This window comes from Tropicimonas aquimaris (assembly GCF_042676185.1).
GTDB lineage: Bacteria > Pseudomonadota > Alphaproteobacteria > Rhodobacterales > Rhodobacteraceae > Tropicimonas > Tropicimonas aquimaris.
In genome coordinates this window covers 1-111,749 of sequence record NZ_JBHTJT010000038.1, presented here as the reverse complement: position 1 = coordinate 111,749, position 111,749 = coordinate 1, and the positions used below count along the sequence as shown (strand labels likewise).

At 65.4% G+C, this 111,749-nt stretch carries 102 protein-coding genes, 2 tRNA genes and 1 pseudogene (1 of these 105 running past the window's edge); 48 read left to right on the top strand and 57 right to left on the bottom strand.

Going from position 1 to position 111,749, the window contains the following annotated elements:
• Both ACFQ2S_RS16955 and ACFQ2S_RS16950 read left to right on the top strand, forming a co-directional pair.
• Positions 1-1,768: the 3' portion of a ferredoxin gene (locus tag ACFQ2S_RS16955; RefSeq protein WP_386076251.1), read on the top strand. Its footprint begins 431 nt before the window's first position; the window shows 1,768 of its 2,199 coding nt (coding positions 432-2,199); the start codon falls outside the window, past its left edge; its stop codon occupies positions 1,766-1,768.
• Between the two features lie 64 nt (positions 1,769-1,832).
• A complete protein-coding gene (locus ACFQ2S_RS16950; protein WP_386076250.1) occupies positions 1,833-2,045 on the top strand; it encodes a hypothetical protein in 213 nt (70 codons plus the stop codon).
• Positions 2,046-2,054: 9 nt separating this feature from the next.
• On the opposite strand, the gene ACFQ2S_RS16945 is transcribed toward ACFQ2S_RS16950, so the two are convergent.
• The 3 genes from ACFQ2S_RS16945 to ACFQ2S_RS16935 form a co-directional block, all read right to left on the bottom strand.
• Positions 2,055-3,248, bottom strand: a complete 1,194-nt coding sequence (locus tag ACFQ2S_RS16945) for a PQQ-dependent sugar dehydrogenase (protein ID WP_386076248.1) — start codon at positions 3,246-3,248, stop codon at positions 2,055-2,057.
• A 103-nt stretch (positions 3,249-3,351) separates the two neighbouring features.
• Positions 3,352-5,364 (bottom strand): multiheme c-type cytochrome, encoded by a 2,013-nt coding sequence (locus tag ACFQ2S_RS16940; RefSeq protein WP_386076246.1) that lies wholly within the window; start codon positions 5,362-5,364, stop codon positions 3,352-3,354.
• 53 nt (positions 5,365-5,417) lie between these two features.
• Positions 5,418-6,116, bottom strand: coding sequence for a Crp/Fnr family transcriptional regulator (locus ACFQ2S_RS16935; RefSeq protein WP_386076244.1), 699 nt, complete (start codon positions 6,114-6,116; stop codon positions 5,418-5,420).
• A gap of 293 nt (positions 6,117-6,409) precedes the next feature.
• Between ACFQ2S_RS16935 and ACFQ2S_RS16930 the strand changes: the two genes are divergently transcribed.
• From ACFQ2S_RS16930 to ACFQ2S_RS16870, 13 genes are all read left to right on the top strand, one after another.
• Entirely contained in the window at positions 6,410-7,972 is a 1,563-nt protein-coding gene (locus tag ACFQ2S_RS16930; RefSeq protein ID WP_386076487.1) for an arylsulfatase, read from the top strand.
• Positions 7,973-8,134: 162 nt separating this feature from the next.
• Entirely contained in the window at positions 8,135-9,688 is a 1,554-nt protein-coding gene (locus ACFQ2S_RS16925) for an arylsulfatase (protein WP_386076242.1), read from the top strand.
• 75 nt (positions 9,689-9,763) lie between these two features.
• A complete protein-coding gene (locus ACFQ2S_RS16920; protein ID WP_386076240.1) occupies positions 9,764-10,741 on the top strand; it encodes an HAD family hydrolase in 978 nt (325 codons plus the stop codon).
• 28 nt (positions 10,742-10,769) lie between these two features.
• Positions 10,770-11,687 carry a polyphosphate kinase 2 family protein gene (locus ACFQ2S_RS16915; protein ID WP_386076239.1) on the top strand — a complete coding sequence of 306 codons (918 nt, stop codon included), beginning with the start codon at positions 10,770-10,772 and terminating at the stop codon, positions 11,685-11,687.
• Positions 11,684-12,679 carry an AAA family ATPase gene (locus tag ACFQ2S_RS16910; RefSeq protein ID WP_386076237.1) on the top strand — a complete coding sequence of 332 codons (996 nt, stop codon included), beginning with the start codon at positions 11,684-11,686 and terminating at the stop codon, positions 12,677-12,679. Before ACFQ2S_RS16915 ends, ACFQ2S_RS16910 begins: the two co-directional genes overlap by 4 nt.
• A gap of 9 nt (positions 12,680-12,688) precedes the next feature.
• Positions 12,689-13,621, top strand: a complete 933-nt coding sequence (locus tag ACFQ2S_RS16905) for a DUF58 domain-containing protein (RefSeq protein ID WP_386076235.1) — start codon at positions 12,689-12,691, stop codon at positions 13,619-13,621.
• Entirely contained in the window at positions 13,621-14,103 is a 483-nt protein-coding gene (locus ACFQ2S_RS16900; RefSeq protein ID WP_386076234.1) for a DUF4381 domain-containing protein, read from the top strand. The genes ACFQ2S_RS16905 and ACFQ2S_RS16900 overlap by 1 nt, the downstream gene beginning before the upstream one ends.
• Positions 14,100-15,083, top strand: a complete 984-nt coding sequence (locus ACFQ2S_RS16895; protein ID WP_386076232.1) for a vWA domain-containing protein — start codon at positions 14,100-14,102, stop codon at positions 15,081-15,083. Before ACFQ2S_RS16900 ends, ACFQ2S_RS16895 begins: the two co-directional genes overlap by 4 nt.
• Positions 15,080-16,618 carry a VWA domain-containing protein gene (locus ACFQ2S_RS16890; protein ID WP_386076231.1) on the top strand — a complete coding sequence of 513 codons (1,539 nt, stop codon included), beginning with the start codon at positions 15,080-15,082 and terminating at the stop codon, positions 16,616-16,618. The genes ACFQ2S_RS16895 and ACFQ2S_RS16890 overlap by 4 nt, the downstream gene beginning before the upstream one ends.
• Positions 16,615-17,919 (top strand): hypothetical protein, encoded by a 1,305-nt coding sequence (locus ACFQ2S_RS16885; RefSeq protein WP_386076230.1) that lies wholly within the window; start codon positions 16,615-16,617, stop codon positions 17,917-17,919. Before ACFQ2S_RS16890 ends, ACFQ2S_RS16885 begins: the two co-directional genes overlap by 4 nt.
• A gap of 84 nt (positions 17,920-18,003) precedes the next feature.
• A complete protein-coding gene (locus tag ACFQ2S_RS16880; protein ID WP_386076228.1) occupies positions 18,004-18,519 on the top strand; it encodes a TrmO family methyltransferase domain-containing protein in 516 nt (171 codons plus the stop codon).
• Positions 18,520-19,374: 855 nt separating this feature from the next.
• Complete coding sequence (locus ACFQ2S_RS16875) at positions 19,375-21,522, top strand: Hint domain-containing protein (RefSeq protein ID WP_386076227.1); 2,148 nt, start codon at positions 19,375-19,377, stop codon at positions 21,520-21,522.
• 415 nt (positions 21,523-21,937) lie between these two features.
• Complete coding sequence (locus ACFQ2S_RS16870; RefSeq protein ID WP_386076226.1) at positions 21,938-22,267, top strand: hypothetical protein; 330 nt, start codon at positions 21,938-21,940, stop codon at positions 22,265-22,267.
• Positions 22,268-22,274: 7 nt separating this feature from the next.
• On the opposite strand, the gene ACFQ2S_RS16865 is transcribed toward ACFQ2S_RS16870, so the two are convergent.
• Both ACFQ2S_RS16865 and ACFQ2S_RS16860 read right to left on the bottom strand, forming a co-directional pair.
• Positions 22,275-24,689 (bottom strand): GcvT family protein, encoded by a 2,415-nt coding sequence (locus ACFQ2S_RS16865; protein WP_386076224.1) that lies wholly within the window; start codon positions 24,687-24,689, stop codon positions 22,275-22,277.
• A 154-nt stretch (positions 24,690-24,843) separates the two neighbouring features.
• A complete protein-coding gene (locus tag ACFQ2S_RS16860; protein ID WP_386076222.1) occupies positions 24,844-25,635 on the bottom strand; it encodes an enoyl-CoA hydratase in 792 nt (263 codons plus the stop codon).
• A 58-nt stretch (positions 25,636-25,693) separates the two neighbouring features.
• On the opposite strand from ACFQ2S_RS16860, the gene ACFQ2S_RS16855 reads away from it, so the two are divergent.
• From ACFQ2S_RS16855 to rpsI, 3 genes are all read left to right on the top strand, one after another.
• A complete protein-coding gene (locus ACFQ2S_RS16855; RefSeq protein ID WP_386076221.1) occupies positions 25,694-26,116 on the top strand; it encodes a PaaI family thioesterase in 423 nt (140 codons plus the stop codon).
• A gap of 188 nt (positions 26,117-26,304) precedes the next feature.
• A complete protein-coding gene (gene rplM, locus ACFQ2S_RS16850) occupies positions 26,305-26,763 on the top strand; it encodes a 50S ribosomal protein L13 (RefSeq protein WP_386076220.1) in 459 nt (152 codons plus the stop codon).
• Positions 26,764-26,768: 5 nt separating this feature from the next.
• Positions 26,769-27,257 (top strand): 30S ribosomal protein S9, encoded by a 489-nt coding sequence (gene rpsI, locus ACFQ2S_RS16845; RefSeq protein WP_386076218.1) that lies wholly within the window; start codon positions 26,769-26,771, stop codon positions 27,255-27,257.
• 91 nt (positions 27,258-27,348) lie between these two features.
• Here rpsI and ACFQ2S_RS16840 read toward each other — a convergent pair whose 3' ends face one another.
• On the bottom strand, positions 27,349-29,163 hold the full coding sequence (locus ACFQ2S_RS16840; protein ID WP_386076217.1) for an extracellular solute-binding protein: 1,815 nt from the start codon (positions 29,161-29,163) through the stop codon (positions 27,349-27,351).
• Positions 29,164-29,508: 345 nt separating this feature from the next.
• Here ACFQ2S_RS16840 and ACFQ2S_RS16835 point away from each other — a divergent pair, with 345 nt between their 5' ends.
• Both ACFQ2S_RS16835 and ACFQ2S_RS16830 read left to right on the top strand, forming a co-directional pair.
• On the top strand, positions 29,509-30,282 hold the full coding sequence (locus tag ACFQ2S_RS16835) for a 3-hydroxybutyrate dehydrogenase (RefSeq protein ID WP_386076215.1): 774 nt from the start codon (positions 29,509-29,511) through the stop codon (positions 30,280-30,282).
• 87 nt (positions 30,283-30,369) lie between these two features.
• Positions 30,370-31,413, top strand: a pseudogene (locus ACFQ2S_RS16830) (patatin-like phospholipase family protein).
• Between the two features lie 7 nt (positions 31,414-31,420).
• Here ACFQ2S_RS16830 and ACFQ2S_RS16825 read toward each other — a convergent pair.
• The 4 genes from ACFQ2S_RS16825 to ACFQ2S_RS16810 all read right to left on the bottom strand — a co-directional run bounded on the left by ACFQ2S_RS16825 (position 31,421) and on the right by ACFQ2S_RS16810 (position 34,537).
• Positions 31,421-32,212, bottom strand: a complete 792-nt coding sequence (locus ACFQ2S_RS16825) for a DUF502 domain-containing protein (RefSeq protein ID WP_386076213.1) — start codon at positions 32,210-32,212, stop codon at positions 31,421-31,423.
• Between the two features lie 86 nt (positions 32,213-32,298).
• Positions 32,299-33,213, bottom strand: coding sequence for a pseudouridine-5'-phosphate glycosidase (locus ACFQ2S_RS16820; protein ID WP_386076211.1), 915 nt, complete (start codon positions 33,211-33,213; stop codon positions 32,299-32,301).
• A 4-nt stretch (positions 33,214-33,217) separates the two neighbouring features.
• Positions 33,218-34,102: a PfkB family carbohydrate kinase gene (locus ACFQ2S_RS16815; RefSeq protein WP_386076209.1), complete on the bottom strand. Its 885-nt coding sequence runs from the start codon at positions 34,100-34,102 to the stop codon at positions 33,218-33,220.
• Positions 34,103-34,201: 99 nt separating this feature from the next.
• A complete protein-coding gene (locus ACFQ2S_RS16810; protein ID WP_386076207.1) occupies positions 34,202-34,537 on the bottom strand; it encodes a cupin domain-containing protein in 336 nt (111 codons plus the stop codon).
• A 220-nt stretch (positions 34,538-34,757) separates the two neighbouring features.
• Here ACFQ2S_RS16810 and rpsB point away from each other — a divergent pair, with 220 nt between their 5' ends.
• Both rpsB and tsf read left to right on the top strand, forming a co-directional pair.
• Complete coding sequence (gene rpsB, locus ACFQ2S_RS16805) at positions 34,758-35,546, top strand: 30S ribosomal protein S2 (RefSeq protein ID WP_386076205.1); 789 nt, start codon at positions 34,758-34,760, stop codon at positions 35,544-35,546.
• A gap of 90 nt (positions 35,547-35,636) precedes the next feature.
• On the top strand, positions 35,637-36,509 hold the full coding sequence (gene tsf, locus ACFQ2S_RS16800) for a translation elongation factor Ts (RefSeq protein WP_386076203.1): 873 nt from the start codon (positions 35,637-35,639) through the stop codon (positions 36,507-36,509).
• A 485-nt stretch (positions 36,510-36,994) separates the two neighbouring features.
• Here tsf and ACFQ2S_RS16795 read toward each other — a convergent pair whose 3' ends face one another.
• The gene (locus ACFQ2S_RS16795; RefSeq protein WP_386076201.1) at positions 36,995-37,750 is read right to left on the bottom strand and encodes a helix-turn-helix transcriptional regulator; all 756 of its coding nucleotides are present in this window, start codon (positions 37,748-37,750) and stop codon (positions 36,995-36,997) included.
• A 593-nt stretch (positions 37,751-38,343) separates the two neighbouring features.
• Between ACFQ2S_RS16795 and rquA the strand changes: the two genes are divergently transcribed.
• A complete protein-coding gene (rquA, locus tag ACFQ2S_RS16790; protein WP_386076199.1) occupies positions 38,344-39,096 on the top strand; it encodes a rhodoquinone biosynthesis methyltransferase RquA in 753 nt (250 codons plus the stop codon).
• A 186-nt stretch (positions 39,097-39,282) separates the two neighbouring features.
• Here the strand turns inward: rquA and phoB are convergent, their stop codons facing one another.
• The 11 genes from phoB to ACFQ2S_RS16735 all read right to left on the bottom strand — a co-directional run bounded on the left by phoB (position 39,283) and on the right by ACFQ2S_RS16735 (position 50,186).
• Positions 39,283-39,975, bottom strand: coding sequence for a phosphate regulon transcriptional regulator PhoB (phoB, locus tag ACFQ2S_RS16785; RefSeq protein ID WP_386076198.1), 693 nt, complete (start codon positions 39,973-39,975; stop codon positions 39,283-39,285).
• Positions 39,975-40,694, bottom strand: a complete 720-nt coding sequence (gene phoU / locus ACFQ2S_RS16780) for a phosphate signaling complex protein PhoU (RefSeq protein WP_386076197.1) — start codon at positions 40,692-40,694, stop codon at positions 39,975-39,977. The genes phoB and phoU overlap by 1 nt, the downstream gene beginning before the upstream one ends.
• A gap of 13 nt (positions 40,695-40,707) precedes the next feature.
• Positions 40,708-41,505: a phosphate ABC transporter ATP-binding protein PstB gene (gene pstB / locus ACFQ2S_RS16775; protein WP_386076196.1), complete on the bottom strand. Its 798-nt coding sequence runs from the start codon at positions 41,503-41,505 to the stop codon at positions 40,708-40,710.
• A gap of 14 nt (positions 41,506-41,519) precedes the next feature.
• Entirely contained in the window at positions 41,520-42,887 is a 1,368-nt protein-coding gene (gene pstA, locus ACFQ2S_RS16770) for a phosphate ABC transporter permease PstA (protein ID WP_386076194.1), read from the bottom strand.
• Entirely contained in the window at positions 42,884-44,344 is a 1,461-nt protein-coding gene (pstC, locus tag ACFQ2S_RS16765; protein WP_386076192.1) for a phosphate ABC transporter permease subunit PstC, read from the bottom strand. The genes pstA and pstC overlap by 4 nt, the downstream gene beginning before the upstream one ends.
• A gap of 71 nt (positions 44,345-44,415) precedes the next feature.
• Positions 44,416-45,444 carry a substrate-binding domain-containing protein gene (locus ACFQ2S_RS16760; protein ID WP_386076191.1) on the bottom strand — a complete coding sequence of 343 codons (1,029 nt, stop codon included), beginning with the start codon at positions 45,442-45,444 and terminating at the stop codon, positions 44,416-44,418.
• 279 nt (positions 45,445-45,723) lie between these two features.
• Positions 45,724-46,770 carry an ATP-binding protein gene (locus ACFQ2S_RS16755; RefSeq protein WP_386076190.1) on the bottom strand — a complete coding sequence of 349 codons (1,047 nt, stop codon included), beginning with the start codon at positions 46,768-46,770 and terminating at the stop codon, positions 45,724-45,726.
• 62 nt (positions 46,771-46,832) lie between these two features.
• On the bottom strand, positions 46,833-48,050 hold the full coding sequence (locus ACFQ2S_RS16750) for a trans-sulfuration enzyme family protein (protein WP_386076188.1): 1,218 nt from the start codon (positions 48,048-48,050) through the stop codon (positions 46,833-46,835).
• A gap of 76 nt (positions 48,051-48,126) precedes the next feature.
• A complete protein-coding gene (locus ACFQ2S_RS16745; protein WP_386076186.1) occupies positions 48,127-48,645 on the bottom strand; it encodes a gamma carbonic anhydrase family protein in 519 nt (172 codons plus the stop codon).
• A complete protein-coding gene (gene gmk / locus ACFQ2S_RS16740) occupies positions 48,642-49,286 on the bottom strand; it encodes a guanylate kinase (protein WP_386076184.1) in 645 nt (214 codons plus the stop codon). Before gmk ends, ACFQ2S_RS16745 begins: the two co-directional genes overlap by 4 nt.
• A gap of 6 nt (positions 49,287-49,292) precedes the next feature.
• Complete coding sequence (locus ACFQ2S_RS16735; RefSeq protein ID WP_386076183.1) at positions 49,293-50,186, bottom strand: YicC/YloC family endoribonuclease; 894 nt, start codon at positions 50,184-50,186, stop codon at positions 49,293-49,295.
• A gap of 466 nt (positions 50,187-50,652) precedes the next feature.
• Between ACFQ2S_RS16735 and ACFQ2S_RS16730 the strand changes: the two genes are divergently transcribed.
• Complete coding sequence (locus ACFQ2S_RS16730; protein ID WP_386076181.1) at positions 50,653-51,390, top strand: PAS domain-containing protein; 738 nt, start codon at positions 50,653-50,655, stop codon at positions 51,388-51,390.
• An 86-nt stretch (positions 51,391-51,476) separates the two neighbouring features.
• Here ACFQ2S_RS16730 and ACFQ2S_RS16725 read toward each other — a convergent pair whose 3' ends face one another.
• Entirely contained in the window at positions 51,477-52,844 is a 1,368-nt protein-coding gene (locus tag ACFQ2S_RS16725; RefSeq protein ID WP_386076180.1) for a class II 3-deoxy-7-phosphoheptulonate synthase, read from the bottom strand.
• A 207-nt stretch (positions 52,845-53,051) separates the two neighbouring features.
• Between ACFQ2S_RS16725 and ACFQ2S_RS16720 the strand changes: the two genes are divergently transcribed.
• Positions 53,052-54,068 (top strand): GlxA family transcriptional regulator, encoded by a 1,017-nt coding sequence (locus ACFQ2S_RS16720; RefSeq protein WP_386076178.1) that lies wholly within the window; start codon positions 53,052-53,054, stop codon positions 54,066-54,068.
• 6 nt (positions 54,069-54,074) lie between these two features.
• On the opposite strand, the gene ACFQ2S_RS16715 is transcribed toward ACFQ2S_RS16720, so the two are convergent.
• Positions 54,075-54,464: a lysozyme inhibitor LprI family protein gene (locus ACFQ2S_RS16715; RefSeq protein WP_386076177.1), complete on the bottom strand. Its 390-nt coding sequence runs from the start codon at positions 54,462-54,464 to the stop codon at positions 54,075-54,077.
• A 43-nt stretch (positions 54,465-54,507) separates the two neighbouring features.
• Positions 54,508-54,936: a hypothetical protein gene (locus ACFQ2S_RS16710; protein WP_386076175.1), complete on the bottom strand. Its 429-nt coding sequence runs from the start codon at positions 54,934-54,936 to the stop codon at positions 54,508-54,510.
• Positions 54,937-55,108: 172 nt separating this feature from the next.
• Between ACFQ2S_RS16710 and ACFQ2S_RS16705 the strand changes: the two genes are divergently transcribed.
• The 8 genes from ACFQ2S_RS16705 to ACFQ2S_RS16670 all read left to right on the top strand — a co-directional run bounded on the left by ACFQ2S_RS16705 (position 55,109) and on the right by ACFQ2S_RS16670 (position 62,204).
• Positions 55,109-56,287 carry an ABC transporter substrate-binding protein gene (locus tag ACFQ2S_RS16705; protein ID WP_386076173.1) on the top strand — a complete coding sequence of 393 codons (1,179 nt, stop codon included), beginning with the start codon at positions 55,109-55,111 and terminating at the stop codon, positions 56,285-56,287.
• A 134-nt stretch (positions 56,288-56,421) separates the two neighbouring features.
• Entirely contained in the window at positions 56,422-57,213 is a 792-nt protein-coding gene (locus tag ACFQ2S_RS16700; RefSeq protein ID WP_386076171.1) for an ABC transporter ATP-binding protein, read from the top strand.
• A gap of 73 nt (positions 57,214-57,286) precedes the next feature.
• A complete protein-coding gene (locus ACFQ2S_RS16695) occupies positions 57,287-58,003 on the top strand; it encodes an ABC transporter ATP-binding protein (RefSeq protein WP_089233992.1) in 717 nt (238 codons plus the stop codon).
• On the top strand, positions 58,003-58,350 hold the full coding sequence (locus ACFQ2S_RS16690) for a hypothetical protein (RefSeq protein WP_386076169.1): 348 nt from the start codon (positions 58,003-58,005) through the stop codon (positions 58,348-58,350). Before ACFQ2S_RS16695 ends, ACFQ2S_RS16690 begins: the two co-directional genes overlap by 1 nt.
• The gene (locus tag ACFQ2S_RS16685; RefSeq protein WP_089233990.1) at positions 58,350-59,360 is read left to right on the top strand and encodes a branched-chain amino acid ABC transporter permease; all 1,011 of its coding nucleotides are present in this window, start codon (positions 58,350-58,352) and stop codon (positions 59,358-59,360) included. Before ACFQ2S_RS16690 ends, ACFQ2S_RS16685 begins: the two co-directional genes overlap by 1 nt.
• Positions 59,357-60,652 (top strand): branched-chain amino acid ABC transporter permease, encoded by a 1,296-nt coding sequence (locus ACFQ2S_RS16680; protein WP_386076167.1) that lies wholly within the window; start codon positions 59,357-59,359, stop codon positions 60,650-60,652. Before ACFQ2S_RS16685 ends, ACFQ2S_RS16680 begins: the two co-directional genes overlap by 4 nt.
• A gap of 108 nt (positions 60,653-60,760) precedes the next feature.
• Positions 60,761-61,774, top strand: a complete 1,014-nt coding sequence (locus ACFQ2S_RS16675) for a hypothetical protein (protein WP_386076165.1) — start codon at positions 60,761-60,763, stop codon at positions 61,772-61,774.
• A gap of 40 nt (positions 61,775-61,814) precedes the next feature.
• Positions 61,815-62,204 (top strand): hypothetical protein, encoded by a 390-nt coding sequence (locus ACFQ2S_RS16670; RefSeq protein WP_386076163.1) that lies wholly within the window; start codon positions 61,815-61,817, stop codon positions 62,202-62,204.
• 4 nt (positions 62,205-62,208) lie between these two features.
• Here ACFQ2S_RS16670 and ACFQ2S_RS16665 read toward each other — a convergent pair whose 3' ends face one another.
• The 3 genes from ACFQ2S_RS16665 to ACFQ2S_RS16655 are packed head-to-tail and all read right to left on the bottom strand — an operon-like array spanning position 62,209 to position 65,599.
• Complete coding sequence (locus ACFQ2S_RS16665) at positions 62,209-63,681, bottom strand: carboxypeptidase M32 (RefSeq protein ID WP_386076161.1); 1,473 nt, start codon at positions 63,679-63,681, stop codon at positions 62,209-62,211.
• Between the two features lie 3 nt (positions 63,682-63,684).
• Positions 63,685-64,839: a heme A synthase gene (gene ctaA / locus ACFQ2S_RS16660; protein WP_386076159.1), complete on the bottom strand. Its 1,155-nt coding sequence runs from the start codon at positions 64,837-64,839 to the stop codon at positions 63,685-63,687.
• A gap of 19 nt (positions 64,840-64,858) precedes the next feature.
• A complete protein-coding gene (locus ACFQ2S_RS16655; RefSeq protein ID WP_386076157.1) occupies positions 64,859-65,599 on the bottom strand; it encodes an RNA methyltransferase in 741 nt (246 codons plus the stop codon).
• A 130-nt stretch (positions 65,600-65,729) separates the two neighbouring features.
• Here ACFQ2S_RS16655 and ACFQ2S_RS16650 point away from each other — a divergent pair, with 130 nt between their 5' ends.
• The gene (locus tag ACFQ2S_RS16650; RefSeq protein ID WP_386076156.1) at positions 65,730-66,347 is read left to right on the top strand and encodes a thiamine phosphate synthase; all 618 of its coding nucleotides are present in this window, start codon (positions 65,730-65,732) and stop codon (positions 66,345-66,347) included.
• Positions 66,348-66,415: 68 nt separating this feature from the next.
• On the opposite strand, the gene ACFQ2S_RS16645 is transcribed toward ACFQ2S_RS16650, so the two are convergent.
• The 3 genes from ACFQ2S_RS16645 to ACFQ2S_RS16635 all read right to left on the bottom strand — a co-directional run bounded on the left by ACFQ2S_RS16645 (position 66,416) and on the right by ACFQ2S_RS16635 (position 68,396).
• A complete protein-coding gene (locus ACFQ2S_RS16645; protein WP_386076155.1) occupies positions 66,416-67,261 on the bottom strand; it encodes a lysophospholipid acyltransferase family protein in 846 nt (281 codons plus the stop codon).
• Entirely contained in the window at positions 67,258-68,034 is a 777-nt protein-coding gene (locus tag ACFQ2S_RS16640) for a GNAT family N-acetyltransferase (protein WP_386076153.1), read from the bottom strand. Before ACFQ2S_RS16640 ends, ACFQ2S_RS16645 begins: the two co-directional genes overlap by 4 nt.
• Before the next feature lie 182 nt (positions 68,035-68,216).
• On the bottom strand, positions 68,217-68,396 hold the full coding sequence (locus ACFQ2S_RS16635; RefSeq protein ID WP_386076152.1) for a DUF3553 domain-containing protein: 180 nt from the start codon (positions 68,394-68,396) through the stop codon (positions 68,217-68,219).
• 28 nt (positions 68,397-68,424) lie between these two features.
• On the opposite strand from ACFQ2S_RS16635, the gene ACFQ2S_RS16630 reads away from it, so the two are divergent.
• Entirely contained in the window at positions 68,425-69,036 is a 612-nt protein-coding gene (locus tag ACFQ2S_RS16630; protein WP_386076151.1) for a histidine phosphotransferase family protein, read from the top strand.
• A 25-nt stretch (positions 69,037-69,061) separates the two neighbouring features.
• On the opposite strand, the gene ACFQ2S_RS16625 is transcribed toward ACFQ2S_RS16630, so the two are convergent.
• The 9 genes from ACFQ2S_RS16625 to ACFQ2S_RS16585 form a co-directional block, all read right to left on the bottom strand.
• On the bottom strand, positions 69,062-70,315 hold the full coding sequence (locus tag ACFQ2S_RS16625; protein ID WP_386076150.1) for a glutamate-5-semialdehyde dehydrogenase: 1,254 nt from the start codon (positions 70,313-70,315) through the stop codon (positions 69,062-69,064).
• Positions 70,316-70,341: 26 nt separating this feature from the next.
• A complete protein-coding gene (proB, locus tag ACFQ2S_RS16620; protein WP_386076149.1) occupies positions 70,342-71,469 on the bottom strand; it encodes a glutamate 5-kinase in 1,128 nt (375 codons plus the stop codon).
• Positions 71,457-72,512, bottom strand: coding sequence for a GTPase ObgE (obgE, locus tag ACFQ2S_RS16615; RefSeq protein WP_386076148.1), 1,056 nt, complete (start codon positions 72,510-72,512; stop codon positions 71,457-71,459). The genes proB and obgE overlap by 13 nt, the downstream gene beginning before the upstream one ends.
• Positions 72,509-73,564 (bottom strand): GNAT family N-acetyltransferase, encoded by a 1,056-nt coding sequence (locus tag ACFQ2S_RS16610; RefSeq protein WP_386076147.1) that lies wholly within the window; start codon positions 73,562-73,564, stop codon positions 72,509-72,511. Before ACFQ2S_RS16610 ends, obgE begins: the two co-directional genes overlap by 4 nt.
• Positions 73,565-74,110: a GNAT family N-acetyltransferase gene (locus ACFQ2S_RS16605; RefSeq protein WP_386076145.1), complete on the bottom strand. Its 546-nt coding sequence runs from the start codon at positions 74,108-74,110 to the stop codon at positions 73,565-73,567.
• Positions 74,111-74,168: 58 nt separating this feature from the next.
• The gene (locus ACFQ2S_RS16600) at positions 74,169-74,495 is read right to left on the bottom strand and encodes a hypothetical protein (protein WP_386076144.1); all 327 of its coding nucleotides are present in this window, start codon (positions 74,493-74,495) and stop codon (positions 74,169-74,171) included.
• An 81-nt stretch (positions 74,496-74,576) separates the two neighbouring features.
• Complete coding sequence (rpmA, locus tag ACFQ2S_RS16595) at positions 74,577-74,846, bottom strand: 50S ribosomal protein L27 (RefSeq protein ID WP_089233973.1); 270 nt, start codon at positions 74,844-74,846, stop codon at positions 74,577-74,579.
• A gap of 19 nt (positions 74,847-74,865) precedes the next feature.
• The gene (locus tag ACFQ2S_RS16590; protein WP_386076142.1) at positions 74,866-75,534 is read right to left on the bottom strand and encodes a 50S ribosomal protein L21; all 669 of its coding nucleotides are present in this window, start codon (positions 75,532-75,534) and stop codon (positions 74,866-74,868) included.
• Between the two features lie 202 nt (positions 75,535-75,736).
• Positions 75,737-76,597, bottom strand: a complete 861-nt coding sequence (locus ACFQ2S_RS16585; RefSeq protein ID WP_386076140.1) for a DUF2059 domain-containing protein — start codon at positions 76,595-76,597, stop codon at positions 75,737-75,739.
• A 174-nt stretch (positions 76,598-76,771) separates the two neighbouring features.
• Between ACFQ2S_RS16585 and ACFQ2S_RS16580 the strand changes: the two genes are divergently transcribed.
• From ACFQ2S_RS16580 to ACFQ2S_RS16570, 3 genes are all read left to right on the top strand, one after another.
• Positions 76,772-76,861 (top strand) — tRNA-Ser (locus ACFQ2S_RS16580).
• Between the two features lie 285 nt (positions 76,862-77,146).
• Complete coding sequence (locus tag ACFQ2S_RS16575) at positions 77,147-78,724, top strand: PhoX family protein (RefSeq protein WP_386076138.1); 1,578 nt, start codon at positions 77,147-77,149, stop codon at positions 78,722-78,724.
• A 252-nt stretch (positions 78,725-78,976) separates the two neighbouring features.
• Positions 78,977-80,092: an imelysin family protein gene (locus tag ACFQ2S_RS16570; RefSeq protein ID WP_386076136.1), complete on the top strand. Its 1,116-nt coding sequence runs from the start codon at positions 78,977-78,979 to the stop codon at positions 80,090-80,092.
• 15 nt (positions 80,093-80,107) lie between these two features.
• Here ACFQ2S_RS16570 and ACFQ2S_RS16565 read toward each other — a convergent pair whose 3' ends face one another.
• Complete coding sequence (locus ACFQ2S_RS16565) at positions 80,108-80,410, bottom strand: c-type cytochrome (RefSeq protein ID WP_386076134.1); 303 nt, start codon at positions 80,408-80,410, stop codon at positions 80,108-80,110.
• Between the two features lie 304 nt (positions 80,411-80,714).
• Here ACFQ2S_RS16565 and ppc point away from each other — a divergent pair, with 304 nt between their 5' ends.
• The gene (gene ppc, locus ACFQ2S_RS16560) at positions 80,715-83,459 is read left to right on the top strand and encodes a phosphoenolpyruvate carboxylase (protein ID WP_386076133.1); all 2,745 of its coding nucleotides are present in this window, start codon (positions 80,715-80,717) and stop codon (positions 83,457-83,459) included.
• Between the two features lie 115 nt (positions 83,460-83,574).
• Here the strand turns inward: ppc and metH are convergent, their stop codons facing one another.
• From metH to ypfJ, 14 genes are all read right to left on the bottom strand, one after another.
• Positions 83,575-87,342 (bottom strand): methionine synthase, encoded by a 3,768-nt coding sequence (metH, locus tag ACFQ2S_RS16555; protein WP_386076131.1) that lies wholly within the window; start codon positions 87,340-87,342, stop codon positions 83,575-83,577.
• 129 nt (positions 87,343-87,471) lie between these two features.
• Positions 87,472-88,281: a hypothetical protein gene (locus tag ACFQ2S_RS16550; RefSeq protein ID WP_386076129.1), complete on the bottom strand. Its 810-nt coding sequence runs from the start codon at positions 88,279-88,281 to the stop codon at positions 87,472-87,474.
• Positions 88,282-88,323: 42 nt separating this feature from the next.
• Positions 88,324-88,686: a hypothetical protein gene (locus tag ACFQ2S_RS16545; RefSeq protein WP_386076127.1), complete on the bottom strand. Its 363-nt coding sequence runs from the start codon at positions 88,684-88,686 to the stop codon at positions 88,324-88,326.
• Positions 88,687-88,822: 136 nt separating this feature from the next.
• Positions 88,823-89,737 carry a hypothetical protein gene (locus ACFQ2S_RS16540; protein WP_386076126.1) on the bottom strand — a complete coding sequence of 305 codons (915 nt, stop codon included), beginning with the start codon at positions 89,735-89,737 and terminating at the stop codon, positions 88,823-88,825.
• Positions 89,737-91,833, bottom strand: a complete 2,097-nt coding sequence (locus tag ACFQ2S_RS16535; RefSeq protein ID WP_386076124.1) for a hypothetical protein — start codon at positions 91,831-91,833, stop codon at positions 89,737-89,739. Before ACFQ2S_RS16535 ends, ACFQ2S_RS16540 begins: the two co-directional genes overlap by 1 nt.
• 206 nt (positions 91,834-92,039) lie before the next feature.
• Positions 92,040-93,269: a hypothetical protein gene (locus tag ACFQ2S_RS16530; protein WP_386076123.1), complete on the bottom strand. Its 1,230-nt coding sequence runs from the start codon at positions 93,267-93,269 to the stop codon at positions 92,040-92,042.
• A gap of 16 nt (positions 93,270-93,285) precedes the next feature.
• Positions 93,286-94,239, bottom strand: a complete 954-nt coding sequence (locus ACFQ2S_RS16525; RefSeq protein WP_386076121.1) for a PP2C family protein-serine/threonine phosphatase — start codon at positions 94,237-94,239, stop codon at positions 93,286-93,288.
• Entirely contained in the window at positions 94,205-95,641 is a 1,437-nt protein-coding gene (locus ACFQ2S_RS16520) for an FHA domain-containing protein (RefSeq protein ID WP_386076119.1), read from the bottom strand. Before ACFQ2S_RS16520 ends, ACFQ2S_RS16525 begins: the two co-directional genes overlap by 35 nt.
• A gap of 34 nt (positions 95,642-95,675) precedes the next feature.
• Positions 95,676-97,085, bottom strand: a complete 1,410-nt coding sequence (locus ACFQ2S_RS16515) for a serine/threonine-protein kinase (protein ID WP_386076117.1) — start codon at positions 97,083-97,085, stop codon at positions 95,676-95,678.
• Positions 97,086-97,355: 270 nt separating this feature from the next.
• Positions 97,356-97,441 (bottom strand) — tRNA-Leu (locus tag ACFQ2S_RS16510).
• Between the two features lie 56 nt (positions 97,442-97,497).
• The gene (locus tag ACFQ2S_RS16505) at positions 97,498-98,850 is read right to left on the bottom strand and encodes a TRAP transporter large permease (RefSeq protein ID WP_386076116.1); all 1,353 of its coding nucleotides are present in this window, start codon (positions 98,848-98,850) and stop codon (positions 97,498-97,500) included.
• Positions 98,847-99,431 carry a TRAP transporter small permease gene (locus ACFQ2S_RS16500; protein ID WP_386076115.1) on the bottom strand — a complete coding sequence of 195 codons (585 nt, stop codon included), beginning with the start codon at positions 99,429-99,431 and terminating at the stop codon, positions 98,847-98,849. The genes ACFQ2S_RS16505 and ACFQ2S_RS16500 overlap by 4 nt, the downstream gene beginning before the upstream one ends.
• A 3-nt stretch (positions 99,432-99,434) precedes the next feature.
• Complete coding sequence (locus ACFQ2S_RS16495; RefSeq protein ID WP_386076113.1) at positions 99,435-100,724, bottom strand: flavin-dependent oxidoreductase; 1,290 nt, start codon at positions 100,722-100,724, stop codon at positions 99,435-99,437.
• 145 nt (positions 100,725-100,869) lie between these two features.
• On the bottom strand, positions 100,870-101,730 hold the full coding sequence (gene ypfJ / locus ACFQ2S_RS16490; RefSeq protein ID WP_386076112.1) for a KPN_02809 family neutral zinc metallopeptidase: 861 nt from the start codon (positions 101,728-101,730) through the stop codon (positions 100,870-100,872).
• A 72-nt stretch (positions 101,731-101,802) separates the two neighbouring features.
• On the opposite strand from ypfJ, the gene ACFQ2S_RS16485 reads away from it, so the two are divergent.
• The 3 genes from ACFQ2S_RS16485 to ACFQ2S_RS16475 all read left to right on the top strand — a co-directional run bounded on the left by ACFQ2S_RS16485 (position 101,803) and on the right by ACFQ2S_RS16475 (position 104,245).
• Positions 101,803-102,381, top strand: a complete 579-nt coding sequence (locus ACFQ2S_RS16485) for a YqaA family protein (protein ID WP_386076110.1) — start codon at positions 101,803-101,805, stop codon at positions 102,379-102,381.
• Positions 102,378-102,839 (top strand): disulfide bond formation protein B, encoded by a 462-nt coding sequence (locus ACFQ2S_RS16480; protein ID WP_386076109.1) that lies wholly within the window; start codon positions 102,378-102,380, stop codon positions 102,837-102,839. The genes ACFQ2S_RS16485 and ACFQ2S_RS16480 overlap by 4 nt, the downstream gene beginning before the upstream one ends.
• 107 nt (positions 102,840-102,946) lie before the next feature.
• On the top strand, positions 102,947-104,245 hold the full coding sequence (locus tag ACFQ2S_RS16475; RefSeq protein ID WP_386076107.1) for a hypothetical protein: 1,299 nt from the start codon (positions 102,947-102,949) through the stop codon (positions 104,243-104,245).
• 13 nt (positions 104,246-104,258) lie between these two features.
• On the opposite strand, the gene ACFQ2S_RS16470 is transcribed toward ACFQ2S_RS16475, so the two are convergent.
• Positions 104,259-104,522, bottom strand: a complete 264-nt coding sequence (locus ACFQ2S_RS16470; protein ID WP_386076106.1) for an usg protein — start codon at positions 104,520-104,522, stop codon at positions 104,259-104,261.
• Positions 104,523-104,716: 194 nt separating this feature from the next.
• Here ACFQ2S_RS16470 and gyrA point away from each other — a divergent pair, with 194 nt between their 5' ends.
• From gyrA to gluQRS, 6 genes are all read left to right on the top strand, one after another.
• Positions 104,717-107,476, top strand: coding sequence for a DNA gyrase subunit A (gene gyrA, locus ACFQ2S_RS16465; RefSeq protein WP_386076104.1), 2,760 nt, complete (start codon positions 104,717-104,719; stop codon positions 107,474-107,476).
• 275 nt (positions 107,477-107,751) lie between these two features.
• Positions 107,752-108,333, top strand: a complete 582-nt coding sequence (locus tag ACFQ2S_RS16460) for a hypothetical protein (protein WP_386076102.1) — start codon at positions 107,752-107,754, stop codon at positions 108,331-108,333.
• A 105-nt stretch (positions 108,334-108,438) separates the two neighbouring features.
• Complete coding sequence (trmFO, locus tag ACFQ2S_RS16455) at positions 108,439-109,812, top strand: methylenetetrahydrofolate--tRNA-(uracil(54)-C(5))-methyltransferase (FADH(2)-oxidizing) TrmFO (protein ID WP_386076101.1); 1,374 nt, start codon at positions 108,439-108,441, stop codon at positions 109,810-109,812.
• Positions 109,809-109,997, top strand: a complete 189-nt coding sequence (locus tag ACFQ2S_RS16450) for a hypothetical protein (RefSeq protein ID WP_386076099.1) — start codon at positions 109,809-109,811, stop codon at positions 109,995-109,997. The genes trmFO and ACFQ2S_RS16450 overlap by 4 nt, the downstream gene beginning before the upstream one ends.
• Before the next feature lie 73 nt (positions 109,998-110,070).
• On the top strand, positions 110,071-110,718 hold the full coding sequence (locus tag ACFQ2S_RS16445) for a Crp/Fnr family transcriptional regulator (RefSeq protein ID WP_386076097.1): 648 nt from the start codon (positions 110,071-110,073) through the stop codon (positions 110,716-110,718).
• The gene (gene gluQRS, locus ACFQ2S_RS16440) at positions 110,715-111,566 is read left to right on the top strand and encodes a tRNA glutamyl-Q(34) synthetase GluQRS (RefSeq protein WP_386076095.1); all 852 of its coding nucleotides are present in this window, start codon (positions 110,715-110,717) and stop codon (positions 111,564-111,566) included. The genes ACFQ2S_RS16445 and gluQRS overlap by 4 nt, the downstream gene beginning before the upstream one ends.
• A 28-nt stretch (positions 111,567-111,594) precedes the next feature.
• Here gluQRS and ACFQ2S_RS16435 read toward each other — a convergent pair.
• Positions 111,595-111,749, bottom strand: a 155-nt coding sequence (locus tag ACFQ2S_RS16435) for a transposase domain-containing protein (protein ID WP_386076485.1), incomplete at its 5' end; no start/stop codon positions are given.

The following is a 111,749-nucleotide window of genomic DNA, read 5'->3' as shown; positions in this document are numbered from 1 at the left end:
CGGCTGCAACGCGGAAACCCCGGCCCGGGTCGTGACCCACGCCTGGAAAGCCCGGCAGGACGCCAAGGCGCGGCGCTTCCGCAAGCGGGTGGAGAGCCTGATCCTCCGCCTGTCCGACATCCTGAAATCCGACCACATGAAGTCGCACGAAGCGCACGGGCCCGAGGCGCTGGCCTCCGCCATGGGGCGCGACGTCGACGGGTCGATCGACTTCGACGCGCTGTCCGGTGTGCTGGAGCGGGCACGGCCCGAGGATCGCCTTCCGGAGGCCCGGGTGAAACGTATCCGGCACGCGCTCGAGGCACTGCGATGCCAGCCGTTCTTCGGTCCGGGCCGTGCCTCGCAAAGCTGCCCCAAACGGCCGGAGCCCTACAACTATACCTTCACCAGCGTCTCGGACGCGCTCAACGCGCATCGAGCGCGCCTGCCAAACGTGCTGGAGTTCACCAAGGCGATGACCGTCGCCGAGCTCGAGGTGGAGAACAAGTATCGGCCCGAGTTGCACGACCCGGTCTTTGCCCGTTTCGACGAGAGTGATCTGACCGCCGAGCAGATGGACCTGCTGCCCTCGGCCCTGATCTGCCTGCGGGACGGAGTGACCGGCTCTGCCGAGATCGCCCGCGCCTACGAAGCGCTGGCCTGCGGGCTGCCGATCACGGTGCTGATCCAGGTCGACGACCTGCTCGGCCCGACCGCGCCCGAACCGCCGCGCAACAGCTTTGGCGCTGGCACGACGCGGCTCGCCTCGATGGCGATGGGGCTGAACAACGCCTTCGTCTTGCAGGCCGCCAGCGCGCATCTCTTCCGGATGTGCCGGGCGCTGCGACGGGGGATGGAATACGACGGGCCGGCGCTGTTCTGCATCTATTCCGGTGCCACGCCGAGCGTGCGCGGGGTCGCGCCCTACGTGTTGTCCGCCGCGGCGACCGAGGCGCGGGTCTTCCCGAACTTCACCTATGATCCGGCCGCCGGGGCGGACCTCGCCTCGCGCTTCGATCTCTCGGTCAATCCGCAATGCGAGGCGGATTGGCCGGAGCATGTGCTGGACTACGAGGACCGCGAGGGGCAGGGCTGTCAGGAGAAGATCGCCTTCAGCTTTGCGGATTTCGCGATTTGCGACGCGCGCTACCAGCGGTTCTGCCATGCGGTGCCGCAGGACGGCTGGACGCCTGCGATGATGCCCACCGCCGAGCATCTGGCCGAACCGGACGACGGCAACGCGATCGAGAGCAGCTACGTGCTCGGCATTGATCCCGAGAACCGGCTTTTCCGGGTTGTCGTCGACGCCAAGATCGTCGAGGCGGCGCTGCGCTGCAACGATGCCTGGCGGCGGCTGCTCGAACTGGCGGGGGTGAACAATTCCCACGCGCTGCGCCTGCTCGCTGCGGAACGGAAAGCGCGGGAGGCAGCGGAGCGCAAGGCCGGGGCCGAGCCCGAACCGGCCCGCGTGCCGGAGCCAAAACCGGCCGCGGTCGAAACGCCCCCGGCCGCGACGGAGGTGGTGGGAGAAAACGCCGGCGACGGCCTGCCCTGGATCGAGACCGCCCGCTGCACCACCTGCAACGAATGCACCCAGGTGAACAGTGCCATGTTCCGCTACAACGAGAACATGCAAGCCTATATCGCCGATCCGGACGCCGGCACCTACCGGCAACTGGTCGAGGCGGCGGAGGGCTGCCAGGTGAGCATCATCCACCCGGGCCAGCCGAGAAATCCGGACGAGCCGAACCTCGCGGAACTCATCGAGCGGGCGGCCCCCTTCGCCTGAGGGCTGGACGGCCGCGGCCGCACGAGGCAGACAGGTCCTGCGCATTTCAGCGAGGACCAGAGGCATGAAGCTGCTCGACCGCAACCACCCGTTCTATGCCCCGCTCTGGCGGCGGGTGGCGATCGTGGCGGTCACTCTCGGCTGGGCGCTGATCGAGTTCCTCGCGGCCTCGCCGCTCTGGGGCGCGGTCTTTCTCGTGCTCGGCGCCTATTGCGTCTACGAGTTTTTCATCGCCTTCGGGAACGGCGGCGACGACGAGGAATCGCCGCCGGAGTGAGGCGGGCCGTCAGCGCTCGGGCGTAAGGCGGACCAGCGCTCCGTCCCGCGCGTCGGTTAGCAACATGACCGCGCCGTCCGCCGCGACATCCACATCCCGCACCCTCCCGCGCCCTTCGAGGTAACGCGCCTCGCCGGTCACGGCGCCGTCGTCCAGCGTCAACCGAACCAGCGCCTGTCCGGCCAGCCCACCGATCAGCACGCTGCCGCGCCAGTCGGGGAAGAGCGCGCCGTCGTAGAAGGCCATGCCGGAGGGGGCGATCACCGGGTCCCAGTAATAGCGTGGCTGCTCCAGCCCATCGCTGGCAGTGGCGCCCTGTCCGACCGGCGCGCCGGAATATTCCCGGCCATAGGAGATCACCGGCCAGCCGTAGTTCGCACCGGCCTCGGGGCGGTTCAATTCATCGCCGCCGCGGGGGCCGTGTTCGACCGTCCAGAGGCTTCCCGAACCGTCCAGCGCGGCGCCCTGGATGTTGCGATGCCCGAGCGACCAGATCTCCGGCTGCCCGCCGGCGATCTGCGGATTGCCCGAGGCAGGACCGCCCTCGGGGCTGATCCGGAGAACCTTGCCGAGGTGGGTCGAGACGTCCTGGGCGGATTCGCGCGGGCCGTGGCGGTCGCCTGTGGTCACGAAGAGCGCGCCGGACCTGTCGAAGACGAGCCGCGAGCCGAAATGCATCGTGGAATCGACCGCCGGCTCCTGGCGGAAGATCACCTTCACCTGTTCCATCCGGCTGGCATCGGGCGACAGCACGCCGGTCGCCACCGCCAATCGATTGCGGCCGCCGTCGGCAGGCTCGGAATAGCTCCACCAGACCTGGCGGCTGGCCGCGAAATCCTCGCGAACCGTCACGTCGAGCAGACCGCCCTGGCGGCGGGCGTCGACTTCGGGCAGGCCGTCGATCGGGCGGGAGCGGCGGCCGTCGGGCAGGATGATCCGCATCCGGCCGGGGCGCTCGGTGACAATCCAGCTGCCGTCGGGCAGCTGGTCCATGCCCCAGGGGTGCTGGAGCCCGTCGGCCACGACCTCGCGGTCGAGTTGCACGGGGTCGGAGATCACCGGCGCGCGGGTCTGGCCGGCGAAGGCGGGCGTCTGCCCTTCGGCGTTGGGTGGGGTGGCGTTGAAATCCTGCGCCATGGCGCCGGCGGCGGCCAGGGCGAGGGCGAGCATGGAAGCGGCGAGGCGGCGGGCGGATAGGGGCATCGGGGCGTCTCCGTCGTTCGGGGCCGGCCGGACAGCATGTCTGCCCGAACGCACCCCTCGGGGCTGCGGTCTCCCTGTCAGGTAGGTCCTCGCGCCGCGCGTTCTAGGGCAGCTGTGCCTCAAGGCCGAGCAGCGTCGGATCCTCCGGGTTCAGCGACAGCGCCTCGGTCAGCACCTCGCGGGCGCCATCCTCGTCGCCGCTCGCTGCGCGGAGCCGAACCAGCATCGACCAGGCGGCAACGAGCTGCGGATCGAGCCGCGTGGCCTCACCGAAGGCGCTGATCGCCCCTTCGAGGTTGCGCGTGGTCAGGGCGATGCCGCCCAGAACAAGCTGGGTCTCCGGGAAATCGGCGGTGTTGGCGAGCGAGGACTGCCATTCGCCCATTGCGCCGGCCAGCGCCCGGGCGTTGGCGTCGGGCAAGTGGGCAATCGGGGCGGCAAGCATCTCGCGCGCGGCGGCGATGCGGACCGACCGGCTCTCGTCCGACAGTCGCGGCAGGATGCGCACGACCATGTCGGTCGGCGCCGCGACACGTTGCAGCGAGACGGCATGGGTGCGGACCATCGGGTCGGCATCTTCCAGTAGCAGCGCCAGTTGCTCGGCCTGCTCCGGCGTGGCCTGCGGCGCGAGCAGTTCCAGCGCCGTCGCCCGGACAATCCCCGGCATGGACGGGCTGAGCGCGATCGACACCAGGGTGTCGCCCATCCCCGCCTCGCCCTTGAAGGCGGCGTCGAAGGCCAGCGCGAAGTGATCGCCGCGATAGGCGGAGTTCGGGAAGCGCTTGTCCAGCTCCTCCTGCGCCCAGTAGGGGCCTTCCTCCGCATGGCAGTCGGTGCAGGCGTTGGGCGTTCCGACGGCAATGGTCAGGTCCGGGCGCGGCACGCGGAACGAATGGTCATGCCGCCCGTCCACACCCATGTAGACCCGCTCGATCATGTGGCAGGAAACGCATTGCGCGCCCTCGCTGTCCTCAGGGTGGAAATGGTGCTCGGGCGAGTCGTACTCGGCCAGCTTCAGGGTCGGGAAGTCCGGGTTGCCCGCCGGCGAGTGGCAGGTGGCGCAGACGTCGTTGCCCTCGTTGTAATGCGTGGCGCTGTGCACGTCGTGGCAGTCAGAGCACTGGACGCCTGCGGCATACATCTTGGACTGCAGGAAGGAGCCGTAGACATAGACCTCGTCGCGGATCTGGCCGTCCGCGTGGTAGAGCGGGTCTCGCAGGGTGGAGAGCCGGTAGGCGTCGTGGAACGGCGTGCCGGGCAGGGGAGACCCACCCAGGTAGGTGCCGCGCCGGGAATGGCAGGAGGCGCATTGCTGCATTTCCGTCTCGGCGTCGGAGGCGGCGTAGTCCACCGTGAAGCCCGTCGGGCTCAGGGCCGGCGGGACCTCGAACTCCGTGCCCGCATCGACCGCCGCCGCCCAGTCCAGATGGGCCGAGCCGGGGCCGTGGCATGCCTCGCAGCCGACGCCGATCTCGCTCGCGGTGCTGGCGTAGCTGCCGGTCTGCAGGTCGTAGTTGCGCTGGAAATCGGTCGCGTGGCACTCCGCGCAGCGCGCGTTCCAGTTCTTGTAGGGGCCGGTCCAGTGAAAGCCGTCGCCCGCAGGCAGGTGCTCCTCGGGATACATGTGGTACCAGCGGTTCTCGATCACGTCCCAGGGGATGTCGAAGCTCTGCATCCGCCCCGGTTCGGTCTCGACGAAATACTGCTGGAGCGGGGTGATGCCGATCACCCCGGCCACCGGCCACCTGGTCAGCGCGCCATCGGGCCCGTCGCTCTCGATGAAGAACTGGTCGCCCTCGCGGCTGAAGGTGGTGGTCACGCCCTGGTGTTCGAAGGTCACGTCATCGAAATCGCCGAGGATGTTCTCTGCGGTCGGTTCGGTCCAGGCGAGATCGTGGTGCGAGCCGGTCCAGCTCTCGAATTCGGCGGTGTGGCATTCGGCGCAAGCCATGGTGCCCACGTAGGCCGGGGGCTCGACCGCGGGCGATTCCGGCTGGTCCTGAGCTGTCACGGCAAGCGCACCTGCGAGCCATGCACAGGCAAGCCAAAGAGGCGCGGTGCCAAGCCGCGTCGCAGGATCCATCATCACCACACCCTTCACTGCTTTTGAGCGCATGGTATCGTTCGATGCCGCGTCGCGCCAGCAAGAGCGTGACAAACCGGAAAATTTTACGGCGCGGCGTCTGCCCGGAGGGCCTCGCGGTCGAGGATGCGGATGCGGCCGTAGCCCAGCTCGATCAGCCCGGCATCGGCCAGCCTGCGCAGGGTGCGTTGCAGGGTCGGCAGGGAAACCGCGGCGAGCATCGCCAGCTCATCCTGCGAGAGACGGATCCAGTTCCCCGGATCGGCGACCTGCTCATCCTGATGCAGCAGACGCAGCCTGATCCGCTGCGCGGCGTTGCCGACCGAGATATTTGCCAGCAGACGCAGCGCGAGCGCCATGTTCTGATGCGTCAGCGCGTAGAAATCCTCGATGAAGTCCGGCGTGCTGCGCAGCATGGCCCGGAGCCGGTCGGTCGGGACGAAATAAACGTGAATCGGTCCGCGCGCCGTGACACCGACCAGACGCTTCTGCTTCGAGAACAGCGCCAGATCACCAATCCAGAATCCGGGCTCCGCCTGGTGGACGAAGATCGCCTCCTCGAGGCCGCCCGGGATTTCGATCCGGACCGAGCCAGAGACCAGGCCGAACATCCCTTCGGGTTCGTCGTCGACATGATACAGCGGCTGGCCATCCACGAAACGCATCAGGCGCCCGGTCTCGAGCATCTGCTCGCGGAAGGCGGGCGAGCGCTCCGAGAGCCATCCGCGCGTGCCCAGAACCTCTGCGGCCCGCTCCCGGTCGAACTCGAGCGAAGATTCTTTCATGCTTTCCATCAATTGATGGGATTAGCCCTGAACGACTCGACTATCAAGGCCTACACAGTTCCGCATTTTGGCTGACGTGTCAGCGTGTTGGCGGAAGTGTGGGTATGCAGACAAGAAAGTGCTGCTTGATAGCTGGGGTCACAATACTATCACGTTCATGACGTCTAGTAGAATTTGAGTGACCAGTTTTTTGTTTGACCGGGGCACCCGGTACATGGACGGCCGATGGCCGCGAAACAGGGAGTAAGTTCATGACATTGAAGCAGTCCTATCGGACGTATGTCGGAGCGACCATGGCGGGGGCGCTCAGCCTTTGCGCCGGGATCGCGATGGCGCAGGAAGACAAGCCCAACATTCTCGTCATCTGGGGGGATGACGTGGGGCAGTCCAACATCTCAGCCTACACGATGGGGCTTATGGGCTACCAGACCCCGAACATCGACCGGATTGCCGAAGAAGGTCTGATATTCACCGATTACTACGGTGAGCAGTCCTGCACCGCCGGCCGCTCGTCCTTCATCATGGGGCAGTCGGTGTTCCGTACCGGCCTGTCCAAGGTGGGCCTGCCGGGCGCCGAGGAAGGCATGCAGATCGAGGATCCGACCATTGCCGGCCTGCTCAAGGCCGAAGGTTACGCGACCGGCCAGTTCGGCAAGAACCACCTCGGCGACCGCGACGAGCACCTGCCGACCAACCACGGCTTCGACGAGTTCTTCGGCAACCTCTATCACCTGAACGCCGAGGAAGAGCCGGAGAACGAGGATTACCCGGGCGATATGGTCCTGCCCGACGGGTCGACCTTCCGCGACAAGTGGGGCCCGCGCGGCGTCATCAAGTCGTCGGCCGACGGCACCATCGAGGACACCGGGCCGCTGACCATCAAGCGCCAGGAAACCGTCGATGACGAGACCGTGGCCGCTGCGCTCGACTTTATCGATCGCCAGGAAGCCGCGGGCACGCCGTGGTTCGTCTGGTGGTCCGGCACCCGGATGCACTTCCGCACCCACGTGAAGGAAGAGATGCGCGATCGCGCTGACGAAATCGTCGGCAAGCACGTCGACGAATACACTGCCGGCATGATCGAGCACGACCTGCACATCGGTCAGTTCCTGCAGAAGATCGACGACCTCGGCATCGCCGACAACACCATCGTGTTCTACTCGACCGACAACGGCCCGCACATGAACACCTGGCCGGATGCTGCGATGACCCCGTTCTGGGGCGAGAAGAACACCCAGTGGGAAGGCGCATGGCGCGTTCCGGCGATGGTCCGCTGGCCCGGCAAGATCGCCGAGGGCGAGGTGGTCAACGAGATCGTCCACCACATGGACTGGCTCCCGACGTTCCTGGCCGCGGCTGGCAACGAAACCATCAAGGAAGACCTTCTCGAAGGCGTCACCGTGGCCGAAGTCGGCGGCGGACGCGACTACAAGGTCCACCTCGACGGCTACAACATCCTGCCGCTGCTGACCGGCGAGACGGAGGAAAGCCCGCGCAACGAGATCTTCTACTTCACCGATGACGGCGACCTTGCGGCGCTGCGGTATGGCGACTGGAAGATCACCTTCCTCGAGCAGAAGGCATGGGCAACATTCCGCGCCTGGATGGAGCCTCTGACGCCGCTCCGTGTGCCGCTGATCACGAACCTGCGTCGCGATCCCTATGAGCGCGCCTATCGGACATCCAATACCTACTACGACTGGATGCTCGACCGCGCCTACATGCTGGTGCCGGCCCAGGCTTATGTGGCCAACTTCCTCGCCACGTTCGAGGAATACCCGCCGCGTCAGGAAGCGGCCTCCTTCAGCCTCGACAAGGTGATGGAGAAACTCTCCTCCGGCGGCGGCGCGCAGTAAGGCTGTCTGCAGAAATCGGCAGGGCCGCTTACACCTCGGCCCTGCCCACAGAATGGTTTTTGCCAACACCGCTCCTGCTGGCCATAGGAATGTTCGGGGCTTCGGTCGGAGGACAGGACCGAAGAGCCTCTCGGACAGAAGGCCACAACAAGGGAGAACCACATGAAATACCGTTTCCTAAACGCGGGGCTGATGGCCGCCACCGCGTCGTTTGCGCTCGGCGCCGGCGTTGCTCTGGCGCAGGACACCCAGCCGCCGAACTTTCTCGTCATCTGGGGGGATGACGTCGGCTACTGGAACATCAGTGCCTACAACCAGGGCATGATGGGCTACGAGACCCCCAACATTGACCGGATCGCCAACGAGGGCATGCTGTTCACCCATGGCTACGGCGAGCAGTCCTGCACCGCCGGACGGGCATCCTTCGTCACCGGCCAGAGCGGCTTCCGCACGGGTCTCTTGAAGGTCGGCCTGCCAGGCGCCAAGGAAGGCATGTCCGAGAAGGACCCGACGATCGCCGAATACATGAAGTCCAAGGGCTACATGACCGGCCAGTACGGCAAGAACCACCTGGGCGACCTGGACGAGCACCTGCCGACCAACCACGGCTTCGACGAGTTCTTCGGCAACCTCTATCACCTGAACGCCGAGGAAGAGCCCGAGAACGTCGACTATCCCAAGTCGCCGGAATTCCGGGAGAACTTCGGCCCGCGCGGCGTGATCAAGTCGTCGGCCGACGGAACGGTCGAGGACACCGGCCCGCTGACCCGCAAGCGGATGGAGACCATCGACGAGGAAGTGACCGCCGGCGCGCTCGATTTCATGCAGCGCGCGCATGACCAGGGCAAGCCGTTCTTCCTGTGGTACAACACCACCCGGATGCACATCTTCACCCACCTGAAACCCGAGAGCCAGGGCGTCACCGGGCTCGGTGTCTATCCAGACGGCATGGTGGAGCATGACGGGATGGTCGGGCAGATGCTCGACAAGCTCGACCAGCTGGGCATCGCCGACAACACGGTGGTGATGTATTCCACCGACAACGGCGCCGAGGTGTTCTCCTGGCCGGATGGCGGCACCACGCCGTTCAAGGGCGAGAAGAACGACAACTGGGAAGGCGGCTACCGGGTGCCGATGATGATCAAGTGGCCGGGCGTCATCGAGCCGGGCCGCAAGTCGAACCAGATCATCAGCCACCTCGACTGGTTCCCGACATTCATGTCCGCCCTCGGCGACACCGACATGAAGGAACGGATGCTGACGGAGGCGCCCTTCGGCGAGGCCAACGAGCCCGTGCACCTCGACGGCTATGATTTCATGCCGTATTTCCGCGGTGAGGAAGAAAAGGGACCGCGGCGCGAGTTCCTCTACTTCTCGGACGGCGGGGACCTCGTGAACCTGCGCTACGACCAGTGGAAGGTCGTCTTTGCCGAGCAGCGCGCCGAAGGCTTCGACGTATGGGAAGAGCCGCTGACCTTCCTGCGTCTGCCGAAGGTGATGAACCTCTACAGCGATCCCTTCGAGCGCGCGCAGCACGAGTCGATCGGCTATTCGCAGTGGCGGCTTGAGCGGGCCTACCTGCTGGTGCCGGCCCAGGCCTTCGTCGCCAACTTCCTGTCGACCTTCAAGGACTATCCGCCGCGCCAGAAGCCCGCGAGCTTCTCGATCGACCAGGTTCTCCAGGGTCTCCAGACCGGCGGAACCAGCTCGAACTGACCTGATCCGGAGGCGGACCGCCGGCAAGGGCGGTCCACCCCCATTCACTCGGGATATCCAACTCATTTGGAGACCATGGATTTGAAACACTTCAGCTTTGCCGCGCTTGTGCTGGTCGTCTCGTCGGGCCTGGCCATTGCCGATCCACTGCCGTCCTGGAAAGGGACCGAAGCGAAGGAGCGGATCATTGCCTTCGTGGAGTCGGTCACGGACCCTGCGTCGGAGGATTACATCACCCCGGCCGACCGTATCGCGACCTTTGACAACGATGGCTGCCTTTGGACCGAACAGCCGGTGTATTTCCAGCTTCTCTACGCGCTCGACATCCTGAAGCAGAAGGCCGAGGCCGATCCGTCCATCCTCAGCTCCGACGTGCTCAAGGCCGCGGCGGCGGGCGACATGGAGGGGATGATGGCCGGCGGCGAAGAGGGGCTGCTCGAGATCATCAACGTGTCGCACGGCGACATCACGGTCGACGCCTTCGAGGCCAGTGCCTACGAGTGGCTCACCACCGCGACCCATCCGACGACCGGCAAGACCTATGCCAGCATGATCTACCAGCCGATGCTGGAACTTCTGAGCTACCTGCGGGACGAGGATTTCACGACCTATATCGTCTCCGGCGGCGGCATCGACTTCATCCGCGCGATCTCGCAGGAGGCCTATGGCATCCCGCCCTCGCAGGTGGTCGGCAGCCAGGGCAACACCAGCTACCAGGTGGTCGACGGCGTGCCCGTCCTTCAGAAGGACGGCGGCATCAGCTTCATCGACGACAAGGAAGGCAAGCCGGTCGGCATCATCCGTCACATCGGCCAGCGCCCGATCTTCGCGGCCGGGAACTCGGACGGCGATTTCCAGATGCTGGAATACACGATGGCGGGCGAAGGCGCGCGGTTTGGGATGCTGGTGCACCACACCGACGGAGAGCGCGAGTTCGCCTATGACCGCGACAGCCATGTCGGCCAACTCAATCGCGGCCTCGACGAGGGGCCGGACCGCGGCTGGCTGATCGTCGACATGGCGAACGACTGGAAGACGATCTGGCCAGAATGAGGACGAGCCTCGAACGGGAGGAACGCGGATGTCGCTGAAGGCAAGCGATCTGGCCCGGCGTCACCGGGTCGACGACGGCAAGTCGTTTCGGCTGGAGACTGTCGACCCCGGCGATACCAACGGCGTCGACGTCGAGAAGGCCGAAGCCAAGGACTTGCTGGAGGAGTGTCGCAAGTCGCTCGGCAAGCTGCAGGAGCGGCTCTATGCCGAGGGCAAGTCCGCGGTTCTGATGGTGTTTCAGGCGATGGACGCCGGCGGCAAGGACAGCGCCATCGAACATGTCATGTCGGGCATCAACCCGCAGGGTTGCGACGTGACCTCGTTCAAGCAGCCGGGGCCGGTTGCGTTGAAACACGACTTCCTGTGGCGCCATGCGGTGGCCTTGCCCGAACGCGGGCGGATCGGCATCCACAACCGCTCGCACTACGAGGAAGTGCTCGTGGTGCGGGTGCATCCCGAGATCCTTGAGGGGCGCGCCATTCCTCAGGACACCATCGACGAGGACTTCTGGAAGCGCCGCTTCAAGGACATCCGCGCCTTCGAGCGGCACCTCTCCAACAGCGGCACCGCGGTGGTGAAGGTTTTCTTCCACATCTCGAAGGACGAGCAGGCACGCCGCTTCCTCGACCGGATCGACGAGCCGGAGAAGAACTGGAAGTTCTCGCTCGGCGATGTCGAGGAACGCAAGCACTGGGACGCCTACATGGCCGCCTACGAGGACATGATCCGCAACACGGCGCGGGACTATGCGCCCTGGTTCGTCGTGCCGGCCAACAACAAGTGGTATGCCCGGCTGGTCGTCTCGGCGTTGCTTCAGGACGCCATGGAGCGGATCGACCCGCAGTTCCCGCAGGTCGACGAGGACTTCCTGCGGCGCATGCACGAGGCGCGCGACGCGCTGGCCCGGGATGCCGCCCCGGCAGGCCGCAAGGAGAAGAAGACATGAACGAGACGGCCCAAGGCAGCGCACGCGAACAGATTGCCGCCCTTCAAGCGCGAATGGGCGAGACGATCATCGGCCAGCGCGAGGTGATCGAGCGGCTGGTGATCGGCCTGCTGGCCAACGGCAACCTTCTGATCGAGGGGCTTCCGGGGCTCGCCAAGACGCGCGCGGTCAAGGCGATGGCCAAGAACCTGGAGGCGGATTTCTCGCGCATCCAGTTCACGCCCGACCTGCTGCCCTCGGATGTCACCGGCACCGAGGTCTACCACCAGGCGCAGGGCGCGGCCGAGTTCCGCTTCGAGCCCGGGCCGATCTTTGCCAACATCGTGCTGGCCGACGAGATCAACCGGGCGCCGGCCAAGGTGCAGGCGGCGCTGCTGGAGGCGATGGAGGAGCGGCAGGTGACCGTCTCCGGCACTACGCACAAGATGCCGCCACTCTTCATCGTTATGGCGACCCAGAACCCGATCGAGCAGGAGGGCACCTATCCGCTGCCCGAGGCGCAGATGGACCGGTTCCTGATGAAGGTCGAGATCGTCTACCCGCCCGTCGAGGACGAGGTGGAGGTGATCCGGCTGGTGCGCGGCGAGGAGCAGCAGGCCAGCAGCGGCGGCGGGGGCGAGAAGCCGCCAGTGATCCCGCAGCAAGCGGTGTTCGACGCGCGGGTGGAGATCGGGCAGATCCATGTGGCTGACGCGATGGACCGCTACATGGCCGACCTCGTTCAGACCACGCGGACCCCGGCCGCGCTGTCGGACGATCTTGCCCGCTGGATCGAGATTGGCGCCAGCCCACGCGCCTCTCTCGCGCTCGACAAATGCGCCCGGGCCCATGCCTGGCTCGAGGGGCGCGACTATGTCGATCCGGCCGATGTGCGCGCCATCGTGCACGACGTGTTCCGCCACCGTGTCTCGCTCAGCTACGAGGCGCAGGGAGACGGGATCGGCACCGACCAGGTGATCGACGAGATCGTCAAGCTCACCGCGCTGCCCTGAGGCCGGCCGATGGCGCCCGCACCTGATCCGCGCATCCATACCGATCTGGCGCATCTGCGTCGGCTCGCCGGGCCTGCGCGACAGCTCAGCTTCCTGCCGCGCCAGCCGGCACGTTCGGCGATGAACGGACGGCATGCGTCGCGACTCAGGGGGCGGGGGCTCGATTTCGAGGAACTGCGCGACTACCGCATCGGCGACGATCCCCGCACCATCGACTGGAAGGTGACCGCGCGGACCGGCGAGCCCTATGTCCGCGTTTTCACCGAGGAGCGGGACCGCCCGGCGCTGCTGCTGGTCGATCAGCGGATGACCATGTTCTTCGGCACCACGCGCAACATGAAATCGGTGACCGCCGCCGAGGCAGCGGCGCTCGCTGCCCACCGCATCCGCGCGCAGGGCGACCGGGTGGGCGGCATCGTATTTGGCGATGACGCACGGGCGGAGCTGCGCCCGAAATCCGGCGACGCGGCGTTGAACCGGCTGCTCGGGGCCATCGCGCGGGCAAATTGCGCGCTCCATGCCGAGCGCGAGGTGACAACGCAGCAACCGCTCAATGCGCCGCTGGAAGCCGCCGCGCGGATCGCCAAGACCGGCTCGCTCATCCTGATCTTCAGCGATTTCGACGAGGCCGACGACCGCACGGAAAAGCTGATCCGGCGGCTGGCGCAGCATAACGACGTGATCCTCTTTCCGATCGCCGATCCCTCTGGGCTGAACCTCCCAGAGGAGTTCCGGTTCGTTGCTTCCGACGGCCAGCTTCAAGTGGAACTCGACGCCGGGGCCGGCGAGACCCGATCGGGGATCGAAAGCGTGGTCAGCGCGCGGATGGCCCGGGTGCTGGACTGGACCCGGAAATACGGCATCCCGGTCCTGCCACTGACCGCCGGCGAGGAAACGTTGCCGCAGATGAGGGGCCTGATGGGCCTGCCGGAGGCGCGCTGATGGCGGATCTTCCCGACACCGACGGCAAGAACCTGGTCGAGATGCTCGACATGCTGAAGCCGGTGCCCGAGCCGGCGCCGATCTCCATGTGGCCGGCGACCGGCGGCTGGATCTGGCTCGGGCTCGTGCTGCTGGCGCTAGCTCTCTTGGGCGGGTGGCGCTGGCGGGAGCATCGGCGCGCCAATGCCTATCGCCGGGCCGCGCTGGCCGAGATCGGGCAGGCGGGCGACGATCCCGCGCGTCTGGCGGAGATCCTGCGCCGCGCCGCACTCTCGGCCTATCCGCGGGCGCAGGTGGCCTCGGAGACCGGCGCGGACTGGCTGGCCTTTCTCGCGGCGAGTTGCCCGGGATGCGATTTCACCGGCGAGGCCGGCAAGGCGCTCGTGCAGGCGCCCTGGCGCCCGCTGCCGCCCGATCCGGCGGTGACCCGGCTGGTCGAGACATGGGTGCGCCGCCACCGTCGCGGGGAGGCCGCGGCATGACGCTGGCGCTGGCCTTTCCCTGGGCGCTCGTGCTGTTGTCCGCCCCCTGGTTCGTCTGGCGCTTCGCCCCGCCGCATCGGGAGCGCACGCCCGGCATACGCATCCCGTTCTTCCGGCAGATCGCCGAGGCCAGCGGGCTGGAGCCGCAGGCTGGCGCGCAGGTGCTGCGTCGCAGGCGTCTGCAGACCCTCGCGGCGATCCTCTGCTGGGGCCTTGTCGTGCTGGGGCTGGCGCGGCCGGAACTGCTTGGCCAGAAGACCGAGATCGAGAAGGCGGCCCGCGACATGGTGCTGGCGGTCGACATCTCCGGCTCGATGGACGCGCGCGACATGCCCGGCGAAGACGGCGCGCCGCAGCAGCGCCTGCAGGTGGTCAAGGACGTGGTCGGCGATTTCATCGAGGCGCGGGACGGCGACCGGATCGCGCTCATCGTCTTCGGCAGCCGGGCCTTCGTGCAGACGCCCTTCACCGAGGATCTGGCCTCGGTCCGGCACCTGCTGGACACCACGCAAGTCGGCATGGCGGGGCCGCACACCGCGATCGGAGACGCCATCGGCCTCTCGATCCGCACCTTCGAGGCCTCCGAGGTGGATCAGCGCCTGCTGGTGCTGCTGTCGGACGGTGCCGACACCGCGAGCCGGATGTCCCCTATCAACGCCGCGGCCATCGCCGAACAGGAGGGGGTGACGATCTACACCATCGGCGTCGGCGATCCGAAGGGCGCCGGCGAAGACAAGGTGGATCTCGACGCGCTGGAGGCCATCGCCAAACGCGCGGGCGGCGCCTTCTACTACGCGACCGATGGCGCGGGGCTGGAGGAGATCTATGCCGAGATCGACGCGCTCAACCCGCGAGTGACCGAGACGATCAGCTTCCAGCCCAAGCAGCCGCTGGCCTGGATCGCCTTTGCCGCCGCCGCGCTGGTCGCCACGCTGAGCCTCGCCTGGCTGAGCCTCGTCACGGCACGGAGGGCGGCATGACGGCGTTTCTCGACGCGCTTGGCGCGCTGCATCTTCTGCGTCCGTGGATCCTGCTCCTGTTGCCTGTGGTCGGGCTGATCTGGTGGCGCGTGCGCCGCCGCTACACCGCCAGCGTCGCCCCGCCCAAGGGGATCGCCCCGCACCTGGCGGAGGCGCTGACCGTTGGCGCGGACGAGGGCCGGCGGCTTCATGCGATCGACCTCGTTGCGCTGGTGCTGGCGCTGGTGACACTCGCCGCCGCCGGGCCGACCTGGAGCCGGGTGGCGAACCCGCTGCTGGCGCAGACCGCGCCGCTGGTGGTCGTGCTCAAGGTCGATGAATCGATGCTGGCGCCCGATGTGCCGCCCAGCCGCCTGGAGCGGGCGCGCTTCAAGATCGCCGAACTGGTCGAACGCCGGGCCGGCGCACGCACCGCGCTCATCGCCTATGCCGGAAGCGCCCATCGCGTGGCGCCGCTGACCGAGGATCCGAACCTGATGAAGGCGATGCTCGAGGCGTTGACGCCAGAGGTGATGCCGGTGGAAGGCGACGCGCCCGGCGCGGCGCTGGAGCTCGCGACGGAGGAACTGGCGGCCTCGGAGACGCCAGGCGCAATTCTCTTCGTGCTCGACGCGCTGAACGCGGCCGATGTGGCGGCCTTTGCCACGGCAGGCACGGATGGCGGCCCGCCGGTCCTGTTCCTGCAGGTCGCGCCCGAAGGCGCCCCGACCGGCCCGCTGGCGGAGCTGCCCTCCGACCGGGTGATCCGGATCACCGCCGACGACGCCGACCTGCGCCAGATCGAACGCGCGGCGGCTTCGGCCTATCGCGCTGCGCTACTGGGCGACGAGCGGCTGGACTGGGACGACCGCGGCTGGATCGTCGCCTGGTTTGCCGTTCCGGTGATGCTGCTGTGGTTCCGCAGGGGCTGGACCATGCGCTGGTCGGTGCTGCTCGCCCTCGGCCTCGCCACGGGCGTGCCGGCCCCGGCGCGCGCCGGGATGGCGGATTGGTTCCTGACCCCGGACCAGCAAGGCGCCATCGCCTATCGTCAAAAGGAGTTCGCCCGCGCGGGCGAGTTGTTCCTCGACCCGATGTGGCGGGCCCATGCGCTGGCGCGCGCGGGGAAATATGCCGAGGCGGCAGAGATCTATTCCCGCCTCGACACCGCCGAAGCGGCCTTTGGCGAGGGCATGGCGCGGACCCGCAACCGCGAGTATCGCCCGGCCATTGCCGCCTACGAGCGGGCGCTGGAGATGCAGCCGGATTTCCCGGAGGCGGAGTGGAACCTGGCGCTGACCCGAGACATCCTCGACTATGTCGAAACCGCCCGCGAGCAGGGCGACACCGGCGAGGACCGTGGTATCGGCGCCGACGACGTGGTGTTCGACAACGAGGACGAACGCGGCGCCGAGACCGACACCGACTTCTCCGAGACCGAGGAGACGCCGACCATGGAGACGGCGGACCAATGGATGCGCTCGGTCGACACCCAGATGGGCGATTTCCTGCGGCAGCGGTTTCTCCAAGAGCAATCGACGAGGGACAGGGAATGAAAATGCTGCGCCACCTGCTGCCTGTCGCGCTGCTTCTGTCGCTGGCCTGTAATGCCATTGCGCAGACCGCGTCGCCGCCGGCTGAACCTTCCGCGTCGGAGCCGCGTGTTACGGCGGAGCTGACGCCGGAGAGCGTGGTGGTCGGCCAGCCGCTAGTGCTCCGGATCAAGGTGCTGGTGCCGACATGGCTGCCCAGCCCGCCCGAGTTCCCGAACCTCGACCTGCCCAATGTCATCGTTCGCCTGCCCGAACGGGCCTCGGGTCCGGTCAGCGAGCGCGTGGACGGCGAGACATGGTCGGGGGTGGCCCGCAGCTACCGGCTCTACCCTATGGTGCCGGGCGAGTTGTCGCTGCCGGAGCAAAGGATCGTGGTGACCTACGCTGATCCCGGTTCGACAGAGCCAGTAACGGCCGAGGTGCCGCTGCCGGCCTTCACGATCTCCGCAAACCTGCCGGAGGCCGCCGCCGGGCTCGATCCGGCGATCCTGGCCTCGGACTTCACGCTGGAACAGTCGATCGAGGGCGCCGACGGCACGCTCGGACAAGGCGACGCCGTGGTGCGTACGGTCACCGCGCGCATCGACGGCACGACGCCGCTCGTCATCCCCGGGCTGATCCCCGAGGTCCCGGACGGGCCGGTGCAGGCCCATACCGCCGAGCCGAAGGTCGCCGAGACCGAGGAGCGCGGGGTGCTCTCCGGCAGCCGCGAGGAAACGGTCACCTACGTGGCCCGCTACGGTGGCACGGTAGACCTGCCGGCGATCTCGGTGGAGTGGTTCAACATCGACAGCGGCGAGGTCGAGACCGCGCAACTCGAAGGTGTGACCCTGACCATCGACGCCCCGCCGCCGCCCCGCGAACCGCGCTTCACCGGCCGACAGGTGGCGCTGGCCGGGGTGGCGCTCGCGCTTCTGGCGGGGCTGGGCTGGCTGCTGGTCCGCTTTGCGCTACCGCCGGTTCGGCGGGCATTCGAGAACCGCAATCAGGCCCGGCTGCAGAGCGAGGCACATGCCGCCGGCGAGGTTCGTCACGCGATTGCAGCGCGCGACTTGCCGGCGTTCCTTGCGGCCCGCGAAGCCTGGACCCGGCGCTGCCCAGCCGTGCCCGGAAACCCGCCCGATGCGCTGGACGCCGCGGCGGTCGCGGTATCCTCGGCACTTTATGGGCGCGGCGCAGCGGTCGCCGGGGACGGGGGCTGGCGTGCACTTGGCGCGGCCTTCGAACAGGAGCGCAAACACCGTCTGACCGTGCACGGCCACCGGGTCTTGATCGACGCCCTGCCGCCGCTCAACCCGAGCTGAGCGCCCGCGATGCGGCGTTCCGCGCGTGGCGCCCTGCCGCGTCGTGGCGCAGGGTGCCGGCAGCGACGCAAATCGGAGAGGCCGATGTCCGACCGTGACGATTACACCTCCGAGATCCGACCCGGTGAGCGGGTCCTCGACCGGAATCCGGCTTCGGCCGACGACGCCCGGATATGCTTCATTGGCGAGATCCGCACGCCCTGGGGACCGCAGGATTGCCCGCGCAACATCGGCTCGGCGCGCCAGAGCGGGCAGGGCGCGCGGATCGAGTTGATCGAGGGAATGGGCGAAGGGCTTGAGGGACTGGCGCCCGGGCAGCCGCTGGTGGTGCTCTACTGGATGGACCGCGCGCGGCGCGACCTGATCCTCCAGGCGCCGAGGCACACCGAGGCGCCGCGCGGCACCTTCGCGCTGCGCTCCCCCAACCGACCGAACCCCGTGGCGATGTCGGTGGTGCTCATTGTCTCGATCGATGCCAGGGCCGGGGTAATCGAGATCGACGCGCTCGATTGTTTCGACCGGACACCGGTGGTCGATCTCAAGCCCTGGCACGCGAGCATCGACTCGCCTGCGGAGCTGCCCTCGGGCCGCAATCCCTGATCGATGGGACGAATCGCCCCATCATCGCGACTCCATTCATTTTTCAAACAATTTCGATAAAACGAGCCCGATTGATGCGCGTTCGCGGCGTCTCGACTTCGCCGCATTTTCGCCCGCTTTATTAAACTTCACGGCGCGAGGGCGGAGGAGGTGGCAGTGATTTTGTCTCTCCAAGGGAAACGACCGGCGGTGGCGGATCGCCGGGTCGGTCTTTGAGGGGCATGACGAGTTCCTTGATTTCGAAGGGGCAAATGCAGGAACTCGGATCCGGGGGCCCATACGCGCACCAGTGAAAAGGAAACAATCCGGGCCGGACTGTTGGTCCCTGACTGGTCCCCTTCACCATGCTGCCGTTACAGCGGAACACTTCGTTGCCACTTTTCGGACAATTTTCCCTTCCTTGCTGCGGTTGCGAAGCGGTAAACTGATCTTGCCCGATTTGAGGGTGCTGTTGTGTAGGCCATGGGGGTGGCCGCGCAGGCTTCCGTAGCGCTGCCGTTATGGAACATGGGAAAGGGTGACGCTCCGTCCGATGGAACGGGCGTCGCGGTGCGAAAGGCGAAGATACGGGTGCGTTTTCCGGTTTTTCGTCGCAGGCAAGTGTGTTTGCCAGACTTTTCTCATGTTCCGGGCGACCTGGAAGTGTGTCGCGGCCCGTGCGTGCCGGGTGAGCGCCGTGGTCAGAAATGTTGAACGTGCGAATGCGAGTGGAACGCCTTATGGCAATGGCTGGAAAGACCAACTTCAAGGCGCCCGGGACTCTCCGGGGCGTCGCCTCCGGACTTCGGAGCGCGTCGTTGCCTGGTTCCGCATCGGCACCGGCATTTTGCGGCGTGACCGGGTGAGGGGGCGGCCATGACCAATGTTCTTCTCGACTTCAACGCGCTCTCGGCCGGCGACCTGGTTTCCGACCAGTATTCCGAGCAGGGGGTGCGCATCTCCTCGCTGAACGACAAAAACCCGGCGATGATTTTCGACACCGCCAGTCCGACTGGCGGCGACTGGGATCTCAAGACCTCGAACATGTCGAAAGTGCTGATCCTGTCGGAAGACGGCGACCGGAGCGATCCTGACGACAACGCCCAGGGCGGCACTCTCGTTTTCGAGTTCGAAAGCGCTGCCAGCGTCGACAGCCTGCGCGTCCTCGACACCGAGGAAGGTGGATATATCAAGTGTTTCGACGCCGAAGGTGACCTTATCAAGACGGTGTGGATCCCGGAGATCTGCAACAATGAGCAGGCCACCGTGGAGATTGATGCCGAGGGCGTTTATCGCATGGAGGTCACGGTCTGCGGCTCGGCAGCGATTGACGACGTGAAATATGCGATCGACCTGGACGGCGACGACTGCGATGCGCCCAATGGCATCGTCGAGGGTACCGACGGCGACGATCTGATTGACGAAGACTACACCGGCGATCCGCAGGGCGACATGATCGACGCGGGCGACGCGATCCTGCCGGGGCAGGGGCCGGACGACGACATCGTCTATGCCGGCGGCGGCGACGATACCGTCCACGGCGGCAAGGGCGACGACACGATCTACGGCGACCGCAGCCTGGAGTACGGCCCGGCAAAGATCACCATCACGGAAAGTTCCGCCGGTTTCGAGAACAAGGTCTTCGCCTACACCATCGACCCGGAGACCGGCGACGTCAGCAACGTCGTCATCCTGAGCGAGAACGCCAAGGCCGATATCGGCAAGACCTTCACCTACAATGTCGATCCCTGCGGGGTCATGGGGATCGGGATCATAAGCCCGCAGGGCACATTCGTGTCCTCCGCCTATGGCGAAAACGTGGATCTCAACCCCGACGGGAAGGTGCATACAAAGGGCCTGGGCGAGTACCCTGACGGCTCGGTCAAGATCGGCTTCGAGGATCTGCTCTGCCTCGGCGACAAGGATTTCAATGACGTCATCGTCAAGGTCGACCTCGGCACGTCAGGCGCGACCTTCGACAACAAGCATTACGACTACACGTCCGGCGGCCCGACGGTCGACGATTCCGCCACTGGCGACGACACGCTCTATGGCGACGAGGGGAACGACACCCTTTACGGCCAGAAGGGCAACGATACGCTGGTCGGCGGCGAAGGGCGCGACACCTCCTACGGCGGGGACGGCGACGATACGATCATCGGCGACGGCGATCTGCCCGGCGGTGGCGATCCGGACATCATGTATGGCGGCGACGACCGCGATACGTTCAGCAAGATCAGCATCGGCGACAAGATTTTCGGCGGCGACGGCGGCATCGATTGCGACACGCTCGACCTGCGCGGCAGCGGGCCGATCCGTGTAACCGACCTGGTCACCGACAGCGACGGCAACGGCTTTGACGGTACGGTGGAGTTCCTCGACAAGCCGGGCGGCCATGTGATCGGCACGGCGCATTTCGAGAACATCGAGAAGATCATCCCGTGTTTCACCCCCGGCACCCTGATCGCGACGCCGAACGGTGAGCGGCCGGTGGAAGAGCTGACGGTAGGCGACAAGGTGATCACGCGCGACAACGGCATCCAGGAGATCCGCTGGTACGGGCAGAAGCTGATCGACTACGAACATCTTTCCGAGGAGCGGCACCTGCAGCCGATACTGATACGCAAGGGCGCCTTTGCCGACGGTCTGCCGGAGCGCGACATGATCGTCTCGCCGAACCACCGGATGCTCGTCGCCAACGACCTGACGGCGCTCTATTTCGAGGAGCACGAGGTGCTGGTCGCGGCCAAGCACCTGATCAACAACCGCAGTATCCACCGGCTGCAGATGCTGCAGACGACCTACATCCATTTCATGTTCGACCAGCACGAGGTCGTGCTGGCGAACGGCGCCTGGACCGAAAGTTTCCAGCCCGGCGATCACTCGCTGCGCGGTTTGGGCAATGCGCAACGAAACGAGCTCTTCACGGTGTTTCCGGAGCTCCAGACGTACAAGGGGCAGCGAAAGTATTCCGCGGCCCGCAGAACCCTGAAGGAGCACGAGGCCGTGCTTCTCGGGAGGTAGAATTAAAGAGTGCCTGGGTTGGATCCTGACGAGTGAAAGAGGTGTGTAAATTTGAGCGACAGATTGGGATGCGAGTGATTTCAGAGTGATCTGAGTTGGTGAACAAGCGAGTGCTGGTCGCGTAACGAGTGCATGACTACTGGTAACGAGTTCGCTCTCGAGCCATTGGGGGCTTGGTTGGGGGTGGAAATGGGACGGGGGAGCGTTTGCTCTCCCGTCTCTGCTTTATTTGACTGCCAATAACGCTTGTCGGGGCCGGGTGCGGCTTGAGGAGCTTTGGAAGGGTGGTCGAAAAGACTCACATTTCGCGAAACTCCTGCCTTCCGGTCTGTGCGATGTAGCCCAGTTCGAATCGGTCAAGCTACTGTGTCTGCATAACAATCGCTCGCCAGTGAATGCGGGCGGAGAGGCAGGCATGAGCAAGACGACATCGGTGGGCGCGAAGCCCGCACAGGAGCGGAGTCCGTTTCAGCGGGTTCTGAAGTTCGCAAAGGGCGAGGCCGTCCGGACGGCTGCGGGGCTGCGTTCCGCCGTGCGCCTGAGGCCGGGGGACCGCCTCGATACCGGCATGCAAAGGGTGCTTTGGGTCGCGGTGGGACAGCAGGTGCAGGTGTTCACCGGTGCGGAGCCGGCGCGGACCGCAATGGATCTGCCGCGCCTTGGCCGCGTATCCCCCGAGACTGGCAGGCTCGAACTCCGCAGGCCAGCATCCTCCGGACCCAGCGCGCCCACCCGACTGCACTGATACGCGCTCAGCCGCGCATGCGCGCGCCGTCGGGATCGAAGAGCGGTTCGGTGTAAAGCCGCGCCGGCCGCCGCTCGCCGAGTATCTCGATCTCGACCGCCAACCCGTCGCGGATCCGCTCGGTCGGCAGGAAGCCGATGGCAACGGATTTATCCGCGTAATGCGAGTAGCCGCCCGAGGTGCAGAACCCGACGACCGCGCCGTCGAGCCAGATCGGCTCGTAGGCCGCCACATCCGCATCCTCGGCATCGACGATGAAGGTGCAGAGCCGCCGAGCCGGCCCTTCGCGCCGGGCCTGTTCCGCGGCGTCCCGGCCGATGAACGGCGCTGTCTTCTTCCAGGCGATGAAACGGTCGAGCCCGGTCTCGGCGGGCATGTAATCCGGCGAGTATTCCCGCAGCCACCCGCCAAAACCCTTGTCGAGCCGCAGGGACATCATCGCCCGCATCCCGAACGGCCGCAGCCCGAGGTCCGCGCCAGCCTCCGACAGGACATGCCACAGGTGGCGCTGGCTCATCGGGTCGACAAAGATCTCGTAGCCGAGATCCCCGGTATAGCTCACGCGCTGCACGATGGCGTCGGCCATGTCCACCGTCATCCGCTTCACGTCCAGGAATCGGAAGGCCTCGGCGCCCACATCCGCCCGCGTGACCCGCGCCAGCAGCTCCCGCGCCTTCGGGCCGGCGATCTGGAACCCGGTGCGCAGGTCGGAGACGTTGTTGACCGTCACGCCGTCCGCCGCATGCTGCTCGAACCAGCGCTGGTGGAAATCCTGGCTGCCGTAGGAGGCGGTGAGCTGGAACTCCTCCGCGCCGAGGCCGGAGATGGTGAAATCGCCGATCAGCCGTCCGGACGGCGCCAGCATCGGCGACAGCGCCAGCCGGCCCGGCGCCGGGATGCGCCCGGCCATGATCCGGTCGAGCCAGTCCCGCGCCCCCGGGCCGGTGACGGAGAACTTGCCGAAGTTGTGGATCTCGTTGATCCCGACGGTGTCGCGCACCGCGCGCACCTCGGCCCGTACGGGCTCCCAGGCATTGGAACGGCGGAATCTCGGCTCCTCGTAGGGTGTCTCTCCCTCGGGCGCAAAGTAGTTCACCACCTCCAGCCCGTATTGCTGGCCGAAGACCGCGTTCATGCCCTTCCAGATGTCGTACATCGGGGTGGTGCGGCAGGGGCGGGCGGCCGGCAGTTCCTGGTTCGGGAAGGAGACGGAAAACCGGTTCTGGTAGTTCTCGATCACCTTCGGCACGGTGTAGCCCGGTGTCGTCCACTTGCCGAAGCGTGCCACGTCCAGCGCAAAGCTGTTCTGCGCCGGCTCCCCGTGGATCATCCATTGCGCCAGCGTCAGCCCGACGCCGCCGCCCTGGCTGAACCCGGCCATCACCGCGCAGGCCGACCAGTAGTTCCTGAGCCCCGGCACCGGCCCGACCAGCGGGTTGCCATCCGGCGCAAAGGTGAAGGGCCCGTGGATCACCGATTTCACCCCCGCCATCTCCAGCACCGGAACGCGAGCATAGGCAAAGGCGATCGACTCCTCGATCTTATCGAACTGGTCGTTCAGCAATTCGTGGCCAAACTCCCAGGGGGTGCCGTCGACCGACCAGGCTTCGCAGGGCTTCTCGTAGAACCCGATGCAAAGCCCGCGCCCCTCCTGCCGCATGTAGCTCTCGCCGCCGGGGTCGATGATATGCGGGAATTCTCCGTCCCGGTTGTAGATCTCGGGGATGTCGTCTGTCACGATGTACTGGTGCGCCATCGGCAGCAGCGGCAGGTAGACGCCCGCCATCGCACAGACCTCCCGCGCCCAGAGCCCACCGGCGTTCACCACGTGCTCGGCGTGTATCGTGCCCTTGTCGGTCACGACCTCCCATGTCCCGTCCGGGCGGGGATTGGTCTCGCGCACCATGCAATGCGTCACGATCTCGGCCCCCGCCATCCGCGCGGCCTTCGCATAGGCATGGGTCGTGCCGGAGGGGTCCAGATGCCCGTCGAGCGGGTCATAGAGCCCGCCGAGGATGCCATCGACATTCACCAGCTCGGCCATCGCCTTGATCTCGGAGGGCGAGAGGATCTCGGTTTCGAGCCCCATGTACCGGTGCTTGGCCCGCTCCGCCTTCAGCATGTCGAACCGCTCCGGCGTGTCCGCAAGGGTGATCCCGCCCACATGGTGCAGCCCGCAGGACATGCCGGTGATCGCTTCCAGCTCCTTGTAGAGCCCGATCGTGTACCCCTGCAGCGCCGCCATGTTGGTGTCGCCGTTGAGCGTATGAAACCCGCCCGCCGCATGCCAGGTGGAGCCGCTGGTCAGCTCGGATCGCTCCACCAGCATGACGTCGCTCCAGCCGAGCTTGGTCAGGTGGTAAAGGACGGAGCAGCCGACGACGCCGCCGCCAATGACACAGACTTGCGTGGTGGTTTTCATGCGCGGCCTCCGGCTGTTGTTGTCCGAGCCTCGCCAGCGCCCCGCGGGCGGGCTTGGTCAAAGACGACAGGGAATGTCGGAAAAGGCGCGCCCGGCCCAACGGGAGAAGGCGCGGCGCAGGCCGCGTCGACAACCGGCGGGAGTGCGCCCACCGTCATTCGGCCCAGTCGGGCTTGCGCTTCTCTATGAAGGCCGCGATGCCCTCGTCGGTGTCGCGCCACAGCATGTTCTCCGTCATCACCGCCGCGGCGTGGGCATAGGCGTCCTCGATCTTCATCTCGATCTGCTCGTAAAAGGCCCGCTTGCCGATCCGCACCGCCGCCTCCAGCTTGGCCGCCACCTGGCCGGCCAACTCCCGCGTCTGTGCCTGCAAGTGTTCCGCCGGCACCACGCGGTTCACCAGCCCGATGGCTTCTGCCTCGGCCGCGTCGATGAAATGCCCGGTGCTGAGCATCTCGAAGGCCTTCTTGCGCGGCACGACGCGGCTCAGCGCCACCATCGGCGTCGAGCAGAACAGCCCGATATTGACACCGTTCACGCCGAAGCGTGTCCCTTTGGCCGCCACCGCCATGTCGCAGGAGGCGACGAGCTGGCAGCCGGCCGCGGTCGCAATGCCGTGCGCCTCCGCGATCACCGGCTGCGGCAGGCGCTGAATTGCCAGCATCACATCGGCGCAACAGCGGAACAGATCCGCGAAATAGGCGGCGCCACGATCCTCCGCCTGCCTGCCGGCCTGCATCTCCTTCAGGTCGTGCCCGGCGCAGAACACCTTGCCCGCCCCCCGCAGGATCACCACGCGGATGCGCCGGTCCCGTTCCAGCGAAGCGAGCTCTTCCGACAGGCGGGCCAGCATTGCGTTGGAGAGCGCATTCAGCGCCGAGGGGCAGTTCAGTGTCAGTTCCGCAACGTAACCGCGGTCCTCCCGCAACAGGATCTCGTCCGTCATGCCATCCTCCCATAGCCTGCCCGCAGAGTAACGCGGTCGACGGGGAGGGGAAGGGCGTATGTCACTGGCGATGAATGCGGAAGAGCTGGAGTCGTTCCTGGCGCGGGAGTTCCCGCAGGTGGTTGACGATTTCCGGGTCGAGAGCCTCTCGGCGGCGGCACTCACTATGCGGATGGCGATCCGGGAGGCGCACCTGCGCCCGGGTGGCACCGTCTCAGGCCCGTCAATGTTCGCGCTTGCAGATGTGGCGATCTACCTCGCGGTGCTCTCCCGCATCGGCCCGGTGGCGCTGGCGGTAACCACGAACTGTTCGATCGACTTCATGCGCAAGCCCGCGGCCGGCTGCGATCTGCTTGCAGAGGCGCGCCTGCTCAAGCTCGGGCGGCAGCTCGCGGTCGGCGACGTGCTGATCTTCAGCGAGGGACAGCCCGAGCCGGTGGCCCGCGCCGGCATGACTTATGCGATCCCTCCGGCGCGCTGACCTGGAAGTGGCCGGAAAAGGAGGTTTTTTGGGGTAAAATGATACCGTAATTTTAAGTCTCTGTTATTATTGGGTTATTTTGAGTAATTGTCTCTTGACCCAAGTGCGGAAATCCTTAGAACCGCTCCATCAATCGCTTCGGGCGTCCGTCTTGGCCGCCCCCCCGACGGATCATAAGAGCAAGAACCATGAAAACCTTTACCGCGACCCCGGCGGATATCGACAAGAAATGGATCATCATCGACGCCGAAGGCGTGGTGCTGGGCCGTCTCGCCTCGATCGTCGCCAATCGCCTGCGCGGCAAGCACAAGGCGACCTTCACCCCGCACATGGACATGGGCGACAATGTCATCGTGATCAACGCCGAGAAGGTGCAGATCACGGGCAACAAGCGCATGAAGCCGAACTACTGGCACACCGGCTACCCGGGCGGCATCAAGTCCCGCACCACCGGGCAGATCCTCGAGGGCAAGTACCCCGAGCGCGTCGTGACCCAGGCGGTCAAGCGCATGCTGCCGGGCAACAAGCTGAGCCGCCAACAGATGACCAATCTGCGCGTGTACGCCGGCACCGAGCATCCCCATGAGGCCCAGAAGCCCGAAGTGCTCGACGTCAAGTCCATGAACAAGAAGAACACCCGGAGCTGAGGACAATGGTCGAAGAAATCAAATCCCTCGCCGAGCTGAACGAAGTCGCCGAAGGCAGCGCTCCGATCGTCGAAGAACTGGTCAACCGTGAGCCGGTCCGTGACGAGCTGGGTCGCTCCTACGCCACTGGCAAGCGGAAGGACGCGGTCGCCCGCGTCTGGATCAAGCCGGGCTCCGGCAAGGTCACCGTCAACGGCCGCGATATAACCGTCTACTTCGCCCGTCCGGTGCAGCAGCTGATCCTGAATCAGCCGTTCCAGATCGCCGGTGTCGAAGGCGAATTCGACGTCGTCGCAACCGTCAAGGGCGGCGGCCTGTCTGGTCAGGCCGGTGCCGTGAAGCACGGCATCTCCAAGGCTCTGCAACTGTTCGATCCCGCCCTGCGCGCGCCGCTCAAGGCAGCGGGTTTCCTGACCCGCGACAGCCGCGTGGTGGAACGCAAGAAGTTCGGCCGCCGCAAGGCCCGCCGGAGCTTCCAGTTCTCCAAGCGCTGATCCGCAACGGATACGAGAAACGAAAAGGGCCGCGATTTCGCGGCCCTTTTTACTGTGAAGCTCCGAGACAGGTGCGTGCCCGGAGCTGTGTTCAGTTCTCGACCCACCAGACGTCCGGCTGGAAACCGAGCCAATCGCCATACATCTGTGTCTTGCCCTCGGGGTATTTCAGTTCGGATTTGTAGGCGATGTGGCTGACCGGCGAGTACCAGATCGGGATCACATAGCGCCCGGTGGTCAGCACCCGATCGAGCGCCTTCACCGCGGCTTGGAAATCCTCCTGGTCCGTGGCATTCAGCATCGACTGGATCAGCGATTCCACCGCCGGGTTGTTCATTCCCATCCAGTTGCGGGTGCCCGGCTCGGTGACGCCGTCCTTGCCCCAGTAGAGAATCTGCTCGTTGCCCGGACTCAGCGACATCAGCCGAATGTAATGGGCCATGTCGAAATCGTACGCCTGCGTGCGCTCCTTGTATTGCGCGGCGTCCACGGTCACGAGGTTGGCCACCACGCCGATCCGCTTGAGCTGCTCGGCGTAGAGCTCGGCGATGTTGATGTTCTGCGTGTCCCCCGATTGCAGGAGGATATCGAACTTCAGCGCTTGTCCGTCGGCGTTCTTCATCACCCCGTCCTGCACCGTCCATCCGGCGTCCGAGAGGATGCCGATGGCCTTGCGGGTGTTCCGGCGATTGGCCTCGCTGCCGTCGGAGGTGGGCAGGGTGTAGCCTTCAAGCGCGCCCGGCAGGAGTTGGTCGGCAAAAGGCTCGAGGTACTCACGCACCTTGCCCTCGGCCGGCCCGTCGGACATCGCCAGCACCGAGTTGGTGAAGTAGGACGCGATCCGAGGCTCCTCGCCTCCATTGATGGCGTTGTTGATGAACTCGAAGTTGAACGCGTGGATCAGAGCATCACGCACCCGCCAGTCGTCGAAGGGCGCGCGGCGGGTGTTCATCACGAAGCCCCGGATGCCGCCGGGCCGCTGGTGCGGGATTTCCGCCAGCACGACCTCGCCGGAACGTACTGCGGGAAAATCGTAGGCCGTACGCCACTTGGCGAGATTGCCTTCCCGGTTGAAAGAGATCTCTCCGGCGCGGAACGCCTCGAAGGCCACATCGGCATCGCCGAACCATTCGTAGCGGATCTCGTCGATGTTGTGCTGGCCGCGGTTGAAAGGCAGGTCGGCGCCCCACCAGTCCGGATCCTTCTTGAGCGTCAGGAAGCGGCCGGGCTCATAATCCGAGATTACGTAAGGGCCGGAGCCCACGGGCGGCTCGAGCGTGCTCTCATGGAAGGCGCGGCCTTCGTAGGCGGCTTTCTGCAGGATCGGGCGCAGACCGAGGATCAGCGGCAATTCGTTATCCTCGGTGTTGAAGGTGAAGCGGACGGTGCGCTCTCCCACGACCTCGGCGGTCTCGATCTTTTCCCAGCCCGCGTGGTAGCGCGGATGGCCCAGGGTGCCGAGCGTCTCGAAGGACCAGAGCACGTCCTCGACGGTCACCGGCGAGCCGTCGGAGAAACGGGCTTCCGGTCGCAGCGTGAATTCGACCCATTCTCGATTCGGGCCGGTCTCCACCGATTCGGCCAGCAGGCCGTAGAGGGTGAAAGGCTCGTCCCAGTTCCGGCCCATGAGGCTCTCGAAGCCGTAGACCCTGTGACCATAGACGGAGTTGCCCTTGAGGATGAAAGGATTGAGGCTGTCGAAGCCGCCCACCTCCGAAAGGACGATGCGGCCACCAGTTGGCGCGTCCGGATTGACATAGGGCAGAGACACAAAATCCGGTGGAAGCGCGGGGTCGCCATACATAGCTATGCCATGTGCGGGCTCTGCGTTAACGAATCCGCCTGAAGCGCTCAGGCACGTGGCCAGCACAATCGGCCGGATTCCACAGAAAAAATCGTACCGCATTTTCGCAACAATCCCTCACTGCCCTTGTTTGTTTGGCCGAGAGCGTAGTCCTGCAAGTCAAGTATTTCAAACTTTTAACTTGGACTCTGGCGGTTGTTTGCGTATAACTAAGGCACTGCTCGATAGGTTTCTTGCCTGTATGAAACCTGCCTCAATGACTTAACGCCCGCCTTGTGCGGGCGTTTTTTTGCCCTCTTCAAAGGGCGTTCGAGCGGCAATCTTCATCGGGTGGCATTCTCGGTCGCGGGGACGGCACTGGCCGTGTTTGCGACCGCGCGTCCCGAATCCTTCATTTTGCGCGTGCAGCATGTATGGTCCGTCTGGACTGACAATGGAGGAAACGCAATGTCACTCAACGGAAAGACAGCCGTTATCACCGGGTCAAACTCCGGGATTGGCCTCGGGGTCGCCTGGGAACTGGCGCGGGCCGGCGCAGACGTGGTGCTGAACTCCTTCACGGACCGCGACGAGGATCATGCTCTGGCCGAGGAGATCGCGAAGGCGACAGGCACGTCCGCGCGGTACATCAAGGCCGACATGTCGAAGGGCGACGAGTGCCGCGCCCTGGTCGAGAAGGCGGGCGCCTGCGATATCCTGGTGAACAACGCCGGGATTCAGCACGTCGCAGCGATCGACGAATTTCCGGTGGAGAAATGGGACGCGATTATCGCGATCAACATGTCCTCGGCCTTTCACACCACCGCCGCCGCCTTGCCCCTGATGCGCAAGGCCGGCTGGGGCAGGGTGGTCAACATCGCCTCCGCCCACGGATTGCGCGCAAGCCCGTTCAAGTCGGCCTATGTCACGGCCAAGCACGGGGTCGTCGGCATGACCAAGGTCGTCGCGCTGGAAACGGCCCGGGAGCCGATCACCGCCAATGCGATCTGCCCTGGCTACGTGTTGACGCCGCTGGTCGAGGCGCAGATCCCCAATACGGCCAAGGAATACAATATCCCCGAGGCCGAGGCGATTGAGAAGGTGATCCTTGCCAAGCAGCCATCCAAGGAGTTCGTGACCGTGGAGCAGTTGGGGGGAATGGTGCTGTTCCTTTGCTCGGAGGCCGCGGCGCAGATCACCGGAACGACGCTGTCCGCGGATGGCGGCTGGACAGCTTCCTGACACGGATTCGGGCCGGGGGCGCTGCCCCCGACGCGGCCAGGGCCGCGTCTCCCCCCGGATATCTGGGGACAGAAGAAAGGCGCAGCGATGAAACGGATTAACCTGGCGCTCCAGGGCGGCGGCGCGCATGGCGCCTTTACCTGGGGGGTGCTCGACCGTTTGCTCGACGACGAGGAGATCGAGATCGCCGCGATCTCAGGGACCTCGGCGGGCGCGCTGAACGGCGCTGCGCTGAAGGCGGGGTTGGTGGCCGACGGCAAAGGGCAGGATCGGGAGGCCGCGCGGGCCAACCTTGACTGGCTCTGACACCAGGTTGCCGGCGTGCAGGACCTGCGCCTGACCCACTGGTTCGCGCCTTTCGCGCCGCCGAGCGAGGTCTATGCGCAAATTCTGGAGAGCTCGCCGCTCTACGGCATGGCGGATATCGCCAGCCGGGTGGTCAGCCCCTATTCCTACGGGCCGTTCTATTCCAACCCGCTGGAGCGGATCGTGGAGCGGTTCGAATACGACCGCGTCTGCGCCGACACCGGCCCGGCCTTCTTCGTCTCCGCCACCAACGTTCGCAGCGGCAAGATCCGGGTCTTTTCTGGGCACGAGATCTCGACCGAGACGATCCTGGCCTCAGGCTGCCTGCCGTCGCTGTTCCAGGCGGTGGAGGTGGTCGATCCGCGCACCGGGGAGCTCGAGGCGTTCTGGGACGGTGGCTACACCGGCAATCCCGCGCTCTTTCCGCTGTTCCAGCCGGACTATCCCTCAGACGTGCTGATCGTGAACATCAACCCGCTCTTCCGGCCGGAGGTGCCGCGGACGGGATCGGAAATTCACAATCGGATCAACGAGATCAGCTTCAATTCTTCGCTGCTGCGTGAATTGCGGGCGATCAACTTCGTCAAGGAGCTGATCGCGGACGGGCGGGTCGAGCGGGGGCAGATGCGCGACGTGCTGGTGCACATGATCGCCGACGACGATTTCATGCGCGACCTGTCCGTCGCGACCAAGATCGTGCCGTCCCCGGTGATCCTGTCGCGGTTGAAGGCGGCAGGCCGCACGGCGGCCGATCGTTTTCTGGCCGAGCACAGGGACGACCTGAACGAGCGCAGCACCGTCGATCTGAGGGAGATGTTCGGCTAGGCCCGGCTCACGCGTCGAGCTTGTCGCGCTGCCGCTCGGCTTCGACGGCAAGCGGTATGCCTCCGGGTGTCGGAGGCACATCGCCCGTGCCGTTGGCATCGGCGGGATAGACCAGGCCGCCCGAGATCACCAGTTTCGCCGCGTCCTCCACCGACATGTCGAGGTAGACTACGTCTTCTTCCGGCACGAACAGCAGGAAGCCGGAGGTCGGGTTCGGGGTCGTGGGCAGAAAGACAGAAATGATCCGCCCGTCGCGTGGCACCCGACGGGAAATCTCGCCCTTGGCATTGGTCGAGACGAAGGCAATCGCCCAGAGGCCCTCACGGGGGTACTGGATCAAGCAGGCCTTGTCGAAGTTGTTCTCGGTCTGTGCGAAGACCGTCTCGGCGATCTGTTTCACGCCGTTGTAGATGGTCCGGACGATCGGCATCCTGTCGACCAGCCCCTCGGCCCAATCGATCAGCGACCGGCCGATGACACCCTTGGCGATCCAGCCGATGACGACGGTAAATACCAGGAAGAACACCACGCCGACGCCACGGACGTTGATCGTGGTGTCCTCGCCGAAATACTTCTTGAAGTAGGTTTCCGGCTGGTAGGCGTCCGGCACGAAAGGCAGGACGAAGGCATCGACCCAGCCGACGACGGTCCATATCAGCCAGACAGTCAGCCCCACCGGGGCGATCACCACCAGACCGGTCAGAAAAGACGAGCGGAGATTGGCCAGCAGCCCGGGCTTGCGGCGCGGGTGCTGGATGTGGAGCTCGTGTCCGGGCTCGTTGGAATGGTGGTCGGGCATCTTGTCTCGGAAGCGCGTGAACTCACCGGAAGCTATGCAGCCGGGAGCGGCCTCGCAAGTCCAACCGCATGTGGCGCGCGGTTATTTCACCGCTGCGTCGAGATTTCGGTCGCGATGGCAGCCGCCAGGCGCGCATTGTTCAGAACAAGCGCGATGTTGGCCTCCAGCGAGTCGCCCTCGGTCAGCTCGAAAATGCGCTGGAGCAGAAACGGCGTCACATTCTTCGCGGTGATGCCCTGGGCCTCGGCGTCGGTCTGCGCCTGCGCGATCACCGGGGCCAGCACCTCTGCGGCGATCTCGTCCGCGACCGGAATCGGGTTGGTGACCAATTGCCCGCCGGGGATGCCGAGCGCCTGCCGCATCAGGTGGGATCGGGCGATCTGGGCGGGATCGTCCATCCGCAGCGGCGCCTTCAGGCCGGAGTCGCGGGACCAGAAGGCGGGCAGGGCGTCCTGACCGACCGAGATCACCGGAACGCCGAGGGTTTCGAGCACCTCCAGCGTCTTGGGCAGGTCGAGGATCGCCTTCGCGCCCGCCGCGACGACGGTCACCGGCGTCGCTGCCAGCTCCTGCAGGTCTGCCGAGATGTCGAAGCTGAGTTCCGCGCCCTTGTGCACGCCGCCGATGCCGCCGGTGGCGAAAACGTCGATCCCGGCAAGGCGGGCCGCGATCATCGTCGCCGCGACGGTCGTCGCCCCGTTACCGCCGCGGGACAGGCAGACGGCGAGGTCGGCGCGGCTCAGCTTGGCCACATCCTTCGCCTGGGCCAGCGCTTGGAGCTGCGCCCGCTCTAGCCCGACATGCAGCCGCCCGTCGAGAATCGCGATCGTAGCCGGCACCGCACCGGCCTCGCGCACCGTCTCCTCGACCTTGCGGGCGGTCTCGAGGTTCTGCGGCCATGGCATGCCATGCGTGATGATGGTGCTTTCAAGCGCCACGATGGGCCGGCCGGCGCCGGCCGCGGCCTGAACTTCAGGCGCGAGGATCAGGGGGAGGGTCATGTCGTCAGGTCTCCGAAACGTAGGCTGCTGTGATGCCGAGCGCGGCTTCTATGGCAAAGATGCCGGAAAGCCCACGCGCCTCGGCAGAAATATGGGCCGCCATGAAGGTGTCGCCCGCGCCGGTGACCCGGGTGACGACGACGGGCGGTGGTGTCGCGGTCAGCACGCCCTCGGGCGTGGCCTCGGCCATCGACGCACCGCCGTCGGTGACCAGAACTCGCCGCGCGCCAAAGGCCACGAGCGCCTCGGCCGCGGCCTTGGCAGAGGAAAAGCGGTTGTCGCAGATCAGCCCGGCCTCGATCCGGTTGACGTAGAGCGTGGCCCGGGGGTGGCGCAGCAGCGGCAGCAACCGCCCGGCCTTGCCCGGAGATGCCGGTGCGATCCGCAGATCGGCCATCGAAAACAACGGGCTGTCGGAGATTCTTGAGAGGAGCTCTTCGGTCAGGTTGCCATCGAGCGCTACGATCCCGGCATGCGGCGCATCGATCGAACCGAGCCGCCCATCCGCCAGCGGTTGCAGGATCGCGTCCCCCGCCTGTTCGAGCGAATGGGCGTCGGCAATCGCCGCCACCAGCCCGTTCTCGGCTTCGATGGCCATGTACTGATCGGTCGGCAGGGTGTCGGACCAGGTGATATGCTCGGTCACCATCCCCATCCGCCGCGCCGCCAGTTCCAGTTCGCGGCCTTCGGCGTCCTGCCCCAGCACAGTCAGCAGCGCTGGCCGCATCCCCTCGCGCACCAGCGCCATGGCGATGTTCATCGCCACGCCCCCGGGGAGCCGGGATATCCGGCCCGGCACGTCATGCCCGACTGCCATCGACCGCGGGGTGCGGCCGATCACGTCCCACAGGACCGATCCGATGCAGAGAATATCCGGCGTCTTTTCCATGCGCCGAAGAAACCCCGGTCGCAAATCGAAGGCAAGCGCTCGCGGCTTCTTCTGTCCTAAAATATCCCCGCCGGAGGCATGAGGGCTCCGGGCGCCACCTCACCGCCTCAGCGCATACCGGTCCGGTTCTTCGAACGTGTCCAGCGCAATGGTACCGGCGGCGACCTTCACCGCATGGACCACGCCGGCCGGCAAGTCATAGCTGTCGCCCTGCCGATAGGTTGTGGTCTTGCCATCAATGGTCAACTGAATTTCTCCTTGCAGAACGCTGCCCCATTGTGCGCCGTGGGAATGCGCCGGCAGTTCCGCGTCCTTGTGGAAGATGAAGAAAACCAGCAGCGCATCCTCGGTCCGCATGGCGCGGCTCTCGACCACGTCGTCCGGGAAAGGTATGTCGAGCGCCGGCAGCGTCATCAGGAAATCGGGCAGTTTCACGGGATCCTCCTTGGTTTCGGGGCAGACTATCAACCAATCGCCATCGAAACAGGGGAAAAGCGGGGCAGGGGGTTGCCAGCCCTTCTCCGATGCAGTATGCGCGGCCCACTTCACAGATGGGGCCTGGGCCTGCGGGGGAGACATCCCCGTATCGGTCCGCCGGTTGGGAGCGATCCCTGTTCGGCCCTGTCGAGGACGCGAAACCGGAAAGGATTATGACATGGCGCTTCCTGAGTTCACTCTGCGTCAGCTGCTTGAAGCTGGCGTTCACTTCGGTCACCAGACCCAGCGGTGGAACCCCCGCATGGGCGAGTATATCTACGGCGACCGTAACGGCATCCACATTCTCGACCTGACGCAGACCGTCCCTATGCTGGACCAGGCTCTCCAGGTCGTGCGCGACACCGTCGCCAAGGGTGGCCGCATTCTGTTCGTCGGCACCAAGCGCCAGGCCCAGAAGCCGATCGCTGATGCCGCCGAGCGCTGTGCGCAGTACTACATGAACCACCGCTGGCTGGGCGGCACGCTCACCAACTGGAAGACCGTCTCCCAGTCGATCGACCGCCTGCGCTCCATCGACGAGCAGATGGCGATGGGCGCTGAAGGCCTCACGAAGAAAGAGCGCCTGCACATGGAACGCGACCAGACCAAGCTTCAGGCTTCCCTGGGCGGTATCCGCGAGATGGGCGGCGTTCCGGATCTTCTCTTCGTCATTGACGTGAAGAAGGAGGACCTCGCCATCCTCGAGGCCAAGAAGCTCGGCATTCCGGTGGTCGCGATCGTCGACACAAACTGCTCGCCCGAAGGCGTGGACTACGTGATTCCGGGCAACGATGACGCCGCCCGGGCAATCGCGCTCTACTGCGATCTGGTCTCCCGCGCCGCGCTCGACGGCATGTCCGCCCAGATGGATGCCGCCGGCATCGACCTCGGCGAGATGGAAGAGGCCCTCGTCGAAGAGACGCTCGAAGCCGCTCCGGAAGCCGAAGAGGCGCCGGCCGAGGCCTGAGCCCGGAGCTTCGTGGCGCTGTCACGGAACTGATACAGGCGGCAGGCTTTGGCCTGCCGCACCACGACCCCCCAATCGAGGAGAGCCAAGATGGCTATCACCGCGAAAATGGTGAAGGAACTGCGCGACCAGACCGGCGCAGGGATGATGGATGCCAAGAAGGCACTGACCGAAGTCGACGGCGACATGGAAGCCGCGATCGACTGGCTGCGCACCAAGGGCCTGGCCAAGGCCGCCAAGAAGTCGGGCCGCACCGCTGCCGAGGGCCTCGTTGGCATCAACGTCGAGGGCGGCAAGGGCGTCGTCGTCGAGGTGAACTCCGAGACCGACTTCGTTGCCAAGAACGCCGAATTCCAGGAAATGGTAAGCGCCATCGCCGCCGCGGCCGCCAAAGTCGCCGACGTCGAAGAGCTCAAGGCCACCACGATTGACGGCAAGACCGTCGGGGACTTGGTCACCGACAAGATCGCCAAGATCGGCGAAAACATGTCGCTGCGCCGCATGGCTACCGTCGAGGGCGAGCAGGTCATCTCCTACGTCCACAACGCGGCTGCCCCCGGCCTCGGCAAGATCGGTGTTCTGGTCGCGCTTAAGGGCGGAGACGAGGCCTTCGGCAAGCAGGTCGCGATGCACATCGCCGCCGTGAACCCGGCTTCGCTGTCCGAAGCCGATCTCGACCCCGCCATCGTCGAGAAGGAAAAGCAGGTCCAGATGGAGATCGCCCGCGAATCCGGCAAGCCGGAAGCGGTGATTGAAAAGATGATCGCCGGCCGGATGAACAAGTTCCTCGCCGAGGTGACCCTGCTGGGCCAGGCTTTCGTTGTGAACCCGGACCTGACCGTCGCCGCCGCCGCCAAGGAAGCGGGCGCGGAGGTCACCGGTTTCGTACGCATGGAAGTTGGCGAAGGCATCGAGAAGAAAGAAGAGGATTTCGCGGCCGAAGTCGCAGCCATGCAGGGCTGATCCGGTCACGAAAATCGAGAGATGCGGCGCCGCTTCCGGCAAGGAGGCGGCGCCGTTTTCGTTGGCAGCTGAAAATGCGCGGCCGGAGGCTGGGGGCAGAGAAAGCGCTGCCCTGTCTCGGAAAAGTGTGCCTGCAAAAAAGGAAGCGGCGCAGAACGGGCCGTCTGCGCCGCTTCAACACCACACGTTTCCGCCATCACGAGGGGATGCAGATGGCGGTATGGGTGGGTGTCGGCCCGCAAGGCTGACTATACGCCCGCGGACCGACATCCGGTTTCCCGGAGCTCCCCGGTAACGCCGAAATCGCGGCGACTCCCAGTTCGCAGTTCCATGGCTCAATAGCCACCACTCACGGAACACATCAAGGATCGCACATTAACGCGGGGTAAGTTAAGTAAGGAATCCCTGACCCACGATTTCGTGAGCGAGCATAAAGTTTTGAATTTAAAGAATTGTCGCCAACGCTGCGACGCAGAAATTTCTCGCTAGGCCCGAGGCCCGAAAATCTGGTGCAGAAATGCGGCCTTGAGCACTGCCTGTGTGGTGGTCGACACGTCGAGCGCCTCCCGGGCGAGTCGCAGGTGTTTTTCCACTGTCGCGGGTTTGAGACCCATGATGGAAGCGATTTCGGATGTGGTCTTGCCATCGCCAACCCATTCGAGCGCCTCGCGCTGCCGTGGAGTCAGATGGCGTCGCGTTTCCGGGTTCGGCATGGAGATCAGGCGCAGATGCAGAACATTGCTCATGGCCTCTATCGTGCGTCCGTGTTCGGCCCAGATCTCGTCGACCTCATCGAATGACAGGGCAGGGACCGAGGTCAGGCTGAGTGCGCCTTTCGCCCGGACCGAGTTGGACTGGAAGCTGATGGTGTATCCCGCCAGGAAACCCTGGGTCTTGTTGAACTCCCAGATACGGCATGCGGCCGGCGGCAGTATGCCCTCGCGCGCCATGCGGTCGGTGTCACGCCAGGAACTTGCCCCGACGTTTTCCAGCGCCCATAGCGTCATCGGGGCGTTCATGTAGAGACCGTCGTCGAGAAAGGGGCGAATGTAGGAGCGATCGTGGTTTGTCAGGACCAGCATGTCGAGCGGATCGCCAAGCGATTGCCCCGATCGAAAGCGCGTGAAACCGTACAGCAAGCGGTTGAATCCGAAATTCTCGAAGACTTCCTTGCTGTATTCCCACACCTCCTGCATCTCTCGCAGTGAAGTCACTCTTTCAACGAAATCAAGAATTTCCATGGCCCTCCGAAGACGGATAGCGCTGCGAGCGCGGCGAATGAATATCGCCTTGGCATTCTGACTTGTGGTGGGCCGACCGTCGAACTGGACGACCCACAGCAGAGAGAGCCGGGCATAGCTCGGCCTCAACCATCTTGTAATACACCATGAGCAATTCCCTATGTATCCGAGGAGAATATGTTCCGCCTTGGGGAGTGTCGAGATGCCTCGCGTCGATGAGAAAGAATGCCGCTGTCCCTTGGCATTTCGCACCTCATGCAATCTTTCATGAGTAACCGACAACACATTGAATCGGATGTGAATTTTAGCATCCAATCGCATGGCGTCCAGGTTGTGGAATTGCCAGTATGACAACTAGATCCGAATGGGAGACTTGCGTGCAGCGGAACGCGGGATTGCACTCCATGACGCCAATTCGCGGGTTTGCCGCATTTTCCGCGGTTTTTCAGCTGTCTATGGTCAAGGCAATTCGCGCCAGCATCGCGACGGCGGGTCATCGGGCCGGCCAGAGTTTCGCGGCCCGGTGAAAGGCAAAAGCCGACCGGTTCGCGCCGCGTGCTGCCACAGTGACGCTAATTCGGAAAGGCCAAGCTATGAATGCCAGCGTTGACATCAGGATCAAAAAGGACGGCCTGGGGGCCGTAACGGCCAGAACCGCGGCCTGGAGCGAAGCTGCCGCACCGGCGCCGAAACTTCCGGATTACCTCGTCGATGTCTACACTTGGGCCTATGTGGCGCCAAAGATGGTAGAGTTGCTGGACCGTGAGATCGTGGTCGCGACGATCCTGTGGTGCCAGCAGAACAAGCTTATGCGTGCCGCGCGCGACGAACTCGAACCCGGCAGTCGCGTTCTGCAGCCCGCCGCGGTTTATGGAAAGCTGGTCAGTCACTTGGCGGCGAAAATCGGGCCGGAGGGTGAGTATCATGTCAGCGACATTCAGCAAGTCCAGATCGACCATGTGAACCGCAAGATCGGCACGCTGCCTCAGGCGCGGACCGAGATCAGCGACGCACGGACGACCGGAGACGGGCTCTACGATACGGTGTGCTGCTACTTCCTGATGCACGAGGTGCCGGAGGACTACAAACGCGACATCGCCAACAACCTGGCGCGTCATGTTAAACCGGGCGGCAAGTTGATGTTCGTCGATTACCACGAACCGGCTGTCTTGCATCCGATGCGTCCGATCATCTGGCTTGTGTTCAATTGGCTGGAACCGTTCGCCAAGGTTCTTTGGCGGCGTGAGCTGAAAGAATACGTGGACGATGCGTCGGAGTTCGAGTGGCGCAAGGAGACCTTCTTTGGCGGGCTGTATCAGAAGGTTGTTGGCGTCCGGCGCGGTTGAGGGATCGAAGCCGTTGGAGCTGATGTGACCACATCCATTATTAACATAATACCGATTATCGGATGTATGTGTTGACGCGCGCCAGGGCCCCTGTGCTGTGCAACGGCAAAGATCCCAAACCACTCCAATCAAACAGATCGGCCGGACCTTTCCGGCCCGGCCATCCTTGACGTGTTGCCGAAGATCTCAACCGAGCGCGTAGCCTGCGCCCCGCACCGTACGCACCGGGTCTTCGCCGCCGTGCTGGCACAGCGCCTTGCGGAGCCGCCCTATGTGGACGTCGACGGTGCGTGTATCGACGTAGATGTCGCGGCCCCAGACTCGGTCGAGCAATTGTTCGCGGCTCCACACACGTCCGGGTTTCTCCATGAAGGTCGTGAGCAGACGAAATTCCGTCGGCCCCAGCTTGAGCAGCTTGTCGTCGCGAAAGACCTTGTGTGTCTCCGCGTCGAGAATGATGTCCTCGAACTGTAGCCGCTCTCCGACGCTCGCAGGCCGCGTCCGGCGCAATTGCGCACGGATCCGGGCCATCAGCTCGACCACGGAATACGGCTTTACGACGTAATCGTCAGCGCCGGTCTCGAGGCCGCGCACTCGGTCGACCTCCTCCGAACGCGCGCTGAGCATGATGATCGGCACGCTGCGTGTGTCGGCGCGCATCTTCAGCCTCCGGCAAACTTCGATGCCGGAAACATTGGGGAGCATCCAGTCGAGCACGATCAGGTCCGGCGCGTCTTCCTCGACGAGGAGCAAGGCCTCCTCGCCGTTCTCGGCCCGGCACACCCGGAAGCCTTCGGCCTCCAGGTTGTAGGTCAGGACTTCGCGTTGCGCGGCCTCGTCCTCGACGACCAGAACGCTCGGTTGTTCCGACGGTGACATCAGCCCTGCCCGTGGGTTTCCATAGCCGTCCGGTCCGCCTTGGGTCGGTTTTCGTCGGGCAAAGTGCCGGTCGAGAGGTAGATCACCTGCTCGGCGATGGCAGTAACATGGTCGCCCATGCGCTCGATGTTCTTGGCGATAAAGTGAAGATGCATGCAGGCAGTGATGTTGCGCGGATCTTCCAACATGAAGGTCAGGAAGTTGCGGAACAGCGAATTGTACATCTGGTCGACCTCGAGATCGCGCTGGCGCACGTCCTCTGACAGCTCCGGGTCACGTTGGACGAAAGCATCCAGCGCGTCCTTGAGCATTACCTCCACAAGCTTGGCCATCCTGCGGGTGGAATTTCCGCCGTCCTCGATCGGACGCATCTGAACCAGAACGCTGGTGCGCTTGGCCATGTTCTTCGCATAGTCGCCGATCCGCTCGAGGTTGCCGGCGATCTTCATCACCGCGAGTATGGTGCGCAGGTCGCTCGCCATCGGCTGACGCTCGGCGATGGTGAGTGCGGCCTCCTCCATGATCATGGCTTCGAGCTGGTCGATGGCGCGATCATCCTGGCGGACGCGCTCAGCCAGTTCCTCGTCGCGGGTTGCCAGCGCCTCGGCAGCCTTGAGGATCGCATCCTCGACCAGACCGCCCATCTTCATGATGTGGGCCTGCAGGGCTTCGAGATCGCGGTCGAAGGCCCGCGCGATATGCTGCTCTTTTCTATCCATTTTTCGTGCTCCCTTACCCGATCCGACCGGTGATGTAGCTTTCGGTCCGGGGATCCTTCGGGTTGGTGAAAATCTGTCCGGTCTCGCCGAATTCCACGAGGTTGCCGAGGTGGAAGAAGGCCGTCTTCTGGCTGACCCGCGCGGCCTGCTGCATCGAATGGGTCACGATCACCACCGAGTAGCTTTCGCGCAGCTCGTCGATCAACTCCTCGACCTGAGCGGTCGCAATCGGATCGAGCGCCGAGCACGGCTCGTCCATCAGCAGGACTTCCGGTTCGGTCGCAACGGCGCGGGCGATGCACAGGCGCTGCTGCTGACCGCCCGAGAGGCCGGTGCCCGGTGCGTCGAGACGGTCCTTGACCTCGTTCCAGATGGCACCGCGACGAAGGGATTTCTCCACGATTTCATCCAGTTCCGCCTTGTTCTTGGCAAGGCCGTGAATGCGCGGGCCATAGGCGACGTTGTCATAGATCGACTTCGGAAACGGGTTCGGTTTCTGGAACACCATGCCGACCTTGGCGCGCAGCTGCACCGGGTCGACACGCTTGTCGTAGATGCTCTCGCCGTCCAGCAGGAACGAGCCCTCGACGCGGGCGATGTCGATGGTGTCGTTCATCCGGTTGAGGCAGCGCAGGAACGTAGACTTGCCGCAGCCCGATGGGCCGATGAATGCGGTGACGGTCTTGTCCTGAATGTCGACACTCACGTCCTTGATGGCGTGGGTGTCGCCGTACCAGACCTGACAGTCACGACATTCGAACTTGATTTCCTTGGTTTCCACAGCACGCTCCACGGGTCTCATATCATTCATTGGTTCCGCTCCCCTTACCAGCGGCGTTCGAAACGACGACGCAGAATAATGGCGATAAAGTTCATGCAGAGCAGGAAGATCAGCAGTACGATAATCGCTCCGGACGCACGTTCGACAAAGGCGGGGTCGGCCCGCTGGGTGAAGTTGTAGACTTGCACCGGCAGAGCCGAAGCCGGGTCAAAGAAGCCTTCGGGCGGGGCCGACGGGAACTCCCGAACGAACGCCACCATCCCGATCAGCATGAGCGGCGCGGTTTCGCCCAGAGCCTGCGCCAGCCCGATGATGGTGCCGGTCAGGATGCCGGGCATGGCCAGCGGCAGCACGTGATGGAACACGGACTGCATCTTGGAGGCCCCTACCCCGAGCGCGGCATCGCGAATCGACGGGGGAACCGATTTCAAGGAGGCGCGGGTCGAGATGATGATCGTCGGCAATGTCATCAGGGTCAGCACGAGGCCACCGACGATGGGCGCCGACTGGGGCAGACCGGCGTAATTGATGAAGATCGCAAGGCCCAGGATACCGAACACGATGGATGGAACAGCCGCCAGGTTTGAGATGTTCACCTCGATCAGGTCGGTGAACCAGTTCTGCGGTGCGAACTCCTCCAGGTAGATCGACGCGGCAACACCAATGGGCAGCGCCAGACACAGCACGACCATCATCATGTACATCGAACCGATGATCGCGACGCCGATACCCGCTGCTTCGGGCCGGTTCTCCGAGGCATCCGCCATTGTGAAGAAACCCCAGTTCCAATGGGTGCTGAGCGAGCCGCCTTCCTTAAGCGCATCGGCCAGCTGCAGTTGTCCGGGACTGACGTTGCTGTCCAGCTGGGCGCTCTCCATCGTCACCCTGCCCTTGAAATAGCCGTCGATCCGGCCGTTGGCGAGGAACTCGAAGGTGACGGTCTCACCGATTGAGTCCGGATTGGCGATCACGTGGCGACGAAGCTCGGCGGCTGCTTCCTTGGAGATCATGTCCGTCAGGTCCCTGTCGGACAGGCCGAATTCCTCGGCCGTCACCCCGATTTCCTCCATCTTCGCGGACATCGCGCTGTTGATCAGCGGCGTGTAGCCAAAGGTCGAGACCTTCTTGATCTCCTCGATGTCCCGGTTGCCGTTCTTGTCCAGCTTCGTCTCGTCGAGGTAAACATCCAACGCGATGAAGGTCTGCTGGAAGGCCGGCAGGCCCTGGCTCAGAATGGACGTCACGAGGATAATCAGCGCGGCGACGCCGATGCCAATGGCTCCGAGCCCGAGCCGGCGGAAGCGGCGCTCCGATGCGTTGCGACGCCGGGTGCGAGCATCCACTTCCAGGAGCGAGCCCCGATGCCTGCTCGGCTTCGGGGCCGCAGGCGAACTTGCAGTTGCGTCGGTCATTCGTACTGCTCCCGGTACTTGCGCACGATGTAGAGGGCCAGAACGTTCAGGCCCAGTGTAATGACGAAAAGCGAGAGACCGAGTGCGAAGGCCACCAGCGTTTCCGGCGAAGCGAATTCCGTGTCGCCTGTCAGCTGGCTCACGATCTTGACGGTTATGGTCGTCATTGCCTCGAACGGGTTCAAACTCAGCTTTGCCGCGGCCCCTGCCCCCATGACCACGATCATGGTTTCGCCGATGGCGCGAGAGGCCGCCAGCAGAACGGCGCCGACGATCCCCGGCAACGCAGCGGGAAGGACGACCTGCTTGATGGTCTCCGAATGGGTTGCGCCCAGGCCGAAGGACCCATCGCGCATCGCCTGTGGGACCGCGTTGATGATGTCATCGGACAGCGAGGACACGAAGGGGATCAGCATGATCGCCATCACGATGCCTGCCGTCATGACGGACGAGGAGGACGCGCCGAGGCCGAGCGGCTGCGCGAAGTAGTCCCGGAGCATGGGGCCGACGGTGATCAGCGCGAACAGACCGTAGACGATGGTCGGAATGCCCGCGAGGATCTCGATTGCCGGCTTGGCAATGGAACGCAGCCTGGGGCTGGCGTATTCCGACAGGTAGATGGCTGCGAAAAGGCCGATCGGCACCGCGAACAGAAGCGCAATGAACGACACGTAGAGCGTCCCCCAGAGCAGCGGCAGGATGCCAAGGTCCGAACCGCCGCGGAACTGCGGGTTCCAGGTCGCGTTGAAGAAGAAATCCTTGGCGGGATAGAGCCTGAAGAAATGTGCCGTCTCGAACAGCAGCGAAAACACGATGCCCACGGTCGTCAGGATCGCCACCATGGACGACAGGATCAGGATGGCCTTGATTGCGGCTTCCGAAACGTTCCGGGCCCGGTAACTCGGGGCAATCTTCATGTAAGAGAACACCGCACCGGCGAGAGAGAGCGCCAGCACCGCAACGACCATCGCCATCCACAGGGCGCTGTTCTGACCGCGATATGCCTTGGCGGCCTCGAACACGCTCTGCTGGACATCGGAGCCGAGAGCGACGCCTGCCTGCGCGAGACGTTCGCGCACGTTCGTCTCGTCGGCACGCATCCGCGAGATGTCATCTTCCGACAGATCGCCCTGAACGAGGAGCTGATCAAGTCCGCCCGCGATCCGGCGCACATCGGCCATCACCAGCGATTCGGAACTGCCCTCGGCAATATCCGATGGCGAGATCATCCCGGTCACGGAGCTTTCGATGTAGATGGGCTGAAAGAACAGCCACACGAACATCAGCAGAAAGGCCGGAACCGCCGCGAATAGCAGGACCGTCTGTCCATAGTAGGAGGGCAAGGAATGGAGTTTGCGGATGTCTCCGCCGGCGGAACTCAGCGCCTTCCTGCGGCCCATCATGTATCCGACTGCTGCGATCAGCAGGACGATCAGCGAAACCAGCCCGACGCTCATGGCATATCCCGTCGTTAAGTTCAAAAGACAAAGGTGGCGCCCAATGGACGCCACCCTCCTGGTTGGGCACCTTAGTTGAGCGGGGCCATGACAACGCCGTTGGCAACGGCTTCCTGGGTCGCGGCCAGTTCGGGATCGGACACGAGGCCGTACTGGGCCAGCGGGCCATCCGGGCCGGCGATCTCGTCGGACACGAAGAAGTCGATGTACTCCTGCAGGCCGGGGATCACACCCAGGTGCGCTTTCTTCACGTAGAAGTAGAGCGGACGGGACACCGGGTATTCGCCGGTCGAGATGGACTCGGTCGAGGGAACGATGCCGTCCATGGTGGCGACGATCAGCTTGTCGGTGTTGGCCTCATAGAAGGACAGGCCGAACACGCCGATGGCTTCCGGGTTGGCTGCGAGGCGGGACAGCGTCTCGGTGTAGTCGCCGTCGATGTCGACCGAAGCGCCGTCGGTGCGAAGCGCCATGCAGCCCTTGTGGTCGGCGTCGCCGGCAGCGGCGAAGGCTTCGGCGGCGCCGGTGGCTTCACAGCCGGCTTCCAGAACCTTTTCGTCGAAAACTTCACGCGTTCCGTGCTTGGTGCCGGGGATGAAGGCCATGATCTTCTGCGCCGGCAGTTCCGGGTTCACGTCTGCCCAGGTCATGTTCGGGTTGGCGACCAGTGCGCCGTCGACCACGATCTTTTCGGCGATCGCGTTGTACCAGTCGGCCGGGGTGAAGGCGAAATCCGGGCCGTTGATGTCCGAGGCGAACACGATGCCATCGTAGCCGATGCGGACTTCCATTATCTCGGTCACGCCGTTCTGGGCGCAGAGGTCGATGTCCGACTGCTTGATGCGGCTGGAGGAGTTGGCGATGTCGATGGTGTTTTCACCCACGCCTTCGCACAATTTCTTGCGGCCGGCACCCGAGCCGCCGCCTTCCACAACCGGGGTCGGGAAGTCGAAGTTCTCGCCGAAGGCTTCGGCAACGATCGAGGCATAGGGCAGCACGGTCGAGGAACCGGCAACCTGAACGTTGTCACGGGCAGCGGCGGCGGTGGCGGAAACAGCGGCGATCGCCAGAGCAGAGGCGGTCAGCTTCACGAGAGACATTGCATTCTCCATGCGGTGGTTATCATGACCGTCGCTCTCCGACGGCCTTGGCGGGGTGTTAGTCTTCGTCAGTTGGGCTTTTGTGTAAGTTTTGTAACAGTTGTGTGACAGTGCGCTGGATTCAGGCAGATCACGCTCGGATTGACGCAAGGAAAGTCGGCGATGCGGACGAAAGACATTCGGCCAAGCTTCTGCCCTGGCAGCAAAATCGCCGAACGAGATTCCGCATGAAGAAAAGTTAACGCTTTCGGGCCTTCAATCGGAAATCCGCGACATTCGTCACGAAAAGGCCGGCAGAAGCACGGAAAACCGGGCGCCCTCACCCGGATTGCTATCGATTCGAAACCGTCCGCGATGCCGGTTGACGATATGCTTGGCGATCGCGAGGCCGAGGCCCGTGCCGCCCATCTCGCGTGAGCGGTGGTTGTCTACACGATAGAAGCGTTCGGTCAGCCGGGGGATGTGAACCGGATCGATGCCGTCGCCGTAATCCTGCACCACGATCTCCACCGCCGGCCCCTTGAACGCCGGCTCACGGCTCCGGAACGATAGCAGCACCGTGACGCGCCCCGCCTCGCCGCCGTACTTGATCGCGTTCTCCACGAGGTTGATCAGAACCTGGCGCAGCTGGTCGGGGTCGCCCGGGACCAGCAGTTCGCTGTCGTCCTCGCGCTGCGTCTCGAAACGCACGCCCTTGGCTTCCGCCAGGGTACGGAGCGAGTTGAGGGTCGAGTCCACCAGTTCCCCGATGTCCACCGGGTCGGTCGGTCGCTGGCGTTCCGCCGATTCCACGCGGCTCAGGGAGAGCAGGTCCGACACCAGCCGGTTCATCCGTTCGGCCTCCCGCTCCATGATGTCAAGGAAGCGTTCACGCGCCGCCGGATCGTCCCGTGCGGCGCCCCGCAGGGTCTCGATGAAACCGAGCAACGCGGTCAGCGGGGTCTTCAGTTCGTGGCTGACATTGGCCACGAAGTCCCGCCGCATCTGCCCCGCGCGCTCCATGTCGCTGACATCCTCGAAGGAGACCAGAACGCCTGACACCGTGGTTCCGGAGACCGGCTCGGCGCGGACGTTGTAGGTGGCCTCTCGCGCGATGTCCTTTTGCACGTAGCGCGCCTGGGCCGCCCTGCCCTCGCGCAACGCAGATTCGATGGCGAGCAGCAGCCCCGGCTGGCGCAGGACGGTGACGTAGTGCCGACCCTCGCCAGAGGCGCGGAACAGGGCGGCCGCGGCGCTGTTCATCACGCGGATCCGCTCGTCAGAACCGACGAGAACCAGCGGCATCGGCACGGCGGCCATGATCGAGGCGGAAAGCTCTGTGGTCATCCTGTCGTGGCTCCTTTTCGAGGCCCGCAACAGGCCAGCCCGTGCCTGCCCCGCGCCCTGCCCTAGCCCGCCGCGGCGGCTGCTGCGGCAGCGATCCCGCGGGTGAAATCTGCCTCGAGAAGTGCGATATCCTCGATCCCGACGGAAACCCGGAAGAAGCCCTCCGAAATGCCCATCGCCGCCCGCGCCTCGGGCGTCAGCGCCCGATGCGAGGAGGTTGCCGGATGGCTGAGCGTGGTGCCGACGTCGCCGAGCGTCGGCGCGAAGGGAAGATCGGGTATCGCCCGCACCAGTGCATTCGCCGCCGCGCGCCCGCCCGTCACCTCGAAACTCAGCATGTTGCCGAAGCGCTGGCCGAGCAGGCTCGCCGCCCGCGCCGCATCCGGATGATCGGCCCGTCCCGGATAGAGCACGCGCGCCACCCCGGGCAGACCGGCGATGTGATCGGCCAGCGCCGTGGCATTGGCCTCAGCGCGATCGTAGCGCAGGTCGAAAGTGAACAGCCCGCGCTCGGCGATCCAGCAATCGAACGGGCTCGGCGTGAAGCCCCAGGTCGTGGCCGCCACGCGGATCGCCTCGCGGTCCGCCGGGTCACGCGCCGCGACATAGCCGAGCGTCGCGTCGGAATGACCGGCCAGCAGCTTGGTCACCGAATGGATCACGATATCCGCGCCGTGGTCGAAGGGTCGGAAGCTGCGCGGGGTGGTGAAGGTGTTGTCCACCACCAGCCGGATCCCTCGCTCCCGCGCCAGCGCCGCGATGCCATCCACGTCGGCGAGGCGGATGGTCGGGTTGGACACCACTTCCAGCAGGATCATCCGGGTCTCCGGCCGCAGCGCCGCCGCCACGCTCTCGACCGAACTCATGTCGACCAGCGAGGTCGCGATGCCCTGCTTCGGAAGATCCTCCCGCAGCATCCGCAGCGTCCGGCCGTAGAGCTGGTCGCCGCCGAGGACGTGGTCGCCCGATTTCAGCAGCCCCAACATCAGCGCGCCCACAGCGCCCATGCCAGAGCCTGTCACCAGACCGTCGGTCGCGCCCTCGAGCCGGTCGATCCGGCGGGCTAGCACGTCGGCGTTCGGGTGCCCCTCGCGGGCGTAGGTGTAGCCAGAGGTGACGCCCTCGTATTGCGCATCGAGCGCGTCGGGGCTCTCCGCGGCGTAGACCACCGAGGGTTGCATCGGCGTCGCCACCGGGCGGCTCACGCCTTCGGGCCAGGGCATCCGCCGGATCGTGGTTTCCGGCTGCGCGTTCCGTCGGGGCGTGTCGTCTGCACTCATTTCCGAGTCTCCTTCTGACCCGGAGCGCCTGTGCCCGGGCCGCATGTCTTCATCTTGCCGTGTGGGCCGACGTGCGTCAGAGCGGGGCCAGCCCTGCCCGGAAGCGCCGCGCCTGTCGCTGGTAGCCAAGGGCCGAGGCCTCCAGCCCCTCGATGGCCTTGTCGTCGAGCTGCCGAACCACCTTGCCCGGCGATCCCATCACCAGGCTGTTGTCCGGGATCTCCTTGCCCTCGGTGATCAGCGCACAGGCCCCGATCAGGCAGTTCCGGCCGATCTTCGCGCCGTTCAGCACCGTCGCGCCCATGCCGATCAGGCTGTTGTCGCCGATGGTGCAGCCGTGCAGCATCGCCTTGTGCCCGATGGTGCAGCCCGCGCCGATGGTCAGCGGAAAGCCCATGTCCGTGTGGCAGACGGTGTTTTCCTGGATGTTGGACCCGGCCCCCAGAACGATCGGCTCGTTGTCGCCACGCAGGGTCACGCCGAACCAGACCGAGGCATCCTCGCCGATCACGATGCGGCCGATCACGTTGGCGTCCGGCGCCACCCAGGCGCTCTCGGCAATCTCCGGCGCCACACCGTCGAGTGTGTAGATCATTCCAGCCCCTCCTCGAATTCCGCCTGAAGCCGGCGAACGAATTCCTGCAGCTTCGGCTGCTGTGCCCGGCGCATCCGCTCCGCGGTCACGATGGTCTTCAGCCGCTCGAAGGTGGCGTCGAGATCGTCATTGACCAGAACGTAGTCGTAGCTGCCCCAGTGGCTGATTTCGTCCCAGCTTTTCTGCATACGCTTGGAGATCACCTCGTCGGTGTCCTTGGCGCGCGAGATCAGCCGGCGGCGCAGCTCCGTGATCGACGGAGGCAGGATGAAGATCGACAGCGTGTGCTTGCCGAGATCCGAATTGCGGATCTGCTGCGCGCCCTGCCAGTCGACATCGAACAGGACGTCGCGGCCGTTGTTGATGGCAGCTTCGACAGGTCCCTTCGGCGAGCCGTAGAAATTGCCGAAGACGTGGGCATGTTCGAGCATCTGCCCGTCCGCAACCATCTGCTTGAAGGCCGGCACGCCGATGAAATGGTAATCCACCCCGTCGCTCTCGCCGTCGCGGGGTGCCCGGGTGGTGGCGGAGACTGAGAAGGACAGGCTGTCGTCCCAATCCATCAGGCGCCGCGCCAGCGTCGACTTGCCCGCTCCCGACGGAGACGACAGGATGATTAGCAGGCCACGGCGGTCGGACATGTCGTGCTACTCCACATTCTGGACCTGTTCGCGCATCTGGTCGATCACCGCCTTGAGGTCAAGCCCGATCCGGGTCAGCGCCACGTCCTGCGATTTGGAGCAGAGCGTGTTGGCCTCACGGTTGAACTCCTGCGTCAGGAACTCCAGCTTGCGCCCGATCGCGCCCTCTTCGGTCAGCAGTGCCCGCGCGGCTTCGATATGCGCGCCGAGCCGGTCGAGTTCCTCGGTGATGTCGGCCTTGACCGCCAGCAGAGCCAGTTCCTGAGCGATCCGGGATTCCTCGACGGACTCGGTGTTCTCCACGATTCGCGCCAGCGCCTCCCGCAGCGCCTGACCGGCGGCCTCGGCGCGGCCCTCCAGACGCGCGCTGGCGTCGGCGGCAAGGCTCTCGATCCGGTCGAGCTGGTCGCCGAGCACCCGCGCAAGCGCCTCGCCCTCGCGGGCGCGGCTGACGAGGAAATCCGCCAGCAGCGGCTCGAAATCCGCAACCAGTAGCGCCTTGAGCGGGGCGGTGTCCTCGACCTGTGCCACTCCCTGCCCCTGTACGCCCCGCAGCGCCAGCACCTCCGCCGCGCTCGCCGGCGCGACGTTCACGCCCTCGGCCTCGGCGACCCGGGCCACCTGCGCCAGCGCCTGCAGCGCCTGTTCAAGCCCGCCGAGATCGATGGTGAGCGCCTCGGTCCCTCCGTCCTTGCCAAGCTTCAGCCCCAGGTTGACGCTGCCACGCTTGAGCGCCGCAGTGATCTGTGCCCGAAGCGCAGGTTCCAGCCCTTCGACCCAGTCTGGCAGGCGCAGCCTGAGATCGAGGCCGCGCGCGTTCAGGCTGCGCAGGTCCCAGCTCCAGACATGGGTGTCCGACCGCCCGGTGCGGGAGGCGAAGCCGGTCATCGAGTTAACCATGGCCGGGGCCCTCTCCGATAGAAGGGAGCGCGGCCCGCAGCCTCAGCGGCGGCGCCCCATATCCCGCAACCCGTTGAAGTGGCGTCATTCCGTCAGTCTCCTCCTTGGCGGCGGCAGGTCGGCCCCCTGTCCAGCCGTGATACGTCAGCTCACGCCCGGATGCAAAGTTGCGACGTCGACGCATGCGCTGGAGGTCACGGCAGCAGCCGGGGCCAAAGGCTCAATTTCACTACCAAAACAGGGGCTTGAGTGGCCTTTCCCATTTGGTCCGCATGGCGGACGAAAAATGGTTAACGCATTGTTCGCGTTAACCATTTGATATCGAAATAGGTGTAAATGAAGTCCTAACGAGCTACGAGGTGGGTAAGGTTTCGGTAAGCATGACGGGGCGGAAAAGACGCCATCGCGACAACCGGAACGCAACAGCGCTGGCCAGGGGGCTGGTGTCGGGGAAGGAGCCGGATCGATGTCGAAGGACGGAGTCACCGAACAGGATCGCGTGATCGCGCTGTCGCAGGCGGACACCACCGCCACGCGGTTTCCCATGTTGGAAAGCGTGGAACGCTACTGGAATTCCCTACGCATCAACGGGCAGTTGCCGGCACGGTCCGAGATCGATCCGAAGGGCCTGGAGCGCGCCCTGTCCCGATGTTTCATCCTCGAGCGCGTAGCGCCAGGTGTCGCAAGGTTTCGCCTGTCCGGTTCGCACCTGAACGATCTGCTGGGGATGGAGGTCCGCGGCATGCCGCTGACATCGTTCTTCCTGCCCGACGCCCGCAAGGCCGTGGGCGATGCGCTGGCGCAGGTGTTCGACACACCGGCTACGGCCCGCCTGACGCTGGTCGGGGACCGGGGCATCGGCAAGCCGCCGTTGGACGCGGCGCTGCTGCTGCTGCCGCTGCGCAGCGACCTCGGCGAAGTGACCCGCATTCTTGGATGCCTTCCGACACTCGGGCCCGTCGGGCGCACACCCAGGCGGTTCGATATCCGTCTAGCGCGCATTACCCCGATTGGCGGCATCGCCCGCCCCACCGAACGGGAATCCGGATTCTGGCCAGCCGACAGCAATCCCAGGCTCCGAGGGGTGCTGGACGGCATGGCGGAGGCGCCTGCGGAGTTCACCCCCGCGCCCGTCGCGCCGCGGCCACCGCGGAGCACCGGAAAGCCGCATCTTTACCTTGTGTCATCGCGGGACAACGACTGAAACGCCCGGCCCTGGAACGCAGAACGCCGGCCCAAAGGCCGGCGAGCGCATTTTTCAATCTCAAAATGAATGCTTAAGTTGCGATCTTACATCGCCACGCGAGCTTCCTCACGACGGTTCGAAAGCTCTTCGGCCACCAGGAAGGCCAGTTCCAGCGACTGGCTGGCGTTCAGCCGCGGATCGCAGGCCGTGTGGTAGCGATCGCTCAGGTCCTCTTCTGTCACTTCGCGCACGCCGCCGGTGCACTCGGTCACGTCCTGGCCGGTCATCTCGAAATGCACGCCGCCGGGAACGGTGCCCTGCTCGCGGTGCACCGCGAAGAATTCCCGCACCTCGCCGAGCACCCGGTCGAACGGCCGGGTCTTGTAACCTGTCGCGGACTTGATCGTGTTGCCGTGCATCGGATCGCAAACCCAGACCACGTTGGCACCCTCTTCCCGCACGGTTTCAATCAGGCGCGGCAGGTGCTCGCCGACCTTGCCCGCGCCGAAGCGCGAGATCAGCGTCAGTCGGCCGGCCTCGTTCTCCGGGTTGAGCTTCGCCATCAGCACCTTGAGGTCCTCGGTGGTCATCGAGGGGCCGCACTTCAGTCCGATCGGGTTGATCACGCCGCGGCAGAACTCCACGTGCGCGCCGTCCGGCTGGCGGGTGCGATCACCGATCCAGAGCATGTGACCGGAGCCCGCGATGGTCTGGCCGGTGGTGGAGTCGACGCGGGTCAGCGCCTCTTCGTACTCCAGCAGCAGCGCCTCGTGGCTGGTGTAGAAATCCACGGTGCTCATCGTGGCTATCCGGTCCGAGTTCAGCCCGGCGGCGGACATGAAGCTGAGCGCGTCGGAGATGCGGTTCGACAGCTCGCGGTAGCGCTCCGCCTTGTCGGCCTCGGCAAAGCCGGTCGTCCAGGAATGGACGCGGTGGATATCGGCGAAACCGCCCGTCGAGAAGGCGCGCAGCAGGTTCAGCGAGGCGGCTGCCTGCGTGTAGGCCTGCAGCATCTTCTCCGGGTTCGGGATACGGGCCTCGGAGGTGAACTCCAGTTCGTTGATGATGTCGCCCCGGTAGCTCGGCAGCTCCACACCACCCTTGGCTTCGGTCGGTGCCGAACGCGGCTTGGCGAACTGCCCGGCCATCCGACCGACCTTCACCACCGGCACTTTCGCGCCGTAGGTCAGGACGACGGCCATCTGCAGCATGACCTTGAACGTCTCGCGGATCGCGTCGGCGGAGAACTCGGCAAAGCTCTCGGCGCAATCGCCGCCCTGCAACAGGAATGCCTCGCCCCGGGCGGCCTTGGCCAACTCGGCGCGCAGCTTGCGGGACTCCCCGGCAAAGACAAGCGGCGGATACTTGGAAAGACGCGCCTCGACTGCCTCCAAGGCGGCGGAATCGGGATAGTCGGGCATCTGTACCCGCGGCTTGGCGCGCCAGTCAGATTTTTTCCAGACCCGTGTCATGTCGTCCTCCAAGGGTGTGATACTTGTAAGTCCGCGGTGTATATCCAAGACGTCCCGGGATGGAAACGGGAAATGTTCGGACTTAACGCGCGGGCGCGGCGCAACTTTCGTTCGGTTGCCGTTTGCGAAGCATCACGGGACGGCCTTACCTCTTGCGGCGGCAGAGATTTCCGTTTTCGATACCGGAACTAAGCTGCGAGAGGACCCATGGAATCCAGCGACACCACTCCCATGCCGGTCGTCGAGGTCACGACGGATACCGGGCGCTCGCGGAGGTTCATCTTCGTGCTGCTGGATCAGTTCACAATGCTTTGTTTTGCTTGTGCGATCGAGCCCTTGCGCATTGCCAACCGGATGTCGGGAAGGCAGCTCTATTCCTGGCTAACCGCTGGCGAAGGCGGAGAGAGGATCGCCTGCTCCAATGGCGTCGAGTTCATGCTCGACATGGATCTGGACGAGGTGAGCCGCGAGGATACGGTGATGGTCTGCGGCGGCATCGACGTGCAGAGCGCGACGACCAAGCGGCTGCTGAACTGGATCCGGCGCGAGGCCCGGCGCGGCGCCACCATGGGGGGGCTCTGCACGGCGAGCTACACCTTGGCCAAGGCCGGTCTGCTCGACGGCAAGCGCGCAACCATACACTGGGAGAACCAGGACAGCTTTTCCGAGGAGTTCGAAGACGTTACGCTCACGAAGTCCGTCTTTGTGATGGACGGCAACCGGTTCACCACAGCGGGCGGCACGGCCTCCATCGACCTGATGCTCAAGATCATCGCCGACGACCACGGCGAGGAACTGGCGGGCGCGGTGGCGGACCAGCTGATCTATTCCTCGATCCGCACGGACCAGGACACCCAGAGGCTATCGATCCCGACCCGGATCGGCGTGCGGCATCCGAAACTGAGCCAGGTCATCCAGATGATGGAGCAGAACCTCGAGGAGCCGATCAGCCCGTCGATCCTGGCCACCGAGGTCGCGCTGTCCACGCGGCAGCTCGAACGGCTGTTCCGGCGCTACCTGAACCGCAGTCCGAAGCGGTATTATATGGAATTGCGCCTGCAGAAGGCGCGCAACCTGCTGATGCAGACCGACATGAGCGTGATCAACGTGGCGCTGGCCTGCGGGTTCACCTCGCCCAGTCACTTCTCCAAGTGCTACCGGGCGCATTACCAGACCACGCCCTATCGCGAGCGCGGTGCGCAGGCGGCGCGGCTGTCGATCTGACGCCGCCTAGTTGGCGAGATCGAGAAGCACCTCGACCCGGTCCCGGCCGAGCATCACCCGGCAGGAAGCGATGGCGATCCCTGTGCCGCTGCCGCCGCCGTAGGTTGCGCCGACATGCTCGCAATGGGCATCCCGATAGGCCGACCAGGCAGCCTGCGCGGCTTCCAGCGCGGGAACGGAACTGGCGCGCCCGGTGACGGAGTCGAGCTCACCGGCCGCTCCCATTGCAAAGCCAAGTGAAACTTCAACGGCGTTATCAACTGCTTCCAGCGCGGTGTTCACGCATTGCGAGATCTCGACCTGGCTCGAGCCATTGCATTCCAGGTCTGGACCGGCCGACGCCGGAAATGCTGCCAGCGCGGCCGTCGCGGCCGCCACATACGCCAAGGTTCTCATCGCTCACTCCCATATTCCATGCCAACCCCCTCCCTATCGCGCCTCAGAACATCGACAGCACCGGCGCCGGCGACGCGTGGATCGCGAAGTTCACGACGACCAGCCCGTCGTCGCGTTCGTGCAGCAGAATATAGACGAAAGCATAGGTCTCGCCGACCCAGAAAGCCCGCGCTTCCTGCGAGAAACCGTTGCCAAGATCCTGCTTGCGGAGCACGTCGCTGTTCTCGAAATCCTGCGGGAAGCTCTGACGCGATTGCTCGGTGATCCTCTGCACGTCCGCGAGCGTCAGTCGGTCGCCCCCGCCCATCCGTTGCAGGAGCGCACCGAAAGCGCGTCTGTTGACCATGTCCGTGACGAAACTGTCGAAGGCGGCATAATCCTCGAAGACGGAGACGCGCTCCTGGCCCGCGCCCGGAAGGGCCGACAGGAGAACCGTCGCGGCGATCAGGCCGGCGAACATCTTTTGGCGCATCGTTCCCTCCGAGTTCCGGCGCCCCTGTCCCGGGTGGCGCGACAACTCCTGCCTTGCGGTGCGACCCTCCGCCTCTGCCGGAGCCCGCGCACCGCGATCTCTGGCGCTTCCCATTTCCACAAATGCCCCATAACGTGGCGACCGGACAAGAGATCCAACTGGGAGACCACCAATGAAGAAATTGCTGTTGGCGAGTGCCGCAACCATGCTCGCCCCTGCCGCAATGGCCGAAGACATCAAGCTCGGCGTGCTGCTGGGCTTCACCGGCCCGATTGAATCCATGGCCGTTAACATGGGCGCAGGCGCCGAACTGGCGATCCAGGAAGTCAGCGAGAGCGGCGCGCTGCTCGACGGCTCCACCGTGACCCCGGTGCGCGGGGACTCGACCTGCATCGACGCTGCCGCCGCGACTGCCGCTGCCGAGCGCCTCATCACCTCCGACGGCGTGAAAGGTATCGTGGGCGCCGCCTGCTCCGGTGTGACCGGCGCGGTGCTGCAGAACGTCGCCCGCCCGAACGGCATGGTCATGATCTCGCCCTCCGCGACCTCGCCGGCGCTGTCGACCGCCGAGGATGACGGCCTGTTCTTCCGCACGCCCCCGTCCGACGCTCGCCAGGGCGTGGTGATGGCCGAGATCCTGAACGAGAAGGGCGTCGGCGAAGTTGCGCTGACCTACACCAACAACGACTACGGCAAGGGCCTTGCCGACAGCTTCCAGGCGGCTTTCGAGGGCCTTGGCGGCACCGTGACCATCGTCGCGGCGCACGAGGACGACAAGGCGGACTACTCGGCCGAAGTCGGTGCGCTGGCCTCCGCCGGCGGTGAGGTGCTCGTGGTAGCCGGCTATGCCGACCGCGGCGGCGCGGGCATCGTGCGCGCCTCGATCGACACCGGCGCCTTCGAAACGTTCCACTTCCCGGACGGCATGGTCTCTGATGCCACGGTCGAGAAGTTCGGCAGCGAAGTCGACGGCTCCGCCGGCCAGCTTCCGGGCTCCGACAGCCCCGGCGCCGAGAAGTTCGCCGAAGTCGTGGGCGACGCCTTCGACCCGACCTCGATCTTCGCGGGCGAGAGCTATGACGCCGCGGCGCTGATCATGCTGGCCATGCAAGCTGCCGGTTCCAGCGATCCCAAGGTCTACAAGGACAAGGTGATGGACGTGGCCAACGGCCCCGGCGAGCCGATCCTGCCGGGTGAACTGGCCAAGGGGCTCGAGATTCTGGCCGGTGGCGGCGAGATCGACTACGTCGGTGCGACCGCGGTCGAGTTCATCGGCGGCGGCGAATCCGCGGGCAACTTCCGCGAGGTCGTCGTCCAGGACGGCAAGTTCGAGACGGTCGGCTACCGCTGATCCCTCGCGTCCCGGGCGGCGCTCTTGCCGTCCGGACATACTTGACGTAACGACAGGCGGCCCGGGCCTTCCCCGGGCCGTTTGCCTGCCATAAGACCACCTGCCAGACAGTCGGGCAGAACCTGGGAAAGTCCATGATACGGGTCGAGAACCTCCACAAGCATTTCGGCGGTTTCCACGCCTGCGACGGCGCGTCGATCGAGATCGCCGAGGGCTCCATCACCGGCCTGATCGGCCCCAACGGCGCCGGCAAAAGCACGCTCTTCAACGTCATCGCCGGTGTGCTGCCGCCGACCTCGGGCCGCGTCTTCATGGGCGACGAGGAAATCACCGGCCTGCCGCCGCACGAGCTGTTCCACAAGGGGCTTCTGCGCACTTTCCAGATCGCGCACGAGTTCTCCTCGATGACCGTGCGCGAGAACCTGATGATGGTGCCTGGCGGGCAATCCGGCGAGACGCTCTGGAACACCTGGTTCAAGCGGTCCCTGATCGCCCAGGAAGAGGCCGCGTTGCGCAAGAAAGCCGACGAAGTCCTTGAATTCCTGACCATCGATCACCTGGCCGAAGAGAAGGCCGGCAACCTCTCCGGCGGCCAGAAGAAGCTCCTGGAGCTTGGCCGCACGATGATGGTCGATGCGAAGATCGTGTTCCTCGACGAGGTCGGCGCCGGGGTGAACCGCACCCTGCTGCGCACCATCGGCGACGCGATCATCCGGCTCAACGAGGAGCGCGGCTATACCTTCTGCCTGATCGAGCACGACATGGATTTCATCGGCCGCCTCTGCGACCCGGTGATCTGCATGGCCGAGGGCAAGGTGCTCGCCACGGGCAAGGCCGCCGAGATCATGCAGGACGAGCGCGTGATCGAGGCCTATCTCGGGACCGGCCTGAAGAACCGGGCCAAGGCCGGGGCCGCTGCCGGATGAACCGCCGCGCGCCGCACCCGCTCCCGTCCAGGGACGCCGCGCGCGTCCACTCCCACGAACCAATGAGCAGCCAATGAGCGAACCCTTCCTGATCGGCGACCGCATGTCGGGTGGCTATGGCCAGGGCCCGAACATCCTGCACGGCTGCACCATCGCGGTCGACAAGGGCCAGATCGCCGTGATCGTCGGCCCCAACGGCGCCGGCAAATCCACCGCGATGAAGGCCGTTTTCGGCATGCTCGACGTCCGCGAAGGCGCGGTGCGGCTCGATGGCGAGGACATCACCGCGCTCACGCCGCAGGACCGTGTCGGCAAGGGCATGGCCTTCGTGCCGCAAACCAACAACATCTTCACCTCGATGACCGTCGAGGAGAACCTCGAGATGGGCGCCTTCCTCCGCGAAGACGACATTTCCCAAACGATGGCGCAGGTTTACGAGCTGTTCCCGATCCTGAAGGACAAGCGCCGCCAGGCCGCGGGCGAGCTCTCGGGCGGACAACGCCAGCAGGTCGCCGTCGGCCGCGCGCTGATGACCCAGCCCACCGTGCTCATGCTGGACGAGCCAACCGCCGGCGTCTCGCCCATCGTGATGGACGAGCTTTTCGACCGTATCATCGAGGTCGCGCGCACCGGCATCTCGATCCTGATGGTGGAGCAGAACGCCCGGCAAGCGCTTGAAATCGCAGACAAGGGCTATGTGCTCGTGCAGGGCCGCAACGCCCACACGGGCACTGGCAAGGACCTTCTGGAAGACCCCGAAGTGCGCCGTACCTTCCTGGGAGGCACGTGATGAAAGCCGTGCCCTTGATCATTGCCGCGGTCGTCTCGTCCGGGCCCAGCCTTGCACAGACACTTCAGTGCCAGTTCACCAGCGAATGCTTCGATACCGAAGCCTGTGCCGAAAGCGCCTATGAGATGACGGTCCGGCTCGAGGGCGACATCGCACGTCTGTCCGCCGTCGATGGCGATTTCGACGGCACCGCGGCGGCGCTTGGCGACGGCAATCTCATCCGCTTCGCCAGCGGTTTCGGCCCGGCCATGCTCACCATCCATGGCGATGCCGCCCGTTTCTCCACTCACGGCGCAGCTGACGCCATGATGGTGAACTACTCCGGCACATGCCGGGAGGTGGAATAATGGATATTCTCAACGCCTTCGTGGCGCTTCTCAACTTCGTCATCATCCCGGCCACGGCCTACGGCAGCCAGCTCGCGCTCGGCGCCCTGGGGGTGACGCTGATCTATGGCATCCTGCGCTTCTCGAACTTCGCCCATGGCGACACAATGGCCTTTGGCGCAATGGTGACGATCCTCTTTACCTGGGCCTTCCAGGCAATGGGCCTGTCGATCAGCCCGCTGCCGACCGCTCTGCTCGCGCTTCCCATCGGCATCGCCTTCACCGCCGGCATGATGCTGTTGACCGACAAGTGGGTCTACCGCTTCTACCGCAAGCAGAAGGCCAAGCCGATCATCCTCGTGATGGTCTCGTTGGGCGTGATGTTCGTCCTCAACGGGATCGTGCGGGTGATCATCGGTGTCGACGAGCAGCAGTTCAACGACGGCGAGCGCTTCATCATCAAGGCGGGTGACTTCAAGAAGATGACCGGTCTCGACGAGGGGCTCGCCTTCAAGACCTCGCAGGGGCTCACGATCATCGTGACGATCATCGCGGTGATCGCGCTCTTCTGGTTCCTTAACCGGACCCGCACCGGCAAGTCGATGCGCGCCTATTCCGACAACGAGGACCTCGCGCTGCTCTCGGGCATCAACCCCGAAAAGGTCGTGCGCGTTACATGGATCCTCGCCGCGATCCTCGCCACCACAGCGGGCGTGCTCTATGGGCTCGACAAGGCGTTCAAGCCCTTCACCTATTTCCAGCTTCTTCTGCCGATCTTCGCCTCCGCCATCGTCGGTGGCCTCGGAAACCCGCTGGGCGCCATCGCGGGGGGCTACGTCATTGCGTTCTCCGAGGTCATGCTGACCTATGCCTGGAAGAAGGTGGCAACCTACGTGCTGCCCGAGAGCCTCGCGCCTGACGGGCTCGTCCAGCTCCTGTCGACCGACTACAAGTTCGCGGTGTCCTTCGCGATCCTCGTCATCGTGCTGATTTTCAAGCCGACCGGCCTGTTCAAGGGAAAATCGGTATGAACAAGAACCTCCTCCTCTTCGGCCTTGTTGCGCTGCTCTATATCGGCACCGGTGTCTTGCAGAGCTGGAACACCGCTCTCGCGATCTTCAACATGGGTCTGATCTCGGCAATCATGGCCCTCGGCGTGAACATCCAGTGGGGCTATGCCGGGCTCTTCAACGTCGGCATCATGGGGTTCGTGGCGCTCGGCGGTCTGGCGACCGTGCTGGTGTCCATGCCGCCCGTTGGCGAGGCCTGGGCCGCTGGCGGGCTGCGCATGATCGCCGCGCTGGCGATGGGGGGCGCCACCGTCATCGCCGGGGTGCTGACCTACAAGCGCATGCCCAAGGGACGGAGTCGCAGCCTTGCCGTACTTGGGATCTTCCTCGTCGGGTTCATCCTGTACCGGATGCTGTTCGACCCGGCGCGCGACCTGATCGAGGCCGTCAATCCTGCCTCCACCGGCTATCTCGGCGGCGTGGGCCTGCCGATCCTGCTGGCCTGGCCGCTCGGCGGGCTGCTCGCGGCTGGGGCCGCCTGGGCGATCGGCAAGACGGCGCTCGGGCTGCGCTCCGACTACCTCGCCATTGCCACGCTCGGCATCGCGGAGATCATCATCGCCGTGATGAAGAACGAGGACTGGATGGCCCGCGGGGTGAAGAACGTGGTCGGCCTGCCCCGGCCCGTCCCCTACGAGGTGGACCTGCAGGTGAACCCCGACTTCGTCGCCAATGCCACCTGGCTCGGGCTCGATCCGGCGACGGCCTCCTCGCTCTGGGTCAAGCTGCTCTATGCCGGACTCTTTGCCGTGGTGCTGCTGGTGCTGATCTGGCTGACCCAGATGGCGCTGAACTCGCCCTGGGGTCGGATGATGCGGGCGATCCGCGACAACGAGACCGCGGCCGAGGCCATGGGCAAGGACGTTACCCGCCGGCACCTGCAGATCTTCATCATCGGCTCGGCGATCTGCGGCATGGCTGGCGCGATGATGACCACGCTCGACGGCCAGCTCACTCCCGGCACCTACCAGCCGCTGCGCTTCACCTTCCTGGTCTGGGTGATGGTGATCGTCGGCGGCTCCGGCAACAACTGGGGTGCGGTGCTGGGCGGTTTCCTGATCTGGTGGCTCTGGATCCAGGTGGAACCGATCGGCGGCGCGATCATGGGCCTGCTCACGCTGCCCCTACCCGAAGGGTCCGGCCTGAAGAGCCACCTGCTGGATTCCGTGCAGCATGTCCGGCTGCTGACCATGGGCGTCGTTTTGCTGTTAGTGCTGAGATTCAGCCCGCGCGGGCTCATTCCCGAGAAGTAGCGCGGGCAAGGCTCCGGGTATCTGCGAGACGACAGGAACGGGCGCAGGCTATGCCTGCGCCCGGGGATGTGCTGTAACGGGCGCAGTTTCGATTGCTGGATTTCGAGGATGCGCGGGTTTCCATTGATGGCGTTGGCGGCAGGGGTGGTCCTTTTGCCCGGCCCTGCAGCGGCACAGACCGCAGATCTGGACGGTCTGCGCGGGGACGGCCGATACGATGCGGTGACGATTGCCGGCTTCACGCTCCCCGTGGCGGATGTCGAGGGGCTTGTTGAGCAGGGCGTGATGACCTTCGACGCCGAGACCCGACGCTTTGCCTTTGGTCTGGACATCGGCTCGGAGCGCCAACTCAGGCGTGCGCTGCGACGCTCGCCCGAGGTCGAATCCCGCGCCGTGGTCGATCTCTACCGCGCGAACAAGGTCGCTCTGCCCAATGGCGCCGCCCAGACGCTCACCGTGCCGTCCGGCTACGGCCCGGCGATCTTCTCCAACCAGCGCGGCGGACTATCCTTCGGGGTGGGCATCGGCGGGGTGAGCCGGGTGCCCTATACTGACGAGCCGGACGGTGGGCTGTCCCTTGGCGTGGGCTTCGGCAACGCGTTCGAGACCGTCGGCGTCTCGCTCGGGCTCGCGGTCAACGACCTGTCAGATCCCGGGAACACGGATCGTTATTCCGCCGCCTTCCAGGTCAGCCGCTACCTCTGGGACGGGCTTTCCGTGGCCGTGGGAGGCGAGAACCTGGCCGTCGCCGAGACCGACGGGCAGGAAAGCTACTACGGCGTCGGAAGCTGGGCCTTCGACCCCGAGCATTCCGCCCTGCCCTTTGCTGGCGTGGCGACGCTGGGCGTTGGTTCGGGCCGGTTTGCCGAGATGACCGAGCGCGACCTGGCGGAGGGCAAGCCGAACCGCGCCACCGCCGTCTTCGGCGCAATCTCGATGGCATTGAATCCGAACGCGAATCTCGTGGCCGACTGGAACGGGCGGAATCTCACCGTCGGAGGTGCAATTCTCATCCCGGGTACGGGGATTTCTGTTAGGTTCGGCATCAGAGACCTGACCGGAAACAGTGGCGACGGCCCGCGCCTGACCGGATCGGCAGGCATGACTTTGGCCCGGTTCTGAATTTGTGGCCACACAACCTTTTACGATGGAGTGAATTGCAATGAACAAACCCCTTTCCTTCAGCCTCGCCGTTGGCATCGCCCTTGCCACGACAGTCCCGGCCTTGGCCTCCTCACGCGATTCCGATGGCGATGTGACGTCGGTGATCGCGCCGACGTGGCATGGCGATCCGAAGATCATCTATCGCTTCGATGCCATCGGCACCCCGATCGAACTGACCACAGCGGAGATCGCAGCCGTCGCCGACGCCGGCGGAGCGGGGGGCGCCACGGTGCGCGCCGGTGGCGAGGTCTTTGCCGTGGAGACCGACGCCGGAGAGGTTTTTCTGCGCCATGTGTCGACAGGCCAGCGATACACCGGTGTGCCGATGCGTGTCTCCAGCACTGGCAAGACCCTCCGTGTGAACCCGGCGTCCTTCGGGCTCGACTGACCTGTCAGAGGCCGTAGAGCCCACCGAACTTCGCTTCGAGATAATCCAGCAGCGGCGCGACCGAGATGGGCTCGCCCGTTGCACCCTCGATCACCGCGCGCGGCGTCATCAGGGCGCCGTGCTGCTGCACCGCTTCGCGCAGCCAGCCGGTCGACGGCGTGGCGTCGCCTCGGGCCAGCGCCTCCTCCCACTCGGGCACGTCCTGTTTCAGCGCCTTGAACAGGCAGCCGGCATAGACGTTGCCGAGCGTGTAGGTCGGGAAATAGCCGAACAGCCCGACCGCCCAGTGAACGTCCTGCAGCACGCCGTTGGAGGCGCGGTCCACCTGGAGTGCGAAATCCTCGGCGAACCTGTCGTTCCAGGCCGCTTCCAGATCCGCGACTTCAAGGTCCCCGCCGACAAGGGCGCGTTCAAGGTCGAAACGCATCAGGATGTGCAGGTTGTACTGCACCTCGTCGGCCTCGGTGCGGATGTAGCCGGGGCGTACCGCGTTGACGATGGCGTAGAAATGCTCGGGATCTTCCACGCCGAAGCCGTCGAAGGACTCCCGGAACCGGCCATGCAGCCAGCCGGTGAAGGCGCGGCTGCGGCCGAGCTGGTTCTCGTAGATCCGGCTCTGGCTTTCGTGGACGCCCATGGAGACCCCGGCGCCGAGCGGCGTCAGAAGGAAATCCCGTTTGACGTTCTGCTCGTAGCAGCCGTGGCCGACCTCGTGGATGGTCGAATAGAGGCAGTTGAACGGGTCTGCCGGGTCGGTGCGCGTGGTGATGCGCGAGTCGAGCCCCTGCCCCGACGAGAACGGATGCACCGCCTTGTCGATCCGCCCGTGGTCGAAATCATACCCGAAGGCGCGGGCGGTCTCGGTGGCGAGGCGCAACTGGGCGGCTTCGTCGAAATGCCCGTCCAGCCGGGAGAACCGTTCCCCCTTCTCGAGGACGGCCTCGCACAGTGCCACGAGCCGGGGGCGCATGGCGTCGAACATCGCGGTCAGGCTCGCGGCGCTCTCCCCGGCCTCGTAATCGTCGAGCAGCGCGTCGTACAGGTCACCCCCGTCGGCCAGCGCCTCGGCCTCGCGGCGGCGCAGGTTCAGCACTTCCGACAAGGTCGGCGCGAAGGCGGCGAAATCGTCGTTCGCGCGCGCCTGGGCCCAGATGCCCTGCGCCAAGCTGGTGGTGCGCGCGATAGCGGCGGCCAGATCGGCGGGTACGCGCGTGGCCCGAAGATGCTCGCGTCGGATCTCTCGCAGCTGGGCCTCGGCCACCGGGTCCGCGGGCTCGGCCGCGGCCAGCCAGGCGCTCACCCGCGGGTCGACCTTGCGGGCGTGCAGCACCGTCTCCAGCGCGGCCATCTCCTCGGCTCTCTGCGGCGCGGCGCCGGCGGGCATCACCGTCTCCTGATCCCAGCCGAGCCTGCCAAGCACCTGCTTCAGCGCCTCGGTCTCGCGGGCATGCGCCATCAGCGCGTCATAGGCGGACATCGATCAGAGCCCTTCCCGAACGGAGCTGGCCACCGGATAGCCAGCCAGGAACCGGCCGCGCAGGATCAGCATCCAGACCACAACGGCGACGAGCTGATGGGTGATTGCCACGTGCCATTGCGCTTGCGTCAGCACTGCGACGATACCCAGCACGACCTGCCCGAACACCATCACCAGCATCCAGTCAAACGCCCTGCGGGTGCGGCGATGCGCCGAGCGGCGGCTGCGCGCCCAGACGAAGATCGCGAAGGCGAAAGCGATGTAGCCCAGGGTGCGGTGCATGAACTGCACGAGGCCGGCATTCTCGAAGAAGTTGCGCCAGACCGGTTCGATCTCGAAGGGAAAGGGCGGCAGCACGCCGCCAGCCATCAGGGGCCAGGTCGGAAAGGCCCGGCCGGCGTCGATCCCGGCCACCAGAGCACCGAGCAGGATCTGCAGGAAGACGAGATGCAGCAGCCCGGTCGAAAGCCCCCAGAGCTTCGCCTCCTTCTGGCGCCGCGCCTGCATGAGATCCCGCTCCGGACGCGAGAGCATCATGACGTACCAGCCGATCAGGCCGAGGATCACGAAGGCGAGCCCGAGGTGCACCGCGAGCCGGTAGGAGGCGACGTCGGTCATCTCGCCGCCGAGCCCGCTCGACACCATCCACCAGCCGATCGCTCCCTGGACCCCGCCCAGAACGCCCGGTAACACCAGGCGCCCGGTCCAGCCGACGGGGATCTTGCGCGCCGCCAGGAACCCGAGGAAGCCCACGGCCCAGACCAGGCCGATCACCCGGCCAAGCTGCCGGTGCCCCCATTCCCACCAGTAGATCGACTTGAACTCTGAGAGCGTCATCTCGCTGTTCTGGAGCTCGAATTCCGGGATCTGCTGATATTTCTCGAACTCGACGTTCCAGGCCTCTTCCGACAGCGGCGGCACCGCGCCGGTGACCGGCGCCCATTCGGTGATCGAGAGCCCGGAATCGGTGAGGCGGGTCAGCCCTCCGACGACGATCATCGCCACCACCATGGCGAAGAGCACGATGAGCCAGGCCCGGATCGCGCGCCGCGCACCGCCGCGGGCCTTGTCGATCACGCCGGTCTGCACGGGGCGCGCCTTCTGCGCCTCCGGCTTCTCCTCGCTCACCTCTTCGAAAATGCTGCGCTTGGCGGCCATGTCCTGCTCTCCTCTCGGCTCACTCGTCCGGTCGGTCGGTTTGGGAAGTGCGCGGCTGCCGGGTCAGCTGCCGCAGCATGCCGTGAAATATCTGCACGTCTGCCCGGGTCAATGCCAGCCGCGACAGCATGTTGCGCACGGCGAGCTTCATTCCCGGCGCCTTGGTCTCGGGGAAGAAGAATCCGGCGTCGTCAAGCTTCTGCTCGAAATGCTCGCCCAGCTTCTCGACCTCGATGGCGGTGGCGCGCTCGATCTCCGGCGCCTCGGCGGGCGCTTCGGTCTGGCGGCGCCATTCGTAGGCGGTCAGCAGTACGCATTGGGCGAGGTTCAGGGAAAAGAACTCAGGGTTCACCGGCACGGTGATGATCGCATGCGCGCGGGCGACGTCCTCGTTCTCGAGCCCCGCGCGTTCGGGGCCAAACATCACCCCGACCTTGCCGCCGGCTTCCGTCACCGCGCGCGCCTCGGCCATCGCGGCCTCGGGCGTCAGGACGGGCTTGGTCATGCCCCGGACCCGGGCGGTCGTGGCATAGACATGGGTGCAATCGCCGATCGCCTCGGCCACGCTGTCGAAATGGCCCGCATTGTCGAGGAGCCGCCCCGCCCCGCTGGCCAGCGCCACCGCGCGCGGATTGGGCCAGCCGTCCCGCGGACTCACCAGCCGCATCCGGTCCAGACCGAAATTCCACATCGCCCGCGCCGCCCCGCCGATGTTCTCGCCCATCTGGGGACGTACGAGGATGAAGGTGGGCTGGGACATGGGCACTCCGTCGGTTTCAGATCCCCGACCTGATACGATGCGAGGGAACGGCCTTCAAGCAGCCATGGCGCCGGGGAAAAAAGGGCGCTATGAGAGGCGCCGATTGGCACACAAGAAGCCGGAGAGACAGATGGCCGAGACAGAACAGCCGCAGATCTACCTGATCACCCCGCCCGAATTCGAGCTCTCCCGCTTCCCCGACGCGCTCGCCCGCGTTCTGGACTCCCGCGAGATCGCCTGCGTCCGTCTGGCGCTGGCCGGTCAGGACGAGGACCGGATCGCCCGCGCCGCCGACGCCTGCCGGACCGTGTGTCACGGGCGCGACGTGGCGATCGTGATCGAGCGGCATCTCCAGCTCGCCTTGCGGCACGGGCTTGACGGGGTCCACCTTGATGGCGCGCGCGGCATCCGGGATGCCCGCAAGGAACTGGGCGAGGACGGGATCGTCGGCGCGTATTGCGGCACGTCGCGGCACGACGGGATGAACGCCGGCGAGGCCGGGGCGGACTACGTGGCTTTCGGGCCGGTCGGCGCCACCGCGCTCGGCGATGGCTCGGTGGCCGAGACCGACCTCTTTGCGTGGTGGTCCGAGATGATCGAGCTGCCGGTTGTGGCCGAAGGCGGGTTGACGTCGGATCTCGTCCGCACGCTTGCGCCGATCACCGATTTCTTCGGGATCGGCAGCGAGATCTGGGCCGAGGAAGACCCCGCCGACGCGCTTGCGCGCCTCCTGTCCGCCGCAGACTGACCGAAGGACTTCTTCTGTCTGAAAATATCCCCGCCGGAGGCACATCTTTCGCCCGAAAGATCGTTCATCTATCGGGCGGCGAACCCGTCCCGCGATGTCGGAAGCCCGCCGCGCACAGCCTCCTCGCAGCGCGCGGCGAGCGTCTTGCGGCTACCGTTGCCCGCCACCGGAACCGCCGGGTGATAGATCACATCGACCGATCCCTGGCGCGGCGCGGCCAGGATCTTGAGAAGGTGCGGACCGAAATCCATGTCGCCCCACCAACCGTAGAACCGCGGATCCGCTCCCTCGGGCGCGCGATAGACCAGCGTGACCGGCTGGATCTGCAGGCTGTCCTTCAACCCGTCGTTCAGGAAAGCCTCGAAAAGCGTGGACTTGAACGGAAGCACCTGCAGCCCGTCGGTGCTGGTCCCCTCTGGAAAGAACAGCAACCTGTGTCCCGCCATCAGGCGCGCTTCGAACAGCGCCCGTTGGGCCGCGGCCTCCTTGCGGTCGCGGTTGATGAAGACGGTGCCGGTGGCCCGCGCCAGCCAGCCGATCCCCGGCCAGCCCGCCACCTCGGCCTTGGAGACGAAATACACACTGTCGCCGGCGTTGAGCGCAAAGATGTCGAGCCAGCTCGCATGGTTCGAAACCACCGCCGCGCGCCCCCGCACGGGCCGGCCGACGACCTTGCGGCGAATCCCCAGCAGAACGAAGGCGGTGGTGCAGACGAAACGTGTGATCCAGGGCGTAACCGGGCGGCGAAGGCCGAAAATTGGCCGTTCCAGCAGTCGCAGCAGCAGAAGCAGGGCGAGACAGCCAAAGACGACAATCCCGAGCGGCAGGCCCCGGCGGACCACCCGCAGCCAGTCACGCAGGCCGAGCGGTCCCGGGCCGGGCGGCAGATGATCCGACTGCCAGGTCGCGCTCATCCGGCGTTGCCGGCATAGAGCGCGCGCTGCCGCTCCGGGATCCGGTCGGTATCCATTACCAGGCAGATGTCGGTCGTGTTGAAACTCGTGTCCACGAAAGCGCCTTCGCCGACGTAGCCGCCGAGCCGAAGATATCCCTTGATCAGAGCGGGGATGGACCGGACGGCGGCATGTCGGTCGATCCGGTCTTCCGGCAGGATGTCCATTGCGGTGAAATGGTCCGGCAATGCACGCACGCGCAGTTCGGGCGGAGCCAAGTGCGCGTGATGAAGCAACGACAGCGGCTGGGCCAGAGCCTTCACATCCGTCCCGTGAAAGCTGGCCACGCCGAAAAGAATGGCGATATCGCGCTCCAACACATACTTGCCGAGCCCGTTCCAGAGATGGTGCAGCGCGAGACCCCCGCGAAATTCCGGGAGCACGCAGGATCGGCCCAGTTCCAGCAGCCTGCGCCCCGAGTTGACGAGGCACTCGAGATCATACTCGCCTGCGCAGTAGAAACCGCCCGCCGCCTCCGCCCTGTCGCCGGGCATCAGTCGGTAGACCCCAACGACGTGATCCAACGTCGCCGGATCGCGGCGCCGGTCGACAAGGATCAGGTGGTCGTAATGCGGGTCGAAGTGGTCGCGCTCGAGGCGGTTCTCATGGTCGACCAGCGGGCCGTCGCCACCCAGCTCCTCCACGAAGACCGCATAGCGCAAGCGTTGCGCCGCCAGCAGGTCCTGCTCGGTTTCTGCCAGGCGAATGTCGAATCTCGGGTCTGTCGGAGTCATGCGGTTGCGGCGGTCCGTCGCTGTCGGCTCGATGGCCGGTCTTAGGCGCTCCCCCGGGGATTGGCAACCTCGGCGCGTCCCCGCTCTCCCCATATCCGGTGAATTGACCCTCCCATGTCACCCTGTATGGTCGGCCTGTTTCGGTAGCGCGTGGCAGTGATCGCGGGGCCTCCGGTCGCAGTTCAATCATACTCCGGGAGCAACCCGATAACCCGCCCGTCGATAACTACCTTGCCAGCGTTCTCGAAATTCACCGTGATCCGATGTCCGATCCGGGACTGCACCTGCCCGAGCCCCCAGTCAGGGCGGTCCGGGTGACGCACCAGTGCCCCCGGCTCGAGATAGGCGTTCAGATCGATCATATCCCACTCCCTCCAGGAATACCTGTACATGTCCAGTGATCATCCCCATCGCCGGCCCGACATCCCGGCCCTGATAGGTTCCCGCATCTGCCACGACCTGATAAGCCCGATCGGAGCGATTGGGAACGGCATCGAACTGCTTTCGATGGCCGGAGTCGGGGGCGGACCGGAATTGTCGCTGATCTCCGAGAGCGTGGCCAATGCCAATGCCCGGATTCGGTTCTATCGGCTTGCCTTCGGGCAGTCCGGACAGGACCAGGCCACAAGCCGCAGCGAGATACTCTCGATCCTGCGCGATCTCTACGCGGGCTCCCGGATGGAGGTCTTCTGGCAGGTCAACAGCGATTGCCGCCGCGACGAGGCGAAAGCCGCGCTTCTGGCGTTGCAATGCCTCGAGAGCGCGATGCCCTATGGAGGCCGGGCCGAGGTGACGCGCATGGATGGGCGGTGGCAGGTTGTCGGCACGACCGCGAAGCTGCGGATCGACGAGGGACTCTGGACCCCGCTCCTGACCGGTGCAGACGTCGAGGAGGTGACACCGGCCCAGGTTCATTTCGCGTTGCTGCCTGACACCCTTCAGGCGCTCGGACGCAATCTCGCCGTCACCCGGTCTGGCGAGCAGATCACCTTGGGATTCTGACGGCCCGTGCTCGGGTCGGCCTCGGTCAGGGGCGCAGCGTTCCGTCCCCGACCACGAGATATTTGAAGCTCGTCAGCTGCTCGGCGCCAACCGGGCCGCGGGCGTGCATCTTGCCGGTGGCGATGCCGATCTCCGCACCCATCCCGAATTCGCCCCCGTCGGCAAACTGGGTCGAGGCGTTGTGCATGACGATGGCGCTGTCGACCCGCTCGAAGAAGCGCGCGGCGGCCTCGGCATCCTCGGTCAGGATCGCCTCGGTATGGCTGGAGCCGAACTCCCGGATGTGGGAGATTGCTTCGTCAATGTCATCAACGACTTTCGCGGCGATCTTCATGTCAAGGAACTCAGTTCCAAAGTCCGTATCCGCAGCCTCGACACTGCCCTTCAGGCCGCGCGCCCTGACCTCGACGCCGGCCGCCATCAGATCGTCCACGATCTGCTGACCGAGCGTTTCCGCGATATCGCGATGGACCAGAAGGCATTCGGCGGAACCGCAGATGCCGGTGCGGCGAGTCTTGGCATTGAGCACGACGGCGCGGGCCTTGTCGGGGTCGGCGGCCTTGTCGACATAGACGTGACAGATCCCCTCGAGATGGGCAAAGACCGGCACCCGCGCTTCGCGCTGGACGAGGCCGACCAGCCCCTTGCCGCCGCGAGGCACGATCACGTCGATCGTGCCGGTCATCTGCAGCATCTCGGAAACGGCGGCGCGGTCGCGGGTCGGCACGCGCTGGACCGCGTCCTCGGGCAGGTTCGCGGCCTTCAGCCCCTCGACGAGGCAAGCATGAATGGCGGCGGAGGAATGGAAGCTCTCCGACCCGCCGCGCAGGATCACCGCGTTGCCGGCCTTGAGGCAGAGCGCGCCGGCGTCGGCGGTCACATTGGGGCGGCTTTCGTAGATCACGCCCACGACGCCGAGCGGGGTGCGGACGCGGCGGATGCGCAGGCCGGAGGGCATGTCCCACTCGGCGATGGTATCCCCCACCGGGTCCTTTTGCTCCGCCACCGTGCGCAGCCCGTCGACAATGCCCTGGATGCGGCCCTCGTCGAGCCGCAGCCGGTCCATCATCGCGTCGGTCAGCCCCTTTTGGCGCCCAAACTCCATGTCCTTGGCGTTGGCGCTGATGATGTCGTCGCGGCGCGACCAGACCGCGTCGGCGGCGGCGATCAGCGCCGCGTGTTTGCGCTCTGCGCTCGCATGGGCCAGTTCGGCGGCGGCGGCTTTGGCGCGGGCACCGATTTCGGCCATCAGGGCGGGAATGTCGGTCTGGTCTTTCATCTCGGTTCTTTCTGGGCGGCGGGCGGTCAGAGCGCCATGTCGTCCCGGTGGATCAAGGCGGCACGGCCGGGATAGCCGAGGATGGACTCGATGTCACCGGATCTGTGGCCGGCGATGGCGCGGGCCTCGGCGGCGGTGTAGCGGCAGAGCCCCTGCCCCAGCCGCCCGTTCGGGCCGATGATCGCCACCGGATCGCCGCGTCCGAAGCGGCCAGAGACGGCGGTGACGCCGGCGGGCAGCAGCGACCGGCCTTCGGCGAGGGCCTCGGCCGCGCCGGCATCGACGGTAATCTCGCCACGCGGTTTCATGCTGGCGATCCAGCGCTTGCGGGCCACCTGCGGGTCGCCCTCGGTCAGGAACCAGGTGCAGGCGGCGCCGCCCTGAAGCGCCTTCAGCGGGCGGTCGACGGAGCCTTCGGTGATCACCATGGCACACCCGGCCTTGGTCGCTGTCTTGGCCGCCATGAGCTTGGTCTTCATTCCGCCGCGGGAAAGCCCCGAGGCGGCGTCGCCGGCTTGTGCCTCGATCTCCGCCGTGATGTGCTCGATCGCCTCGTAGCGGCGGGCGGTCGGGTCGGTTGTAGGATTTGCGGAGTAGAAACCGTCGACATCGGACAGCAGCACGAGTTGATCCGCGCCCACAGTGACGGCAACCTGGGCGGCCAGCCGGTCATTGTCGCCGAAACGAATCTCGTCGGTGGCGATTGTGTCGTTCTCGTTGACAATCGGCACAACGCCGAGGCCGAGTAGCGTTTCCAGCGTTGCCCGAGTGTTGAGGTAGCGGCGGCGGTCCTCGGAATCCTCGAGCGTCACCAAAACTTGCGCGGCCTTGATCCGGTGCGGCAGGAGTGCGGTGCGGTAGGCGCGCGCCAACTCGATCTGGCCGACCGCGGCGGCGGCCTGAGATTGCTCCAGAGGCAGCGCTCCGGTGCCGAGCCCGAGGCTGGAGCGGCCAAGCGCGATGGAGCCGGAGGAGACGAGGATTACGTCGGTCCCGCGGGCCCGCGCCTCGGAGACGTCCAGCGCCAGGCCGGTCAGCCAATCCTCGCGCAGGGCGCCTGTTGCGCGATCCACCAGCAGCGCCGAGCCGATCTTGACGACCAGCCGGCTGGCCTGTGCGATGGCGGGCAATTGGCGGGCGCTCAGGGTCTCCATCCCTCGGACTCCTCTTCCGTGCCGTCCTCGTCGTCCTCCACGCGCGTGAGCTTCCGCGCTGCGTCGACCTCCGAGCGCAGGGCGCGCAGCACCGCTGTCAGCCCCTCCCGGCTGACGCCGGACATCGGGTAGACGCGGCCGCCTGACGCCTCCTCCAACTCGGCAATCGCCTCGGCGCGGTGCTCGTCGTCGAGCGCGTCGATCTTGTTGAGCGCGGTGATGCGCGGCTTGTCGGCCAGCGCGCCGCCATAGGCTTCGAGCTCGCCTATGATCGTGCGGTAGTCGCCGGCGATGTCCTCGGAGGTGCCGTCCACCAGGTGCAGCAGCACGGCGCAACGCTCGACATGGCCGAGGAAACGGTCGCCGATGCCCCTGCCCTCGTGCGCGCCTTCGATAAGGCCCGGAATGTCGGCCACCACGAATTCGGCATTGTCGACACCCACGACCCCGAGGTTGGGATGCAACGTGGTGAACGGGTAATCGGCGATCTTGGGTCGTGCGTTCGAAGTCGCCGCCAGGAAGGTGGACTTGCCGGCATTGGGCAGGCCCAGCAACCCGGCATCGGCGATCAGCTTGAGCCGAAGCCAGATCGTCCGCTCCACCCCCGGCTGGCCCGGGTTGGCGCGGCGGGGCGCCTGGTTCGTCGAGGTCTTGAAATGCAGGTTGCCGAAACCGCCGTTGCCGCCGCGGGCTAGAACCACGCGATCACCCACGTTCGCGAGATCGGCAATAACGGTCTCCTCGTCCTCGTCGAGGATCTCGGTGCCCGCAGGCACCCTCAGGATGATGTCGTTGCCATCGGCGCCGGTGCGCTGGCGGCCCATGCCCGGCGTGCCGTTCTTGGCGAAGAAGTGCTGCTGGTAGCGGAAGTCGATCAGCGTGTTCAGCCCGTCGACCGCCTCGGCGATCACGTCGCCGCCGTTGCCACCGTCGCCACCGTCCGGCCCGCCGTATTCGACGAACTTCTCGCGCCGGAACGACACGGCGCCGCCGCCTCCGGAACCGGAGCGGATATAGACCTTGGCGAGATCGAGAAATTTCATAGTCGGGCCTCGAAACGGGAACGCTCCAGCCGATAGTGCGAAACCGGCTCGGGCTCAAGGCGAAGGCGCGTCCGCGCGCCCAGCCTGTCACCCAGGTAGTCGAAGCCAAGCTTGCGCAGAACCGCACCTGAAGCGGGGTTGTCGGTGTCGTGGTCGGCGTCCAGCGCCTTCAACGGGAAGGCACGGAAGACGGCAGGGATGAAGGCCTCCATGACCTCGGTGACCAGCCCCCTGCCCCACAGCGATTTTTCTACAAAATAGGCGACACTTGCGATGCCATCCTGATCCGCGGGCGAAAGGCCGGCCATGCCGATCAACTGGCCTTTTCGATCCAGTATTCCAAGCCGGAAACCGGGTCGCTCTTTCCAACGGCCTGCGGCAATCCAGTCCCGCGCCTCGTCCACCGGCCAAGGCGCGGGAATCGAGACAGTGTTTCGGGCGACCTCCGGGATGCCGCCGATTTCGGACAGCCGCGGTGCGTCATCGGCCGTCAGGGGGCGGAGGACGCAGCGCGGCGTGGTCAGGTGCGGCAGGCTGCGCATCTCATGCCATCTCGCGCGGCTCAGCGTCATCCGGCGGCTGGGAAACTCCGCATCGCGGGCCCGGCAGAACATGGGCTTGCGCCCGGTATATTCGAACCCGAGCTTGCACAGCACGCCCCCCGAGCGCGCGTTGTCATCGAAATGACCAGACGTGAGGTCGGGAGCCGCCGGATCGGCGAACCACCGGTCGATCACCGCAAAGCCGGCTTCAGTGGCATAGCCGTGTCCCCATGCCGAACGCGCCAGCCAGTAGCCGAGCGAGTCATCAATCGCCATTCCGCCAATCAGGTCCCCCTCGCGGATGATGGCCCAGTAGTGTGGCTGGCAGGCCAGGGTTTCCAGATACTGTTCCGCGTCGGCCGGCCCATAGGGATGAGGCACCGGTGCAAGCCACTTCGACACCTCGAAATCGCCGATCCCCTCGACAATGGCCGGCACGTCCGCCGCCCGGAAGGTCCGAAGTGTCAGGCGGGGCGTCTTGATCTTGATTTCGTCCCGCCTGTCAGTCATCTAGGAGAGCTTCTTGAGGTAGGTCCAGGTTGGAACCGTGGCATTCCGGGCGACCGAGAAGACCTCGGCGTCGCCGAGATACTCGAAGCCGGCATTGGTCAGGATCCGCGCGGAGATCGGGTTGTCCTGGAACACCTCGGCAAAGATCGTGTCGCAGCCCTGCGGATTGGCGGCGAGCAGCGCCCCGACCGCTTCGGAGGCGAGGCCGGTGTGCCACATCACTGGTGCGACCCAGTAGCCGATCTCGGATTTTCGGGGCGCGTCGGCCATCCGGGAGAGGCTGATCACGCCGACCAGCTCGCCGAGGCCGGCCGCGGTGCCGTCCATCGCCCAGACATCTTCCTTTCGATCCTCGGCAAGGCTGCGGGAGATGAAGGCCTCCGTCGCGCCAGGAGGCAGCGGATGCGGGATCGACCGGGTAGCCATCGCCACACGCTCGTCGCCGGCATAAAGCTCCAGCAGCCCCATGTCGGACTTCTGTAGCGGGCGCAGCGTAACGCGTTCGGACTGTATGACCTTCTGGCCGGTGATCTTCTCTATCTGCATGTCGTTTCCCTCCTCCCGGGAAGCGCAATCGTTCAACTCGCCGGAGACCGCCCCCTCCCTAGAGGCTCGTGCGCCGCATCTGGCGCAACCAGCATATACTGAAAATGGTAGCGACCACAGCGGCTTCCAAGACGTTGTGATCCAGAACCGGCGTCACGAGGTTGTGCGCGGCCCAGTCCAGCGGCTGGATGACCAGCCGGAACAGGAACCCGGGCACGCCGGTCGCGATGGCATCCGGCTGCAGCCGCGCCTGGCTCAGGCGGAACGCGGCGAGGCTGATCGCGGCCAGGGTCGCCCAGAACGCGGCGCCGAGCGCGGGGCGCAGGCGTCCACGGGTTCCGGCGCGCAGAGCGTAGATGGGGCTGATGCACGAAGCGTCAGTCATTCCAGGGCCTTTTCCAGAGAATCGCTTGGGGGGACCGGCCTTTTGCCGATCCCCCCAGGTCTGTCTTGTACCGGGTTCGGCTTACTCGGCGGCTTCCGCGACCGGGAGCACCGAAATGAACGTGCGGCCCTTGAGGCCCTTATGGTACTTCACGGCGCCTTCGACGGTGGCGAAGATCGTGTGATCCTTGCCCTGGCCGACGCCCTCGCCCGGCCACCACTTGTTGCCGCGCTGACGCACGATGATGTTGCCGGGGATGACGGCTTCGCCGCCGTATTTCTTCACACCAAGGCGGCGACCGATGGAGTCGCGACCGTTACGGGATGAACCGCCTGCTTTTTTATGTGCCATATCGCTTGCTCCTTCTGTCTCAGCCTTCGGCCACGATGGCCTTGGCCTGCTCGACCCAGCCTTCGCGCTCGATGCGGCCCTTGAACGAGAGTTTCTCGTCGAACTCGGCGATGTCGGCTTCGGTCCAGCCGGCAATCTGCGCGAAGCTGGTCACGCCGGCGGCATGCAGCTTCTTCTCAAGCGCCGGGCCCACGCCCGACAGTTTCTTCAGGTCGTCCGCACCGGCGGGAGCTTCCGCGGCAGGCGCGGCAGCGGCCTTCGCCTTCGGGGCGGCCTTGGCTTTCGGGGCGGCCTTGGCGGCCGGCTTGGCTTCGGTGGCGGCAACCGCGACACCGGCAACCGAGCCCGCGCCCACGGCAGCCTTAACCCCGGTCGCGCCAGCGCCCGATTCGAGGATGTCGGTGATGCGCAGCACGGTCAGCTGCTGGCGATGGCCCCGGGTCCGCTTGGAGCTGTGCTTCCGGCGGCGCTTCACGAAGCTGATGGTCTTGGCGCCCTTGATCTGGTCGAGCACCTCGGCCTGCACGGCCGCGCCATCGACGAGCGGCGCACCCACGGTGGAGCCGATCATCAGGATGTCATTGAATTGAACGGTTTCGCCGGCAGTAGCCGCCAGCTTCTCGACGCGCAGCACGTCGCCCGACTGGACGCGGTATTGCTTGCCGCCGGTCTTGAGGACCGCAAACATGGGTCATTCCTTTGCTCTCGACGCGTCCTTCATGGTCCCCTCGCGGGCGTTCTCGCCGGAAACCGGCACCTCGGACAGCGCGCCCCTTCGGGGGCGTGTTTCTTGTTTCCGTGCCGGAGTCCGGCCACGGAGAGGGCCGTATGAGCGAGAAAGCCCTGCGTGTCAAGACATTCCGGCCCGCGCGGTGCCTCCCGAGACGGGCTCAGAGATCCTCGCCGGCCATGAACCGCGCGGCGGCCATGCCGAGGTCGTAGGAAATGGTGCGGAACATCTCGTCGAAGGCGGCGAAGAGATGCGTGTTCAGGCTACGCCCGGCCTCGCTCCGGGAGAGTTCGAGGTAGGCTTTCAACTCCGCGTCCGTGAGTGGCTGGTAGGCCATCGCAAGATAGGAATATAGCCAGGTCCCGGTTTCGTCGCGGATCTCGTCCTCCTGGGACCAGACATCGCGCAGCATGTCCTCCTCGCCCATGAAGTCGCCAAACGCGCCGGCGGCGTTCAGGCCGGAGTAGAAGGCATAGTTGGCGTTGAGCGCGCCCACGACGTTCATCTCCAACAGGTCGTTGGCGGCCGCGAAATCCTCCAGCAGGTCGAGCCGTGGCCCGCCCTCCTCCAGCAGCACGGCCATCGCCTCGTTCGCCGCCGCCTCGACGCCGGGATCGAGCATCGCCTGGCGCGCGCTGATCTCGAGTTGGACGATCTTGCGCCCGGGTTCGGTGGTGAAGAAGTCGATGAGCGGATCAAGATGCCAGGCCGGCAGGTCCGCCGCCAGCTCGTCCTCGAGGATATCGGCCATCCGGTCCACATCGAAGATGCCGGCCACGATTTCCGGCCACCGCTCGCCGCCGCGCCCCGGGAACATGTCCGACTCGAGGTCGCCGGCATAGTCAACTCCCTCGTCCTGCATGATACCGAGGAGCGCATCCATCTCCAGCGCCTGCATCAGCGGTTCGAGACGCGCCCGCTCCTCGGGCGTCGCCCTCGGAGGCGCCTCGTTGGTTTGCGCCCAGGCCGCGAAGGCCAGAAAGCACAGGGCGAGCGTGGAAAGTATGGGGCGAGGGATCATCGACAAACTCCGTCTGCTTGTCTCAGGGGTAGTGCGCCATCACTGCAATGCCAAGGCATCGCGCTCGCTGCACTCCATCCGCAATCTTCAAATTGACGGCACCGGGGGCGAGAAAAGCCCTTGCGCCCCTCCCACGCAAACATTACACCGCCCGCACCCTGACCACGGGAGCGCGGAGAGGTGCCGGAGTGGTCGAACGGGGCGGTCTCGAAAACCGTTGTGGGTGCAAGCCCACCCAGGGTTCGAATCCCTGTCTCTCCGCCACTTTCCACCTGATCAGACGGATGACTTTTCCGCACGGAGCGCTGCGAACCGGGGCGCTTCGCCGCGGCGGGCGTTTGCCGTTCCTCCGGTCGCCACTTCGGCTGGTCCGGGAGGCCGCGGATCGGCCGGCCGGATGGGGGCGCGCGCCTTGAAAACAGGCATGCAAGGGCGTCCGTTCAACGAAATCTCATTTGATCACGCGTGTGTTACAAGAGCGTCACGGAAGTTTCCTATCAACCGCGGGCCGGCTGCCGGCAGACCCAGGTTGATACCAAGGAAAACCCCATGTCCCACAAGAAATCCGTCGCGGCGATTCTGCTGAGCACCACAGTGCTCGGCGTTCCCGCCCACGCCGAATCCATGAAGCGTCTGGCCACCGTTCCGCTCGATGCCGAGGTCACCGGCCTGTTCGAGGTCGGCTCGGACCTGTTCTTCAACATCCAGCACCCGAACAAGGAAATCGGAAACGAATTCGCGAAGGCCGCTGTCGGCGTGATCGCCAACGCCGATTGGGATGCCGCCGCGATGGAGCCGACCACCGAAGACGCCGACAAGAAGGTCGTGCGCTCCTCGCTGGGCGATTACCAGGTCCTGCTTCAGGAAGGTGACGAGGGCATCGTCGGTGTGATCAAGTCGCTGGCTGGCGAAGACCTGCTGGTCTCCAACGACCCCGACTTCAACGCCTACGTGCCCACCGGCGACAACGAAGGTTACCTGTTCACCAACTGGGAGAACCGCCCCGGCGGCATGTCCCGCGCCAAGATCATGCGCGCCGAGGACGGCACCTGGTCGGTCGATACGTCCGACCTGATCATGATCGACTTTTCGGCCGTCGACGGCACCTTGGTGAACTGCTTCGGCACGCTCTCGCCCTGGGGCACCCCGCTGACCTCCGAAGAGCTGTATTTCGACGACACGGTCGACTGGAACAACCCCGAGTACAAGTACATCGATGACAACCAGGTGCTCGCCAACTACCTTGGCGAGGGCAAGTATCCGAACCCCTACGACTACGGCTATATCGTCGAGATCACCGATCCCGCCGGCGCCGCGACCCCGGTCAAGCATATGGCCCTCGGTCGCTTCAGCCACGAGAACGCGGTTGTCATGCCCGACAACAAGACCGTCTACCTCTCGGATGACGGCTCCAGCGTCGTGTTCTTCAAGTTCGTCGCCGACGCCGAGAACGATCTGTCCGCCGGCACGCTCTACGCCGCCAAGGTGACGCAGGAGGCCGGTGCGCAGGCCGATGCAGCCACCACCGGCTTCGGCATCGAGTGGATCGAGCTCGGCCACGCCTCCAACGACGAGATCGCTGCCTGGGTCGCCGAATACGACGGCATCGACCTGGAAGATCACGTCCCCGGCGAGACCAACTACATCACCGACGAGGAAGTCGCTGCCTTTGCCGCTGGCGAGGCCGCCGATGCGCGTGTCGCCTTCCTGGAATCGCGCCGTGCCGCCGTCGCCCTGGGTGCGACCGGCGAGTTCAACAAGATGGAAGGCGTGAACATCAACTACGACGCCGCCAAGGATGGCTCGGTGCCCTTCATGTACATGGCGATGTCCGACGTCTCCAAGGCGATGTCCGACGGTGAAGGCGCCATCGATGTGGCCGAGAACGTCTGCGGCGTGGTCTACGAGATGGAGCTCGACGCCAACTACGACGTCTCCATGATGGTGCCGGTCGTCGCGGGCTACGGCTACGACAAGGACGCCGAGGCGAATGCCTGCCCGATGGACTCGGTCGCCAACCCCGACAACATCCTGGTCCGCGCCAACGGTCAGGTCGTGATCGGCGAGGATTCCGGCAACCACGAGAACAACGTCATCTGGCTCTGGAACCGCGACAGCCAGAGCTGATCGCGCCTGGCGCAAGGTATCGAAGGAGGCGGTCCGCCGCCTCCTTTCGCCTTTCCGAGCCTTTATGGTGCCGGGCTCTCCCTCCCCGGCGCCACTTTCGTGACCGGGACGCCCCCGTCACTCACACGTGACACGCCTTGCTCTTGTCGGCATCGCCCAGCCTTGGCATGGTCCCGCAGCCAGCCCCGGGCACCAATGTCGCCGCTGGTCCAGCCCGGTCCCCACTCCCTGCCCTCCTCCGGAGACACGCCGATGTTCCGCAAAACGTTTCTTGCCGCCCTCGTCCTCGCGCAAGGTCTCCTGGCCGTGCCCGCCGCAGCGCAATCCGCGCCGCCGGCCCAGGACGGTGTCGGCCGGCTGGATTCCTTCAACGAGGAACTAGGCCTTCCCTACTGGGCGCCGGGACGGGGCGAGGTAGACCATGACGCTCTGCGCCGGCGTTCACTGGCCGTGCTGGAGCGCCAGTTCGGCGCCTTCCGGGAGGCCAGCGCCGGGCTGGCCGAAACCGCGTCCGCCCATTGCGCCGGGACCGCCGACGCGGCCGAGATCAAGGCGGCCCTGCGCGACGCCTGGCTCGCCTGGGCGCCGCTCGACAGCTACCAGTTCGGCCCGGTTGAACAGCTCGGTGCCGCGCTGACGGTGAACTTCTGGCCCGACAAGAAGGATTTCGTGGGGCGCGGGCTGAAAGCGCTCGAGGCCCTCTCGCCCGAAGACCTGGCCGATCCCGCGACCATCGCCCAGGGCTCCGCCGCGACCCAGGGCCTGCCGGCTATCGAGCGGTTGCTCTATACCGACATGGAGGCCTGCCCGTCCATCGTCGGCATCAGCCTCTACATGGAGGACCTCGGCGGCGCGCTCTACGAAGCCTGGTTCACCGAGAACGGCTGGGCCGACCTGGCGAACGCCGCCGGGCCGGACAACCCGGTCTACCTCTCGCCCGAGGAGTTCACCAAGACGCTCTACACCGCCGTCGACTTCGGCCTGACCCGGGTCGCCGAGTCGCGGCTGGGCCGGCCGCTCGGCACCTTCGACCGCCCCTTCCCGGACCAGGCGGAGGCCTGGCGGTCCGGGCTGAGCAACGAGATCATCCTCGCCCAGATCCACGGGCTGGCCGAGATGGTCCGGCTGGGCTTTGCCGGCGACGTGCGGGAGACCGACCGCGGCTGGATCCTTGAGGTCTTCGAGCAGACCGAGGGACGGCTCGCGGCCATCGAGCAGCCGATCTCCGAGGCGGTGAAGGAGCCGACCAGCCGGATCCGGGTGGAGGCGATGCAGACCAAGGTGCGCCACCTCCAGCTCGAGATGGCCAAGAACCTTGGCCCGAACCTCGGGGTGGAGACCGGCTTCAGCGCCGCCGACGGCGACTGATCCGCCGGGCCCTATCTAGTCGTCGAGGGTGCGCAGGTAGGCGTGAACCGCCGCGACCTCTTCGGTGGTCATTTCGAACTCCGGCATCCCCTCCAGCCCGCCCATGGCCCGGCGGATATTGTTGCGGGGAATGCCGGCGATCTCCGGCGCAACATCGTCGCCGCCCGCATCCTCCATATGACATTCGACGCAATTTTCGGCATAGATCGCCTGCCCAAGCGTCGGATCCGCGTCCTGTGCCGTGGCGGTCGACAGCCCCTTCACCAGCAACCAGATAATGACAACGAAACGCGTTTGGGCGTGAAGAAGGCTCGGCATCGCTCTGACCTCGCAAGGGAAACGTGCCGCGAGCTAGTACCCGCTCCGTGACAGAGCCATGACGCGTGGGGCGCAGCGCCCGCGACCGATCGTCCGTTTTTCCGCGCCCTGCCCGTCTCGCGACCACCGTGCCTATAATTCGGGCATTCGATCCCGGCGCAGATCGCAAGCGGTCGCAGCCCTGACGGTTTGTGCCCATCTCGCTCCACCGGCCGCCCCCGCGACACGGTCTGCATTGAATGCACCGCGTGGTGCTGTACAAGTCGCGCCATGATGCCGCTAACACTCGGATGGGAGCACAGGCGTGACGCAGCAACCGGATGACATCCAATTCTCTCTTGCCGACGAGGAAGACGAGGCGATCCGCTTTCTTGGCCGGATCCTCGGCAAAATTCTCCATACGCAGGAGGGCGGTCTTGCCTTCGATACGGTGGAGGAGATCCGCCGTGCTTCGGTGGAACTGCACCGCTCCGGTGATGAATCCGCGCTGAGACGGCTGCACGACACGATCGCGGCCATGCCGGAGGATCTCACCTTCCACGTGCTGCGGGCCTTCACCTATTTTCTGCACCTGCTGAACATCGCCCAGGACGAGCAGATCCTGCTCGATCACCGCAAGGCCTCGGGCCACGCCCTGCCCGACGCGATCGAGGCGGCGAGGGAAGCCGGTTTCAGCGACAGCCAGCTCGTCGCCTTTTTCAAGGACGCGCTGGTGAGCCCGATCCTCACCGCCCACCCGACCGAGATCCGCCGTCAGAGCACGATGCGGGCGGAGTTTGCCATCTCCAAGCTGCTGGACGAGCGCACCCGTGCCCGCAAGGTCGGGCTCGACGTCACCGAGATCGAGCGCGGCATCGAGCGCGAGATCGAGACCTTGTGGCAGACACATCTGCTCCGCCGCAGCAAGCTGAGCGTCACCGACGAGATCAAGAACAGCCTCACCTACTACGATCACACCTTCTTCCAGGCGGTGCCCAAGCTGCAGGAGACGCTGCTGAAATCGCTGGGCAAGGCGAGCTTCGGCCAGGATTTCCCGGCCTTCCTGCGCGTCGGCACCTGGATCGGCGGTGACCGCGACGGCAACCCGTTCGTGACCGACACGATCCTGCGCGAGGTGTTCCGGATGCAGGCGGGCCACGCGCTGCGTCACTACCTCGAGGAAGTGCACCTGCTCGGTCGGGAACTGTCGATGTCGACCCGCGTGGTGCGGGTGAACCAGGACCTTCAGGAACTGGCCGACATCTCGCCCGACACCTCGGAGCACCGGCTGGACGAGCCCTACCGCCGTGCGCTGATCGGCATCTATGCCCGGCTTGCCGCGACGCTTACGGAGATCGACCCGGAGAACCCGGCGCCGCTGCACACCGCAAAGGGCGCACCCTATGGCCGATCCGAGGAGCTGCTGCGCGATCTCGACGTGATCGACCGGTCGCTGCGCTCGCACCAGGCTTTCGCGATTGCCGATGGCCGGATCCTCGATCTGCGGCGCAAGGTGCGCAGCTTCGGCTTCCATCTGGCCAGCGTCGACCTGCGCCAGAACTCTTCGGTGCACGAGGCGACCGTGGCCGAGCTGCTGGAAGCCATCGCGCCGGGCACCGACTATCTCGGCATGAACGAGGCCGCCCGCCAGGAGATCCTGCGCAAGGAGCTGACCTCGCCGCGCGCCCTGATCCGCCCCTACTGGGAATACTCGGAAAAGACGGCGGGAGAGCTTGCGGTGTTCCGCGCCGCCAAGGAGATCGTCGACCGGTTCGGCCCGCGAGCCATCGTCACCTCGATCATCTCCAACGCGCAGTCCGTGTCCGACGTTCTGGAGCTCTGCGTCCTGCTGAAGGAAGCCGGACTGCTGACGCTCGACGGCAAGTGCTCGATCGCCATCGTGCCGCTGTTCGAGACCATCGCCGACCTTCGCAACGGTCCCGGCATCATGCGCGCGCTGTTCGAGACGCCCGAGTACCGCCGCATCGTCACCGCCCAGAAGGACGAGCAGGAGATCATGCTTGGCTATTCCGACAGCAACAAGGACGGCGGGCTGGTCACCTCGAACTGGGAGTTGTTCAAGGCCGAGCGTGCACTGGTCGAGTTGTTCCGGGAGAAAGAGATCCGGTTGCGGCTGTTCCATGGACGGGGCGGCTCCATCGGCCGCGGGGGCGGCCCGACCCGCGAGGCGATCGTTGCGCAGCCGCCGGGCGCCGTCGCCGGGCAGATCCGCCTGACCGAACAGGGCGAGGTCATCTCCTCGCGCTATTCCCATGCAGAGATCGGCTATGCCCATCTCGAGACGCTGGTCTCCGCGACGCTCGAGGCGACGCTCATGCCCGAGGCGGAGAGCGCGCTCGGCGAGTATTCGGCGATCATGGATGCCATGTCCGACCACGCCTTCCGGGCCTATCGCAGCCTTGTCTTCGAGACGGAGGGGTTCGAGGAGTTCTTCTGGTCCTCCACCGTGATCAACGAGATCGCCTCGCTCAACATCGGCTCGCGGCCCGCCTCGCGCTCCAAGACCCGTGAGATCACCTCGCTGCGCGCGATCCCCTGGGTGTTTTCCTGGGCGCAGTGCCGGATCATGCTGCCGGCCTGGTACGGCTTCGGCTCCGCGGTCGAGGCCTGGTGCGCCGAGAACGAGGATCCCGAAGGCGAGAAACTGGCCGCGCTCTACGATGCCTGGCCGTTCTTCCACGCCATGGTCTCCAAGATCGACCTGATGATCGGCAAGAGCGACCTCGCCATGGCCGCGCAATACGCCGATCTCTGCGAGGACAAGGAGATCCGGGACCGGATCTTCGGCCGGATCAGCGCCGAGTGGGAGGCGACCGTGCGGGCGCTCGAGATGATCACCGGCACTTCACCTGTCGAGCGCAAACGCTCCGGCGAGGCGAAGGCGCGTCTGCGCCACCGCACGCCCTATCTCGACCCGCTGAACCACATGCAGGTCGAACTGCTCAAGAAGGTCCGAATGGCCAGTTCCGAGGAGATCTCCGAGCGGACCCGACGCGGGATCCTGCTGTCGATCAACGGCGTGGCCTCCGGCCTGCGAAACACCGGCTGAGGCTGTGGCGCCGGGGCCTGCTTGGCCCCGGCGGCGCGTGTGGCGATCTCCGCCGCGCTCATTGGCGCGCGGCTGGAGCGGGGTATTTTTTCCAAGAAGAAGCTGGAGGCGCGGCCTATTCCGCCGCGATCTCCGTGGCGCTCGTCGGGGCGTAGTTCAGAACGGGCGCGAGCCAGCGCTCGGCCTCGGCCAGGGTCATGCTCTTGCGGGCGGCGTAATCTTCGACCTGGTCGCGCTCCACCTTGCCGACGCCGAAGTAATAGCTCTCCGGATGGCCGATATAGAAGCCGGAGACCGAAGCGCCAGGCCACATGGCGAGGCTTTCGGTCAGTTCCACACCGGTGGCGGCGGTGGCGTCGAGCAGGTCGAAGAGCGTCGTCTTTTCGGTGTGGTCGGGCTGCGCGGGATAGCCGGGCGCCGGGCGGATGCCGCTGTAGCGCTCGGCGATCAGGTCGGCGGCGTCGCAGGCCTCCTCCGGCGCATAGCCCCAGAAATCGGTGCGGACCATCTGGTGTAGTCGTTCGGCCATCGCCTCGGCGAAGCGGTCGGCGAGCGCCTTGACCAGGATGGCGGAATAATCGTCGTGCGCGGCTTCGAACCGCTTGGCGATGTCGATTTCCTCCGCGCCTGCCGTCACCACGAAGCCGCCGACGTAATCGGGGCCCGTGCCTTCGGGGGCGACGAAATCGGCCAGCGCGACGTTCGGGCGCCCGTCCCGCTTGGCCGTCTGCTGCCGCAGGGTGTGGAGCGTGGCGAGGGTCTCGGTGCGCTGGTCGTCCTTGAAGAGGCGGATGTCGTCGCCCACGGCATTGGCGGGCCAGAAGCCGACAACGGCGCGCGGGGTGAACCATTTCTCGTCGATGATCCGGCCGAGCATCTCCTGCGCGTCGTCAAAGAGCTGGCGCGCCGCCTCGCCCTGTTCGGGGTCCTCCAGCAACTTGGGATAGACGCCCTTGAGCTCCCAGGTCCGGAAGAAGGGCGTCCAGTCGATGTAGCGGGCAAGCTCGCCGAGATCCCAATCCTCGAGCACGCGAGTGCCGAGGAATGTGGGCGCGCTGGCGCGGTGGGCCTGGTGATCGAGCTGGAGCGCATTGGCCCGCGCGGCTTCGAGCGGCAACCGCCGCTTGGCCTGCTCGCCACGGGCGTGCTTCTCGGCCACGTCAGCATATTCTGTTGCGATCTTCGCCACATAGGCCGGCTTCTGCTCGGCGGAGAGGAGCGCGGAGACGACACCCACGGCGCGGCTGGCGTCGGTCACGTGGATCGCCTGGCCGAGAGTGTAGCGCGGATCGATCTTGACCGCGGTATGCACCCGGCTCGTGGTCGCCCCGCCGATCAGCAGCGGCAGGTCGAGCCCCTGGCGCTGCATCTCTGAGGCCACGTGGACCATCTCGTCCAGCGACGGGGTGATGAGGCCGGACAGCCCGATCACGTCGACATTCTCGGCCCTGGCGGTGGCGAGGATCTTTTCGGCGGGCACCATCACGCCGAGATCGATGATCTCGTAATTGTTGCAGGCCAGAACGACGCCGACGATGTTCTTGCCGATGTCGTGCACATCGCCCTTCACCGTCGCCATCAGCACCTTGCCGGCGCTCTCGCGCCCGCTTCCGCCGTTCAGACGCTTCTCCTCTTCCATGTAGGGCAGCAGAACGGCGACGGCCTGTTTCATGACGCGGGCGGATTTCACCACCTGCGGCAGGAACATCTTGCCGGCGCCGAACAGGTCGCCGACCACGTTCATCCCGTCCATCAGCGGGCCTTCGATGACGTGCAGCGGGCGCTCGGCGGCCTGGCGGGCCTCTTCGGTGTCGGCCTCGATATACTCGGTGATGCCGTTGACCAGCGCGTGTTCCAGCCGCTTCTCGACCGGCCACTCGCGCCAGGTCAGGTCCTTTTCGCGCCCTTTTGCGCCACCCTGCCCTCGGAAGCGTTCGGCGATCTCAAGGAGGTTCTCGGTGGCACTGACGCCGGCCTTCGGCGTGCGGTTCAGGACCACGTCCTCGCAGGCCTCGCGGAGCTCCGGCGCGATCTGGTCATAGACCGCGAGCTGACCCGCGTTAACGATACCCATGTCCATCCCGGCCTGAATGGCGTGGTAGAGAAAGACCGCGTGCATTGCCTCGCGCACGGGTTCGTTGCCGCGGAAGCTGAAGCTCAAGTTCGACACGCCGCCCGAGATGTGCACATGCGGGCAGGTCTCGGTGATGCGCCGCGTGGCCTCGATGAAATCGACGCCGTAATTGTCGTGTTCCTCGATCCCGGTGGCGACGGCAAAGACGTTGGGGTCGAAGATGATGTCCTCGGGCGGGAAGCCGACCTGCTCGGTCAGCAGCCTGTAGGCCCGGGTGCAGATCTCGACCTTGCGGTCGGCCGTGTCGGCCTGTCCCTGCTCGTCGAAGGCCATGACGATCACCGCCGCCCCGTAGGCGCGGCAGAGCCGGGCCTGGTGCAGGAAGCTCTCCTCGCCCTCCTTCATCGAGATCGAGTTGACGATCGCCTTGCCCTGCACGCATTTCAGGCCGGCCTCGATCACCTCCCACTTGGAGCTGTCGATCATCACCGGTACGCGGGCGATGTCCGGCTCGGCGGCGATGAGGTTGAGGAACTCGACCATCGCGGCCTGCGAGTCGATCAGGCCGTCGTCCATGTTGACGTCGATCACCTGCGCGCCGTTCTCGACCTGGTCCCGGGCGACATCGAGCGCGGCGGCGTAATCGCCGGTCTTGATCAGCTTGCGGAAACGGGCGGAGCCTGTGACGTTGGTGCGCTCGCCCACGTTCACGAAGGGGATGTCGGACGTCAGGGTGAAGGGTTCGAGGCCCGACAGCCGCATCAGCGGCGGCTGTTCGGGGATCGCGCGCGGGGCGCAATCCTTTACCGCCGCGGCGATGGCGCGGATGTGTTCGTAGGTGGAGCCGCAGCAGCCGCCCACCACGTTGACCAGACCGTCCTTCGCGAAGCCCGCGACCTGAGCCGCCATCTGCTCCGGGGTCTCGTCGTATTCCCCCATCTCGTTGGGCAGACCGGCGTTCGGGTAGGCGCAGATCAGCGTGTCGGCGACGGCCGAAAGCTCGGCGAGGTGCGGCCGCATGGCCGAAGCGCCGAGCGCGCAGTTGAGGCCGACGGTCACCGGCATGGCGTGGCGCACGGAATGCCAGAACGCGGTCGGCGTCTGGCCGGAGAGCGTGCGGCCCGACAGGTCGGTGATCGTGCCCGAGATCATCACCGGCAGGCGCAGCCCCCGGGCGGCAAAGACCTCCTCGCAAGCCATGATCGCGGCCTTGGCGTTGAGCGTGTCGAAGATCGTCTCGATCAGCAGGATGTCGGCGCCGCCCTCGATCAGGGCGTCCGCCTGCTCGGCATAGGCAACGCGCAATTGATCAAAGGTCACAGCGCGATAGCCGGGGTTGTTCACATCCGGGCTGATCGAGGCGGTGCGGTTCGTCGGCCCGAGGGCGCCGGCGACGAAGCGCGGCCGGCCATCCGTCGCTTCCGCCCGATCCATCGCCTGCCGGGCCAGCCGTGCGCCGGCGACGTTGAGGTCGCGCACCGCGCCCTCCATCGCGTAATCGGCCTGGGCGATCGTGGTCGAGGAGAAGGTGTTCGTCTCCACGATATCGGCGCCGGCAATCGCGTACTGGTAATGGATCTCCTCGATCACATCCGGGCGGGTCAGGTTCAGCAGGTCGTTGTTGCCCTGCTGGGGGCGGTCGCTCGCATGCGGAAGGTGGCACGAGCAGCTACCGCCGCCGCAGCCCTGGAAATCGCCCTCCGACAGCCCGAGCCGCTGGATCTGTGTGCCCATCGCCCCATCGAGGATCAGGATGCGGTCGCGGGCGGCCTCGAGGAGGCGGTCGAAAACGGCGGAACGTTTGGTCATTTCAGGCTACGGGCTCGAGTCAGGGATAGGAGAACCGCTCTCCTCTAACGCAGTCTGGGGTATTTATGAAATTCATAATCAGCAAGATCTTCATGCATGGCATTCACATAGCCTTGCCGCCCTGAAGGGTCAGGCGGCCCTGACGGCGGGCCATCCGTGCAGCAGATCGCGCAGCGCGGAGGCAAGTGGCGCCTGAGCCTCGGGCCGGACAAGGAGGGTGAGTACGGCGCCGTCGAGCGAGGCGAGGATCACGTCATGCCCCGCCTCTCCGTGGTGATCGAACATGAAGAGGCAGCGCTCGCGCGAGAGGTCCGACAGCGTCCGCGACAGCCTGAGAGCCCGTTTCTCCAGCGTGGCGGAGAGCGGCCCGAGGTCGTCATAGAAGCACGCGTCGCCACCGCAATCGGTCTGGCCGTCCTGCCGGCGCTGCCAGGCGACGATCCCGCTGCGGTGTTCCATCAGAACGGCGTCGAGTTGCTCGGGTAGCGAAGGCGCCTCCGGCGGGTACATCGGCGCACCCCAGGTATCGGACAGTCGGCGGGCCGAGACTCCGATCAGGCCGGAGGTGGCGCTTCCGGGCGCTTCGGACCTGACGCGCAGGGTTTCACTGCCGGCAATGAAATCTTCCAGCAAATCCAGCAGCGCATTCATGGAGTCAGGGTCTTGCGAATCCGGTTCGATCTCGACGCCGCCGCGCCCTGTCGACGACCCGGCCGAGGCTTGCAGCAATCGCCGGTTGGCCGCCGAGAGCACGATCTCGCTTCCCGAGCCGTTGCCGATCCGCAGCGTCCGCGGCAGGATCGTCTCGTCGACTTCCAGCAGCAGGGAGGCGAGCAGGCTTCGCCCGCCGAAAGCGCGAAGCAGGCGACCGCGGTTGCCTTGGCCGCCGGCCGAGGACAAACGGCGGATTTTTCGGGCGATGTCCTGCGGGCTTTCCATGTGCGATCTCCCTGGCGTTCGGTTGCGGCGAATTCTGCCGGATCACAGCTCGAGCTGCGACAGCGCCTGCTGCGCGAGTTTCCTGACCTCGTCGAGCGGTATCTCGGGATCGAGGATGAGGCAAAGCGACGTGCCGGGCGTCCTCGAGGAGCGCTGCAGCACCAGCACCTCGGTCAGCGTCACCACCATCGCCTGTGTCGTTTGCGGCTGCAGATCGGTGAAGGTCTCGGCACAAAGGCTGCACAATTCGTCGAAGACTTCCTGCGGATGATCCGCCGCCGCACTCACGCAGAGCACCGTCCCGGCCTTGAAGTCGAGATAGACGAGCGCGTCCATCCCGGCGTGGGTGCGCCGGAGCCTGTCGAGATCCTTGGTCAATGTCTCGTCCCGCGCGGTGAGTGTCATGTCAGCGATCTTCCAGTGAACCGATGACACCATTTCCCGTCTTGCAGGCCGGATGTCGACCCTCAATCGGAGATTGCATCCGCGATCGCGCCCTGCACGCACTTGGAACTTTGCCGGCGCGACGCTGGCCGGTGGCTCAGAAACTCACCTCGTCGAGCGCCGAGCGCGGCAAACGCTCCCGGGAGGTGCTGGCCCCTGCGCGGCGCACCACGCGACGTGGTGTGACCATACCGACACCGCCGGCAAAGGCTGGTGCCCGAGCGGCCTCGGTGGGCTCCGTGTCCAGGTCGTCGCTTCCCACCGTTCGGCGTTCCACGAGGATCGCATCGTCCACGACAACAGGGCGAGGTCGCTCGTCGCGCGCGGCCGGATGCAGCCCCATCACGACATCGAGCAGCTTCTGGGTGAAATCCTCTGCACCACTATCTTCCCACGCGGTCCGGTCCTCTTCCGCATTCGCGGCCTGCAGCAGCGAGATCGGGAAGACGCCGGAAAAGAGCCCGTCGGTCTCGGAGCGCACGCGGGCCAGCAATCGCCGCCGGTCGATCTCGGTCAGGATCTTGTCGAAACGGGTCAAGAGCAGGATGCTGTTGTCATAGAGGTGCTCCGGCACCTCCGACCAGATCGCCGCCTCGCTCTGCCGCCAAGCCTGGGTGGAGTGGCTGCACCAGATCACACAATCGGCATAGGGCAGCACCTGTTTCCAGGTCTTCGACGACAGGTTCGGGTCGGAGATGCCCGGCATGTCGATCAAATCCATCAGCTCGAGAATGTCGGATTCCAGACGGATCCGGATGTAGGCGGTGTCCTCCACCGAGACCGATCCGAGATCGTCGAGGTCGAGCTCCGTCACCCCGCCATCATGGTCGACGCATTCCGCGCCGGGCGCGCCGTGGGCGTACCAGATCGGCGGCAGCTGGGTGGCGGTGACCCTGACCGGCGACACACCTTCGCCGATAAGCAGGTTCGCAAGTGTGCTCTTGCCCGCGCTGAACTCGCCCATCAGGGCAACCACGGGACGAGCGGATCCGGATGTGGCGAAGGTCTGCATCAATGGGTCTCCGTCTTGTTCGGTGCGAGATGCCGCATCAGCACCTGTTTGGCTGACGCGAGCGCGGCTGCCTTGTGTTTTGCCTCCTCCCCGAGGCCGTAGTCTCCGAGGTCCTCCGGGAGGATCTCGCTGCGCTGCGACAGGTCTTCGAGGATCGCACGCTGAGCGCGGGTGAATTCCACCAGCGGCGCCATCGCGGCATCGCGGGTGGTTTCGCCATAGTCGTTCTTGAGCGCCTGCACGATCGAGCTGGTTTCCGAGAGGATCAGTTCCCCGAAGTCCTTGGCATAGGCCCGATACCCCCGCCGGCTCCGCCACCAGCGCTTCCACCAGCCCGCGTTCATGTCGAGCGCGATGGTCTGGCCAAGAAACACCGGTGGCGGCACCGAGGGAACTGCGGGCGGTTCGATGGAGAAAGCGGCGCTGTCCACATCGAAGCCGCGAACATAGAGTTCGCGGATCTCGACCGCTGCGTCGTCGTAGATCTTCTGCACCACGGCCTGGCTGCGGCGGACGAACACCTGGTAGGCGGTGCGCAGCAGGATGCGCAGCCCGGTCGGGTCGTAGTTCCAGACGGACAGCTCGCCATAGGCTTCGAGATGCTTGATCAGCGCCCCGGTGGCGCGATCCAAGAAACCGAGGTTGGCGCGGTCGAGCCGCTCGTGGAATTCCGGGATCAGCTTGGCGAATTCCTCGTCGATCCGGGCGATGCTGCGTTTCTCGATGCGGTCGAGCTCGGACGGCAGGGCCTTGCGGTTGAGCGGCACGACGTTGCTGTCGTGCTCGCGCCGGACCATGATCCGCTCGGTGGTCTCCAGGCTGCTGACAAGGTTGAACGCGGTGCGCGCGACGTTGTCGGACACGTCCCGCCCGACCGAGTCCGACACCCGCTCGGAAAGTGCCGAGAACAGTTCCGGCAGGCCCGAAAGCTCCCAGATCTGTGCTGGCGAAAGCTGGCCGTCGGCATCCTCGGGCATTCCGCCTGTCTCGGCTTCGGCCCAGTTGATCAGCGCGCTGCGGCTATGCGGGTCCATCTCGCCCACGTTGCCGCGAAGCGCATGGTTGGCCCAGTAGGCGCTGCCGAAGATGATCTTTGCATCAGCGGGGCCGTGATGGTCCTTGATCGTCTTGCGGATGCTGGCGGCGATGTCGCTGGCCTGCGAGCCGGGATCGGACAGTTCGTCGATCCGGTTGACGAAGATCACCACGCTGCGCGAGGGGATGTTGGCGATCAGCCGGATCAGCGCGAGGTCGACCGCGCTCATCGCCTGGTGGGCCGACAGCACAACCACGCAGGAGCGGCTTTCGCGGATCGCCCGGACGGTGATCTGCTCGCGCATCATGAACGTGTCGTTCACGCCTGGCGTATCGCGGATGCACAGGTCGACCGGGTATTCCGGGCGGTACATGTAGAGATCGGCGGATTTGGTGATGTCGGCGAAGCGGCCGCGGCTTGTCGAAGTGTCGTTGTCGAACTCGAAATCGTCACCGAGGCAGACGTAGCGCTCCACCAGTTCCGGATCGAGGAAGCCGTATTTATGCTCCTGGCCCATCAGCAGTTCGAACTTGTCCCCGAGCCGCCCCAGGGACTTGTCGCGCATCGCGTCGAGTTGGGCCGCGACCTTGGCAAGGTCGCCGTCGGCTCCTGCCCGCCCGGCCAGTTCCCCAAGCCGCCCGCCGCCCTGCATCAGGCGCTTCCACTCGTCCTGCTCGAAGAAGCGGAACACCGCGCGGTTGCTGTCGACCAGCGGCCGCGAGCGGAGGTGGATCGAGGTGACCACGGAGGTCCAGGGGTTTACATCGGCCGGAAGCAGGTCCGGGCAGCCGATCATCGCGTTGACGAGCGATGTCTTGCCGGATTTCACCTGGCCGATCATGGTGACGCTCGGCTCGGCGCGGCGCAGCCGCTGCTGCAGCTTGCGCGTGCTGGCCGAGATCGCCCGGTCGCCGATGTCGGAAATGGTGTCTATGGCCTGCGACAGCTCGTCGAGGCCGTCGGCAATCGGACGCAGGGCCGAGGCGCCATTGGCCAGCAGGTCCAGCTCCGCCGCCGGCTCGAGCATCTCTGCGGTTTCGAATTTGCTGTCGAGTTTCATCCAGCACCCTCGCGACGATACGGCCGGGCGAGACGCAAATGCGGCCAGACCATCATTGGCAGCGGCCGGCCGCACGTCTACACCCGTGTATGTCCGACAATCGCGGGGCTTGATGGCAATACTAAGGCAGCAATCGGGCGAGGAGCGAGAGCCGGTCACTAAGGTTAACCGATTGTGACGCGCCGAAAACAGGCCGCGTCACTCGCTCAGGCCGCCAGCCGTTCCTCGAAGGCCCGGCGTAGCTGGATCAACAGGCAAAGGCTGTCGACGCCGGGCTGACCGTCCCCCTCGATCTCCATCAGCACCAGCAATTCCTCGGCGCTCATCAACATGTCCGAGAACGCAGCGCGGTCCTGATGTGGCAAATCGGCGGCGGAATCGAGGATGCCGGTCAGGTGTTCGATGGTCTGTCGGCAATGCGCCGCAATTCCCTCGGAGTCTCCCGAGACATCGTCGTTCAGCAGCGCGCCGAGCTGGCGCGCCCGGTCGCAGATCAGCGAAAGACCCTGCCGGCAGGCCCGCTGCACCGCCTCGCGCCCGGCCGCATCTTCCGGCTCCGCGACGGACGGCGCCGGCGGATCCCTGAACGATACGGGCATCGACACAGGCGGTGCGAGCGGCGCGGCGGCTGAGGGCCGTTCTACGGCGGTGCCCCGCGCCAGATCGGGCTGCCCTGCCAGATCGGCGAATTTCTTCAGGAACAGCAGGGCAGAATCGTTGTCGGCCTGCCTGCCGAGGTCGACATGGCGGCGCAGTCCCTGCGAAAGGCTCCGCAAGCCGGGATCTTCCGACGGCTTTGCAGCATCCAGGTTCACCGGGATCACATCCAGGAACTCGCCGGCCAACTCGGCCTTGAGCTGCCGGGCGCGGATCTCCCTGTCCTCGCCCCAGAGCACGAGGAACGCGTGATCCATGAAGCGCTCGTCGACGCTGCGCCAGACGTCCTGCTCCGCGGGGTCGAAGCGACTCGTGCACCACAGGAAGACATCCGTGCGTTTCGCCGCCCACCGCAGCGCCATGCGCAATTCAGCCGGGGTTCCGTCCGTCACAACGTCGAGCAGCCGCGTCGTGCGCAGAAGCGGCTCGTTTCGGGTCAGCGACAGGAACACCGTCTCGGGGGCAAGCCCGCCGTCGAGGTCGTCCAGCGCAACCCGCCGCCCGTTCGACAACGTGGCGCTGGTAGCCGGCTGTTCGCCGAACCCGAGCTGCATGGAGGGCCGGCCGGGCCAGAGCGGCACGACGTCGCGGTCGAGCAATGCATTGATGATCCGTGCCCGCTCGACGCTCGAAGGCCCGAGCAGCGAAAAGCGCACCGGCGTTTCGAGCCGCTGCAGCAGGCGTCCTGCCTGCTGCGCGGCCTTGTCCGGCAGATGCCCGCCCTCGATCAGGGCGTGCAGGCGGTCGCAGATCTGGTCGAAGGTCGCGTGTTGGCTCATGCCTGCCAGTCGCACGTCAGGGCGCGCCGCGCAAGACGAGGACCGACCTCCCTCCCGGATCGGCCGACTTCACGTCGAGATTTGCACGCAAGGGCTCTGGCCGCACCGGGGTCACGGGCGCCCGTTGCGGGCGCGGCTCGGGCGAACGGGCCATGGGCGCACGCGCCATCGCCACCTTGACCACGACAATGGAGACATTGTCCTGGTCGGGATCGTTGAGCCGCTCGATCTCGCGCAGCAGTTGCGTGGCGATGCTGGTGCTCGGGGTCTTCTGCCAGTCCCCCAGCACCTCGGCGATCCGGCTGTCGGGCAGGAACTGGAGCCCGTCGCTGGCGAAGATCAGGATATCCTCGTCGAACAGTTCAAAGGGAATGTCCGGACAGTCGATCTGTGCGATCCCTCCGCCACCGACCACCGAAGTCAGGCAGTTGCGGTCGGGATGATGGTCTGCCACCTCGCGGGTCATCAACCCGGCCTCCACCATCGAATCCATCTGCTGGCCGAAGGAATGCTCTTCGTTCAGGCGGATCAGCTCTCCGCCGCGAAACAGCAGCAACGGCGAATCCCCGATGGAGATCCAGTGCAGGAACGGCCCGCGAAGAACGCCGGCCACCAGCGTCGCTCCCATGCCGAGTGCATCTGGCTGCTCGTCCACATAGGCGCGGATGCAGTCGTTCGCTCCATGCGCTGCGCGCATCAGAAGCGTGCGGACGCCGGTTTCGTCTTCTTCCTGGCGGGTCGACTGGAGCTTGAGTTCGCTGAACACCTCGGTGAGGACGATGCTGCTGGCCACGTCGCCGGCGGCATGGCCGCCCATGCCATCCGACAGCACCACGAGACCGGTCTCGCCGCCCACCGGGCAGTCGAACAGCACCGCATCCTCCTGATAGGCGCGCTTGCCCACACTGACAGCGGATGCCGCCTCGAACGTTGGTTCAGATCGTTGCAGCATCCCGCGCACCAGCGTCATCGTCGTTACCCCATGAAAACTCGGACCCGCACAGGGCAACAAAACGCAGCGTGGTTTCTCCGATCCGGATCTCGTCGCCGCTGGTGAGAGGCTCGGTGCTGAGCACCGGCATTCCGTTCAGACGCACCAGGTTGGCCTTTCCGCCGTGGCCGATGAAGAAGGCGTTCTGCTCCTCGTCGTAGGCTATCGCGGCGTGGGATTGGCGGGAGATGCTGGTATCGCCGTGATCGAGCGGCACTGTCTGGTCGTCGGCGCGCCCGATGGTCGAGACGCCCTGGAACAGCGCGTGGCTGGCGCCGCGGCCGGGGCCGCGAACGACGACGAGCCAGCCAACGGGGAACTGGGCTACGTCGGCCACCTTGCTGCGTTGGGGGGCGGAGAAGGGATCGGCCTCCAGCTCTTCGGGGCGATGGAAGCCGAGCAACCGGGTCTTGACGCGACCGGCGCGCGGGCGCTCGATCCGTTCCGGCGCGGGCTCGCTGGCCGCGGCGGCCGCTTCCTCCGGGCTATCGACAGGTTCGGACGTGCAGTCGAGATCGCTAGAGGCATCACAGGAAAGCGGTTCGGTATCGTCGTCCTCCGCCGCCATAACAGAATTTTCGTCCGCCTCGTCCTCGCCATCGAGATCCCAGATGCGCAGCGTGTTCCCGACCGCTTCTTCCAGATCGGGCCCGCCATCCTCGGCCACCGCTTCCGGAGCGGCTTCGACTGCGCCCTCATCGAGATCGTTCTCGGCGGTGCTCAGGGCGCCGACGGCGGTTTCGGTTTCGCCCTTGTGATCGAAGTCGGCCGCGGGCTTTTCGTGAAAGACGCCCGCAGAAACGGCCTTCAGAGGGGTTTCGAACGCGAGGTTTAGGTTCCTCTCGGTGCGGGCGGCATCGTCGAGCTCGTCAGAAAGGGTCTCTTCGGCCTCCGTTTCTGCCCCCTCGGTCAGAAGGAACGGCGCCTCTGCCTGATCCTCCGCCGGTGACTCCGGCGCGTCGTGAAATGCATCGTGATCCTCGGCGGCGCCAGCCTCGGTCTCCGCGTCGGCTAGCTCGGCCGGGCGGCCACATTGGCGCAACGGATGCAGTGCGCCGGCGTCGGACGGCTTCTCCCGCGGGATCTCGGTGCGGCGAACCGAGGCAAGGCTTTGATGAAATCCATTACGCGGACGGGCGGACAGCGACTGATCCGGCCCACCTTCCAGCGTGTCAGCCAGATCGTCCGGATCTGCGCCCCAGCCAGAGGTGTCGCGCCGCCGCCCGGAGGAAGGAAAGGATTCGTCGACGAGGGACACCGGGCGACGCCGGGTCGCGTCATGCAGGGCAAGACCGCCGGTGGCGCGGACCTTGGCATCCTGGTTCGAGGCATCCGGTTCGGCGGCCTTCTTCTTTTCGATCAGCTCGGAGATAAATCTCATTTGTCGGCTCTCCCGGCAACTTGGGGGTGTTTTATCAGTGGAGGCGGGTTTCGGGGTTCCGCGGGCCTAATCCCAAAAGGGACTTCCTGGAACGCGGCGCTTCGGCCGCCTCCGTTCGGAGCTTCTCCTCCGGGTCCTCGGTACGGTCTTTCGATTTCCTGGAAACGATCGTGTAGTAGTCGATTTCCGGTCGCAGAGCGGGCACCTCGGCCGACGCCATCGGCACGCGGCCGCGCTCGTAATCCTCTTCCCATTCCGACAGCGATCCCGGCCGCCGCGCTGCCGCCTCCTCGGCATCCCGGCGTTCCTGCTCCTCGAGCTCCAGGCGGCGTCTCTCGTCCTTGATCCGCTTTCGCTCGGCCTCTTCATCCCGCAGGCGGGCCTCTTCCGATTCGCGCTCCCGCTCTTCCGCAAGCGACTTCTCCAGCTCGACATTGGTCTGGGCCACCAACTGGCTCACCAGATGGTCGATCCGTGCGTCGGCACGGGCGGTCGCGAGCGCTTCCGAATAGCGGCTCTGGTCGTCGATCTGGAGCAGCCATTCCTGGGCGCTCTGCATCCGGTCCCGCGACAGGACCTGCAGCGACCGGTCAATCGCGGCCAGAAACGGCCGGTCGAAGCGGGCGACCCGGCCCTCGAGCCGGCGGTAAGGGTCCGGCATGTGCTCCGCGATCGCCGCGAGCCTGTCCTGGCTGGGCGGCGGCGCCTCGCCGGTGATCACGAAGTGAAAGGTCGCGGCCAGGCCGTAAAGATCGCTGGCGGCGGAATGGGTGCGGCTGCGGGAATAGAACTCGTGCGGCGAGTAGCCATCCTTGACCGCCTGCAGCGCCGACGCGCCCCGCGGTCCGCGCGCGGCCTCCGCCCGGGCGGCGCCGAAATCGATCAGCACGGGGTTGCCGTTGCGCTCGATCAGGATGTTGTCGGGCGAGATGTCCCGGTGCAGGATCCCGCGCGCATGGACATGGGCCACGGCGGTCAGCAGCGACATCAGCAGGTCGCGGACCTCGGTTGCGCCCATCTGCTCGCCATCCTCGGCGATCAGGGTGTGAAGGTCCCTGCCCTCGACGAAATCCAGCGCCATGTAGGCGGTGTTGTTGTCCGAGAACACCTCGTGCACCCGCACGATGTTGGGGTGCTCCAGCATCGCCAGCGACCGCGCCTCGGTGCGGAACAGGTCGATGAGGGTCTGGTAATCCTTGGCATGCGCGTCTGACCGCACCCGAACCTCGTTGCCGGAACGGCAGCAGAAGAAGCCGGGAAAGCATTCCTTGATCACCACGATGCGGTCCAGGCTGTTGCGGGCCAGATAGGTGATGCCGAAACCGCCGGAGTTCAGGAACCGTTCGATCCGATACTGGCCACGCAGCAACTCGGACCCGACGGGGAGTTCGTCCCCGTAGGTCCTTCCGTGGCTCTGATCTTTCGGTTCCGTCCCCGAACGCATCACTACCCTTTCCCCGCCGCACCGACGCTATCTTGCAGTCTGGCCACAGCCGCAGAGGTTACCCTGTCGCCTCATTGTGGCGGAAACATGGTCAAAGAGGTCACTTCCTATGGACTGCCTTTTCAATGCGCTGAGCTGGTGATGGTCGATGCGCCGTCCTGCCCGCCGGGCGCATCCGATTCAGGGCGGCGACCGATCATCCAAAAAGCGCGTCTTCCCAGGGAAAACACGTCCTGTGGGCAAGGAATTCGTCTTGAATCAGAGGATCTCTGGTGCCCGAGGCGAGACTCGAACTCGCACGATATTGCTACCGGCGGATTTTGAATCCGCTGCGTCTACCATTCCGCCACTCGGGCCACCGAGCGCCTGTTTAGCGCCACTCAAAGCACGACGCCAGCACAAATGGGCGGGCTCAGCCGGTCAGCGTGACGAGCCAGAGCGAGATGGCGGGAAAGGCCACCAGAAGGCAGACGCGCAGCAGGTCCGAGACGATGAAGGGCATCACGCCGACATAGGTGCGGCCGATCCGGATGTCCGGCGCGACGCCGTTCAGGATGAAGAGATTCATCCCCACCGGTGGCGTGATCAGCCCGACCTCGACGACGATCAGCGCGAGGATGCCGAACCAGATTGCCGTGTGATCGGCCGACATGCCGAAGTCCAGAGCCTCGATCACCGGCAGGAAGATCGGCACCGTCAGCAGGATCATCGACAGGCTCTCCATCACGCAGCCGAACAGCAGGTAGCACAGCAGCATCGCCACCAGCACCAGCATCGGTGCATAGCCCTGTGTCAGCACCCAGTCGGCCAGCAGGTTCGGCGCGCGGGTGAGCGCGAGGAAGCCCTTGAAGATCTCGGCGCCGAGCAGGATGAAGAAGATCATGCCCGTGGCCTTGGCGGTCTCGAGGAAGGATTCCAGCAGGCCGGCGATTGAGAGGCGGCCGCGCAGGAAACCGTAAAGCGCCGTCGCGGTGCAGCCGAAGGCCGCCGCCTCGTTGGGGGTGAAGAGCGCCTGGTCGCCCGGGCGCGACCAGTCCCAGTCGCCGACGATGCCGCCCATGGTGAGCCCGAAGATCGCGATCACCGGCCAGGTGGCGCGCAGGGTGCCCCAGCGTTCGCTCCAGGGCTTGCGCCGGCCGACGGGGCCCGCGCCGGGCCGCAGCCGGACATAGAGCGCCACCGTTAGCATGTATCCGAGCGCGGCGAGCACACCCGGTATCAACGCGGCCATGAACATCTTGACGATGTTCTGCTCGGCGAGGATCGCGTAGATCACCAGGATCACCGAGGGCGGGATGAGGATGCCGAGGGTGCCGCCGGCGGCCAGAACGCCTGTCGAGAGCGCGTCGGAATAGCCGCGCGCGCGCATCTCCGGCAGGGCCACCTGCCCCATCGTCGAGGCCGTCGCCAGCGAGGAGCCGCAGATCGCGCCGAACCCCGCGCAGGCGCCGATGGAGGCCATGGCGACCCCGCCGCGGCGGTGGCCGAGCCAGTCCGACGCGGCGGCGAACAGCGCCGAGGACATGCCCGTCCGGGTGGCGATCTGGCCCATCAGCAGGAACAGCGGCACCACTGCGAGGCCCTGATTGGAGAAGGTCTCGTAGGTCAGCGTCTTGAGCTGCGCCATCGAGCCGTCGGGCGTGCCAATCACATACCAGGTGCCGAAGAAGCCCGCGAAGCCCATTGCCAGCGCGATCGGCACCCGGAGGAACACTGCGCCCAGCATCATGCCGAGCGCGGTCAATGCCAGGGGAAGTCCGGTCATAGCGCGCTCTCCTGCCCGTCCCGGACCCAGCCCCAGGATCGCCAGACCGTGTAGAGGCCCACGATCACCATCATCGCCGCGCCGAGCAGCGCCGCCGCATAGAGGGTCCAGACCGGCACCTGCAATTCGTAGGTCGTCTCGGGGAAGAACGGCTTGTAGCTCATCCCGAGCGCGTCGCGCAGCGCGTCGGAGCCGTAGGGAAACTTCTCGCCGAATCCGAACCAGAGCTGCCGCAGGATCACCGCCGAGGCGATGGTGATCAGCAGATCGCCGATCAGTCCGAAGATCGCCTGGATGCGGGCCGGGAAGGCATTGGTCAGGATGTCGACCGTGACGTGGCCGCGCCGAAGCTGGCACCACGGGAGAAAGTAGAAGACCGCAAGCGCACAGCCGTTGGCGACCATCTCGTAATCGCCGCGCACCGCGCCGAGGCCGACCCCGTCCAGCGAGCGACCGACGATGGAAACCACCGTCATCACCGACAGTGCTGCAAGGATCGTACCGCCGAGCCAGGCCAGCCAGCGCGCGGCGCTTTCCACAAGGTGTTCCGGGCGTGCCGGCGCCAGCGTCGTCTCGGTCACGCGTCAGTCCCCGATCGGGCCGCGCGTGGGCGCCGCCGGGGCCGCGCCGATGATCGAAGGCTGGGCGTTGATCTCCTCGACCGTCAGGCCGGCGGCCTGCTTGTAGCGGTCGGAATAGCCACGGCGCTTGTCCTCGCTCAGAACGCTGTCGATATCGTCGAACCCGTCCGGCGCGCGTTCGGCCACCGCATCGAGCACCGCATCGGGTCCTTCGCCGCGGTTGGCGGCCATGATGGCGTTCACCGGCTCGCGCCGCGCCGCGTCGTAACTGACCAACGCGTAAGCCGTCGCACCCTGGTCGCGGATCTCGCGGGCCATGACACGGGCATCCAGAATGCCCTGCGAGGCCCCGTTGGATCCGATCGGGTACATCGGATGCGCGGCATCGCCCAGGAGCGCGATCGGCCCGAGCGTCCAGCTCGGGAGCGGGTCGCGGTCGACCAGCGGCCATTCCCAGCAAAGCTCGGTGCTGCGGATCAACTCGGCCACGTCGAGCCAATCGAAATGCCAGTCCTCGAAGCTCGGCAGCACGTCGGCGATATCGCCGTTGCGGCTCCAGTCCTGCTTGTCCATGTCGCGCTTGGGGGCGTTGTCGATATCGGCGATCCAGTGGATGAAGCTCTGGTCCCTGCCCTTGTGGGCGATGGGATAGGCCACGAACTTTCGGCCCTTCTCGCCGGAAATCGTCATCGTCTGCCCGCCGAGGAACCGCGGCCCGTGAGACACGCCGCGCCACATCATCGTGTGACGGAAGTTGGGCGCGCTCACCTCAGGGAAAAGGGTCTTGCGAACCGAGGACCGCGCGCCGTCGCAGGCGACGAGGACCGAGCCCTTGATCCGGTCAAGCTCGACGCCGTAGTTCCGGTCCGTCAGGACGACCTCGAGCCCCTGCGGCGTTTCTTTCCATTCGCTGACCTTTGCGCCCGCGAGGATCGCGCTCGGGCCGCAGCGTTCCAGCAGGGTTTCATGCAGCATCATCTGCAGGCCGCCGCGATGGATCGAGTATTGCGGATAGAGATAGCCAGCTTGCAGCCCGCGCGGCTCCGACCAGATCTCCTGCCCGAGGGCGTTGAAATAGGCCATGCGCTCGGTGCGCAGGCCGATCTTGTCGAGCTGCTCCTTCAGGCCGAGATCATAGAGCTCCCGCACTGCGTGAGGCTGAAGGTTGACGCCGAAGCCGAGCGGACGCAGTTCCGCGATGGCCTCGATGATCCGGAACGGAACCCCGACCTGGTGCAGCGAGAGGCCGAGGGTGAGGCCGGAAATGCCGGCTCCGCAGATCAGGACAGTCATCAGGCGTGGCTCCGTTGCGGTTGGATGCTCTGGGAGGTGCTGCCCTCCTATGCGTCTGTCCGGTCACGGTTTGCAACCAATGAATGGCCCGCCCTGGGGCACCCATGCGCTGCTTGCAAGGCTGTCGTCGGAGCTACGGCGCGGCCTACAATGCGTCCGTGCCGAAGGTGTCGCAGGACGCCAGCTGTCCCGACTGCACCCCGGTCGCGAACCAGCGCTGCCGCTGCTCGGACGTGCCGTGTGTGAAGGTATGCGGACGCGGCACCCGTCCGGCCTCGCGCTGGAGAGTGTCGTCGCCGATCTCCCGCGCGGCGACCAGCGCTTCGTCGAGGTCGCCCGATTCCAGCGTGCCGAGCTGTTCATGGACCTGCCGCGCCCAGATCCCGGCATAGCAGTCGGCCTGCAGCTCGATCCGGACCGAGATCGCGTTGGATTCCGCCTGCCCGACCTGCGCCCGGATGCGGTTGGCCTGCGCGAGGATGCCGAGTTCGTCCTGCACGTGGTGCGCGACCTCGTGGGCCACCACGTAGGCCGCCGCGAAATCACCGCTCGCGCCGAACCGGTCCCGCAGCTCGGCAAAGAAGGCAGTGTCGAGATAGACCTTCTTGTCGAGCGGGCAGTAGAACGGCCCGGTGGCACCGGAGGCATTTCCGCAGGGTGACTGGGTGACGCCGGAGAACAGCACCAGGATCGGCGGATTGTAGGGTTGTCCGACCTGCGTCTGGAAGAGGTTCGCCCAGATCTGCTCGTTGTCGGCGAGGACGACCGACACGAACTGGGCCGCCGCATCCTCCTCCGGGCTGGGCGCCTGGCCACTGCTGTAGCCGCCCGGCGCCGATTGCTGACCGCCGCCGATCAGAAAGGACGGGTCGATCCCAAGGATCCAGCCGAGAACAACGATCACCAGCAGCCCGAGGCCGCCAATGCCACCTGCGGTCCGGACCGGTCCGGACCGACCGCGTCGATCCTCGATGTTGCGACTCCCGCGCCGCCCTTGCCATTTCATGCGCCATCCCCCGCTTGACCCCGGAACCTGCGCGTGATGTTTGCACATTGCAGCATTACAGGAAACCAGACATTGCTTCGCGGACTCTACGACTGGACGATTTCTCTCGCCGCCGGAAAACACGCGATGTGGGCTCTGGCGATCGTCGCTTTCATTGAAAGCTCGTTCTTCCCCATCCCGCCGGATGTATTGATGATTCCGATGATCCTCGCCACGCCGCACCGGGCTTTCCGGATCGCGGGTGTTGCCATGGTGGCCTCGGTCCTCGGCGGGATGCTCGGCTATGCGATCGGCGCGTTCGCCTTCGAGCAGATCGGCCAGCCTATCCTCGAGAACCTCGGCAAGACCGACAAGATGGAAGCCTTCAACGAGCGCTTTAATGATGTCGGCTTCTGGGCGGTTCTGATCGCTGGGCTTACGCCCTTCCCCTACAAGGTCATCACGATCATGTCCGGCTGGACCGGGATGCCGTTCTGGACCTTCATGGTCACCTCGATCATCGCCCGTGGCGGCCGCTTCTTCCTGGTGGCCGGGCTGCTGTGGAAATACGGACCGCCGATCCGCGAGTTCATCGAAAAGCGCCTCGGGCTGATGCTCACGCTCTTCGTCGCGATGCTCCTTGGCGGTTTCTACCTCGTGAAATACCTGTGACTCGGAAATCGCTTCTTCTCCTGGCGCTGGCCGGCTCCGTTGGCAGCCTCGTCGGCGCCTTCTTCTTCCAGCATGTCATGGCCATCCTGCCCTGCCATCTGTGCATCCTCCAGCGCTGGCCGCATGTCGTCATGGCGGCGCTGGCGGCGCTGACGCTGGTCTGGCCTCACCGGCTGCTGATGCAACTCGGCGGGCTGGTCGCAACTGTGAGCCTGGGGTTGGCGGTGTATCACAGCGGCGTGGAGCGCAAGCTCTGGGCCGGGCCTTCCGACTGCACCGGCGGGCAGGATTTGTCCGGGCTCGCGGGCTCGGATCTGTTGAGCACCGATTTCAGCGTGGGCATCGTGCGCTGCGACGAGATCTCCTATTCCATCCTTGGCCTGTCCTTCGCCAACATGAACGTGATGCTTTCGCTTGGCCTGATTGCCGTGTGGCTGCTCGCCGCTTGCCGAAGTTGAGCCTGTCCCCCGGTTCGAGTTGACCCTCCCCCGTGCAGGGGGATAGAACCCGCCGGGCTTCGGTGCATCGCAGAATGCCGCCGGACAGAGGGGCAAGGCAGGCAGAGATGGCAGAACGTCTACGCAAGAAGGGCAAACGCGGAGAAGCGAAACGCAACGGGATGAACCGGCAGGCTGTGGAGGAGGCTCTCAAGCTGCCATCCGACACCCCCGCGCGGATCGATCGGATTCACCGGCGTCTCGAGCGCAAGCTTAAGGCCTATCCGCGCCACCGTCCCCGTCTGCGCCCGAAAGTCTTGCTGGAGATCATGGAATCGCAGGAGCTGTCGCCCGGGCTGCGCGACGTCCTCGACCGGTTTCTCGTCTCGCTGGTGTTCCGCAATGCGCCCGAGATCTTCGACGAGCCCGAGCTCAACGCCCTGCGTCTGCGGGCGCTTGCGGCCGATGGCGACGACGCCCGCTCGCAGGACCCTGTCGGGGCCTACCTGAACAGCCGCCCCGAGGAGATCCGCACCCTCTATCTCGGTTCGCTGCACTACGCGATGCGCAACGTGCGCGAGGCCTACGATGCCTTCGACCGGAGCCGGCGCGCCCAGCTTGCGATCGGCCGCTTCCCGCACATGCACACCGGGCTCGCGATGGCCCGCACGCTCGACGAACTGGTGCGGCTCGGCACAGCGACCGACGCACCGGTGCGCGCCCCGGTCACCTTCGACAGCGACCGAAGCTTTGCCGAGGACAAGCCGCTGTTCCTCGTCGGTGTCGACCAGAAATACTTCGACCTCTTCTCCGAGGGGCTGATCGCCTCGGCCGACGGCCGGGTGAACCTGCATTTCCATATAGCCAATCCGACAGACGGCCCGCGCCCCACGGCCGGGAACATTCGCTATTCCTTCGAGACCGCGCCGCATGACACGGCCTATTACGCCTCGATGCGGTTCCTCAGGATGCCGGAAATCCTGCGCCACCACGGTGCGCCCCGGATCACGGCGATCGACGCCGACAAGGTCTTCACCACCGATCCGGCCGAGTACAACGCCTATTTCGAAGGCAAGGACATGGGCCTCACCGTGTTCTACGAATACCCCTCGCAGCTGTTCTGGAACCATTGCAACGCGCAGGTCGTGACCATGTGTGACACGCCGGCGGCAGAGGGCTTCATGGCGGTCTTTTCCCGCCTGTTCGATGAACTGTTCGTCCCGCAGGGCCAGAACTGGTGGATCGACCAGGCGCTTCTGGCACATGCGATCCACGTTACCAAGGCCACCGGCCATGGCGCGCATATCGTCAACAACCGATCCGCCTCCGACGTCGGGGCGATCGCCGGGCTGGAGCAGGTCAAAGGCGTGGCCGAGCACAAGGCCAAGGGCCAGGACGCAAAGGTGGCGCTGGACGAAGCCGGCTAGGCCCGCCGCAAGATCACTGAAGGTAGAATTCGCCCTTCACGTTGCGCCATTCGCCGGGGGCGATCTCCTTGCGGTGCACGAAACGGACCGAGTGGAGCGGCCCTTCGATCTCCTCCTGCCAGAACTCGATGAACCGGAACAGTCGCGGGTGGTCCGGGGCAAGATCGTAATCCTGCCATATGAAGGAATTCAGCACGTTCCGGTAGTCGGGCATACGATAGAACATCTCGGCGGTGGTTAGCCCGTAGCCCGCCAACATGAGTTCGGTCTCGCGCATTCTCGGCGTCTCCATTGCATTGCCTGTGTCGGCAATGATGCACCCTTCGAGATCTTCTCCAAAGAAAACAATCTGTTGGCACTCTGGCGGCCCGGCTGACAGGGGTTTTTCGCCGCCGGCATTGCACCTGATCTCGCGGATCGGCTAAGATGCGCCAACTAGATATAGCGGTGCGCACAAATCGCAGGCAGAGAATGATCGATACTCCGGAACCCCCTGAAAACGAAGAAGAAGATCGCCCCGAGCGTCCCGCGTACGAAGGGCCGACGATTTCGATCGCCGAAGAGATGAAAACGTCCTACCTCGATTACGCGATGAGCGTGATCGTGAGCCGGGCGATTCCGGACCTGCGCGACGGCCTGAAGCCGGTGCACCGGCGCATCCTCTATGCGATGCACGAAACCGGCAACACGCATGACAAGCCCTATCGCAAGTCCGCGCGCCCGGTCGGCGACACGATGGGTAAGTACCACCCCCACGGCGACAGCGCGATCTACGACGCGCTGGTGCGGATGGCGCAGGACTTCTCGATGTCCCTGCCCCTGCTCGACGGCCAGGGCAACTTCGGCTCGATGGACGGCGATAACGCTGCGGCCATGCGCTATACCGAGGTCCGGATGGACAAGCCGGCGGCGTTCCTGCTGGCCGACATCGAGAAGGACACCGTCGACTTCCAGGACAACTACGACGGCAAGGACAAGGAACCCGTGGTCCTGCCGGCGCGGTTCCCGAACATGCTGGTCAATGGCGCTGGCGGCATCGCCGTCGGCATGGCGACCAACATCCCGCCGCACAACCTTGGCGAGGTGATCGACGCGACGCTGGCCCTGATCGAGAGCCCGGATCTGTCTTCGGAGGACCTGATCGAGTATATCCCCGGTCCAGACTTTCCTACCGGCGGCATCATGCTCGGCCGGTCCGGGGCGCGGAAGGCCTATCTGGAGGGCCGTGGCTCGGTGATCCTGCGGGCCAAGACGCGGGTCGAGGAAATCCGCAAGGACCGTTTCGCCATCGTGCTCGACGAGATCCCCTACCAGGTCAACAAATCCTCGATGATCGAGAAGATCGCCGAGATGGTGCGCGACAAGAAGATCGAGGGCATCGCCCATGTAGCCGACGAATCCGACCGCGTCGGCGTGCGGGTGGTGATCGAACTCAAGCGTGACGCCACACCGGACGTGGTTCTTAACCAGCTCTGGCGGTTCACCCCGATGCAGACGCATTTCGGCTGCAACATGCTGGCGCTGAATGGCGGCCGGCCGGAGCAGCTGACCCTACGCGATTTCCTGACCGCCTTTGTCGATTTCCGCGAAGAAGTGGTCGCGCGGCGTACTGCGTTCGAACTGCGCAAGGCCCGCGAGCGCAGCCACATCCTTTGCGGCCTCGCAGTGGCAGTCTCCAACGTGGATGAGATCGTGGCCACCATCCGCTCCTCAGCCGATCCGGCAGAGGCCCGCGAAAAGCTGATGACCCGCCGCTGGCCGGCCTCCGACATCGCCGACTACATCCGCCTGATCGACGACCCGACGCACACGATGAACGACGACGGGACCTACAACCTCAGCGAGATCCAGGCCCGCGCGATCCTCGACCTGCGGCTTCAGCGCCTGACCGCGATGGGTGTGAAGGAAGTCACCGACGAGCTCGAGGAGCTCGCTGGGAAAATCGTCGACTACCTCGCAATCCTGCGCTCGCGGGAGCGGATCATGGGCATCATCTCCGACGAATTGCGCGAGGTGCGCGAGCAGTTCGCCGTGCCGCGCCGGACCGAGATCGTCGACTGGGCCGGCGACATGGAGGACGAGGACCTCATCGAGCGCGAGGACATGGTGGTGACAGTCACCCAGTCCGGCTACATCAAGCGTACGCCTCTGAGCGAGTTCCGCTCGCAGCGCCGCGGTGGCAAGGGGCTCTCCGGCGGGGCCCTGAAGGACGACGACGTGGTAACCACGCTCTTCGTCGCCAATACGCACACACAGCTCCTGTTCTTCACCACCGACGGTATCGCCTACAAACTGAAGACCTGGCGCCTGCCCGCCGGCGGGCGCAGCGCGCGCGGCAAGGCGATCGTGAACATTCTGCCGATCCCGACAGGGGTTTCGGTGGCGGCGATCATGCCGGTCGACCGTGACGAGAGCGACTGGGACGATCTGCAGATCGTGTTCGCCACCTCCGCCGGCACGGTGCGCCGCAACAAGCTGTCGGACTTCACCAACGTCATGCGCAACGGCAAGATCGCGATGAAGTTCGAGGACGAGCACGCCGACACCCGGCTGATCAACGCGCGCATCTGTTCCGAGGACGACGACGTGATGCTGGTGACCAAGCTTGGTCGCGCGATCCGCTTCCGCAGCACCGATGTGCGCGTTTTCAATTCCCGCGCCTCGCTTGGCGTGCGCGGCATCCGGCTTGGCCGGGGTGACGAGGTCGTCTCGATGTCTGTCATTCGCCATTTCGAAGCCGATCCGCAGGAGCGCGCAGCCTATCTCAAGCAGCGCCGTCTCGTGGCCGGGGCTCCCGACGATGCGGAGCCGGACGAGGAGGAAGTCGCCGTCGAGGGCGGCCAGCTCTCGCCCGAGCGCTATGCCGAGATGTCGGCGGCGGAGGACCTGATCCTGACCATCACCGCCAATGGTGCCGGCAAGACCAGCTCCAGCCACGACTACCCGGTGCGCGGGCGTGGCGGCCAGGGCGTGGCAGCCATGGACCGCGCCATGCGCGGCGGCCCGCTGGTGGCTTGCTTCCCCGTGGAAGCCGACGACCAGATCATGCTCGCGACCTCCACCGGCCAGTCGATCCGCTGCCCGGTGGACGGCATTTCCTTCCGATCCCGCGGCGCTGGCGGCGTTCGCGTGTTCCACACGGCGGCCGATGAAAAGGTCGTTTCCGTGGCTCGCATCGCCGAACAAGGCGAGGACGACGAGTTGCCCGAAGCGGGCGACACGGCCGAGTGAATCAGGCACTTCGGGGGCGCAATTGTGCCCCCGAAGCCGCCGCTCGGTTGATTTTATCTTAAATTCAGGGCGTTCCGGCGCCACACTCCGAACATCGGGAAGCAATCCCTCCCGATGATCGACCACATTCATTCACGCGAATTACCCATTTTTGTCCCTCACCGCGCCGCAGTTCGGAACAATTCTGCGAACAGACAAGAATTGTCGCCAGGGGATGCAGGTTAGTAGGCAAGCGCGTGGTTTGCCCCGGGCGGCGAAAAAGCAGGAAACCAATTATGCGCGATTTAACGAGGGAACGCCTGGTGCTGAGTTCCGCAGGCCAGAACCTCCTGCGAATCCTGATCGCCTCCTACTTTCTCGCCGGCGCAGTCGGAATGATCCCGGGCACCGACCTGACGCCCATGTTCATCCGGGTGATGCCGCAACCCTTTGCCGGGGCTGCAAGCGGATTCCTTGTATTCATGCTGGCCTACATGGTGATGATTGGTGTCTGGCTGCGCGGGGCGGCGCTGACGCTGGGGATTCTCACCTTCTGGTCGAGCTACCTGCGGATGCTGGATCTCGGCGTGGCCGACGAACTTGGCACCTTCTGGCGCGATCTCGCCCTGATCGCCGCGTTGATGCTCACCTATGTCGAGACCGATGCCCGTGCCCTGGCGAAACGCACGCCGGTTCGAAAAAAAATTGTGCCCCGCAAGATCGTGCCCCGCAAGGCAGACGCCCTTGATGCCACGGTGCGGCCCATCTCGGGCAAGCGCCGGCCGTCTTCCAAGCGTCCAGAGTCCCGGGAGCCGGTATCGGTGGAAGAGATGGAGACCATCTTCCGCGAGGAATTCGAACTCGCGCGCTCCAACTGATCGCACATCGTCCCATGCCACCGTCGCTCCTTTCCAGAGGATGCGGCGGTCATGTTATGCGTGAGGCGCCTTTCCAAACCCGGCGGAAGCCCTTAAATCGCGCCCATGACACGCGCAATTCATATCGTCGGGGGCGGCATGGCCGGCTCCGAAGCCGCCTGGCAGGCCGCCAACATGGGCGTTCCCGTGGTGCTGCACGAGATGCGGCCCAAGGTCGGCACCTTCGCCCACCGCACCGGCAATCTTGCCGAGATGGTCTGCTCCAATTCCTTCCGCTCGGATGACGACGAGAACAACGCCGTCGGCCTGCTCCACTGGGAAATGCGGGCCGCAGGCGGGCTGATCATGACCACCGCCGATGTCCACGCCCTGCCCGCCGGCGGCGCGCTTGCCGTCGACCGCGATCCGTTCTCCGAAGCCGTGACGGAAAAGCTCCGGGCACATCCGCTGGTCACGGTGGCCGAGGGCGAGATCACCGCCCTGCCCGGTCCCGAGGATGGCCCCTGGATCATCGCCACCGGCCCGCTGACCTCCGGCGCTCTGGCCGAGGCGATCGCCGCCGAGACCGGCCAGGAGAGCCTCGCCTTCTTCGACGCCATCGCGCCGATCGTCTATTTCGACTCCGTCGACATGGATGTGGCCTGGATGCAGTCGCGCTACGACAAGGGCGACACGGAAGAGGAGCGCACGGCCTATCTCAACTGCCCGATGAACCGCGCGCAATACGAGGCCTTCATCGACGCGCTGCTTGCCGCCGAAAAGACCGAGTTCAAGCCGGGCGAGACGGCAGGCTATTTCGACGGCTGCCTGCCGATCGAAGTGATGGCGGAGCGCGGTCGCGAAACCCTGCGCCACGGGCCGATGAAGCCGGTCGGGCTGACCAACCGCCACAAGCCGGAGGAAAAGGCCTATGCCGTCGTCCAACTGCGCCGCGACAATGCCCTCGGCACGCTCTACAATATCGTCGGTTTCCAGACCAAGATGAAGTACGGCTCGCAAACCTCTGTGTTCCGGATGATTCCGGGACTGGAGAATGCCCGTTTCGCGCGTCTTGGCGGGATCCACCGGAACACCTTCATCAACTCTCCCACGCTGCTCGACGACCAGATGCGCCTTCGAAACAGGCCCCACATCCGCTTCGCCGGCCAGATCACCGGCGTCGAGGGCTATGTGGAGAGCGCCGCGATGGGCCTTCTGGCCGGCCGGATGGCCGCCGCCGAGGTGCTGGGCCAACCTCTGCCGCCGGTGCCCGTCGACACTGCGATGGGTGCCCTGCTCACCCACATCACCGGTGGTGCGGAGGCCAAGACCTTCCAGCCGATGAACGTCAACTTCGGGCTCTTCCGCCCGGTGGACGCCAAGGGCGGCCGCAAGGGGCGCAAGGTGCGCTACAAGCTCTACACCGACCGGGCCAAGGTGGCCTGGACCGGTTGGCTGGGCATCCCGGCGCCCGAACCGGCCGTCGCGGAGGCACCATGAACTACGTCCTCGCGATCCTGCTTCCGCCCCTGTCGATCATGCTCGCGGGCCGGCCAATCCTCGGGATCGTCATCTTTTTCATCTGGGTGCCGGCGCTCATTTTCTCGGGCGGTCTCACCCACCCGATGTTCATCATTCTGGCCTGGCTGCTGATCCACCAGGGCAACATCCGCCGCGGTAACTGACGGACCGGCCCTGCAAACCTGTTTGCTGCGCTGCGATTGATCGCTACCGTCCCGCAGGCGACGGGAGGAACCTATGGAAATCGCGGAAATCTTTGGCTGGGCCGGTTCGGCGGCCACGCTGGCGGCCTATTCGATGAAGACGATGCTCCCGCTCCGGCTGGCGGCGATTGCATCGAACATCCTGTTCATCTGCTACTCGACCATGCTCGGCCTGTGGCCGATGCTGTTTCTCGATCTGATCCTGCTGCCGTTCAATCTCTGGCGGACCTTCCAGATCCTGTCGATGCGCAAACGGGTCGAATCCGTGCGCACCGACAATCCGCCCGATTTCTCCGTGTTAACGTCGCACAGCCGCCCCCGGCCGTTTGACGCGGAAGAAACGATCTTCTCCATCGGTGACAGGCCGGATGCGCTATACTACATCGAGTCCGGGGAAATTCTACTCGAAGAACTGGGTATAACTCTCTCGTCGGGCGACATTTTCGGCGAGATCGCCTTCTTCACCGACGCCAAGGCCCGGACGGCGACGGCGCGTTGCGTGGTGCCGGGACGGATCCACGTCGTCGACGAGGCCACGTTCCTGAAGCTCTATTTCCAGGATCCCGCGTTCGGCATGGCGATCATGAAGATCATCACCCGGCGTTTGATCCAGACAGTCGAACGAAACCCGGATGTCTTTCGCCATCAGTTCGGCAATGAACCTGTCGGGGCGCAGATTTGAGAACCCGCTTCGCGCCTTCTCCCACCGGGCCCTTGCACCTCGGTCACGCCTATTCCGCCATGCTTGCTTCGGACCTCGCCGCTTCGGCGGGTGGAACCTTCCTGTTGCGGATCGAGGATATCGACCAGAGTCGGTCCCGGCAGCGATGGGAGGCGCAGATCTACGACGATCTGCATTGGCTCGGCCTCGAATGGCCGGAACCGTTGATGCGGCAATCGGAGCGTATTTCGGATTATCGTGCGGCGCTGGAGGTGCTGTGGCAGCGGGGCCTGCTCTATCCCTGCGCCTGCCGCCGGCGGGACATTCTCGAGGCCGCCAGTGCGCCGCAGGAAGGCGGCGAGCCGGTCCATGGTCCGGACGGGGTCGTCTATCCGGGCACCTGCCGCGCTGTCCCCCGCACCGGCGCTCTGCCCGTGGATGCCTTGCGGCTGGACATGCGAAGGGCGTTGCAAGGCATTGATGCGATTGAGTTCACTGAGATCGGCGCAGGGCCGGACGGTGAATCCGGACGGATCAGCCTGTCGCCCGAGGCCCTGGTGACCGGTGTCGGTGATATCGTCGTCGCCCGGCGCGACATGGGCACCTCCTACCACCTCTCCGTGGTGGTTGATGATGCGGCGCAGTCCATCACGCACGTCGTGCGCGGCCGGGACCTGTTCGACGCGACGGCGATTCATGTGGTTTTGCAGAGACTTCTCGAGCTTCCGACACCGATCTATCATCACCACAAGTTGATCCGCGATACGGCCGGAAAGCGTCTCGCCAAGCGCGACGATGCGCGTGCCATCGCGACCTATCGTTCCGAGGGTCAAACGCCGGACGACATCCGCGCGATGGTCGGGCTCTGAGTCCAGGCCTGCGTAACCGGTGTTCCGGTCACAGCTTGGCAGTGTATTTCCAAGGCATGAGGTCAGCGATGTTGCGCTGCATGTGGCCGCCAGCGATGGCTGTCAGGGTCTTTGTCAGCCATGCGTGTGGATCGACGGCGTTCAGTTTGCAGGTCTCGATCAACGATGCGATGACGGCCCAGT

Excerpts from the sequence above, each read along its gene's own strand:
- ACFQ2S_RS16885 (WP_386076230.1), top strand. The coding sequence starts at position 16,615 with ATGAAAATGCTGCGCCACCTGCTGCCTGTCGCGCTGCTTCTGTCGCTG.
- gyrA (WP_386076104.1), top strand. The coding sequence starts at position 104,717 with ATGATCGATACTCCGGAACCCCCTGAAAACGAAGAAGAAGATCGCCCC.
- ACFQ2S_RS16840 (WP_386076217.1), bottom strand. The coding sequence starts at position 29,163 with ATGCGGTACGATTTTTTCTGTGGAATCCGGCCGATTGTGCTGGCCACG.
- ACFQ2S_RS16540 (WP_386076126.1), bottom strand. The coding sequence starts at position 89,737 with ATGCAGACCTTCGCCACATCCGGATCCGCTCGTCCCGTGGTTGCCCTG.
- ACFQ2S_RS16890 (WP_386076231.1), top strand. The coding sequence starts at position 15,080 with ATGACGGCGTTTCTCGACGCGCTTGGCGCGCTGCATCTTCTGCGTCCG.
- ACFQ2S_RS16670 (WP_386076163.1), top strand. The coding sequence starts at position 61,815 with ATGAACAAACCCCTTTCCTTCAGCCTCGCCGTTGGCATCGCCCTTGCC.
- ACFQ2S_RS16865 (WP_386076224.1), bottom strand. The coding sequence starts at position 24,689 with ATGAAAACCACCACGCAAGTCTGTGTCATTGGCGGCGGCGTCGTCGGC.
- ACFQ2S_RS16935 (WP_386076244.1), bottom strand. The coding sequence starts at position 6,116 with ATGAAAGAATCTTCGCTCGAGTTCGACCGGGAGCGGGCCGCAGAGGTT.
- ACFQ2S_RS16755 (WP_386076190.1), bottom strand. The coding sequence starts at position 46,770 with ATGACCACAGAGCTTTCCGCCTCGATCATGGCCGCCGTGCCGATGCCG.
- tsf (WP_386076203.1), top strand. The coding sequence starts at position 35,637 with ATGGCTATCACCGCGAAAATGGTGAAGGAACTGCGCGACCAGACCGGC.
- trmFO (WP_386076101.1), top strand. The coding sequence starts at position 108,439 with ATGACACGCGCAATTCATATCGTCGGGGGCGGCATGGCCGGCTCCGAA.
- ACFQ2S_RS16895 (WP_386076232.1), top strand. The coding sequence starts at position 14,100 with ATGACGCTGGCGCTGGCCTTTCCCTGGGCGCTCGTGCTGTTGTCCGCC.
- metH (WP_386076131.1), bottom strand. The coding sequence starts at position 87,342 with ATGACCAAACGTTCCGCCGTTTTCGACCGCCTCCTCGAGGCCGCCCGC.
- ACFQ2S_RS16520 (WP_386076119.1), bottom strand. The coding sequence starts at position 95,641 with ATGAGATTTATCTCCGAGCTGATCGAAAAGAAGAAGGCCGCCGAACCG.
- ACFQ2S_RS16565 (WP_386076134.1), bottom strand. The coding sequence starts at position 80,410 with ATGCCGAGCCTTCTTCACGCCCAAACGCGTTTCGTTGTCATTATCTGG.
- ACFQ2S_RS16690 (WP_386076169.1), top strand. The coding sequence starts at position 58,003 with ATGAAAGCCGTGCCCTTGATCATTGCCGCGGTCGTCTCGTCCGGGCCC.
- ACFQ2S_RS16875 (WP_386076227.1), top strand. The coding sequence starts at position 19,375 with ATGACCAATGTTCTTCTCGACTTCAACGCGCTCTCGGCCGGCGACCTG.
- ACFQ2S_RS16530 (WP_386076123.1), bottom strand. The coding sequence starts at position 93,269 with ATGAGCCAACACGCGACCTTCGACCAGATCTGCGACCGCCTGCACGCC.
- ACFQ2S_RS16720 (WP_386076178.1), top strand. The coding sequence starts at position 53,052 with ATGGAATCCAGCGACACCACTCCCATGCCGGTCGTCGAGGTCACGACG.
- ACFQ2S_RS16685 (WP_089233990.1), top strand. The coding sequence starts at position 58,350 with ATGGATATTCTCAACGCCTTCGTGGCGCTTCTCAACTTCGTCATCATC.
- ACFQ2S_RS16680 (WP_386076167.1), top strand. The coding sequence starts at position 59,357 with ATGAACAAGAACCTCCTCCTCTTCGGCCTTGTTGCGCTGCTCTATATC.
- ACFQ2S_RS16705 (WP_386076173.1), top strand. The coding sequence starts at position 55,109 with ATGAAGAAATTGCTGTTGGCGAGTGCCGCAACCATGCTCGCCCCTGCC.
- ACFQ2S_RS16940 (WP_386076246.1), bottom strand. The coding sequence starts at position 5,364 with ATGCGCTCAAAAGCAGTGAAGGGTGTGGTGATGATGGATCCTGCGACG.
- pstA (WP_386076194.1), bottom strand. The coding sequence starts at position 42,887 with ATGACCGACGCAACTGCAAGTTCGCCTGCGGCCCCGAAGCCGAGCAGG.
- ACFQ2S_RS16625 (WP_386076150.1), bottom strand. The coding sequence starts at position 70,315 with ATGAAAGACCAGACCGACATTCCCGCCCTGATGGCCGAAATCGGTGCC.
- pstC (WP_386076192.1), bottom strand. The coding sequence starts at position 44,344 with ATGAGCGTCGGGCTGGTTTCGCTGATCGTCCTGCTGATCGCAGCAGTC.
- ACFQ2S_RS16475 (WP_386076107.1), top strand. The coding sequence starts at position 102,947 with ATGGCAGAACGTCTACGCAAGAAGGGCAAACGCGGAGAAGCGAAACGC.
- gmk (WP_386076184.1), bottom strand. The coding sequence starts at position 49,286 with ATGTCCGACCGCCGTGGCCTGCTAATCATCCTGTCGTCTCCGTCGGGA.
- rquA (WP_386076199.1), top strand. The coding sequence starts at position 38,344 with ATGAATGCCAGCGTTGACATCAGGATCAAAAAGGACGGCCTGGGGGCC.
- obgE (WP_386076148.1), bottom strand. The coding sequence starts at position 72,512 with ATGAAATTTCTCGATCTCGCCAAGGTCTATATCCGCTCCGGTTCCGGA.
- ACFQ2S_RS16815 (WP_386076209.1), bottom strand. The coding sequence starts at position 34,102 with ATGGAAAAGACGCCGGATATTCTCTGCATCGGATCGGTCCTGTGGGAC.
- ACFQ2S_RS16470 (WP_386076106.1), bottom strand. The coding sequence starts at position 104,522 with ATGCGCGAGACCGAACTCATGTTGGCGGGCTACGGGCTAACCACCGCC.
- ACFQ2S_RS16835 (WP_386076215.1), top strand. The coding sequence starts at position 29,509 with ATGTCACTCAACGGAAAGACAGCCGTTATCACCGGGTCAAACTCCGGG.
- ACFQ2S_RS16525 (WP_386076121.1), bottom strand. The coding sequence starts at position 94,239 with ATGACGCTGGTGCGCGGGATGCTGCAACGATCTGAACCAACGTTCGAG.
- ACFQ2S_RS16675 (WP_386076165.1), top strand. The coding sequence starts at position 60,761 with ATGCGCGGGTTTCCATTGATGGCGTTGGCGGCAGGGGTGGTCCTTTTG.
- ACFQ2S_RS16695 (WP_089233992.1), top strand. The coding sequence starts at position 57,287 with ATGAGCGAACCCTTCCTGATCGGCGACCGCATGTCGGGTGGCTATGGC.
- ACFQ2S_RS16585 (WP_386076140.1), bottom strand. The coding sequence starts at position 76,597 with ATGATCCCTCGCCCCATACTTTCCACGCTCGCCCTGTGCTTTCTGGCC.
- ACFQ2S_RS16950 (WP_386076250.1), top strand. The coding sequence starts at position 1,833 with ATGAAGCTGCTCGACCGCAACCACCCGTTCTATGCCCCGCTCTGGCGG.
- ACFQ2S_RS16860 (WP_386076222.1), bottom strand. The coding sequence starts at position 25,635 with ATGACGGACGAGATCCTGTTGCGGGAGGACCGCGGTTACGTTGCGGAA.
- ACFQ2S_RS16900 (WP_386076234.1), top strand. The coding sequence starts at position 13,621 with ATGGCGGATCTTCCCGACACCGACGGCAAGAACCTGGTCGAGATGCTC.
- ACFQ2S_RS16445 (WP_386076097.1), top strand. The coding sequence starts at position 110,071 with ATGGAAATCGCGGAAATCTTTGGCTGGGCCGGTTCGGCGGCCACGCTG.
- ACFQ2S_RS16700 (WP_386076171.1), top strand. The coding sequence starts at position 56,422 with ATGATACGGGTCGAGAACCTCCACAAGCATTTCGGCGGTTTCCACGCC.
- ACFQ2S_RS16545 (WP_386076127.1), bottom strand. The coding sequence starts at position 88,686 with ATGACACTCACCGCGCGGGACGAGACATTGACCAAGGATCTCGACAGG.
- ACFQ2S_RS16505 (WP_386076116.1), bottom strand. The coding sequence starts at position 98,850 with ATGACCGGACTTCCCCTGGCATTGACCGCGCTCGGCATGATGCTGGGC.
- ACFQ2S_RS16745 (WP_386076186.1), bottom strand. The coding sequence starts at position 48,645 with ATGATCTACACACTCGACGGTGTGGCGCCGGAGATTGCCGAGAGCGCC.
- ACFQ2S_RS16880 (WP_386076228.1), top strand. The coding sequence starts at position 18,004 with ATGTCCGACCGTGACGATTACACCTCCGAGATCCGACCCGGTGAGCGG.
- ACFQ2S_RS16915 (WP_386076239.1), top strand. The coding sequence starts at position 10,770 with ATGTCGCTGAAGGCAAGCGATCTGGCCCGGCGTCACCGGGTCGACGAC.
- ACFQ2S_RS16630 (WP_386076151.1), top strand. The coding sequence starts at position 68,425 with ATGTCCAGTGATCATCCCCATCGCCGGCCCGACATCCCGGCCCTGATA.
- ACFQ2S_RS16735 (WP_386076183.1), bottom strand. The coding sequence starts at position 50,186 with ATGGTTAACTCGATGACCGGCTTCGCCTCCCGCACCGGGCGGTCGGAC.
- ACFQ2S_RS16570 (WP_386076136.1), top strand. The coding sequence starts at position 78,977 with ATGTTCCGCAAAACGTTTCTTGCCGCCCTCGTCCTCGCGCAAGGTCTC.
- rpsI (WP_386076218.1), top strand. The coding sequence starts at position 26,769 with ATGGTCGAAGAAATCAAATCCCTCGCCGAGCTGAACGAAGTCGCCGAA.
- ypfJ (WP_386076112.1), bottom strand. The coding sequence starts at position 101,730 with ATGAAATGGCAAGGGCGGCGCGGGAGTCGCAACATCGAGGATCGACGC.
- ACFQ2S_RS16550 (WP_386076129.1), bottom strand. The coding sequence starts at position 88,281 with ATGGAAAGCCCGCAGGACATCGCCCGAAAAATCCGCCGTTTGTCCTCG.
- ACFQ2S_RS16460 (WP_386076102.1), top strand. The coding sequence starts at position 107,752 with ATGCGCGATTTAACGAGGGAACGCCTGGTGCTGAGTTCCGCAGGCCAG.
- ACFQ2S_RS16640 (WP_386076153.1), bottom strand. The coding sequence starts at position 68,034 with ATGACTCCGACAGACCCGAGATTCGACATTCGCCTGGCAGAAACCGAG.
- ACFQ2S_RS16820 (WP_386076211.1), bottom strand. The coding sequence starts at position 33,213 with ATGACCCTCCCCCTGATCCTCGCGCCTGAAGTTCAGGCCGCGGCCGGC.
- ACFQ2S_RS16905 (WP_386076235.1), top strand. The coding sequence starts at position 12,689 with ATGGCGCCCGCACCTGATCCGCGCATCCATACCGATCTGGCGCATCTG.
- ACFQ2S_RS16655 (WP_386076157.1), bottom strand. The coding sequence starts at position 65,599 with ATGTCCCAGCCCACCTTCATCCTCGTACGTCCCCAGATGGGCGAGAAC.
- ACFQ2S_RS16535 (WP_386076124.1), bottom strand. The coding sequence starts at position 91,833 with ATGAAACTCGACAGCAAATTCGAAACCGCAGAGATGCTCGAGCCGGCG.
- pstB (WP_386076196.1), bottom strand. The coding sequence starts at position 41,505 with ATGAATGATATGAGACCCGTGGAGCGTGCTGTGGAAACCAAGGAAATC.
- ACFQ2S_RS16795 (WP_386076201.1), bottom strand. The coding sequence starts at position 37,750 with ATGGAAATTCTTGATTTCGTTGAAAGAGTGACTTCACTGCGAGAGATG.
- ACFQ2S_RS16750 (WP_386076188.1), bottom strand. The coding sequence starts at position 48,050 with ATGAGTGCAGACGACACGCCCCGACGGAACGCGCAGCCGGAAACCACG.
- ACFQ2S_RS16760 (WP_386076191.1), bottom strand. The coding sequence starts at position 45,444 with ATGTCTCTCGTGAAGCTGACCGCCTCTGCTCTGGCGATCGCCGCTGTT.
- ACFQ2S_RS16590 (WP_386076142.1), bottom strand. The coding sequence starts at position 75,534 with ATGTTTGCGGTCCTCAAGACCGGCGGCAAGCAATACCGCGTCCAGTCG.
- rpmA (WP_089233973.1), bottom strand. The coding sequence starts at position 74,846 with ATGGCACATAAAAAAGCAGGCGGTTCATCCCGTAACGGTCGCGACTCC.
- ACFQ2S_RS16645 (WP_386076155.1), bottom strand. The coding sequence starts at position 67,261 with ATGAGCGCGACCTGGCAGTCGGATCATCTGCCGCCCGGCCCGGGACCG.
- ACFQ2S_RS16495 (WP_386076113.1), bottom strand. The coding sequence starts at position 100,724 with ATGACTGTCCTGATCTGCGGAGCCGGCATTTCCGGCCTCACCCTCGGC.
- ACFQ2S_RS16920 (WP_386076240.1), top strand. The coding sequence starts at position 9,764 with ATGGATTTGAAACACTTCAGCTTTGCCGCGCTTGTGCTGGTCGTCTCG.
- ACFQ2S_RS16910 (WP_386076237.1), top strand. The coding sequence starts at position 11,684 with ATGAACGAGACGGCCCAAGGCAGCGCACGCGAACAGATTGCCGCCCTT.
- ACFQ2S_RS16855 (WP_386076221.1), top strand. The coding sequence starts at position 25,694 with ATGTCACTGGCGATGAATGCGGAAGAGCTGGAGTCGTTCCTGGCGCGG.
- ACFQ2S_RS16610 (WP_386076147.1), bottom strand. The coding sequence starts at position 73,564 with ATGACTGACAGGCGGGACGAAATCAAGATCAAGACGCCCCGCCTGACA.
- ACFQ2S_RS16825 (WP_386076213.1), bottom strand. The coding sequence starts at position 32,212 with ATGCCCGACCACCATTCCAACGAGCCCGGACACGAGCTCCACATCCAG.
- proB (WP_386076149.1), bottom strand. The coding sequence starts at position 71,469 with ATGGAGACCCTGAGCGCCCGCCAATTGCCCGCCATCGCACAGGCCAGC.
- rpsB (WP_386076205.1), top strand. The coding sequence starts at position 34,758 with ATGGCGCTTCCTGAGTTCACTCTGCGTCAGCTGCTTGAAGCTGGCGTT.
- ACFQ2S_RS16450 (WP_386076099.1), top strand. The coding sequence starts at position 109,809 with ATGAACTACGTCCTCGCGATCCTGCTTCCGCCCCTGTCGATCATGCTC.
- ACFQ2S_RS16870 (WP_386076226.1), top strand. The coding sequence starts at position 21,938 with ATGAGCAAGACGACATCGGTGGGCGCGAAGCCCGCACAGGAGCGGAGT.
- ctaA (WP_386076159.1), bottom strand. The coding sequence starts at position 64,839 with ATGGCCGCCAAGCGCAGCATTTTCGAAGAGGTGAGCGAGGAGAAGCCG.
- ACFQ2S_RS16930 (WP_386076487.1), top strand. The coding sequence starts at position 6,410 with ATGGCGGGGGCGCTCAGCCTTTGCGCCGGGATCGCGATGGCGCAGGAA.
- ACFQ2S_RS16605 (WP_386076145.1), bottom strand. The coding sequence starts at position 74,110 with ATGCAGATAGAGAAGATCACCGGCCAGAAGGTCATACAGTCCGAACGC.
- ACFQ2S_RS16730 (WP_386076181.1), top strand. The coding sequence starts at position 50,653 with ATGTCGAAGGACGGAGTCACCGAACAGGATCGCGTGATCGCGCTGTCG.
- ACFQ2S_RS16635 (WP_386076152.1), bottom strand. The coding sequence starts at position 68,396 with ATGATCGATCTGAACGCCTATCTCGAGCCGGGGGCACTGGTGCGTCAC.
- phoU (WP_386076197.1), bottom strand. The coding sequence starts at position 40,694 with ATGGATAGAAAAGAGCAGCATATCGCGCGGGCCTTCGACCGCGATCTC.
- rplM (WP_386076220.1), top strand. The coding sequence starts at position 26,305 with ATGAAAACCTTTACCGCGACCCCGGCGGATATCGACAAGAAATGGATC.
- ACFQ2S_RS16725 (WP_386076180.1), bottom strand. The coding sequence starts at position 52,844 with ATGACACGGGTCTGGAAAAAATCTGACTGGCGCGCCAAGCCGCGGGTA.
- ACFQ2S_RS16925 (WP_386076242.1), top strand. The coding sequence starts at position 8,135 with ATGAAATACCGTTTCCTAAACGCGGGGCTGATGGCCGCCACCGCGTCG.
- ACFQ2S_RS16665 (WP_386076161.1), bottom strand. The coding sequence starts at position 63,681 with ATGTCCGCCTATGACGCGCTGATGGCGCATGCCCGCGAGACCGAGGCG.
- ACFQ2S_RS16575 (WP_386076138.1), top strand. The coding sequence starts at position 77,147 with ATGTCCCACAAGAAATCCGTCGCGGCGATTCTGCTGAGCACCACAGTG.
- ACFQ2S_RS16515 (WP_386076117.1), bottom strand. The coding sequence starts at position 97,085 with ATGCGTTCGGGGACGGAACCGAAAGATCAGAGCCACGGAAGGACCTAC.
- ACFQ2S_RS16945 (WP_386076248.1), bottom strand. The coding sequence starts at position 3,248 with ATGCCCCTATCCGCCCGCCGCCTCGCCGCTTCCATGCTCGCCCTCGCC.
- ACFQ2S_RS16650 (WP_386076156.1), top strand. The coding sequence starts at position 65,730 with ATGGCCGAGACAGAACAGCCGCAGATCTACCTGATCACCCCGCCCGAA.
- phoB (WP_386076198.1), bottom strand. The coding sequence starts at position 39,975 with ATGTCACCGTCGGAACAACCGAGCGTTCTGGTCGTCGAGGACGAGGCC.
- ACFQ2S_RS16715 (WP_386076177.1), bottom strand. The coding sequence starts at position 54,464 with ATGAGAACCTTGGCGTATGTGGCGGCCGCGACGGCCGCGCTGGCAGCA.
- ACFQ2S_RS16710 (WP_386076175.1), bottom strand. The coding sequence starts at position 54,936 with ATGCGCCAAAAGATGTTCGCCGGCCTGATCGCCGCGACGGTTCTCCTG.
- ACFQ2S_RS16600 (WP_386076144.1), bottom strand. The coding sequence starts at position 74,495 with ATGACTGACGCTTCGTGCATCAGCCCCATCTACGCTCTGCGCGCCGGA.